General features: G+C 73.0%; 91 protein-coding genes and 1 rRNA gene (1 of these 92 running past the window's edge). 38 read left to right on the forward strand and 54 right to left on the reverse strand.

The window, feature by feature from the left end:
* Positions 1–380, forward strand: the 3' end of a protein-coding gene (locus tag ACZ42A_RS25295; protein WP_468529526.1) for an FAD-dependent oxidoreductase. 985 nt of this gene lie to the left of the window's left edge; 380 of the gene's 1365 nt are visible here — the last part of the coding sequence; the start codon falls outside the window, past its left edge; its stop codon occupies positions 378–380.
* Positions 381–449: 69 nt separating this feature from the next.
* Here the strand turns inward: ACZ42A_RS25295 and ACZ42A_RS25300 are convergent, their stop codons facing one another.
* Genes ACZ42A_RS25300 through ACZ42A_RS25310 form a run of 3 tightly spaced genes read right to left on the reverse strand, consistent with a single transcriptional unit; the run spans position 450 to position 6505 of the window.
* Positions 450–5054: a hypothetical protein gene (locus ACZ42A_RS25300; protein WP_468529527.1), complete on the reverse strand. Its 4605-nt coding sequence runs from the start codon at positions 5052–5054 to the stop codon at positions 450–452.
* Positions 5055–5099: 45 nt separating this feature from the next.
* Entirely contained in the window at positions 5100–6131 is a 1032-nt protein-coding gene (locus ACZ42A_RS25305; RefSeq protein ID WP_468529528.1) for a hypothetical protein, read from the reverse strand.
* A complete protein-coding gene (locus tag ACZ42A_RS25310) occupies positions 6128–6505 on the reverse strand; it encodes a PadR family transcriptional regulator (protein WP_468529619.1) in 378 nt (125 codons plus the stop codon). The genes ACZ42A_RS25305 and ACZ42A_RS25310 overlap by 4 nt, the downstream gene beginning before the upstream one ends.
* 288 nt (positions 6506–6793) lie before the next feature.
* On the opposite strand from ACZ42A_RS25310, the gene ACZ42A_RS25315 reads away from it, so the two are divergent.
* The 3 genes from ACZ42A_RS25315 to tgmB all read left to right on the forward strand — a co-directional run bounded on the left by ACZ42A_RS25315 (position 6794) and on the right by tgmB (position 9712).
* Positions 6794–8107: a hypothetical protein gene (locus tag ACZ42A_RS25315; RefSeq protein ID WP_468529529.1), complete on the forward strand. Its 1314-nt coding sequence runs from the start codon at positions 6794–6796 to the stop codon at positions 8105–8107.
* 413 nt (positions 8108–8520) lie between these two features.
* Entirely contained in the window at positions 8521–8712 is a 192-nt protein-coding gene (tgmA, locus tag ACZ42A_RS25320) for a putative ATP-grasp-modified RiPP (protein WP_073939799.1), read from the forward strand.
* A gap of 16 nt (positions 8713–8728) precedes the next feature.
* Entirely contained in the window at positions 8729–9712 is a 984-nt protein-coding gene (gene tgmB / locus ACZ42A_RS25325; RefSeq protein WP_468529530.1) for an ATP-grasp ribosomal peptide maturase, read from the forward strand.
* 47 nt (positions 9713–9759) lie between these two features.
* Here tgmB and ACZ42A_RS25330 read toward each other — a convergent pair whose 3' ends face one another.
* From ACZ42A_RS25330 to ACZ42A_RS25345, 4 genes are all read right to left on the reverse strand, one after another.
* Positions 9760–10002, reverse strand: a complete 243-nt coding sequence (locus tag ACZ42A_RS25330) for a DUF5133 domain-containing protein (protein WP_468529531.1) — start codon at positions 10000–10002, stop codon at positions 9760–9762.
* 145 nt (positions 10003–10147) lie between these two features.
* On the reverse strand, positions 10148–11914 hold the full coding sequence (locus ACZ42A_RS25335; RefSeq protein WP_468529532.1) for an ABC transporter ATP-binding protein: 1767 nt from the start codon (positions 11912–11914) through the stop codon (positions 10148–10150).
* 148 nt (positions 11915–12062) lie between these two features.
* Positions 12063–12581 carry a hypothetical protein gene (locus ACZ42A_RS25340; RefSeq protein WP_468529533.1) on the reverse strand — a complete coding sequence of 173 codons (519 nt, stop codon included), beginning with the start codon at positions 12579–12581 and terminating at the stop codon, positions 12063–12065.
* A 23-nt stretch (positions 12582–12604) separates the two neighbouring features.
* Entirely contained in the window at positions 12605–13063 is a 459-nt protein-coding gene (locus tag ACZ42A_RS25345; protein WP_468529534.1) for an ATP-binding protein, read from the reverse strand.
* Between the two features lie 162 nt (positions 13064–13225).
* Between ACZ42A_RS25345 and ACZ42A_RS25350 the strand changes: the two genes are divergently transcribed.
* Positions 13226–13456, forward strand: coding sequence for a DUF397 domain-containing protein (locus tag ACZ42A_RS25350; protein WP_468529535.1), 231 nt, complete (start codon positions 13226–13228; stop codon positions 13454–13456).
* Positions 13457–13584: 128 nt separating this feature from the next.
* The gene (locus ACZ42A_RS25355; protein WP_468529536.1) at positions 13585–14505 is read left to right on the forward strand and encodes a helix-turn-helix domain-containing protein; all 921 of its coding nucleotides are present in this window, start codon (positions 13585–13587) and stop codon (positions 14503–14505) included.
* A gap of 24 nt (positions 14506–14529) precedes the next feature.
* Here ACZ42A_RS25355 and ACZ42A_RS25360 read toward each other — a convergent pair whose 3' ends face one another.
* On the reverse strand, positions 14530–15219 hold the full coding sequence (locus ACZ42A_RS25360; RefSeq protein ID WP_468529537.1) for a response regulator: 690 nt from the start codon (positions 15217–15219) through the stop codon (positions 14530–14532).
* A gap of 69 nt (positions 15220–15288) precedes the next feature.
* A complete protein-coding gene (locus tag ACZ42A_RS25365; RefSeq protein ID WP_468529538.1) occupies positions 15289–16428 on the reverse strand; it encodes a DUF475 domain-containing protein in 1140 nt (379 codons plus the stop codon).
* A 283-nt stretch (positions 16429–16711) separates the two neighbouring features.
* Here ACZ42A_RS25365 and ACZ42A_RS25370 point away from each other — a divergent pair, with 283 nt between their 5' ends.
* Positions 16712–19375 carry a SpoIIE family protein phosphatase gene (locus ACZ42A_RS25370; protein WP_468529539.1) on the forward strand — a complete coding sequence of 888 codons (2664 nt, stop codon included), beginning with the start codon at positions 16712–16714 and terminating at the stop codon, positions 19373–19375.
* Between the two features lie 8 nt (positions 19376–19383).
* Here ACZ42A_RS25370 and ACZ42A_RS25375 read toward each other — a convergent pair whose 3' ends face one another.
* The 9 genes from ACZ42A_RS25375 to bdeA form a co-directional block, all read right to left on the reverse strand.
* Positions 19384–20202, reverse strand: a complete 819-nt coding sequence (locus tag ACZ42A_RS25375) for an SAM-dependent methyltransferase (protein WP_468529540.1) — start codon at positions 20200–20202, stop codon at positions 19384–19386.
* A 146-nt stretch (positions 20203–20348) separates the two neighbouring features.
* On the reverse strand, positions 20349–21611 hold the full coding sequence (locus ACZ42A_RS25380; RefSeq protein ID WP_468529541.1) for an ABC transporter substrate-binding protein: 1263 nt from the start codon (positions 21609–21611) through the stop codon (positions 20349–20351).
* Positions 21608–22708, reverse strand: coding sequence for a branched-chain amino acid ABC transporter permease (locus tag ACZ42A_RS25385; RefSeq protein ID WP_468529542.1), 1101 nt, complete (start codon positions 22706–22708; stop codon positions 21608–21610). Before ACZ42A_RS25385 ends, ACZ42A_RS25380 begins: the two co-directional genes overlap by 4 nt.
* Positions 22701–23600 (reverse strand): branched-chain amino acid ABC transporter permease, encoded by a 900-nt coding sequence (locus ACZ42A_RS25390; RefSeq protein ID WP_468529543.1) that lies wholly within the window; start codon positions 23598–23600, stop codon positions 22701–22703. The genes ACZ42A_RS25385 and ACZ42A_RS25390 overlap by 8 nt, the downstream gene beginning before the upstream one ends.
* The gene (locus tag ACZ42A_RS25395; RefSeq protein ID WP_468529544.1) at positions 23597–24397 is read right to left on the reverse strand and encodes an ABC transporter ATP-binding protein; all 801 of its coding nucleotides are present in this window, start codon (positions 24395–24397) and stop codon (positions 23597–23599) included. The genes ACZ42A_RS25390 and ACZ42A_RS25395 overlap by 4 nt, the downstream gene beginning before the upstream one ends.
* Positions 24394–25212, reverse strand: coding sequence for an ABC transporter ATP-binding protein (locus ACZ42A_RS25400; RefSeq protein WP_468529545.1), 819 nt, complete (start codon positions 25210–25212; stop codon positions 24394–24396). The genes ACZ42A_RS25395 and ACZ42A_RS25400 overlap by 4 nt, the downstream gene beginning before the upstream one ends.
* A 173-nt stretch (positions 25213–25385) precedes the next feature.
* Complete coding sequence (locus tag ACZ42A_RS25405; RefSeq protein ID WP_468529546.1) at positions 25386–26642, reverse strand: PucR family transcriptional regulator; 1257 nt, start codon at positions 26640–26642, stop codon at positions 25386–25388.
* A 127-nt stretch (positions 26643–26769) separates the two neighbouring features.
* Positions 26770–29976 carry a LuxR C-terminal-related transcriptional regulator gene (locus ACZ42A_RS25410; protein ID WP_468529547.1) on the reverse strand — a complete coding sequence of 1069 codons (3207 nt, stop codon included), beginning with the start codon at positions 29974–29976 and terminating at the stop codon, positions 26770–26772.
* A 178-nt stretch (positions 29977–30154) separates the two neighbouring features.
* Entirely contained in the window at positions 30155–31081 is a 927-nt protein-coding gene (bdeA, locus tag ACZ42A_RS25415) for a bis(hydroxyethyl) terephthalate hydrolase (protein ID WP_468529548.1), read from the reverse strand.
* 258 nt (positions 31082–31339) lie between these two features.
* Here bdeA and ACZ42A_RS25420 point away from each other — a divergent pair, with 258 nt between their 5' ends.
* A complete protein-coding gene (locus ACZ42A_RS25420; RefSeq protein WP_468529549.1) occupies positions 31340–32245 on the forward strand; it encodes a Gfo/Idh/MocA family protein in 906 nt (301 codons plus the stop codon).
* Positions 32246–32441: 196 nt separating this feature from the next.
* Complete coding sequence (locus ACZ42A_RS25425) at positions 32442–32648, forward strand: hypothetical protein (protein WP_468529550.1); 207 nt, start codon at positions 32442–32444, stop codon at positions 32646–32648.
* Positions 32649–32697: 49 nt separating this feature from the next.
* Here ACZ42A_RS25425 and ACZ42A_RS25430 read toward each other — a convergent pair whose 3' ends face one another.
* From ACZ42A_RS25430 to ACZ42A_RS25445, 4 genes are all read right to left on the reverse strand, one after another.
* On the reverse strand, positions 32698–33204 hold the full coding sequence (locus ACZ42A_RS25430; RefSeq protein ID WP_468529551.1) for a DUF5709 domain-containing protein: 507 nt from the start codon (positions 33202–33204) through the stop codon (positions 32698–32700).
* Positions 33205–33381: 177 nt separating this feature from the next.
* Complete coding sequence (locus ACZ42A_RS25435; RefSeq protein WP_468529552.1) at positions 33382–34869, reverse strand: glycoside hydrolase family 32 protein; 1488 nt, start codon at positions 34867–34869, stop codon at positions 33382–33384.
* Positions 34862–36232, reverse strand: a complete 1371-nt coding sequence (locus ACZ42A_RS25440) for a glycoside hydrolase family 172 protein (RefSeq protein ID WP_468529553.1) — start codon at positions 36230–36232, stop codon at positions 34862–34864. Before ACZ42A_RS25440 ends, ACZ42A_RS25435 begins: the two co-directional genes overlap by 8 nt.
* Positions 36233–36320: 88 nt before the next feature.
* The gene (locus tag ACZ42A_RS25445; protein WP_468529554.1) at positions 36321–37322 is read right to left on the reverse strand and encodes a LacI family DNA-binding transcriptional regulator; all 1002 of its coding nucleotides are present in this window, start codon (positions 37320–37322) and stop codon (positions 36321–36323) included.
* 251 nt (positions 37323–37573) lie between these two features.
* Here ACZ42A_RS25445 and ACZ42A_RS25450 point away from each other — a divergent pair, with 251 nt between their 5' ends.
* From ACZ42A_RS25450 to ACZ42A_RS25470, 5 genes are read left to right on the forward strand one after another with little or no spacing between them, the layout of a single operon-like run.
* Positions 37574–38887 carry an ABC transporter substrate-binding protein gene (locus ACZ42A_RS25450; protein ID WP_468529555.1) on the forward strand — a complete coding sequence of 438 codons (1314 nt, stop codon included), beginning with the start codon at positions 37574–37576 and terminating at the stop codon, positions 38885–38887.
* A 35-nt stretch (positions 38888–38922) separates the two neighbouring features.
* Positions 38923–39798, forward strand: coding sequence for a carbohydrate ABC transporter permease (locus tag ACZ42A_RS25455; protein WP_468529556.1), 876 nt, complete (start codon positions 38923–38925; stop codon positions 39796–39798).
* Positions 39795–40622, forward strand: coding sequence for a carbohydrate ABC transporter permease (locus ACZ42A_RS25460; RefSeq protein ID WP_468529557.1), 828 nt, complete (start codon positions 39795–39797; stop codon positions 40620–40622). Before ACZ42A_RS25455 ends, ACZ42A_RS25460 begins: the two co-directional genes overlap by 4 nt.
* Positions 40623–40645: 23 nt before the next feature.
* The gene (locus ACZ42A_RS25465; RefSeq protein ID WP_468529558.1) at positions 40646–40822 is read left to right on the forward strand and encodes a hypothetical protein; all 177 of its coding nucleotides are present in this window, start codon (positions 40646–40648) and stop codon (positions 40820–40822) included.
* 15 nt (positions 40823–40837) lie between these two features.
* Entirely contained in the window at positions 40838–42019 is a 1182-nt protein-coding gene (locus tag ACZ42A_RS25470) for a NosD domain-containing protein (RefSeq protein ID WP_468529559.1), read from the forward strand.
* A 23-nt stretch (positions 42020–42042) separates the two neighbouring features.
* Here ACZ42A_RS25470 and prcB read toward each other — a convergent pair whose 3' ends face one another.
* The 6 genes from prcB to ACZ42A_RS25500 form a co-directional block, all read right to left on the reverse strand.
* On the reverse strand, positions 42043–42882 hold the full coding sequence (gene prcB / locus ACZ42A_RS25475) for a proteasome subunit beta (protein WP_468529560.1): 840 nt from the start codon (positions 42880–42882) through the stop codon (positions 42043–42045).
* Positions 42883–42956: 74 nt separating this feature from the next.
* Entirely contained in the window at positions 42957–43898 is a 942-nt protein-coding gene (locus ACZ42A_RS25480) for a lysylphosphatidylglycerol synthase domain-containing protein (protein WP_468529561.1), read from the reverse strand.
* On the reverse strand, positions 43895–45358 hold the full coding sequence (locus ACZ42A_RS25485) for a hypothetical protein (RefSeq protein WP_468529562.1): 1464 nt from the start codon (positions 45356–45358) through the stop codon (positions 43895–43897). The genes ACZ42A_RS25480 and ACZ42A_RS25485 overlap by 4 nt, the downstream gene beginning before the upstream one ends.
* Positions 45359–45545: 187 nt before the next feature.
* The gene (locus ACZ42A_RS25490; RefSeq protein ID WP_468529563.1) at positions 45546–47888 is read right to left on the reverse strand and encodes a glycoside hydrolase family 65 protein; all 2343 of its coding nucleotides are present in this window, start codon (positions 47886–47888) and stop codon (positions 45546–45548) included.
* A complete protein-coding gene (locus ACZ42A_RS25495) occupies positions 47885–48640 on the reverse strand; it encodes a beta-phosphoglucomutase family hydrolase (protein WP_468529620.1) in 756 nt (251 codons plus the stop codon). Before ACZ42A_RS25495 ends, ACZ42A_RS25490 begins: the two co-directional genes overlap by 4 nt.
* Before the next feature lie 103 nt (positions 48641–48743).
* Complete coding sequence (locus ACZ42A_RS25500; RefSeq protein WP_468529564.1) at positions 48744–49139, reverse strand: YybH family protein; 396 nt, start codon at positions 49137–49139, stop codon at positions 48744–48746.
* Between the two features lie 130 nt (positions 49140–49269).
* On the opposite strand from ACZ42A_RS25500, the gene ACZ42A_RS25505 reads away from it, so the two are divergent.
* From ACZ42A_RS25505 to ACZ42A_RS25525, 5 genes are all read left to right on the forward strand, one after another.
* Positions 49270–49938: a nucleoside/nucleotide kinase family protein gene (locus ACZ42A_RS25505; protein WP_468529565.1), complete on the forward strand. Its 669-nt coding sequence runs from the start codon at positions 49270–49272 to the stop codon at positions 49936–49938.
* Between the two features lie 9 nt (positions 49939–49947).
* Entirely contained in the window at positions 49948–50553 is a 606-nt protein-coding gene (locus ACZ42A_RS25510; protein WP_468529566.1) for a hypothetical protein, read from the forward strand.
* A gap of 159 nt (positions 50554–50712) precedes the next feature.
* Complete coding sequence (locus ACZ42A_RS25515; RefSeq protein ID WP_468529567.1) at positions 50713–51630, forward strand: MurR/RpiR family transcriptional regulator; 918 nt, start codon at positions 50713–50715, stop codon at positions 51628–51630.
* A gap of 328 nt (positions 51631–51958) precedes the next feature.
* Entirely contained in the window at positions 51959–52339 is a 381-nt protein-coding gene (locus ACZ42A_RS25520; protein WP_468529568.1) for a hypothetical protein, read from the forward strand.
* 77 nt (positions 52340–52416) lie between these two features.
* Positions 52417–54819 carry a SpoIIE family protein phosphatase gene (locus tag ACZ42A_RS25525; RefSeq protein WP_468529569.1) on the forward strand — a complete coding sequence of 801 codons (2403 nt, stop codon included), beginning with the start codon at positions 52417–52419 and terminating at the stop codon, positions 54817–54819.
* A 66-nt stretch (positions 54820–54885) separates the two neighbouring features.
* Here the strand turns inward: ACZ42A_RS25525 and ACZ42A_RS25530 are convergent, their stop codons facing one another.
* Entirely contained in the window at positions 54886–55242 is a 357-nt protein-coding gene (locus tag ACZ42A_RS25530) for a MarR family transcriptional regulator (protein WP_468529570.1), read from the reverse strand.
* A gap of 131 nt (positions 55243–55373) precedes the next feature.
* Between ACZ42A_RS25530 and ACZ42A_RS25535 the strand changes: the two genes are divergently transcribed.
* Positions 55374–56024 (forward strand): STAS domain-containing protein, encoded by a 651-nt coding sequence (locus ACZ42A_RS25535; protein ID WP_468529571.1) that lies wholly within the window; start codon positions 55374–55376, stop codon positions 56022–56024.
* 4 nt (positions 56025–56028) lie between these two features.
* Here ACZ42A_RS25535 and ACZ42A_RS25540 read toward each other — a convergent pair whose 3' ends face one another.
* The gene (locus ACZ42A_RS25540) at positions 56029–56853 is read right to left on the reverse strand and encodes an ATP-grasp domain-containing protein (protein ID WP_468529572.1); all 825 of its coding nucleotides are present in this window, start codon (positions 56851–56853) and stop codon (positions 56029–56031) included.
* 118 nt (positions 56854–56971) lie between these two features.
* On the opposite strand from ACZ42A_RS25540, the gene ACZ42A_RS25545 reads away from it, so the two are divergent.
* Together ACZ42A_RS25545 and ACZ42A_RS25550 are read left to right on the forward strand one after the other, a co-directional pair.
* Positions 56972–57706 (forward strand): TetR family transcriptional regulator, encoded by a 735-nt coding sequence (locus ACZ42A_RS25545; protein WP_468529573.1) that lies wholly within the window; start codon positions 56972–56974, stop codon positions 57704–57706.
* Between the two features lie 177 nt (positions 57707–57883).
* Positions 57884–58312: a Zn-ribbon domain-containing OB-fold protein gene (locus ACZ42A_RS25550; protein WP_468529574.1), complete on the forward strand. Its 429-nt coding sequence runs from the start codon at positions 57884–57886 to the stop codon at positions 58310–58312.
* A gap of 7 nt (positions 58313–58319) precedes the next feature.
* On the opposite strand, the gene ACZ42A_RS25555 is transcribed toward ACZ42A_RS25550, so the two are convergent.
* A complete protein-coding gene (locus ACZ42A_RS25555; RefSeq protein WP_468529575.1) occupies positions 58320–58721 on the reverse strand; it encodes a PPOX class F420-dependent oxidoreductase in 402 nt (133 codons plus the stop codon).
* A gap of 32 nt (positions 58722–58753) precedes the next feature.
* Complete coding sequence (locus ACZ42A_RS25560; RefSeq protein WP_468529576.1) at positions 58754–59932, reverse strand: MalY/PatB family protein; 1179 nt, start codon at positions 59930–59932, stop codon at positions 58754–58756.
* 290 nt (positions 59933–60222) lie between these two features.
* Here ACZ42A_RS25560 and ACZ42A_RS25565 point away from each other — a divergent pair, with 290 nt between their 5' ends.
* Positions 60223–61053, forward strand: coding sequence for an SAM-dependent methyltransferase (locus ACZ42A_RS25565; RefSeq protein WP_468529577.1), 831 nt, complete (start codon positions 60223–60225; stop codon positions 61051–61053).
* Positions 61054–61182: 129 nt separating this feature from the next.
* Positions 61183–62502 carry a S1 family peptidase gene (locus tag ACZ42A_RS25570; RefSeq protein WP_468529578.1) on the forward strand — a complete coding sequence of 440 codons (1320 nt, stop codon included), beginning with the start codon at positions 61183–61185 and terminating at the stop codon, positions 62500–62502.
* 15 nt (positions 62503–62517) lie between these two features.
* Here ACZ42A_RS25570 and ACZ42A_RS25575 read toward each other — a convergent pair whose 3' ends face one another.
* A complete protein-coding gene (locus ACZ42A_RS25575; protein WP_468529623.1) occupies positions 62518–62676 on the reverse strand; it encodes a hypothetical protein in 159 nt (52 codons plus the stop codon).
* A 112-nt stretch (positions 62677–62788) separates the two neighbouring features.
* Entirely contained in the window at positions 62789–63949 is a 1161-nt protein-coding gene (locus ACZ42A_RS25580; protein WP_468529579.1) for an ROK family protein, read from the reverse strand.
* Positions 63950–64116: 167 nt separating this feature from the next.
* Here ACZ42A_RS25580 and ACZ42A_RS25585 point away from each other — a divergent pair, with 167 nt between their 5' ends.
* The 4 genes from ACZ42A_RS25585 to ACZ42A_RS25600 are packed head-to-tail and all read left to right on the forward strand — an operon-like array spanning position 64117 to position 68580.
* On the forward strand, positions 64117–65019 hold the full coding sequence (locus tag ACZ42A_RS25585) for a carbohydrate ABC transporter permease (RefSeq protein ID WP_468529580.1): 903 nt from the start codon (positions 64117–64119) through the stop codon (positions 65017–65019).
* Positions 65020–65037: 18 nt separating this feature from the next.
* Positions 65038–65976: a carbohydrate ABC transporter permease gene (locus ACZ42A_RS25590; RefSeq protein WP_468529581.1), complete on the forward strand. Its 939-nt coding sequence runs from the start codon at positions 65038–65040 to the stop codon at positions 65974–65976.
* 28 nt (positions 65977–66004) lie between these two features.
* Positions 66005–67348, forward strand: coding sequence for an ABC transporter substrate-binding protein (locus ACZ42A_RS25595; RefSeq protein WP_468529621.1), 1344 nt, complete (start codon positions 66005–66007; stop codon positions 67346–67348).
* A 29-nt stretch (positions 67349–67377) separates the two neighbouring features.
* On the forward strand, positions 67378–68580 hold the full coding sequence (locus ACZ42A_RS25600; RefSeq protein WP_468529582.1) for a Gfo/Idh/MocA family protein: 1203 nt from the start codon (positions 67378–67380) through the stop codon (positions 68578–68580).
* A gap of 27 nt (positions 68581–68607) precedes the next feature.
* On the opposite strand, the gene ACZ42A_RS25605 is transcribed toward ACZ42A_RS25600, so the two are convergent.
* Entirely contained in the window at positions 68608–69303 is a 696-nt protein-coding gene (locus ACZ42A_RS25605; protein WP_468529583.1) for a L,D-transpeptidase family protein, read from the reverse strand.
* 186 nt (positions 69304–69489) lie between these two features.
* Between ACZ42A_RS25605 and ACZ42A_RS25610 the strand changes: the two genes are divergently transcribed.
* Entirely contained in the window at positions 69490–70038 is a 549-nt protein-coding gene (locus ACZ42A_RS25610) for a hypothetical protein (RefSeq protein WP_468529584.1), read from the forward strand.
* 24 nt (positions 70039–70062) lie between these two features.
* Here ACZ42A_RS25610 and ACZ42A_RS25615 read toward each other — a convergent pair whose 3' ends face one another.
* The 3 genes from ACZ42A_RS25615 to ACZ42A_RS25625 all read right to left on the reverse strand — a co-directional run bounded on the left by ACZ42A_RS25615 (position 70063) and on the right by ACZ42A_RS25625 (position 72842).
* Positions 70063–70980: an SDR family oxidoreductase gene (locus ACZ42A_RS25615; protein WP_468529585.1), complete on the reverse strand. Its 918-nt coding sequence runs from the start codon at positions 70978–70980 to the stop codon at positions 70063–70065.
* Positions 70981–71124: 144 nt separating this feature from the next.
* Complete coding sequence (locus ACZ42A_RS25620) at positions 71125–71754, reverse strand: MBL fold metallo-hydrolase (RefSeq protein WP_468529586.1); 630 nt, start codon at positions 71752–71754, stop codon at positions 71125–71127.
* Positions 71754–72842, reverse strand: coding sequence for an S-(hydroxymethyl)mycothiol dehydrogenase (locus tag ACZ42A_RS25625; protein WP_468529587.1), 1089 nt, complete (start codon positions 72840–72842; stop codon positions 71754–71756). Before ACZ42A_RS25625 ends, ACZ42A_RS25620 begins: the two co-directional genes overlap by 1 nt.
* 260 nt (positions 72843–73102) lie before the next feature.
* On the opposite strand from ACZ42A_RS25625, the gene ACZ42A_RS25630 reads away from it, so the two are divergent.
* Both ACZ42A_RS25630 and ACZ42A_RS25635 read left to right on the forward strand, forming a co-directional pair.
* A complete protein-coding gene (locus tag ACZ42A_RS25630) occupies positions 73103–74518 on the forward strand; it encodes an MBL fold metallo-hydrolase (RefSeq protein ID WP_468529588.1) in 1416 nt (471 codons plus the stop codon).
* Positions 74515–75264, forward strand: coding sequence for a sulfite exporter TauE/SafE family protein (locus ACZ42A_RS25635; RefSeq protein ID WP_468529589.1), 750 nt, complete (start codon positions 74515–74517; stop codon positions 75262–75264). The genes ACZ42A_RS25630 and ACZ42A_RS25635 overlap by 4 nt, the downstream gene beginning before the upstream one ends.
* A 32-nt stretch (positions 75265–75296) precedes the next feature.
* Here the strand turns inward: ACZ42A_RS25635 and ACZ42A_RS25640 are convergent, their stop codons facing one another.
* Positions 75297–75575, reverse strand: a complete 279-nt coding sequence (locus ACZ42A_RS25640) for a metal-sensitive transcriptional regulator (RefSeq protein ID WP_468529590.1) — start codon at positions 75573–75575, stop codon at positions 75297–75299.
* A gap of 76 nt (positions 75576–75651) precedes the next feature.
* Between ACZ42A_RS25640 and ACZ42A_RS25645 the strand changes: the two genes are divergently transcribed.
* From ACZ42A_RS25645 to ACZ42A_RS25655, 3 genes are all read left to right on the forward strand, one after another.
* A complete protein-coding gene (locus tag ACZ42A_RS25645) occupies positions 75652–76227 on the forward strand; it encodes a rhodanese-like domain-containing protein (RefSeq protein ID WP_468529591.1) in 576 nt (191 codons plus the stop codon).
* A gap of 104 nt (positions 76228–76331) precedes the next feature.
* Positions 76332–78086, forward strand: coding sequence for an ABC transporter ATP-binding protein (locus tag ACZ42A_RS25650; protein ID WP_468529592.1), 1755 nt, complete (start codon positions 76332–76334; stop codon positions 78084–78086).
* A 250-nt stretch (positions 78087–78336) separates the two neighbouring features.
* Positions 78337–79719: an FAD-binding oxidoreductase gene (locus ACZ42A_RS25655; RefSeq protein ID WP_468529593.1), complete on the forward strand. Its 1383-nt coding sequence runs from the start codon at positions 78337–78339 to the stop codon at positions 79717–79719.
* A gap of 18 nt (positions 79720–79737) precedes the next feature.
* Here ACZ42A_RS25655 and ACZ42A_RS25660 read toward each other — a convergent pair whose 3' ends face one another.
* On the reverse strand, positions 79738–81333 hold the full coding sequence (locus tag ACZ42A_RS25660; RefSeq protein WP_468529594.1) for a flavin monoamine oxidase family protein: 1596 nt from the start codon (positions 81331–81333) through the stop codon (positions 79738–79740).
* An 11-nt stretch (positions 81334–81344) separates the two neighbouring features.
* Positions 81345–82871, reverse strand: a complete 1527-nt coding sequence (locus tag ACZ42A_RS25665; RefSeq protein WP_468529595.1) for an APC family permease — start codon at positions 82869–82871, stop codon at positions 81345–81347.
* A 223-nt stretch (positions 82872–83094) separates the two neighbouring features.
* Between ACZ42A_RS25665 and ACZ42A_RS25670 the strand changes: the two genes are divergently transcribed.
* On the forward strand, positions 83095–84738 hold the full coding sequence (locus tag ACZ42A_RS25670; RefSeq protein ID WP_468529596.1) for a PucR family transcriptional regulator: 1644 nt from the start codon (positions 83095–83097) through the stop codon (positions 84736–84738).
* A 277-nt stretch (positions 84739–85015) separates the two neighbouring features.
* Here ACZ42A_RS25670 and ACZ42A_RS25675 read toward each other — a convergent pair whose 3' ends face one another.
* The 6 genes from ACZ42A_RS25675 to ACZ42A_RS25700 all read right to left on the reverse strand — a co-directional run bounded on the left by ACZ42A_RS25675 (position 85016) and on the right by ACZ42A_RS25700 (position 91166).
* Positions 85016–86152 (reverse strand): glycosyltransferase family 4 protein, encoded by a 1137-nt coding sequence (locus tag ACZ42A_RS25675; RefSeq protein WP_468529597.1) that lies wholly within the window; start codon positions 86150–86152, stop codon positions 85016–85018.
* 297 nt (positions 86153–86449) lie between these two features.
* Positions 86450–87190, reverse strand: coding sequence for a hypothetical protein (locus tag ACZ42A_RS25680; RefSeq protein ID WP_468529598.1), 741 nt, complete (start codon positions 87188–87190; stop codon positions 86450–86452).
* Between the two features lie 71 nt (positions 87191–87261).
* The gene (gene recN / locus ACZ42A_RS25685) at positions 87262–89010 is read right to left on the reverse strand and encodes a DNA repair protein RecN (protein WP_468529599.1); all 1749 of its coding nucleotides are present in this window, start codon (positions 89008–89010) and stop codon (positions 87262–87264) included.
* 149 nt (positions 89011–89159) lie between these two features.
* The gene (locus ACZ42A_RS25690; RefSeq protein WP_468529600.1) at positions 89160–90065 is read right to left on the reverse strand and encodes an NAD kinase; all 906 of its coding nucleotides are present in this window, start codon (positions 90063–90065) and stop codon (positions 89160–89162) included.
* Positions 90062–90877 carry a hemolysin gene (locus ACZ42A_RS25695; RefSeq protein WP_468529601.1) on the reverse strand — a complete coding sequence of 272 codons (816 nt, stop codon included), beginning with the start codon at positions 90875–90877 and terminating at the stop codon, positions 90062–90064. Before ACZ42A_RS25695 ends, ACZ42A_RS25690 begins: the two co-directional genes overlap by 4 nt.
* A gap of 7 nt (positions 90878–90884) precedes the next feature.
* The gene (locus tag ACZ42A_RS25700; protein ID WP_468529602.1) at positions 90885–91166 is read right to left on the reverse strand and encodes a hypothetical protein; all 282 of its coding nucleotides are present in this window, start codon (positions 91164–91166) and stop codon (positions 90885–90887) included.
* Between the two features lie 42 nt (positions 91167–91208).
* On the opposite strand from ACZ42A_RS25700, the gene ACZ42A_RS25705 reads away from it, so the two are divergent.
* Positions 91209–91556 (forward strand): SCP2 sterol-binding domain-containing protein, encoded by a 348-nt coding sequence (locus ACZ42A_RS25705; RefSeq protein ID WP_468529603.1) that lies wholly within the window; start codon positions 91209–91211, stop codon positions 91554–91556.
* Positions 91557–91578: 22 nt separating this feature from the next.
* On the opposite strand, the gene ACZ42A_RS25710 is transcribed toward ACZ42A_RS25705, so the two are convergent.
* From ACZ42A_RS25710 to ACZ42A_RS25725, 4 genes are all read right to left on the reverse strand, one after another.
* Positions 91579–92430: an ABC transporter ATP-binding protein gene (locus tag ACZ42A_RS25710; protein ID WP_468529604.1), complete on the reverse strand. Its 852-nt coding sequence runs from the start codon at positions 92428–92430 to the stop codon at positions 91579–91581.
* Positions 92427–93476, reverse strand: a complete 1050-nt coding sequence (locus ACZ42A_RS25715) for a FecCD family ABC transporter permease (RefSeq protein WP_468529605.1) — start codon at positions 93474–93476, stop codon at positions 92427–92429. The genes ACZ42A_RS25710 and ACZ42A_RS25715 overlap by 4 nt, the downstream gene beginning before the upstream one ends.
* A 14-nt stretch (positions 93477–93490) precedes the next feature.
* Positions 93491–94534, reverse strand: a complete 1044-nt coding sequence (locus ACZ42A_RS25720; RefSeq protein WP_468529606.1) for a FecCD family ABC transporter permease — start codon at positions 94532–94534, stop codon at positions 93491–93493.
* A 162-nt stretch (positions 94535–94696) separates the two neighbouring features.
* The gene (locus ACZ42A_RS25725) at positions 94697–95728 is read right to left on the reverse strand and encodes an HAD hydrolase-like protein (RefSeq protein ID WP_468529607.1); all 1032 of its coding nucleotides are present in this window, start codon (positions 95726–95728) and stop codon (positions 94697–94699) included.
* Between the two features lie 77 nt (positions 95729–95805).
* Between ACZ42A_RS25725 and ACZ42A_RS25730 the strand changes: the two genes are divergently transcribed.
* Complete coding sequence (locus ACZ42A_RS25730) at positions 95806–97098, forward strand: DUF1015 domain-containing protein (RefSeq protein ID WP_468529608.1); 1293 nt, start codon at positions 95806–95808, stop codon at positions 97096–97098.
* 61 nt (positions 97099–97159) lie between these two features.
* On the opposite strand, the gene ACZ42A_RS25735 is transcribed toward ACZ42A_RS25730, so the two are convergent.
* Together ACZ42A_RS25735 and ACZ42A_RS25740 are read right to left on the reverse strand one after the other, a co-directional pair.
* On the reverse strand, positions 97160–97891 hold the full coding sequence (locus tag ACZ42A_RS25735) for a tetratricopeptide repeat protein (protein ID WP_468529622.1): 732 nt from the start codon (positions 97889–97891) through the stop codon (positions 97160–97162).
* Positions 97783–98559, reverse strand: a complete 777-nt coding sequence (locus tag ACZ42A_RS25740) for a hypothetical protein (protein ID WP_468529624.1) — start codon at positions 98557–98559, stop codon at positions 97783–97785. Before ACZ42A_RS25740 ends, ACZ42A_RS25735 begins: the two co-directional genes overlap by 109 nt.
* On the opposite strand from ACZ42A_RS25740, the gene ACZ42A_RS25745 reads away from it, so the two are divergent.
* Entirely contained in the window at positions 98552–98830 is a 279-nt protein-coding gene (locus ACZ42A_RS25745; protein ID WP_468529625.1) for a hypothetical protein, read from the forward strand. The two genes, ACZ42A_RS25740 and ACZ42A_RS25745, sit on opposite strands and share 8 nt — an antisense overlap.
* Before the next feature lie 88 nt (positions 98831–98918).
* On the opposite strand, the gene rrf is transcribed toward ACZ42A_RS25745, so the two are convergent.
* Positions 98919–99010, reverse strand: a 5S ribosomal RNA gene (rrf, locus tag ACZ42A_RS25750); the annotation flags it as partial.

Below are 99010 nucleotides of genomic sequence, written 5' to 3' on the forward strand. Positions count from 1 at the left end.
TGCCCTGGGACATCGACTCCGGCACGGTGCCCGATGAGGGCGGCCGGGTCATCGAGGAGGGCGGCAACCACCTGCAGTCGGTGTACGTCACCGGCTGGATCCGGCGCGGCCCGGTGGGCCTCATCGGGCACACCAAGGGGGACGCCAACGAGACCGTCGCCAACCTGCTGGACGACTTCGCCAACGGGCGTCTCCAGACGCCGGAGGCGCCCGCGCCCGAGGCCGTGGAGGCCTTCCTGGCCGAGCGGGACATCCGCTTCACCACCTGGGAGGGCTGGTACAAGCTGGACGCCGCGGAGAAGGCGCTGGGCGAGCCGCAGGGCCGCGAGCGGGTGAAGATCGTCGAGCGTGAGGACATGCTCAAGGCGAGCGGCGCGTAAGCGCGACACGTCGGCGTCTTCGCCGTCCGAGGGGCCCGGTGGCTGTGCCGCCGGGCCCCTTTCGCGTGCTCAGGCTCCGTCCCGCACGGCCCGGGCGAACAGCTCGTGCGGCGGGACGGGTGGCAGCAGCCGGAGGAAGGGCGCGTGCACGTCCTTGCCGGAGGCGGAGGCCAAGTGGGCGGCCAGCTTGCGGCGTTCGAGCGGCAGATGGGGCGCCTTCGCGTCCAGCCACTCGCCGGGGACGAAAGCCGTGCGTCCCGCCCGGGCCCGGCGGCCGGTCTCGACCGCGCCCGCGGCGACCAGCTCGGCCTGGGCGGCCTTGTGGCGGGCGGCCGTCCAGCCGTTCCAGCGGCGTATGTCGCGGTCGGTGGGGCGGGCGAGGGCCAGCAGTTGCAGATACAGGGCGGCGGCGTCCGCGCCGACGCCGAGGTCCCGCGCGGTGTCGGCGACCAGGTCGGGCGCGCACTGCGCGGGGTTCGCCTCGTACCCGCCCGGAGGGACCGGGGTGGCGGCCGCGCGGGTGGCCATCCGGTCGAGTCCGTCGAACAGCGCCCGGGTCTTCTCCAGCCGTTCGCGCAGCCAGGCCAGGCCCGGCTCGTCGCACAGGCCGACCGCCCGCTCCCATCGCCCGCTCTCGGACAGGGCGGCCGGGCGCAGGAACACATCACCGGCGGGCACGGCGACCACGAAGAGCCCGTCGTCGACCGCCGTGGACGGGCCGGTGACACCGTCGAGCAGCGGGTGCGGACAGGGCAGCACGGTGCCGTCGTAGGGCCTGAACAGCGGGTCGGCGGCGGCCTTCCGGGCGAGCGCTGCGTACTGTCCGAGCGGGACGAGGGTGCCCGGATCGTCGAGTTGTGCGCGCAGGCGGGCATACAGCTTCAGGGCGCCTTCGGCGGCCGGATCGCCGACCGGTCGCTCGGTGAGGGCCCAGGCGATGACCGAGGCCGCCTCCAGGTGGGCGGGCCTGGTGATCGGCACCCAGTCGCCCGCGGTGCCGTCCGCGCGGGTCAGATGCAGATCGAGGCCGCCTCTGCGGTCGCCGACCAGGACGAAGCCGTGGTGCTCCGACGGGGCCTTGCCGTGCGGGAGGCCGCGAGCCCAGTCGGCGCCCAGGCCCAGGTCCGCCTCCAGGGCGTCGGCCAACTCCTCGTCGACGTACGGGGAGGTGCCGAGCCGTGTCGCCCAGGCGTCGGCCATGCGCGCGGCGGCCGCGGTGACACCGCCGTGGGTCCACAGCTCGGCGGGGTCCTCGGGCAGGCCCGCCGCGAGGACGGCGCGCCGCCCGGCGTCGCCCAGCCGGTACCAGAAACCGTCGTACTCCCTCGCCAGCGTCTTGTTGGCCCGGTAGGGCGCCGAGCGCAGCATCTTCTCGTGCTCGCGGTGGTTCTCCCTGCGCGGGAGTCCGGCGAGGACGAGCGCGGCGATCGTGCGCCGCACGCCGGTGCGCCAGGAGAAGACGGCCAGGGCCTCCGGCGGGACGGTGAAGGGCCCTTGGCGCTCGATCAGGTCCAGCAGACTCGGCAGGCGGGTGCTGTCGTCGCGGGCGACGGTGACGGTCTCGGCCTCCTCACAGGCGTCCGGGGCGGGGTCGGCCGCGTGCTGGACGAAGCGGGCCAGTCCGCCACGGTCGGGCCCGGCCGCCACCCGGTGGCCGGCGGACCTGAGTGCCGCCAAGTGCTGCTCGGCGGCCCGGCCGGTGCGCCAGCTGGTGCCGCGTGCGGCGAAGGGCTGTCCGCTCCAGGTGGCGAGGAGTGCCGTGAGGGCGGCGCGGTCGGCGGGCGGGGTGGTGTCGACGGCGGCACGCCAGGCGACGGCGTCGATCCGGCCGAGCAGGGCCTGCCATTCGGCGGGGCGGGAGGACGGTGCCAGGTGCCGGGTCTCCTCGTCGATCTCGCCGCGCAGATGGCGTCCGTCGGCGGCGAGGGCCGTCAGGGTGCCCGGGTGCGGCTCGGGCCGGTACGCCTCGTACGGGCGCAGGTCGGGCAGCAAGCCGGACAGGGCGGGCGCGAGGTCGGTGTCGGGCACCGGGGCCGTGAGGTCCACGACGGGTCCGGCGCGCATCACGCCGACGCGCCGGGACAGCTCCTCGCGGCGGCGCAGCACGTCGGCGGCCGTACGGGCCGCGCGGACGACACCGTCCACGATCCGGGGCTCGGTGACGTCGGGAAGGATCCGGGTCACCCGCGCCCGCAGGTCCTGGTCGCCGTCCTCGGCCCGCTCCCGGGCCGCGTCCAGCAGGGCGCGTACGGCCTCGGCGCCGACCGTGCGCAGGGCCTTGGAGGAGCGCTCGTCGCGCGGGGTGAGGAAGTGCCAGAAGGCGGGCGGCGGGACGGGGCCGCGGCCGTCGCCGAAGGTGCTGGTGCGGGGGCGGCCGGAGCCGGGAAAGCCGTGCACCTGCCAGAGCAGCGAGTTGTCCTCGGCGGCGTGGCAGCGGATCGTCTCCTGCCCGACCAGGACGGCGTCCTCGCCGCCGTACGGCAGGCCGATGACGCCCCAGGGGCGGCGGCCGGGCCGTCGGCTGCGGTAGCGGGCGCGGCGGCCGTCGATGGACTCCAGGACGAAGTCGGTGGGTGACGGGCCCGCGTAGGGCGTGCGGTTGAGGACGCGGCAGCCGACGAGCCGTCCGTCCTGGCCGAGCGGGGACGGCGGGGCGCCCTCGGGGAGGGCGGCGAGGAGCTGACCGTCCTCGAACTCCTCCATGCCCGGCGGGACCTCGCCCGCGCGGTGGAAGTCGGGCAGCGTGCGGTCGGTGCCCCGGGCGCCGGTGGCGGGGTCGAAGCGGGTCCAGTTGCCGCGCGAGTGGAACACCTCGGCGCTCCAGAACCGCTGTCCGTCGCTCATCTGGAGTTCGTGGTGGCCGATGCCCTCCTTGCCGCCGGGGCGCAGGACCCGCTCGCCGTCGTGGCGTCCGCTGCGGTCCGGGGTTTCGAACTGGAAGCCGTAGCCGCCCTGGATGATGCCGCCGTAGGGCCGGAGGCCGATCTTGTGCTCCGGTTCGAAGACGTCTTCGGGGTGGTCGGACCAGAAGGCCAGGTCGCCGAAGCCGTGCCGGCTGTCGCAGGTCCAGCTGACCAGGAACCGGCCGCCCGCGTAGTGCACGGCGTGGGTGGTGGCGTCGTCGGGCAGGCGGAAGGTGCAGGAGGCGCGTGGACCCGCGTGGTCGACGGCGACGGCGCGGTCGGAGCCGTACACGGTCAGGACGGGCCAGGTGCTGGTGACGCGGACCGTCTCGCCGGGCGGGAAGCCGGCCAGGGCCTCTTCCAGGGCGGGCCAGCCGAGTTCCTCGGGGAGGCCGGAGCGCAGGGCGCGGGCGAGGGGGCCGGTGAGGTCGAGTTCGGCCAAGGCCTCGTCGATGCCGTCGAGGGCGGTGGCCGTGGGGCGGTCCAGCAGGGTGCGCAGTTCGTCCACCGCCTCGTCGGCGGCGGCGAGTCCCCCGCCGCGCAGCGCGGTGAGCAGGCTCTCGACGCGGGTGTGCACCTCGGCGGCGATGCCCGCGTTCTTCGGCAGCCGGGTGATGGCCGTGCCCGCGCCGCGCAGACCGGCGTGCACGGTGCCTTCCAGACGGCGGCCGAAGACGGGGTCGGCGGCGAGGGCCTTGAGGTCGCGGCGCGACCGGTCGTCCCAGAAGTGCAGGCGGACGGTGTCGCCCGGGTCCTCGACCGGGATGCCCTCGGCCAGGCAGACGTCGAGGAGGTCGGCGTCCAGGCCCGGCCAGCGGTACTGGTCCTCGTGGAGCCGTACCGGGGTGCCCGCGGCGCGCAGGCGGGGCGCGAACCGGGCGACGACGTCGAAGAGTTCAGGCGGCATGGGCTGGCGGACCACTCCACCGCCGGAGGGCCGATGGGAGTAGGTGCGCGTGTAGGTGCCGAGCCAGCCGGCGAGGCCGCCCTCCGGGGTCACCTCGCCGGCGACCGCCGCGTCCACGGCGCCGCAGCGCAGCAGGAGCCGCAGCCAGGCCGCGGCGTCGTTCCTGCTCTGCGGGAACAGGTCGAGCAGGGCCGCGAGCACGGCGGTGTTCTGCGGGTGGTCGGCGAGCGGTCCGGCGGCCGCCTCCAGCAGGGCGTCGGGGACGGCCTTTCCGCGTGCCGCGCCCAGGGCGTGCGCCAGCAGCCGGGCGTCCTCGGCGGTACCGAGTCCGGCGGCGCGGGCGGAGGCGCGCACCCGGCGGGCCAGGTCGGCGGGCAGCTCACCGGGTGACGCGGCCCAGGCCGTGAGGAGCGCGGCGAACTCCCGGTGGGCGTCGGCCGGTTCGAGCCGGGTGCTCAGCCGGCGCTGGTGGTCGCCCAGCTCCTTGACGGGGAGGGCTCCCGCGCGGGCAAACAGCAGGACGTTCCCCTGGTGCCAGTCGGGGTCCACGGGCAGGGCGTGGGTGCGCTCGGCGGTGCGGGCCAGGGTGAACGCGCGGGCAGCCGTCTTGGGGTGCCGACTGAGCAGCCGGTGCCCCACCATGTCCCAGAACCACGGCAGATGGGCCGGAGGCAGGGCGCTCGCGTGACGCCTCAAGGTGTCGACGCAACGTCCCATCTTCGGATACGCCGACGAGATGGCTGCCCGTACGACGTCGAGGAGTTCGCGCGCGGCGCGAGCGGCGCCCGGTTCGTGCGCCGTGACCCAATCGACGTGCACGGCGGACGTGTTGGGATCCGAGGGGAGTGGGACCTGCGTGACCATGCGACCGATCTTGGCACGCGCCACTGACAATCGGTCCGCCGCCGCTCAGCCCCTCGTCGACTCTCCCACACCGTCGCTCATGCCCCGGCCCGGCTCCCGTGCGCCGACGACCGCCAGCGCCGTCACGAGCAGTCCGAGAACCGCCGCCTGGGCCAGCGTGCCGCCGATCAGCGGCGCGGGCGCCACGTCCAGCCACGGGTACACCGCGGCGACCCGTACCGCGAACAGCAGCAGCCCCAGTGCGGCCAGCGCGAAGGCCTCGCCGGGCTCGCCCGTCTCCCCGCGCCGGGTGCGCAGGACGAGCCAGGCGAGCGCGCCGACGGCGAAGCAGGCGGCCGGCGCCCAGACGGCGTCGGCGGCGTCGGGCCCGAGCACGATCGAGGCGCCCATGACGACACAGGCGGCCAGGAAGAGGAGTCCCGGCGAGCCGCCGGGGACGGTGGCCGCCGGTGCGTCGCGGTGGTGGGCCGCACACAGCGCGAGTGCCGGGAGCCAGGCGAAGAGCGCGGCCGTGAGGGCGTATCCGGGGTCCGGCGGCACCGACTCACCGAGCAGCGGTCCGACGAGCGGCCAGAGTGTGGGCAGCGCGGCCGTCAGCACCGCCGCGCGGGCGAGCCGCCTGCGGTCGTGGACGAGGGCGAAGTACCCGGCCGTCCACAGCAGCGGCAGCGTCCACTGGGCGACGGCGAGCGCGCCCTGCGCGGGGCCGTGGCCGGTGATGCCGAACAGGAACACAGCCTCTTCGTCTTCGCCGCGGCTCGACGCCCAGGTGAGCGCGAGCGCCCAGTCGACGACGGCGGAGGCCGCCTGGAGCAGCACCGCGTAGAGGGCGAAGACGCGGACGGCGGAGCCGAGCCTGGCGTAGACCCGGGGCGCGCCGGGGGCGCCGAGCCGGGTGCGTACCGCGAGTGCGGCGATGCTCGCGACCTCGCCGAGGGCGGGGCGGCTCTGCTCCTGGTCCTCCGGGTCGATGCCCCACAGGTACGTCTCGACCATCTCCTCCTCGCGGGCCTCCCGGTAGTACGCGGGGAGCAGTCGCAGGACCGCGCGGTAGCGGGCTTCGAGCAGGGTCGTCATGCCAGTCCTCCGGCGAGTCCGGGGCCCGGGGCGGGCGGAAGGTCGGTTCCGGTGGCACCGGGGGCGCGGCGGCCCTCGGCGATCCGCCGCTTGGCGGCTCCTGCGCCGGCTGCCAGCCGGTCCGCCTCCGCCTCCAGGGCGCGCACGCCCTCGTCGGTGACGCGGTAGTAGCGCCGGAGGCGGCCCTGCTGGATCTCCTCGCGGTCCAGCACGATCAGCCCGTCGGCGGTGAGCCGGTCCAGCACGCCGTACAGCGTCCCGACCCGCAGCTGCACCGCGCCGTCGGACAGTTCCTCGACCTCGCGCAGGATCCCGTAGCCGTGCCGCGGCTGATCGGCCAGGGCCGTCAGCACGAAGAACGCCGCCTGCGTCATGTTCCTCGATGCCATGCGGCCATGATATCTCGGCTTCCGATATATATCGACGTAGCGAGGCACACTCTCAGGGTTACGGAGCTGGTGCGGAAGGGTGGGCGGGGCGTCGAGGAGGTCGGTCACTCGGGAGGGTGAATCGCCTGGTGCGACGGGGCCTCGGGGATTCCCGGCGGTGCGGCGGCGGGCGGGACCGGGCGCGCCGGTCGACCGGGCACCCCGGTTGATCGTCACCCGGGTGGGGCAACGATACTGGCAGACGCACGACGACCCCGCTCATCAGATGGACCCATGCCGACCTCCACCACCGTCCGCCCCACGACTCCCCCCACGGTGTGGCTGGCTCGCGGCCGCCACGTCGGTGCCGCCGCCGAAGAGGTACTGCGGCGGAATCTCCGCGAGCTCAAAGAGCGTGGTGTGATCCACGACCACCTGGAGGCCCCCGAGGCGGAAGGCGGCCGGGAGCGGGTCTTCGAGGCGCGCTGGGCGGTCGACGGGGACGTGACCGTGCGGGCCCGGCTGGCGCTCGCCGGCGGTTCGGGCGGCGGCCGGGAGTGGGTACTCGCCGCCGAGGCGGAGGCGCCGTGGAACCTCGAGTGGCCGTCGCCCGCGACCATGTTCTGGCCCGACGGCCCCTACGGCCCCGAGCGCCCAGACGGTCCAGACGGCCCGTACGACCCCGACGCCCCCTACGGCCCTCACGGACCCGGCGGATCCGGCGGATCCGGCGGATCCGGCGCCCCCGAGGAGTCAGCCGCCCCGGAGACCGGCTGGGACCGGCTGAGCGGTTCGGATCTGCGGCTGCGGGACATCAACCCGCTGCCCGCGGACGACAAGGACCTGCGGCGCGTGCTGCGTGACGCCGCGCCCGACACCTGGACCGTCCATGTCGTCGTGCACGAGGCGATGACCCCGGACGCGCGGGGCCGCCGCCCGCTCGCCCCGCTGCTGCCGCCCGGCCTGCGGCACCGCGTGGTCGAGCACCGCGCCGCGCCGCACCAGCTGCGCGCCGTGAACTGGGCCCTGCGCGAGTTCGGCGTGGAGGTCCCGCGGGGCGGCGCCGTGGTGCTGCCCGGCGTCCCGGCCCCCGAGGGGTACGACCGAGGCGGGTTCTCCGTGCGCAGCGTCTTCCTGGACGGCTCCCGGCCGGCCGAGCTGATCGACGCGGTGACCCGGTTCGCCCGGACCCCGAGGCCGCTGCCGAAAGGCGCCGACGAGGTCCTCACCGCGCTGCGCGAGGACTGGCATCTGCTGACGCTGGAGGAGGAGCTGGAGCGTGAGCGCGCTCTGGTGGCCATGTACGCCGAGGCGCTGGAGGCCATGACCCGCTCCCGGGATCTGTACCGGGAGGCCGCCGAGCGGGCCAACGAGGCGCTGGCCGCCTACCGGGAGTCCGCCGGCGTACCGGCGCCCACCGCACCGGAGAAGGAGCGGAACCAGGACACCCGCCCCGCCTCCCCGCTCCAGCAGCTGACCCGCACGCTGGAACGCCTCAAGGGCGCCGGCAAGTCCCGGCGGCCGGAGTCCGCCACGGATCGGGGCGAGCCCGACAAGGACGGGCGCGAGCCGGACAGCAGCGAAGCACCGGGCTCCGACGGGCCGTAGCCGCCCCGCCCGAAGAGACGCACGTCCCACCGGTCTCCCCCGCCGTCCGGCGCACCTGCCTGCCCGCGTCCCGTCCCCTCCCCGCGCCAGGTCGGGACCAGTGAGGAAATACAAGGGCCGTATCAGGGAATTGGATGGAGTGGACGGCCCTCTCGCACTCCTCCGTACGCTCCGCGCACTCGCCGGCCTTCAGCCGGTCGCCTCTCCGTTGTTCTCGCCGGACTCAACCGCCGGGCGCCTTGAACCGTCTCAGGTTCAGGGCGCCAACTCGCAGAAAAACTACGGAGCGTAAGGAACCCAATCAGGCGTTCGATTCGTATAAGTTCCATGAAAGCCCTGGAGATCCGGTGGGCGTTGTCGGGAAAGCGGCACGCCGACGGCTTCGCCGGGGCAGCACCGACGAGGGAGAGACGATGCAACCGTTCGCGCTCAACTACGCACGCCCGGCGGCGGAGTTGGACGTCGCCACCCCCTATGCCTATGACCCCGGACGGCAGTTGAACGTCCTCTTCGACGGCCGGATCGCGGCCACCGATCACGCCCTGCTCCGGGAACTGGGGACCACGACGTCCACGGCGGGCTCCAAGACTCACTTCGACGACTGACCACGGACCGTCGACGATGACCGTACTGATCCTGACCAGCGACCAGGACGTGACCGCCGACATGGTGGTCGTGCACCTCAACGCGTCCGGAGTGCCGGTGGTCCGGTTGGACCCCGCCGATCTGACCGGCGGGGTCTCTCTCTCGGGGGAATATGTGCACGGCTCCTTCCGGGGCCATCTGTGGTCCGCCGGGCGGCTGGTGGGCATGGACCGGCTGCGGTCCGTGTGGGTGCGCCGGCCGGGCGCTCCGGCCGCCCACGCGGCCGCGCCGTCCGCCTGGCTGACCGAGGAGTCAGCGCACGCGCTCTACGGCATGCTGCGCGGCACCGGCGCCCGCTGGATGAACCACCCCGACGCGGCCCGCCGGGCCCGTCACAAGCCGTGGCAGCTGCGCCTCGCCCAGCGCAGCGGGCTGCCCGTCCCGGCGACGCTGATCACCACGTTTCCGCAGGCCGCCCGCGACTTCGCGGAGCGCTTCCCGGATCTGGTGGTCAAGCCGGTCTCAGGCGCCCATCCGCAGGAGCCGCCGCAGGCCGTGCCGACCAGCCGGGTGGCGCCCGGCACCGACTTCGCCGCGGTGGCGTTCGGGCCCACGCTGCTCCAGCGCCGGATCGCCAAGCGGGCCGACATCCGGCTCACGGCGGTCGGCGACCGGCTGCTGGCCGCGCGCAAGGCGACCCCGCCCGACGCCGACCCCGACGAGGTCGACGTCCGCTTCGCGGCGCCCGCCGCGCCCTGGGCCGAGGCCGAGGTGCCGCCGCGGATCGCCGAGGGGGTGCGCGCGTACCTGCGCGAGGCGGAACTGGCGTACGGCGCCTTCGACTTCGTGGAGGACGCCGACGGGACCTGGTGGTTCCTGGAGTGCAACCAGTCGGGCCAGTTCGGGTTCGTGGAGGTGGACACGGGCCAGCCGATCGCCCGGACCATCGCCGAGTGGCTGGCCAGGCCCGCACCGGGGCGGCCGGAGCGGACCTGCGACGCGGGCACCACGGTCCCGTGACCGTGATGCCCGCGTCGCAGAGGGTACGGCGGTGTCGTACGGCGGGGTCAGACCGCCAGCGACAGGCCGCTGTCCTCGTCCGGGTCCGCCGCCCGGCCGTCGGTCAGCAGGGCGTCCGCCTTGGCGATGGCGTCATGGATATCGGTGGTGCCCATCATCACGCAGAGCGTGTAACTGACGTCCTCCAACTCGCGTGCCGTGGTCGCGCTCTCCCGCTCCGCCTGGGCGATCTGCAGGGTCGCGTACCGGGTCAGCAGCTTTCTGACGACCTTCGGGTCCGGTACAAGCACGGGGCGCCCCTCTCTCGGTTTTTCGCTGCGTATGCCCGGTCCGTGCCGGACCAATCGCCTCCGGGGGGCGCCATACACAATTGACGCAATACCGTTGCTTACCGCCCGGCGCGCGGGGCGCACGCCGGGCGCGCGCGGGCCCGTCTCACGCCGCCTGTCCGCTGTGCAGGGCCGCGTAGGCGCCGCCCCGGCGGAGCAGTTCCTCGTGGGTGCCGATCTCCTGGATCCGGCCGTCGCCCATCACCACGATCCGGTCCGCGCCCCGCACGGTGGACAGCCGGTGCGCGACCACGAAGGTGGTACGGCCGCGCAGCAGCCGGGCGAGCGCCTGCTGGACCAGCGCCTCCGACTGGGTGTCCAGGGCGGAGGTGGCCTCGTCGAGCACCAGCACCTTGGGGTCCCGGATCAGGGCGCGGGCGATGGCAAGCCGCTGCCGCTGCCCGCCGGACAGCCGTGCGCCGTGCTCCCCCACCAAGGTGTCGAGGCCCTGCGGCAGCCGGTCGACGAACTCCAGCGCGTTGGCGTCCCGGAGGGCCGCGCGGACGGTCTCCTCGTCGGCGTCGTCCATGCCGTAGGCGACGTTCTCGCGGACGGTGCCGTCGAACAGGATCGACTCCTGCGGCACCACCGAGACGAAACGCCGGTAGGTACGCAGATCGAGGGTGGCCATGTCGGTCCCGTCCAGCAGCAGCCGGCCCGCGGTGGGGCGGATGAAGCCGATGACCAGGTTCAGGACCGTGGACTTGCCGGCGCCGGACGCGCCCACCAGGGCGATGGTCTCGCCGGGCGTGACGTCGAGGGCGAAGTCGCGGACGGCGGCCCGCCCGCCGTCGTAGGCGTAGCCGACGCTGTCGAAGGTGACCGCACCGCGCAGCGCGGTGACCTCGGCCTTGCCCTCGTTGTCCTCGAGTTCGGGCGCCTGGAGCACCTCGCCGACCGAGCGGACGGACTCCAGGCCCTTGGAGATGATCGGGGTGAGGCCGGTCAGCGTGGTCACCGAGTTGGTGAGGGTGGTGAGGAACGCACTGAGCATGACGACGTCGCCGGGGGTGACGCCCCAGACGTCGTAGTACGAGATGAGCGCGGCGCCGGCCAGCACCAGGACACCCACCACGTTGAGCACCACCCAGGCCAGCGAGCCGAAGCGGCCGTTGACCAGGTCGAGGCGCATGCCCGAGGTGAGCAGCCGGCGCAGGGTGCCGTCCATGCGGCGCAGGGCCTTGCGCTCCAGGCCGTGGGCGCGGGTGACCGGGATCAGGCGGGTCATCTCGGTCACCCGGGACGACAGGGTCTCCACCTCGTGCCGGAAGTGCTCGTTGTGGGTGCGCAGCCGGGACCGCAGCCGGGCGACGAGAAGGGCGGCGGCCGGCACGACGACCAGGAAGACGGGGAGGAACTCCGGAGTGCGTACGGCGATGATGATCAGGCCGCCGGTGATCACCGTGAGGGCGCCGAGCCCCTGCTCGGCCGTCTGCTGAACCATCTGTTCGACCGTCTCGACGTCGCGGACCACCTTGGCCTGGAGGACGCCGGCGCTGACCCGGGAGTGGTAGCCGATGGACAGTTGCTGCATCCGGGTGCACAGCGCGGAGCGCAGGCCGGTGCCCATGCGGCGGACGCTGCCGTAGAGGAGACGGACGTAGAGCACGTGCAGCGGGTAGTTGACCAGCAGGATGAAGAGGATGATCGCGGTGCTGGTGTAGAGCTGTGCGACGGGCTGGTGCTGGACGACCGTGTCGATGATGGACGCGGTGATCAGCGGCAGCAGCCAGATCGGGCTGTGCTTGAACGTGAAGACGCCGACCGCGGCGGCCAGGCGCCGGCGGTCGGCGCGGAACAGATAGGCGAGGGTGCGCACCGGGTGCTCGCCCCGGTAGCGGTGATCGAGTGGTCTTTCCAACGGCGACGCCATCCGCGGTGATCCTCTCCGGTGACCTGGGAATCCGGTGGCCTCGGGAACAAGGCGCTCTCAGGAAGCGCTTTCTGCCCCGTTCGGCCAGAGGTACACCACCGCGCGGCGGGCGGGTCGGAGCGTCCGCAGCGTGAGACCGGCCGGCGCGCTACACGCCCAGGGTGCGGGCGAGTTCCGTGGTCGCGCGGGCGATCTCGGTGTCCTGCTCGTTCAGCAGGGACCGCAGGGTGCCGCGGCGGGCGCGCACGGCCTGGCGGGCGGCGCGCTCCCAGACCACGGGGTTCTCCCGGTGGTTGAGCAGCTTGGGATAGGCGCTGGCGGTGTGCTCCCACTGCCGGGCCTCGGCGATGCTGGCGAGCAGCCGGATGATCTGCGGGCGGCAGGCGACCCGCGGCGACTGGGCCAGCTCCCACAGGAAGGGGACGGTGGCGGCCGTCGCCTGTTCGACGACGAAGCCGTACTGGCAGATACGGTTTCGCAGTTCGCCGAGTGCGGCCGTCGCGGTGTCGGCGCTGCCGCGGGCGATGTCGTCGAGCAGTCCGGGGATGGCGGCGGCGGAGCCGGTGGAGTCCTGGATCTCGTGCCACGGCACTTCGTCGAGCGACCCCAGGATCGGCTGGTGCTCGGTGCGCTCGGTGCCGGGCTGTCCCGTCGAAGCGGTGCGCATGGCGTGGGGCCTTTCCTGAGCGGTCATGGCAGTAACGAGGAAGCGGTCGACAGTCTGGCCCAGACGGTCTTGCCCGCCGGGGAGTGCGGGGTCCAGCCCCACTCCTCGGACAGGGCGTCGACGATGAACAGGCCGCGGCCGTGTTCCTCCAGGGAGAAGGTGCCGTGCGGCGCGTACACCGGCGGGCTGTCGCCAGGGTCGGAGACGGCGAGCACCAGGTGGTCGTCGCCGCGGGTCAGGCCGAGCCAGACCGCCGAGTCGTCCGCCGGGGCCTGCGGCACCGCGTGCACGACGGCGTTGGCGGCGAGTTCGGTGACCACGAGGGCGGCGTCGTCGCCGCGGTGGTCGAGCGACCAGTCCCGCAGGGTGTCCTGGGTGAAGGCCCGTGCCTGGGCGACGCCCTCCTCGCTGGTCATGATGCGCAGCGCGGCGGATGTGTGATGCGCGAGTGACGGCACGGCATCTCCCTGATGTGACGTCATGGCGGGGCGGCTCCCGGCGGGTTGACGCGCCGTCTATTATCCACGCCGTCGGCTGTCGCGTGCAATTGCACGAGAAATTGCGCGCGTTTCCGGGTAGACAGTTGATGCGTGGGCACAGTGCACAGCGGACCCAACGGCACCTCGGACCCCAGGGAGAGCACGATGTCACCAGTACCGAACGGTGTGCGGGCCAGCACGCTGGACGTCCAGTGGATCAAGAGCAGGCACAGCAACGCGGAGGGCAACTGCGTCGAGGTGGCTCCCCTGACGGACGGGGCGATCGCGCTGCGCAACTCGCGCGACCCGGACGGGCCGGCGCTCGTCTACACCGCCGCCGAGGTCGCGGCCTTCCTGGCGGGCGCGAAGGACGGCGAGTTCGACCACCTGGTGTGAGACGCGCGCCCGCGCGAGCTCACCGGCGCACCACCGTCAACAGCCCTTGATCTCCTGGCATATGCGGCACGAGAGGGTGGAACTGCGATAGGCTGTTCCTCTCTTCTGCCTGTCTGCCGGGAGTCGGGATGTCCGCCGAGTCGCAACGCGTGGTGCGCCTTCGGCCCTATCTGGACCGGGCCGAACCCGCGCCGACCCTGCTGAAGATGCTGGTCGGCGTCCAGTTGGCGGGTCTGCGCGAGGACGCCGGGCTGGCCCAGGACCAGGCGGCGCGCGCCCTCGGCTTCAGCCCGGCCAAGCTGTCACGGATCGAGGCGGGCAAGGGACGCAAGCCGCCGGCCGAGGCGGACGTCCAGGCCCTGCTGAAGCTGTACGAGGCCGACGAGCACGAGGGCTCCGTCCTGCTCGAACTGCTCCGCAGGGCCGGGGAGCCGGGCTGGTGGCAGCGGTACGACAAGCGGCTGATGCCGGAGTGGTTCGACCGGCTGGTCGGACTCCAGGAGGCGGCCGCGGCGATCCGTACCTTCGAGATCCAGTACGTCCCCGGGCTGCTCCAGACTCCGGCGTACGCCCATGCGGTGGTCCGCCGCGGGCTTCCGATCGCACCGGAGAACGAGGTCCGCCGACGGGTCGAACTGCGCACCCGGCGGGCGGAGTTGCTGCGACGGCCGGACGCGCCGCAGCTGTGGGCGATCGTCGACGAGTCCGTGCTGCTGCGGGTCCTCGGCAGCCGGGCCGTCATGCGGGAGCAGCTGGAGCACCTGATCGAGATGGCCCGGCGTCCGCATGTCACCGTCCAGGTGGTGCCGCTGGACGTGACGAACGCGTCGGCACCCGCCATCCCGGTCACCTATCTCCGCTTCGGCGGCCTCGATCTGCCGGACGTGGTCTATCTGGAACACATCCGGAGCGCCAACTTCCTTGAGGACCGCGACGAGACGGAGGAGTACCGGGTGGCGCTGGACCGGCTCGCCGACGAGGCGCTCACCCCACGGGAGTCACTGGCGCTGCTCCGGGAGACGATGGAGCGGCGCTATCCCGCCGAGTGACGGGCGTGGCCACCGGAAGTCGGCTCAGCCGCCGTGCGCGCGATCCCAGACGTACCGGTGCTCGGGGCGGCCCTTCTCGCCGTAGCGCAGACTCAGTCTGACCCGGCCCGTCCGCTCCAGGAGTTTCAGGTACCGCTGTGCCGTCTGCCGGCTCAGTCCGGACCGGGTGGCGACCTCCTGGGTCGAGAGAGGATCCTCGGCCGCCCGCAGGACCTCCCGCACCAGGTCCGCCGTCGCCGCCGAGTGGCCCTTCGGCAGGGTGGACGATCCGGTGGAGGCACCGCCGAGCGCACCGAAGATGCGGTCCACCTGCTCCTGTTCCGCCTCGCCGACACTGCCGAGCGCGCGGCGCAGCGTCACGTAACCCTCCAGCCTGACGCGCAGCCCGGCGAAGGTGAACGGCTTGACGAGGTACTGCAGGACGCCGTGCCGCATCGCGGACTGGACGGTGGCGATGTCGCGCGCCGCCGTCACCATGATGACGTCCGTGTGCAGCCCGCGCTCCCGCATCCGCCGCACGAGCGCGAGCCCGGTGTCGTCGGGGAGGTAGTGGTCGAGGAGGACGAGGTCCACGTCGGTGCGCTCGGAGAAGCCCAGCGCTTCGGCCGCCGTGTGCGCCAGACCCGCCACCCGGAATCCGGGCACCTTGCTGACGTAGGCCGCGTTGATCTCGGCGACCCGGAAGTCGTCGTCCACGACGAGTACGTCGATCACTGTGGATACCCTTCCGTGGAGCACCACAGGGGCGCGGCGCGGGTGTTGCCGTACCAGAGGCTCCTCGTGTCAGACGCCCGACATCACCTCGGGCTTCTCGTCCGGGTGCCGCGCGGCCGAGGCCTCGACCCGGTTGCGGCGCACCGAGGACCAGAAGGAGGCGGCGATCAGGGCCACGCCGATGAGTCCGGTGACGACCTCGTTGACGTGCCACCTGATGCTGACGAGCAGCAGCACGGACAGGGCGCCGATGGCGTAGTGGGCGCCGTGCTCCAGGTAGACGTACTCGTCCAGGGTGCCCTGGCGGACCAGGTAGACGGTCAGGGACCGGACGTACATCGCACCGATGCCCAGGCCCAGCGCCATCCAGAAGATGTCGTTGGTGATGGCGAAGGCGCCGATGACCCCGTCGAAGGAGAAGGAGGCGTCCAGCACCTCCAGGTAGAGGAACATGAAGAACGCGGCCTTGCCGGCGAGCGCGACCGCCGAGGGCTGCCTGCCCGCCTTGCGGGCCTCCTCGTCGGCCTCGTGCTGCTTCTCCTCGTCCTGCTCGAGCTTGTTCTCGAAGTGTCCGGACAGCCCGCCGACGATGAGGTAGGTGATCAGGCCGGCGACGCCGGACAGCAGCACCGTGGCCGACTTGTCGACATGCGCGCCGCCGTGCTGCGCGGCCTGCGTGGCGATGGTGGTCGCGGTGACCAGCAGGGCGATCAGCGCGACGCACACCGACAGGCCGTCGGCGCGGCCCAGCTTGGCGAGCGGCCGCTCCAGCCGGCCCAGCCAGGTGTGCTCGCGCTCCTCGAAGACGAAGTCGAGGAAGATCATCAGCAGGAACATCCCGCCGAAGGCGGCGATGGCCGGGTGGGCGTCGGTGACCAACTGCTCGTACCTGTCGGCGTCGTCGATCGCCAGCTGTACGGCCTCGACGGGCCCGAGTCCGGCGGTGACGGCGACGATCACGACGGGGAAGACCAGACGCATCCCGAACACGGCGATGAGGATGCCGACGGTGAGAAAGAGCTTCTGCCAGAAGGCGTTCATCTTCTTCAGCACGCCCGCGTTCACGACCGCGTTGTCGAACGACAGCGAGATCTCGAGGACGCTCAGGATCGCCACCACGGCGAATCCCTCCCACCCCCAGAGGACGGCGGCCAGGGCGAGTCCCACGGCGGTGACGCCGAAGGACCAGCCGAAGGTTCTCAGAAGCACTGGTTACCCCATCGTCGTTGACACTCACCCGGCCCGGTGCTGTCCGGGAACCGGGCGGGTGAGCGGTTCATGGTGCGGCTCCGACCAGGAGATCCGCCGGAGCCGACTGGGAACCCTAGGCGCGGGGCCCACGGGGCGGAACACCTACGTCACTTAAGCGCGTTCTGCTTGTTCTGCTCATTTCCAACCCGCTCCGCCGCGGGGCGTTTCCGGTATCAGCGCAGGTCAGTGCCACTGGAAGCGATAGTGGTGGTTATCCCGCGCATCGGCGTAGAAAGGACTTATGGTTCGCAGGCGAGCCAAGGGTCTCCAGTCCCTGCTCGGTACCCAGAGCGTCGTAGGCCGGCTGTTCGCCCTCCAGGTGGCGATCGTGGTGCTGCTCGCGGCCGGCACGGTGCTGCTGCTGGTGCTGACGCTGCAGCGCGAGAGCACCCATGACGCCAAGGCCCGCTCACTGGCCGTCGCACACGGTTTCGCGCAGTCCCCGGGGATCGCGGACGCCCTGAAGTCGTCCGACCCGACCGCGGTGCTGCAGCCCCGGGCGGAGGCGGCCAGGAAGGGCTCCGGCGTCGACTTCATCGTCGTGGTGGACCGCGAGGGCATCCGCTACACGCACCCCCGGCCGGAGCGCATCGGCAAGGACAACGACGAGGACATGAGCCCGCTGCTGGCCGGGCGGACGACCCAGAGCAGGACCAGCGGGTCCCTCGGCCCCCAGTACCGGGCCTTCGTGCCGGTCAAGGACGACGACGGCACGGTGGTCGGCGCGGTCAGCGCCGGCGTCACGATCGAGAACGTCGAGAGCAGGGTGACCGAGCAGCTGCCGACCGTGCTGGGGGCCACGGCCGCCGCGGTGCTCGTCACCACGGGCGGGGCGGCGGTGCTCAGCCGGCGCCTGCTGCGCCAGACCCACGGCCTCGGCCCGGCCGAGATCACCCGCCTCTACGAGCACCATGACGCGGTCCTGCACGCCGCGCGGGAGGGCGTCGTGATCGTCGACGGCGACCGCCGTCTGCTGCTCGCCAACGACGAGGCACAGCGGCTGCTCGATCTGCCCGCGGACGCCCAGGGACGCCCTGTCGGCGATCTGGGTCTCGCTCCGCCCACCGCCGAACTGCTGGCCTCCGGCCGTGAGGCGTCCGACGAGGTGCACCTCGCGGGAGCCCGGCTGCTGGCCGTCAATCAGCGGCCCCTCGACCGGTACGGAGGCCCGGCCGGCAGCGTGGTGACCCTGCGGGACTCCACCGAGCTCCAGGTGCTCTCCGGCAGGGTGGCAGCAGCGGGGGAACGCCTCGACATGCTGTACGACGCGGCGGTTCGGATCGGTACCACCCTCGACGTCCGCCGGACGGCCGAGGAGCTGGCCGAGGTGGCGGTACCGAAGTTCGCCGACTTCGTGACCGTCGATCTCGCCGAGCCGGTCCTGCGCGGGGACGAGCCGACGGGCAGGGAGCGGCGGTTCCGCCGTACCGCGCGCGTCGGCATCCGCGCAGACTCTCCGCTGTATCCCACGGGCGCACTGATCGAGTTCGTTCCCTCCACGCCCCAGGTCCGGGGCATGACCACCGGGCGGGGGGTCATCGAACCCGATCTGCGCGACGCTCCCGGGTTCCGGGCACAGGACCCCGAGCGCGCCCAGCGGGTCGCCGACTACGGCATCCACTCCCTCATCACCGCCCCGCTCAGGGCCCGCGGCGTGGTGCTGGGCGTGGCCAATTTCTGGCGCTCGGAGAGGCCCGGGCCGTTCGACGAGGACGACCTGGCCCTGGCCGAGGAGCTGGTGGCCCGGGCCGCGGTGTGCGTCGACAACGCCCGCCGCTACACCCGGGAACACTCCATGGCGGTGACGCTGCAGCGCAGCCTGCTGCCCAGCGGTCTGCCCGAGCAGAACGCCCTGGACATCGCCTACCGCTATCTGCCCGCGCAGCAGGGAGTGGGCGGCGACTGGTTCGACGTGATCCCGCTGTCCGGCGCGCGGGTCGCGCTGGTGGTGGGCGACGTGGTCGGGCAGGGCCTGCACGCCGCGGCCACCATGGGCCGCCTGCGCACCGCCGTCCGCAACTTCTCCGCCCTGGACCTGCCGCCGGACGAGCTCCTCGCCCGCCTCGACGACCTGACGGAGGGCGGCAAGCACAGCGAGGAACCGGCCGGGTTCGCCGACGCGTTCGTCGGCGCGACCTGCCTGTACGCGATCTACGATCCGGTGGCCCGCCGCTGCGCCCTGGCCCGGGCCGGCCACCCCCCGCCCGTGCTGCTGCGGCCCGACCGCACCGTCGAGATCCTGGAGCTGCCCACCGGTCCGCCGCTCGGCGTGGGCGGGCTGCCCTTCGTGGCCGCCGAGGTGGACGTGCCCGAGGGCAGCAGCCTGGTGCTCTACACCGACGGCCTGGTCGAACACCGGGACCGGGACATCGACGAGGCCATCGGCCTGCTGGGCGACACCCTGCGCCACGCGGCCGCGGAGCCGGAGGCGGCGTGCTGCGCGGTGCTCGACGCCGTGCTCCCCAACCCCCCGCGCGACGACGTGGCGCTCCTCGTCGCCCGCACCCGTGCCCTGCCCCCGGACCGGGTGGCGCGCTGGGACGTGCCGCGCGACCCCGCGGCCGTGGGGCAGATGCGCACCGCCGTCACGAACCAGCTCGCCGCATGGGACCTGGAGGAGATCGGCTTCGTCACCGAGCTGATCCTCAGCGAACTGATCACCAACGCCATCCGGTACGCCACCGGCCCCATCGGCGTGCGGCTGCTGTTCGACGGCAAGCTGATCTGCGAGGTGTCCGACGGCAGCAGCACCTCGCCCCATCTGCGGTACGCGGCCACCACGGACGAAGGCGGGCGCGGCCTGTTCCTGGTCGCCCAGCTCGCCGACCGCTGGGGCACCCGCTACACGCCGGACGGCAAGGTCATCTGGTCCGAACAGGCCCTGCCGGACGGATCTCCGGCCTGACCAGAGCCTCAGGGCTTGCGGGCCACGCCGCCGAACTCGATCCATTCGTGGGTGAGCTGGCGGGGTGCCACGTCGGAGTCGGGGCGCCAGGTGGACACCTCCACGAGGCCGGGCTCCAGGATCTGCAGACCCTCGAACCACTCGGCGACGTCCTTCTCCTCGCGGACCCGGCCCCAGTGGCCCTGGGTCGCCTGGTCCATGAAGTTCGTGACGAACTCACGGACCTCGGGGTCCGCGCTGACCAGCTGGCACATCACCAGGAAGCTGCCGGGCGCGAGCCGTTCGGAGACCCGGCGGACCACGGCGAGCGGGCCGTCGGTGTCGCTGTCCGGGATGCAGTGGAAGACCGAGTTGAACAGCACCGCGACCGGCTGGTCGAAGTCGATCAGACGCCGGGTGTCGGGGTGGTCGAAGATCGCCTCGGTCTCGCGCATGTCGGCGTGGATGACGGCGGTGCGCTCGTCCTGCTCCAGCAGCGCGCGGCCGTGGACGAGCACCATCGGGTCGTTGTCGACGTAGACGACGTGGGCGCTGGGGTCGTGGCGCTGGGCGACCTGGTGGACGTTGTCCTGGGTCGGCAGCCCGGAGCCGTGGTCGAGGAACTGCCGGATGCCGTGCTCCGCGGCGAGCGTCTTCACGACGCGCTGGAGGAAGCGCCGGTTGTTCACCGCGAGCCGGCGGGTGCTGGGGACGACCTTGTCCAGTTGCTCGCAGGCCGCGCGGTCGGCGGCGTAGTTGTCCTTGCCGCCGAGGTAGTAGTCGTACATCCGCGCGGCGGTGGGGACGTTCGCGTCGATCTCCGTGGAGAGCTGCTTGCCGTTGTTCATGGTTCCCCCAGCTTCGTGCCGCACCGCGCCGCCTGGCCTCACAGGCTGTACATCCTAGGGATCTGTCGGTCACGGATGCCAGTCCGTGGCGGAAACCGCCGGGGAAGGTGATCCACCGGACCACCTTCCCAACCACGGTGGCGTACCTACGAGTTCAGGTACTCCTCGACACCGGGCGCCTCGTCCGCGTCCTCCACGGTCACCATGCCGCCGACCGCCTTCGCGTCCGGCTTGAGGACGTAGGTGGACAGGGCGGCGGGGCGGTCGACGTCGGAGAAGTCCTGCGGGGTGCCGAGGCCGGTGTCGGCGTTCTTCTGGGAGCGGTGGGTCTTCACCACGTCCTCGCGGGCCAGGCTGCCCGCCTCGCAGGCCTTCTTCAGGTCGGCGCCGAGCAACTGCGCGGCGTTGTAGCCGGAGAGCACACCGGAGTCGACCGGCGAGCCCGGGTACTTCTTCTCGTACGCGGCCACCATCTTCTTGACGCCGGAGAGGTCCGAGCTGACCGCCGGGGCGGCGCTGACGACGTGCAGCATGGCCTCCAGGGCCTTCGCCGCCGGGGTCTTCATCAGCTGGGGCGCGAAGCCGGGGGCGCTGCTGACGATGGGGACGCGCAGCCCTCGGGAGGCGGCGACCCCGGCGAGGGAGGCCGTCTGGGCGGGGCCCGCGCTGATCAGGACGGCCTTCACTCCGGCCTCGCGCAGGGCGGAGACCTGGGCGGACAGATCGGTGTCGGTGGCCTTGATCTTCTGGTCGACGATCTTCAGGCCCGCGCGCTCGGCGGCCCAGGTGGAGCCCTCCAGCGCGTTGGCGCCGTAGTCGCCCTCGAAGTAGACGTGGCCGATCGTGTCGCCCTTCTTCAGGCCCTTGGTCCGGGTGAGGAAGTCGACCGCGGCGATCATGTCGATGTCGTACGTGGTGCCGATGACCTGCACGGCGTCCTTGCCGAGCAGGGAGGCGGCCCAGGCCTGCGGGAAGGTCAGCAGCTGGTCGCGCTCGATGTCGTCGATCAGGGCGGCGACCACCGGGGAGCCGATGACCTGGGGCAGGGCGACGACGTCGGAGGAGAGGTCGGCGTAGGCGGTGACCGCCTTCTGCACGTCGTAGCCGTGGTCCTCGACGACGATCTCGACCTTGCGGCCGCAGATGCCGCCGGCCGCGTTGGTCTCGTCGGCCCACATCTGCTGGGCCTGGACGATGCTCTTGCCGAGGGTGGCGTAGGGGCCGGTGAGGTCGGTCAGGGCGCCGAGGCGGATGCGGTCGTCGGTGACGCCGGGGCCGGTCTTGACGCCGTCGGCGGCGTCGCCGGCCTTGTCGCCGCCGCCCGCCTTGGAGCTGCAGCCGGTGCCCGCGATCAGCAGGGCCGCGAGGGCCGAGGCGAGGAGGGTTTTCGTGGTGCGGGAGGTGTTCACGGCGTGTGCTCCTTGGGTCGTGCGGGTGAGGCGAGGGACGGGGTGACGGGGCTGCGGCGTCGCGTCGCGCGGGCGCGCAGCCGGCGGGTGAGTCCGTGCAGGCCGTCGGGGGCGTAGAGGAGGATGAGGACGATGGCGGCGCCGTAGAGGTAGCGGGCGGCCTCGGTGGGGCCGACGGCTCCCTCGGTGCTGCCGGGGGCGGTGACCAGTGGCAGGTGGTCGGCGTAACGGGTCATCAGCAGGGGCAGCGCGGTGACGAAGACGGCGCCGGCGGTGGCTCCGGCGACCGAGCCGAGTCCGCCGATGACGATCATGGCGAGGTAGTCGACGGAGAGGGCGAGCCCGAAGTAGTCGGGCACGATCCGGCGGAAGCCGAGCGCCAGCAGTGCCCCGGCCAGGCCCGCGTACATCGAGGAGACGACGAAGGCGGCCGAGCGGTAGCGGGCCACGTCGACGCCCATGACGGCGGCGGCGGTCTCGCTGTCGCGTACGGCGACCAGGGCGCGGCCGGGGCGTCCGCGCAGGATGCCGCGAGCGGTGAACCAGGTGAGCGCGAAGAGCGCCAGGCCCAGGTACCAGAGTCGTTCCTCGGCGCCGAACGGCACGCCGAGCACGACCAGTTCGGGGTCGGTGTCGCCGAAGGTGAAGCCGCCGAGGGTGAGCGGCGGGACGGAACGGCCGTTGAAGCCGCCGGTGACGGAGTCCGCGGTGAGCAGGACGTGGTGGCCGAGGAAGACCAGGGCGAGGGTGGCGACGCCCAGGTAGATGCCCTTCACCCGGCCGGCGACCGGGCTGAACAGGCCGCCCGCCGCTCCGGCGAGGAGCACCGCGAGGACGAGGGCGAGGGCGGGCGGCAGGCCGGGGCCGGGTTCGCCGGCCAGCCAGGCGTAGCCGTAGGCGCCGACGGCGAGGAAGAAGGCGTGGCCGAGGGAGAGCTGGCCGGCTGTGCCCGCGAGCAGGCCGAGACCGACGGCGCCGATGGCCGCCGCCATGGCGAACAGGCCGATGCGCAGCCAGAAGGCGTCCAGGTAGAAGGGCAGGGCGGCGAGGAGAAGGGCGGGCAGCAGGAACCGGCCGCGCTTGAGGAGGTCAGACACGGACCGCTCCCTTCGCGCCGAACAGCCCGGTGGGCCGCACGAGGAGGACGAGCACCATCACGGCGTAGGGGGCGACATCGCCGAAGCCCTCGCCGAGGACGTGCAGTTCGGACTGGTAACCGGCGACCAGGGCCTCGGTCAGGCCGATCAGCAGGCTTCCGGCGAGTGCGCCGGGCGGGGAGGCCATGCCGCCGAGGATCGCGGCGGGGAAGGCCTTCAGGGCGATCTGCCCGGTGGTGCGTTCCAGGCCGGGTGCCGGGAAGGCGGCGAGGAACACGGCGGCGAGTGCGGCGAGGGCTCCGGCCAGGCACCAGGCGAGCATGCGCACCCGGGTGAGCCGTACGCCCATCAGGGCCGCCGCCTCCAGATCCTCGGACGCCGCGCGCAGGGACAGGCCCCAGGCGGTGTACCGGAACACGGCGAAGACGGCGCCGATGACGACGGCGGACACCGCGATCGCGGCGAGGCGGCTGTCGGCGACGGTGATCGAGCCGACGCGGGTGACCGAGTCGCCCCAGGGGTCACCGAGGGTGAGCAGGTCACCGCCGATGCGCCGGGCCAGGTCGGTGACCAGGACGATGTCGACGCCGATGGTCACGATGGTCTGCACATGGGCGGCCTTCGGGTCCCGGTCGCCGCCGCGCAGCAGCAGCAGCCGGTCCATGGCGCCGGCCACGAGTCCCGTCACCAGGACGGCCGCCGCGAGGGCGCCGGCGAAGCCGAGGTCGTCGTGGAGGACGGCGGTGAGGTAGCCGCCGAGCAGCAGGAGGGAGCCGTGGGCGAAGTTGAGCACACCGGAGGCCTTGAAGATGACGACGAAGCCGAGGGCGACCAGGGCGTAGACCGCGCCGAGCGCGAGGCCGTTGAGCAGGTGGTCCAGGAAGCCGGTCATGCCGCGTCCTCCCCCGTCTCGTCGGTGCCGAGGTAGGCGCGCAGCACCTCGGGGTCGCGCCGGACCTCCTCGGGGGTGCCGTGGGCGATGGCCCGGCCGAAGTCGAGGACGGTGACCTCGTCGGCGAGGCGCATGACCAGGCCCATGTCGTGTTCGACGAGCACGACGGACAGGCCGAGTCGGGCGCGGACGTCGCGGATGACCTCGGCCGTACGGGTGCGTTCGGCGCCGTTCATGCCGGCCACGGGCTCGTCGAGGAGCAGCACGCGCGGCTCCAGGCACAGGGCGCGGGCGAACTCGACGCGCTTGCGGTCGCCGTAGGACAGGACCGCGACCGGGGTGTCGAAGTGGTCGCCGAGTCCGGTGAGCTCGGCGATCTCGCGGGCGCGGTCGCGGTGCGTGCGCTGTTCCCGTACGGCACTGGGGAGCCGTAGGGCGCTGGCGGCGAAGCCCGCGCGGGTCAGGGCGTGGCGGCCGAGCATGAGGTTGTCGGCGACCGTGCCCTCGGTGGTGACGATGTTCTGGAAGGTGCGGGCCACGCCGAGGCGGGCGATGCGGTGCGGGGCGAGCCGGGTCAGGTCGGTGCCGTCGAGCCGGACGGTGCCGGACGCGGGGCGGGTGAGCCCGGACAGGACGTTGAAGCAGGTGGACTTGCCCGCCCCGTTGGGTCCGATCACCGCGTGCACCGAGCCGGGCGCGACGGTGAAGGAGACGGCGTCGAGCGCGGTGAGACCGGCGAACCGGACGGTGACGTCCTGAACGGCCAGCTCGGGGGGCGGTGTGGTGCGGTCGGTCACGCGGCCCCCTGACCGTCTTCGGAGCCGTCCTCGGATCCGTCCTCGGAACCGTCTTCGGACTCACCGAGGTAGAGGCGGCGTACGGCGTCCGTGCGGGCGAGTTCGTCGGCGGGGCCGGACAGGCGGACCTCGCCGACCTCGAGGACGTGGGCGTGGCGGGCGAGCGACAGGGCCATGCCGGCGTTCTGCTCGACCAGCAGCACGGCCGTGCCCTGTGCGTTGATCTCGCGGACGACCTCGGCGATCCGGTTCACCATCAGCGGGGCGAGCCCGAGGGAGGGCTCGTCCAGCAGGAGCAGCCGCGGGGCGGCCATCAGGGCGCGGCCGATGGCGAGCATCTGCTGCTCCCCGCCGGAGAGCAGTCCGGCGGGCTGGCCGGTGCGTTCGGCGAGCCGGGGGAAGAGCGCGAAGACGCGGTCGCGGGACTCGCGGACCAGGGCGGGGCTGCGGCGGCCGAGGCCCAATCCGCCGGTGCGCAGGTTCTCGTCGACCGTCAGACCGGCGAACACCCGCCTGCCCTCGGGGACCTGGACGACTCCGGCGCGGACGGCCGCGACGGGGTCCCGGCCGTCGAGTTCGGTGTCGCCGTAGCGGATCCGGCCGGCCGTGACCGTTCCGCGGTGCAGGCGCAGGGTGCCGGAGACCGCCCGCAACAGGGTGGTCTTTCCGGCGCCGTTGGCGCCCAGCAGGGCGACGACGACGCCGTGCGGGACGGTCAGGGACACGGAGCGGAGTGCGGACAGGGCGCGGCCGTACGTCACGTCGAGACCTTCGACGTGCAGCGCGGGCTCGTCGTCCGGTGGGCTTTCGGGCATCGCGGCTCCTCGGACCCGTGCCGCACGGGCACGGGTGTTCGGGGGAAGGGGAGCTCACGACAGCACGGGCGCGGAGGCCGGTACAGGGTTCTCGTGGTGGTGGGTGCGCGGTCCCAGCCGGGGGGCCGGGGGGTTGTGCGTCTGCCCAGCGGTCAGGGGGCGACGGGCCGCGTTCAGTGGGGCAGCAGGCGGCGGGCCGTCAGCGCCAGGCTGATCTCGACCAGGTCGGAGGGGCGGGCCAGGGAGCGTTCGGTGAGCTGCTCGAAGCGGCGCAGGCGGTTGAGGACGGTGTTGCGGTGGCAGTACAGGCGCTCGCCCGCGCGTTGCGCGGAGCCGTCGCAGGCCAGCCAGGTGGCGACGGTGTCCAGCAGGGTCTCGCGGTCGGCGGGCTCCACGCGGTCCAGCGGGCCGAGGACCCGTTCGGCGAGGGTGGCACCGAGTTCGGGGGACGAGACGACGAGGGCCGCGGGCAGATGCTCGGTGAGCCGGATGGTGCCACCGTCGGCGGGGCACATCCGCAGCGCCGTGTCCGCGAGCCGGCGGGCCTCGCCGACGGAGGCAAGACCGTCGACGACGCCGCCGACGCCGATCCTGGTCCCGGGGTCGCCCGTCGGCTCCGGCAGGCCTCCGTCGTCGCCGAGCAGGACGATGCCGTAGTCCACCTCGACGCCCGCGTGCCAGTGGACGCGCGCCCCGCCCCGGACGACGGCGGCGCCTCGGGCACCGCTGAGCCCGCCGTCGGCGACCGCGACCACGACGTACCGGCCGTGCTCCGGCAGGTCCAGGGCCCGCGCGGTCTCCGGCAGGTCGGCGATGCGGCTGGTGCCGTCGAGGAGGGCGGCGGCCAGCAGCCGTACCTGGTTCTCGCGCCGCCAGGTCAGCTGCCGTTCGACCTGGCGGTAGGCGTCGGTGACGATCGTGCAGTGCTCGTCGACGAAGTTCCACACGTCGGCCGCGACATGGACCAGCAGCCGGACGTCCTCGGGCGCGCGCCGGGAGGTCTCCTCGACCAGCCCCTGCCACACCAGGGAGCCGCCCAGCCGGAACGCGTGCAGCACCGCGTCCAGCGGCAGCCCCTGCTCGGCGCGGGTGGCGCCGATCCGCCAGGAGCAGCGGCGCGCCCCGTCGCGGGCGCCGCGCGGGTCGAGCAGCGAGGCCACGCTGTGCCGCAGCGACCGGTGCATCTCCTGCCAGACGGCGACCGGGTCGCTCTCCACGGCGGCCCGGTAGGCGGGTTCCTGGTCCTGTACGACGGCCAGCAGACGGTCGGTCAGCTCGGCCAGGTCGTCCATCAGCACGCGCGCGGCGCGGTGCAGGACGCGAATGGCCTCGGCGTCGATCAGCGACCGGACGCGCCGGGTGCGCGGCTGCGGTACGGCGGTCGCCACCGGGTGGGGCGCCGCCGTTCGGGTCCGTACGGCAGGGTGCATCGCGGTCCTCCCCCAAGGTCGGGCTTCGCGGCGGCGTCTCGGTGCCGGGCCTGCTCCCCGAGGCCCGTGCGGTGGCCGCCGCCTGACTCGTCCTGCCCGGAAGGATGACATACCGTCTGGTCGGTCCCTAGAGTTGTGCACAGGTCTTTTCCGCCCGTTCGACCAGGCGGGCCAGTTCCACCCGGGACCGTACACCGAGTGCCGCGAAGACGTTGCGGAGGTGGTAGTCGACGGTGCGGGTGCTCACCGAGAGGCTCCGGGCCACCTCCCGGTTGGTGGCGCCCTGGGCGACGTACCGGGCGATCCGCCACTGCTGCGGGGTCAGCCGCGCCAGCGCGCCGGGGCCGGCACCGCTCGTCGCGGCGCCGTTCGCCCGCAGTTCGGCTCGGGCCTGCTCCGCCCAGACCGCGGCGCCGCAGCGGTCGAAGCCGACCAGCGCGGCGCCGAGCCGGTCACGGGCCTCGCGCGGTCTGCGGCGCCGCCGCAGCCACTTGCCGTACAGCAGTTCCGTGCGGGCCCGTTCGAAGTCGCCGCCCGCCTGGTCGTGCAGTGCCAGGGCCCGTACGTACAGCTCACCGGCCCGCTCCGGCGGGGACAGCAGGGCACGGCAGCGCAGCAGCTGGGCGGGGGCCTGCGGGTCGGCGCCGAAGCCGGCCCAGGCGGCGAAGTCCGGTACGGCGCGCCGGGCGTCCTCGGGGCGGCCGGCGAGCACGGCGGCCTCCACGAAGCACGGGACGGCCAGCATCCAGACGGCGAAGTGCCCGCGCCGGGGGCCGGGGGACACCAGCGGGCCGAGCCGGTCCGCCGCCTCCAGGGGACGGCCCCGGCCCAGGTCGGCGCGGGCCGCCGCCCACTGGGCGAGGGTGGCCGGCTGCGCCAGCCCGTGGGCGCGGGCCGTCGCCAGGGCGGCGGCCACATGTCCGTCCACGGCGGTGGGCTCGCCCTCGATGGACGCGGCGAGCGCCAGTACGGCGTGATGGTGCGCCGCCGTGTTGCGCTGCCCGGTGCGCCGGGCGGCCCGCAGACCCTCCTCGGCGTGCGTCCGCGCCTGCGCGTGGCGGCCGGCGCGCAGCTCCGCGTAGGCCAGGTACTCCAGCGCCTGCGGGACCAGCGCGGCGGAGCCCCGGATCCGGGCCGCGGCCAACGCCCGCGCGCCTGCCCGGGCCGCCGCCGCCAAGTCCCCGAGCACCAGCGCCGCGGCCGCGGCCCGCAGCAGGTCCTGCGGTTCCTCGGCGGTACGGGCCCGGTCCACGACCCGGCGCAGGGGCACACCGGCGAGGTCGAGCCGGCCGTCGAGGAGGGCACCGAGGCCCCGGCGATAGTCGTGGTGGTTCGGGAGCAGGAGCGATCCGGCGGCCGCCGGTGCGTGGGCCTGCTCGGGGGTGCCGTCGAGGGCTCCCTGGCCGGCTGCGAACGCCGGGCCGGGTGCCTCACCCGCGCCGCCCAGCCCGCCGCCCCGACTGGGCGGACACACGTCGCCGGGGCCCTGCCCCGCGCCACCGAGCCCATCCCGGCCCTCCGGCAACGCCTGCCCAAGCTCACGCCCCGCGCCGCCGAACCCATCCCGGCAATCCGGCAACGCCTGCCCCGGCCCACGCCCCGCGCCACTCAGCGCGTCCCGGCACACCGCCGACGCCAGCCCGAGCCCCCGCCCCACGCCGCTCAACGCAGCCCGACAAGCCGGAAACGCCTGGCCAGGTCCCTCCCCCGCGCCGCTCAGCCCGTCCCGACAGGACCGGAACACGTCGCCGGGGCCCTGCCCCGCGCCGCCGAGCCCACCCCGACAGGCCAGAGCACACGCCCCGCCCCCCAGTGCCTCCCGTAAGGCCGGCAAGTCGCCTGCGGCCCAAGCCGCGTCAGCGGCGGCGAGGGCGGCGGAGGCCGCCTGGGCGGGGGCGACGGGGGCGAGGAGTGCGGCGGCGGAGAGCAGGGAGGCGCGGGCGTCCGCGACCGGTCCGTCCAGCAGTTCCGCGAGGCCGCGGACCAGCTCGGCTCGGCCACGGGACAAGTCCGCTCGGCCGCGTATCAGGTCCGCTCGGCCGCGTACCAAGTCCGGGCCCGGGTCGCGGTCGGCCTCGGTGAGCAGGCGGACGGCCCGCCGGGGGCGGCCCGCGAGGAGTTCCTGTTCGGCGGCGGTCGTGTACCGCTCGCGGCGCGCGGGGCCGGGCGGGGTCAGTTCCGCGGCGCGGGTGAACGCCGCGGCGCGCAGCGGGTGTGCGGGCGCGGTCGCCGCGACCGCCGCCAGCTGGGCCGCTCGCGCGGGCGCCGGTGCGGTCGTCGCCCAGGCCGTGTGGAGAAGGGCGGGCAGGTCCTGGCCCTCGGCGCGCAGCACCTGGGCGAGGGCTCGGTGGGCCGCGCGGCGCTGGTCGGGGGTGGCCGCGGCGTAGACGGCTCGTCGGGCGAGCGGGGCCGTGAAGCGGAGGCGGCCGTCGGAGAGGACCAGGGCGTCGGGGAGCGGCAGGCGGGACGGCGATCGGGGCGACAGGCGTTCCCGCGCGGCGTGGACGAGGGCGGCGTCGGCCTCCGGGTGCTCCGTGCCCCGTAACGCGGCGGCCGTGACGAGCAGCAGGTCGGCGGCGGAGGGCGTCGGTGCCGTCGGCCACTCCCCCGTGACGCCGGTCAGGACCCGGGCGTCGGCGAGCGGCCGGGGCGGGTCCTGGCCGCCGGTGAGCTGCGCGGGAGTGAGGCGGCGGACCATCGCCAGCAGCAGGGCCGGGTTGCCCTCTGCCTCCTCCAGCAGGTCGTCGCGCAGCGCGGGGTCGACGGCGCCGCCCGTCACCTCGTCCAGGAGCGCCGCGGCTGTCGACGGGGTCAGCGGGTGCAGCGGCAGGGCGGGCAGCGCGGCGAAGTCCCGGTCGGCCGGTCCGGGCGTTACGGCGGTCAGGAGGAGGCCGACGCGGCCGGCGCCGGGGAGGTGGCGGGCGGCGTGGGCGAGGGCGGTGCGCGAGGGGGCGTCCCACCGGTGCGCGTCGTCCAGGCACACCAGGAGGGGGGCGTCCCGGGCCGCGGTGCGGAAGGCGTCCAGGAGGGTCTGTGGTGCGCTCCTGGGGTCCAGGGCGTCGGCGGGCGCGCGGCCCGCGGCCGTGGCGAGCGCCCGCACGCCGCCGTACGGCCGGGGCTCGGGCGCGTCGCAGCGGACGTACAGCACCGGTCCGGCCCGGAAGGCGCGGGCGGCCTCGTCGAGGAGGGTCGTACGGCCGACTCCGGGCTCGCCGGTCACGAGGAGCACGGCGCTGCCCGTCCGCAGCCGGTCCGGCACCGCGGCCAGCGTGCGCCGCTCCACGCTCCGCCCGTGAATCGGCGGGGCCGTCGGCACGGTCGTCTGTCCGGTCATTCCCGCGACGTTACGCGCGAGTAACGGCGGCCGGAAGGCGGACGTCCGTGTCCCGCCGGGCGTCTGTGCCGCCGCCCAACCGCCGGGCCCGCGCCGCGTGCGGGCGCACAACGCGCCGCGCCGGCCACGGCGGCCGCGCCGGGTGCGCGACCGCCGTGGTGCTCAGGGAGGCGTCGGGTCAGGAGGTGTGCGGGCAGTTGCCCCGGTACTCCTCGATGGTCAGGCTCGGACGCGGCAGCGGACACAGGAACTGCTCGTAGCGGGTGTCGTTGTCGATGAACCGCTTGAGCCAGCTGATGCTGTACTTCGCGATCGTCGTGTCGTTGCTGTTGGGCGTGAAGTGCGTGGCGTTGTTCAGCTCCAGATACGCCTTGTCCAGCGACGACGGCAGGTTCTGGTAGAAGGGCTCGGCGTGGCTGGAGACCGGGGCGATGGTGTCGCCGTCGGCGCCGATGATCATGGTGGGCGTGCGGATCTCGGACCAGGTCTTGTCCAGGTTCCACGGGGTCAGCGGGATCGCGGCCTGGAGGGAGGGCCGGTCCTTGGCGGCCTCGAGGCTGCCGCCGCCGCCCATCGAGTGGCCCATCACGCCGAGCCGGGTGGCGTCGACCCGGCCGCGCACGGAGCTGCGCTGGGTGAGGTAGTCCAGCGCGGCGAGGAGCTGGTCGCCACGGGAGGCCGGCTGGTCCATCGTGGTGTTGGTGTCGATGGTGAAGACCACGAAGCCCTGGGAGGCCAGGCGCGGGCCCAGCCAGGCGATCGAGGACTCGTAGGCGGTGAACCCGGGCGAGATGGCCACGGCGCCGAAGGTGCCGTCCGCGGTGGTGGTCGGGTAGTAGATCGTGCCACCGCCGAAGCCGGTGACGGCCAGGGAGGAGACCGAGGTCTGCGAGACGGCGTACGGGCCGCGCAGCGCCTCGATGCTCGCCTCGGTGGGCGCCGGGCCGCGCTCGTAGGGGTTGTCGGCGGCGTGGGCGCCGGTGCCGCTGAGGGTGCCGAGCCCGATCACGGCCGCGCTCGCGGCGGCGAGCCCGGTGAGGCGGCCGGTGCGTCGGCGCCGGCGGGGGGCTGGGGAGTCGGCGCGGTGCTGCGGGTGCTGCTGCACGTCGAGTCGTCCTCTCTGTCGTGCGCTCCGGTGATGTGGGGTGTGCCGTCGGGAACGGCTCGCCCACTGTCGGCGCGGCACGGCGCGGCGGGCACCGGCGAAATCACCGGCCTCGTGACGCACTCGCCCCCCACCCGGCCCCGCGGGGATCCGGGCAATCGGCTTGCGCACGGGCCCGGTTGATGTGGCACGCTCACCGGGGCCGGGCACCCGTGGCACCGGTCGTCAGGACGTTCGGCACCGTGGAGAGGCGGCGGTATGCGCATCGGACTGCTCGGCACCGGCCCCTGGGCGCGGATGGCCCACGCACCCGCCCTCGCCGGGCACGACGGAGTGGACTTCGCCGGAGTGTGGGGTCGGCGTACGGACGCCGCGAAGGAACTCGCGGACCGGCACGGGGTGCGCGCCTACGACGACGTGGACGCGTTGCTCGCCGAGGTGGACGCGGTGGCCGTGGCGCTGCCGCCGGACGTGCAGGCGGAGTTGGCCGTGCGGGCGGCGCGCGCGGGCCGTCATCTGCTGCTGGACAAGCCGCTCGCGGTGACGCCGGAGCGGGCGCGGGCGGTGGCCGGGGCCGCGCGGGAGGCCGGGGTGGCCTCGGTGGTCTTCTTCACCACCCGCTTCCAGGCCGACACCGAGGCCTGGATCACCGAACAGGCGGGCACCGGCGGCTGGTTCACGGCGCGCGCCCAGTGGCTCGCCGCGCTCTTCGGCCGCGAGCCAGGCCGCACCCCCGCCGGCGACAACCCCTTCGCGGCCTCCCCGTGGCGGCGGGAGAAGGGCGCCCTGTGGGACATCGGACCGCATGCCCTGTCCGTGTTGCTGCCCGTGCTCGGCGACGCCCGCCGGGTGACGGCCGCGGCGCCCGGTCCCGGGGACACCGTGCACCTGGTCCTCGACCACACCGGCGGCGCGTCCAGCACGCTCACGCTGAGCCTCACCGCGCCGCCCGAGGCGGCGGGGGCCACGGTGGAGCTGCGCGGCACGGCCGGGGTGGCTCTCCTCCCGGACGGCTCCGAGGGCGTCGTCCCCGCCCTCGCCCGCGCCGTGGACGCCCTGCGCGAGGCCGCGGCGACCGGCCGTCCGCACGCCTGCGACGCCGCGTTCGGGCTGCGGGTCACGGAGATCCTGGCCGAGGCGGAGGCGCTGCTGAGGATCGACTGACCTCCTCCGGCTCCCCCGCACCGCATTGTCAGTGGCGGATGCCATGCTGTGCGTGACGGCCGTTTACGCAGAGTGACTACAGTGGGGGTGTCCCGGTGCTTCCGGATGCAGTGTGCGCTCCCTGGGTGAATGGTGTTATCAGACCCGTTGCCAGCACCGGGGCCGAAACAACCATCCGGACCGAGGAGCGGAGATCATGTCGACGTCACATTCCGGCGCGTCCCGGCCGTCTCAGGACCGCGCCACACCGGACAGCCTGCTCCACGCCCGCACCGGCACCGAAGTGTCGCCGGAGGACCTGGTCCTGGCCTCCGGAAAGGACATCACCCCGCACAACCTGGAATGGGCCAAGCGCAAGCTGGCCAAGGAGGGGCCGGCCGCCCTCGACAAGCTGTTGCCTTGAGCCGGCCGCCCGGCCGTTACCGCCCCTGACACGGGCCCGCCCGTCCGGGTCAGGGGGTCTCCTCGTCCACCGGCGACGTCATGTCGTCGTCGGTCACGTGCACCGCGGCCTCCTCCGCGCTCGCGGCGCCCCCGTCCACGCCCTTGTCCTCGGCGATGACCTCCTTCGTCGTGTCGGTGCGGGCGCCCTCGTCCGGGGCGACCAGGCGTCCGGCCCGGGCGCCGCCCGCCTCGGGGTCGACCGGTTCGCCCTCGCCGCCCGGCAGGTCCCCGAGGTCGTCACCGGCGACCTCCGGCGCGTCGGGCACCTCCTGGGCGAGCCGCTGGTCGAGGGTCTCCCCCTCGTGCTGCTCGGCCGCCGTGGTGCCGTGCTTGGTGACGCCGAGCGGCTTCTCCGGCGGGGAGTACCCCTCGTCGAGAGTGTCGTCGTAGGTCCGCTCGTCGACCGCGTCCTGCAGGTCGAGGGGTGCGGCGTCCTCCTGTTCCTCGTTGGTTCCGGTGGGCTGGTAGGCGTCGTCCGCCATCGGTTCCGGTTCCCTGCGGTCCGTGCCGCCCATGGCTGCCTCCCTGTCGTGCCGGGACTCGGCTCGTCGGTGTCGTTCGTCCTCTCCGCGTTTCCCGATCCGCCGCCTCCAAGCTGGTCATCGCCCGGCCGCCGGGAGCGCGGCGCCGCGACGAACGCGGAACACCGCGCTACGGAGACGGAAGGGCGCCCGCCAGCCCAGATCCCAGGGCTAAGCAGACGGAATGGCGCCCGCCGGTCCCAAGCCCGCCAGCCCCAACCCCATCGGCCCCAGATCCCAGGCCTCCGCCTCGAACCGCACCGGCCCCTCCCCCGTGGCCCCCGCCTCCAGCCGCCACGGCCCCTGGCCCACCGGATAGAAGCGCAGGGTGAGTGCCCGCCCGGCGGCGGTGAAGATCTCGGCCACGGAGTGGTCGAGCAGGATGCGCAGGCTCGCCTCCTCCGCTTCCGGTGGCAACGCCCAACGCCCGCCCCGCGCCCGCGGATCGAGCGAGGCGTGGCCACGGTCGACGATCACCTCGCCGGTGCCGGGCTCGTGGACGACGTCCAGGTACTCGTCGCCGTCCGGCGAGGTCAGCAGCCGCAGCCGCCCGCCGCGCCCGAGGCGCACGGCCAGGTCGGCACACCGCCCCACCTCCCCGAGCGGCACCGACACGCCGGGCCGCGCCTCCCCGGTGGCGGCGACACGCCGGGCCCCGCGCAGGGCGAGGAGTTCACGTGCCGGGCGCTGCCGCAGGGTGCCGTCCGGATTGCGGGTCACCTCGCGCGGCAGCGTCAACAGCCCGGCCCAGCCGACCTCGTCGGTCCACTCGCTCACGGCACCGACCCGCTCCGCGTCCCGCGCCTCCCAGCTCCACGCCCACATCAGCAGCCGCCCGTCAGGGGCGTGCAGCAGGGCGGGGGCGTAGAAGTCGGGGCCGTGGTCGAGCAGGTGGGGCGACCCGGCGTGGAACGCGTCGCCCTGCTCCCGCCCCGGAAAGTACGCCGCGCAGCTCGCGCCCTCCTCCGGGTCCCAGGCGCTGACCAGCAGCGCGCCGCCGCCGTCGGGGAAGGCGGCGTACTGGGCGCACTCCCAGCCCTCCTCGGTGTTCCGCCCGTCCGGCAGGGGCTGCGGCGGTCGGGCCAGGAAGACGCCCCGGTACCGCCAGTGCTCCAGGTCGTCGGAGTCGTACTCCAGGGCCGCGCCGCGGCCGTCGGCGAGTCCCGCGCCGACGAGCATCCGCCAGCGCCCGCCGTCCCGCCAGACGTACGGGTCGCGGAACATCGTCGTCCCGGGCGGCGGCTGCGCCACGAGCAGCCGGCCGCGCTTGCGGAAGGTCGTACCGCCGTCGTCGGAGACCGCGGAGGTCACCGGCTGGTGGGGGCGGTCCGGGTGGCGGGCGGAGTAGAAGGCGGTGAGCCGGCCGTCGTACGAGACCGCGTTGCCCGACCACACTCCGTCCTGGTCGTCACCGCCGGGCGTCGGGGCGAGCGCGACCGGCAGCAGCTCCCAGTGGACCAGGTCGCGGCTGCGGAAGTGGCCCCAGTGCATGTCGGCGTGGCGGGCGCTGTGCGGGTTGTACTGGAAGTAGACGTGGTAGTGGCCGTCGTGGAAGACCAGGCCGTTGGGGTCGTTGAGCCAGTTCGCCGGGGGCCGCGGATGGACGGCGGGGAAGTGCGGATCGAGGGCGACGGCCGCCTGCGCGGAGGTCTCAGCCATGGGCGCGCTCGTCGTAGCGGCGGCGCACCGCGGCGGCCTGCTTGATGTTCGCCTCGGACTCCTGCAGGGAGCGCTCCCCGCGCTGCCGGGTGCGTTCGGCGAGTCGCTCCATGTGCCGCTCGAAGCGGGCCTGGTACCTCTCCCGCATCACCGCGATCTCCTCGGCGACCGTGCCCGTGCGCGGTGCCGCGGCGGGCATCGGCTGTCCTGCCGGCCGCACGGGAAGCCGCTGCTCCAGCGGCAGGATCACGGCCTTCGGGGAGGGCAGGGTCTGGTACCAGTACGCCGTCGAGGCCCAGTCGTCGGCGAGGTGGTTGCCGTGGCCGTGTTCGACCGTGACCCGGATGCGTTCCTCGAAGCGGACCGGATCGGCCACGTGGAAGCGGTAGTTGACGGAGTATCCGGGCACGTCGGCCTCGTGGACGATCGCGCCGTGGTAGAGGTAGGCGTTCTTCTGCATCCCCCAGGCGTGGTTGAAGTAGTCCTCGGTGCCGGTGCCGTGCAGGGAGGGGGGCCAGCTGGTGGAGCCGTCGGGCAGGAAGTCGTCGTCGATCCAGATCATGTCGTTGCCCTCGCCCCACCAACTGCCCTGCCGGTGGTGGACGGAGAGGTTGCAGCCGACGTAGTGGCCCGTGCCCCGGGTGTCGAGGATGACGTAGTTGTCCTCGCCGGTGAGGTCGGCGATGTTGACCTCGGGGCTGTTGGTCTGGATGTCGGGGGCCCAGCCGTTGCAGGGGTTGCTGCGGTTCCAGCGGGCGTGGAAGTAGAGGGTGTCCTCGGGGAGCCGGTCCGGGAACAGCTCGTAGTCGATGTAGAAGTACTGCTGGACCGGCAGGTCGTTCTCGTTGACCAGTTCGATCCGCGCGCGCTTGTCGAAGGGCATCGGCGCCCAGCAGTTGAGCGCCGCGCTGCCGCCGAAGATCAGGGACTCCTCGGGCTTGGCGGAGACGGTGAACAGGGCCGACTGGTAGCTGTTGGGCAGGCAGTGGCCGATGCCGAAGAAGTCGCCGAGCGGGACGAGGACGGCGGGCTCCTCCTCGTCGTCCCAGGTGATGCGGATCAGGACCTTGCGGTAGTAGTCGGGGTCCGGTTCCTCCCAGTTGACTCCGAGGGCGTTGTGGATCTCCATGACCGGGGCGACGGTGTCGGCCTCCAGCGGGTCGATCAGGCCGGGGCCGAGGGTGCGGCGGCAGAACTGGGTCATCCAGATGTGGGTGATGCGTCCCGGCCCCTCCAGGTCGGCGAGGACGCGGGAGGAGTGGGCGGGCGTGGTCCAGTAGTCCTGGTTGCGGCCGCGCTGGTCCCAGCTGGAGACCCGGGCGGTGCGGGCCTTCACCGGCCGGGAGAGATGGTCGAGGAGCATGAGAGAGTGGTCCCTTCAGTGATGGTTCGTCGCTGAACTCGGGCGGCGGGAGACTGGACCTCTCCCGCCGCCCCTTGTGCGTGACGGCTCAGGAGCAGCCGCACGACTCGCGGTACGTCGTCTCCGGCTCCAGGCGGATCGCCCGGTGCCGTGCCGTGAGCGTGCCGTCGATCCGGCTGAGCAGCAGCTGCATCGCGGTCGCGCCGATGTCGTGGGCGGGCTGGGCGACGGTCGTGATGCCGGGGCGGAACAGGTCCGCGTGCGGAAAGCCGTCGAAGGCGGCGAAGGCGAAGTCGTGCGGGGTGTTCAGGCCCAGCCGGCGGGCCGCCTCCAGCACTCCCACGGCGGTCTCGGTGCTTGCGGCGACCACGGCCGTCGGGGCGTCCGGCCGCCCCAGCACCTCGAGCATCAGCTCGCGGGTCTCGTCCGCGAGACCGCTGCCCCGCACGACCAGGCGGTCGTCGGCGTCGATGCCCGCCTCGCCGAGCGCTTCGAGGTAGCCGCGCCGCCGCTCGGCGATGGTCGGCACCCCGGTGTCCCCGGCGGCGAGCGCGATCCGGCGATGGCCGTGGGCCACCAGGTGCAGCACCAGCTCCCGCATGGGGCCGGTGTTCTCCACCCCCACCTGGTCGGCGCGGACGCCGCCCAGACGGTCCATCACGACCACGGGGGTGCCCTGCTCCAGCACGGCCGTGATCTCCTCGCGGCGCGAACGGGCCACGGGGGCGACGACGAGGCCGTCGACCCGTCGCTCGGTGAGCACCTGGAGGATGCGGGCCTCCAGGTCGGGGTCCTCGCCGGAGTTGGCGAGGAGGACGGTGTAGCCGGCGGCCGTCGCCTCGCGTTCCACCCCGCGCGCCATCGCGGCGAAGGCCGGTTCGGAGACGTCGGAGACGATCAGCCCGACGGAGTCGGTACGGTTGCGGCGCAGCGCCCGGGCCAGGCCGTCCCGCCGGTATCCGGTCGCCCGTACCGCCTCCTCGACCCGCAGCCGGGTCTCCTCGCGGACGGGCCGGGTGCCGTTGATGACATGGGACACGGTGGACGTGGACACGCCCGCCATCCGCGCCACGTCGGAGATGGTCGCCACAGGTAGTTCGCCGCCTCCGTGGTTGTCGAAACGATTGCGCCGACCATGACACGGACGGCCTCAGCCGTCAATGGGCACGTGAACAGTGCAGTCCTCAGTGGGCCGGAACTTCTTTCTGTACGAAGGCTTGACACTCCCCGCGACGGCGCGCGTACTTTCATCGAAACGTTTGCGCGCAGTCCGCAGACCGGTCCCCCACACCGGTGCATCCGGGCGTCTCAGGCCCACCCAGCTCCCTGGAAGGCAGCACCATGGCGACCTCCCCTGCCCAGAAACGCACACTCCCCCGCCGTCTCCTCGTCCTCTCCGCCGCCACCGCCCTGCTCGCCACCGCGTGCGGCAGCGCGACCAACACCCCCGGTGGCACGGAGTCGGACGGAGTGATCACCCTCTCCATGCACAACCCGGACAGCCGGACCCAGGACCCGGCGACCTGGGAGCTGGTGCAGGAGTTCAACGCCCGTCATCCCGACCTCAAGATCCGCCTCGAGGGCCAGCCGGTCGAGCAGCACGAGCAGCGCATGACCATCGCCGCGCAGAGCGACACCCTGCCGGAGATCTTCTGGGTGTACGACTCGCTGGCGAGGACGATGGTCAAGGACGGCGATCTGCTGGATCTGACCCCGATCCTCGCCGAGAAGAACCTGAAGGCGAAGTTCGCCCCGAGCATGCTGGCGGCCTTCCGCGCCGACGGCATCCAGTACGGCGTCCCCTACCAGGCCCTGATCACCGGCTTCTACTACAACAAGGCGATCCTCGACGAGCACGGCATCGCCGTCCCGGAGACCTTCGACGACCTGCTCGCCGCCGTGAAGAAGCTCAAGGCGGCCGGGGTCGTGCCCATCGCGCAGGGCGCCAACAGCTCGGCGTTCAGCGTGTGGGCGTTCCTGACGATGCTCGACCGCTTCGGCTACGAGGAGAAGTACCCGGCGATCCTGGCCGGGAAGGCCCGCTACGACAACCCGGACTTCCTGCGCCTGTACCGGCATGTGCGCGAGCTGGCCGAGGCCGGCGCGTTCCCGGCGAACATGACGACGCAGACGTACGCCCAGGCCGTCGCCTCCTACACGGCCGGCAGGGCGGCCTTCCTGGACGCCGGGGTGTGGGAGGCGGCGAAGATCGAGAAGAGCGAGGTGGGCGACAGCACCGGCTTCTGGGCGGGGCCGACCTTCGAGGACGGCGTCGGCGAGCAGAAGCTGGTGATGAACGTGCCGTCGGCGCCGTTCGTGGTCAGCGCGAAGGTGAAGGACGACGAGAAGAAGTACGCCGCCGTGAAGGCGTTCGTCCAGTTCTACTACAGCGACGCGGGCCAGAAGATCCTCGTCGACAACGCGCAGCCGCCGGTCACCACCTACCGGCCGCAGGTGGACGCCGCCGAGCACCCGGTCTTCGCCGCCGTGCTCGCCGAGGCCTCGAAGCCCGGCTGGAAGAGTCCGAAGGCCCAGCCCGACCTGGTGGTCTCCGCGGCGACCGCGAGCGCGATGTACGACAGCTTCTACGGCGTGATGGGCGGCAGCATGAGCCCCGAGGAGGCCGTGCGCAGCGTCCAGAAGTCCCTGAAGTAAGGGCCCGGCGGACACATGACGAAGTGGCTCACTCCATGAACTGGCTCACCTCCCGCCGGCAGTTCGCCCTCATGCTCGCGCCGGCCCTGCTCCTCTACAGCCTGTACATGATCTTCCCGATCCTGTACTCGCTCTGGTACAGCTTCACCGACTACGACGGCGTCTCCGCCACCGGCTTCACCGGCCTCGGCAACTACCGCCACATGGCCGACGATCCGGCGTTCTGGACCTCCCTGCGCAACACCGCGATCATCCTCGGCATCGCCCTGTTCCTGCTGATCCCGCTGGGCTTCCTGCTCGCGGTGCTGCTGGGCTCGGGCATCCGGGGCGCGGGGGCGCTGCGGGCGCTGGTGTTCGCGCCGGCGGTCGTCGCGCCGATCCTGGTCGGTCTGGTCTGGATCTTCATCCTGGACCCCGAGATCGGCCTGGTGAACGCCTTCCTGCTGGCCATCGGCGTACCCGCGCATCCGCAGTGGATCGGCGGCCCCACCCTCAGCCCGTACTCGATCGGGTTCGTCTACCTCTGGCAGCAGATCGGCTTCGTGCTGACCATCTTCTACGCCGGGCTGCGCATGCTGCCCCGGGACGTGCTGGAGGCCGCGAGCCTGGACGGCGCCTCGGGCTGGCAGCGGCTGCGGTACATCCAGGTGCCGATGCTGCGCGAGACGTTCGGCATCGTGACGGCCCTGGTGGTCACCGGGGTGTTCAAGGTGTTCGAGCTGGTCTACGCGCTGACCGGCGGTGGTCCGGTGCACCTCTCGGAGGTGCTGGTCAGCTACATGTACCACGTCACCTTCACCACCCAGCAGTACGGCTACGGCATGGCACTGGCCGTCGTGGTCTTCGTCGTCGGCGCGCTCGCCTCGGCCGCCACGTTCCTCGGCAATCGGGAGAAGGGCAGGCGGAGTTGACCAGGCGCCGTGTCGTGGCCGCGTCGGCGGCCTACCTCATCACCTTCGTGATCCTCTTCCCGCTGCTGTGGATCGTGCTGCTGTCCTTCCAGAGCAACGACCGCATCCTGGGCCGCTCGTTCTCGCTGTCCGACCTCACTCTCGCCAACTACGAGCGGGCCCTGGAGACCCTCAACCTGCTGGTGATGTACAAGAACACCCTGATCCTGGCCGTGGTGTCGGTGACGGTCGGTCTTGTGGTGTCGTATCTGGCGGCGTTCGCGCTCACCCGCATGGTGTTCCGCGCGCGGGGCCGCCGGGCGCAGAACGCGCTGCGCTACTACTTCCTGGCCGGGCTCGCGATCCCCGTGTACGTCCTGCTGTTCCCGGTGTACCGGATCGACATCGCGCTCGGCCTGTTCGGCACCCACCTGGCGCTGATCCTGCCGTACATCGCGGTGACGATCCCGTTCAACATCCTGCTGCTGACCGGGTTCCTGCGGGAGTTCCCGGAGGAGATCGAGCAGGCGGCGGTGATGGACGGCGTCGGGCTGTGGCGGATGGCCTGGCGGGTGGTCTTCCCGCTGATGCGCCCGGTCGTGGCCACCCTCGCGATCCTCAATGTCGTCTACGTCTGGAACGAGTTCCCCTTCGCGGTCACGCTCATCAACGACCCGACCCTGACCACCGTCTCCCTCGGGGTCTCGCAGTTCCAGGGTCTCTACAGCGTCGACTACGGCGCGATGATGGCGTCCGCCACCCTCGTCCTGCTGCCGCAGCTGGTGATCTACGCGGCCTTCCAGAAGCAGGTCATCGCCGGCATGACCGCCGGCGCGGTCCGCTGACCCACTCCAACGAGGAGCATCCAATGCAGTCCGAGAACGGCACTGCCCTGCCCCGCCGCAGCGTGCTGCGCGGCACCGCGCTCGCCGCGCTCACCGTCCTGGGCGCCACCGTCCCGCGCCCCGCCCGGGCGGCCGGGCCGGCGCCCGGCAAGCCCACCGCACCTCATCCGTCGTACGAGGCCATCGTCGGCCTGCTCTGACCGAAGGGACACCCCATGGCGGACACCGTCTACGACGTCACCACCTGGCCCGGCGCCTCCGTGTCGCCGTACACCGACATCGGACGGGTCATCAACGAGATCCTCGCCGACATCAAGGCGAAGCAGACCACCCAGACCACCAGACCCGGCGCCGTCATCTACATCCCGCCGGGCCACTACGACCTGCTCACCCGCGTCGTCATCGACATCAGCTTCCTGCAGATCAAGGGCGCCGGGCACGGATTCCTGTCCAACGCGATCCGCGACGAGTCCTCCACCGGCTCCTGGGCAGAGGTGCAGCCCGGTGCCAGCCACATCCGGGTGAAGAACACCGACGGGCACCGGGAGGCGTTCCTGGTGCAGCGTTCGGGCGCCCCGGCCACCGTGGGGCGGCTCAACTCCATCGTGTTCCAGGACTTCTGCCTCGACGGCGTGTCGTCCTCGAAGCCGTACACGCCGGGCAACTCCAAGACCGGCATATCGGTGCAGTCGGACAACGACGCGCTGCGCTTCGAGGGGATGGGGTTCGTCTACCTGGAGCACGCGATGATCGTGAAGGGCGCGGACGCCCCGACCTTCACCAACAACTTCGTCGCCGAGTGCGGCAGTTGCATCGAGCTGACCGGCGCCTCCCAGGTCGCCAAGATCACCAACAACTTCCTGATCAGCGCCTGGGCGGGCTACTCGGTCTTCGCGGAGAACGCCGAGGGCATCCTGATCTCCGGCAACAGCGTGCTGTGGGCCTGCAACATCACCCTCGCCAACAGCCATCGCTCGACGATCACCGGGAACAAACTGCTGAGCAACTTCCCCAGCATGATCGCGCTGCTGGGCGGCAGTTCGGGCAGTCTGATCTCCGGAAACCACTTCCGCCGGGTCCACGGCGACGGCAGCAGCACCCGCTTCGACGACCTGTTCGGGCTGGTGCACATCGACGGCGGTGACAACGCCGTGGTCGCCAACCAGTTCTCCTTCCAGGTCGACGCCGCGAACATCCGGCCCTCGGGCGCCGCTCCGACGATCATCCTCGTCAAGAGCGGCAACGCCAACTACCTGGCCACCAACAACATCGTGAGCAACCTCGGCGTCAAGGTCGTCCTCGACGCCTCGACCACGTCCACCAAGGTGCTCTACAGCGCCCGGAGTTCACAGCTGGAGGCCTTCACCACCAACCACTCGATGGTCCCCACCCCCTGACCGTCCGGCCGGGCGCCGCCCCCTCACGGGGTGGCGTTCGGCCCGTCCGGGCGGCTGCGGCGCTGCTCGACCATCTCGCGGCTCAGTTCCTCCGTCTCCGGTTCGGACAGCCGCTCGAAGCCGTCCTCGGTGATGACGGAGACGATCGGGAAGATACGGCGGCTGATGTCGGGTCCGCCGGTCGCGGAGTCGTCGTCGGCCGCGTCCCACAGCGCCTGGAGCGCGGCGAGGGCGGCCTCGCGGCGGGACATGCCGGGGCGGTAGAGCTTCTTCAACGCGCCCCGGGCGTACGGCGAGCCCGAGCCCTCGGCGTGGAAGCCGGTCTTCTCGTAGGTGCCGCCGGCCACGTCGTAGCCGAAGATACGCCCCCGTCCGGCCTCGTACCCGGCCAGCAGCGGGACGACGGCGAGGCCCTGCATGGCCTGGCCGAGGTTCTGCCGGAGCATGCCGGAGAGCCGGGTCGCCTTGGCGCTGAGGGACATCGGGGTGCCCTCGATCTTCTCGAAGTGCGTCAGCTCGACCTGGTAGAGCTTCACCATGTCCAGCGCGAGGCCGACCGTGCCGGCGAAGGCGACCGCCGTGTAGTCGTCGGCGGGGTGCACCTTCTCCAGGTCGCGCTGGGCGATGAGGTTGCCCATGGTGGCCCTGCGGTCGCCGGCGATCAGCACGCCGTCGCGGTAGGCGAGGGCGAGCACGGTGGTGCCGTGCGGTGCGGTGTCGGGGGCGGCGCGCACGCCGTCGGGCAACGGGCTGCGGGTGGGCAGCAGTCGGGGTCGGTGGGCCGCCAGGAATTCGGTGAAGGACGCGGTCCCCGGAGTGAAGAACTCCTCCCCCAGCCGGCCCTCTCGCGTGTCGCGTGCCATGCCACTCCCCCTCGTCCTCGGCCCGACATCCGGACTCCTACCAGAAGCGGACCTCCGGGAAACACCTGTTCTCGTCACAGCACCCGGCGCCGCACCAGCACCGCGAGCACCAGCAGGCCCGGGATCAGCGGCAGCCATACCGTCAGCACCCGGTAGCCGAGCACGGCGGAGGCCGCCGCGGCGGCCGGGGCTCCGGCGGCGGTCAGGGCGAGGGCGAGCGCCGCGTCGAGCGAGCCGAGACCGCCGGGGGTGGGCAGCAGGGCGGCGGCGCTGCTGGCGGCGAGGTAGAGCAGCGCGACCCGGGCGGGCGGCAGGGGCAGGGCGACGGCCTGGGTGACGGCGATCAGCGCGGCGGAGTGCAGCGCCACGAAGGCCAGCGATCCGCCCCACAGGGCGGCCGCCCGGTGCGGCCGGGCGTGCACCGCCCGCACGTCCGCGAGGACGGCCGCCGTCGCCCGGCGGCAGCGCGGCCACAGCCGGACCGCGGCCAGAAGCAGGACCAGCAGACCGGCGAGGCCGAGGGCGAGCCGGCCGCCGGAGCCGTGCGGCAACCGGAGGACGCCGGGGCAGGCCAGGACGAGGACCGCGATCAGCGCGCCGCGTACCACCACCCCGGCCGTCGCCTTGACCGCGAGCGCGGTCGCCGAGCGGCCCGCCGGGAGTCCGCAGCGCATCAGGAACCGCAGGTTCACGGCGCCCGCGCCGAGCCCCGCGGGCAGCACATGGTTGGCGGCGGAGGCGGCGAACTGGGCGGCGACGAGCCGTCCGGGGGGCAGGCTCCGCGGCACCGCGCCCTGCTGGGCGAGGGCCGAGCACACCCAGGTCACCGTCACCGCGGTGGCGGCGACCAGCAGCCACCCGTGGTCGGCGACGGCGAGCCGCCCGGCGCCGGTCTCCAGCACCGGCCAGTGACGGCGGGCGAGGAACACCGCGGCGACCAGGACGGCCAGGCTGAGCAGGGTCTGCCAGTACGCCCGGCGGCGGGTCGGCGTCGCCGCGTACGACGCGGGGGTCACGCCGGTCCGCCCGGACGGGACGGCGCCGGGGCGATGTACAGATGCAGCCGGTCGAATCGGTACGGGGCCCAGGAGCGGGCGTACGACGGCGGGGAGCCGGTCGACGTGCCGAGCGCGGCGACCGGGATGCGGCGGGTGGCGTCCAGGATCGCCGGCACGGTGATGTTGGCGTTGTTGCCGCCGGTCGCGGCGGAGGAGCAGCCGGTGTACCAGGCGAGCGGGATGGCGGTGTGCCCGGTGAGCAGACAGGGCGGGCGGACGCCGAGCCGGTGCAGTTCCCCGGCGGTGCGCGCCCAGGCGCGGCGGTCCTCGACGGTGCGCTGGACGGTGCGGTCCAGGACCACCCACTGCACGGCGAGATGCCCGGCCAGGCCGAGCGCGACGACGGTCGCGGCCACCGGCCGCCACCTCCCCTGCGGGGTGGTGACCAGGTGCCACAGCGCGTCGGCGACGGGGATCGCGGCCAGCGCGTAGACGGGCAGCAGGAAGCGGGGAGCCGCGTAGCCGATCATGAACAGGTACGGCACGGCGGCCGTGACCGCGCAGGCGAGCGGCAGCAGGGTGGGCAGCGTCCGCCGGGCGCGGACGGCGAGGACCAGGGCTACGGCGGCGAGCACCCACAGCGCGAACCACCACAGGGTGATGGCCGGGTTGGGCAGCGGTCCGGTGCAGGGCCGGCACAGGGTACGGCCGATCAGGCCGCGCAGCTGGTCGTCGACGGCGAAGTGCCAGCCGAGTCCCCCCTGGATGCGGGAGGCGTCGGAGAGCCGCTGCGCCAGGCCGCCGTGGCTGAGGTAGGCCTCGACGACCCACTGGGCGCCCCCGGCGGCCAGGCCCGCCACGAGGACGACGAGCGGCCGCCAACGGCGCGTGGCCAGGGCGAGCACGAGCAGCGGCGCGGTCACGTACACGGCGTCGGTGGGCCGCATCAGCGCCATCAGGGCGGCGCTGCCCGCGATGCCCCACAGGGCGGCCCGGTCGCGGTCGTCGGCGCGGGCGCGCAGGAAGCAGCCGACGCAGATCAGTCCGCCGACGGCGACCCAGTAGTTGGGCATGGCGCTCGGGGCGTAGAAGAGCGTCACCCACAGGGTGGCGAACAGGGCGCCGCCGGTGGCCAGGACGCGGGTCGGGAACCGGCCGCGCCAGGTGCGCAGGGCGAGGTAGAGGGCGAGGCCGGAGAGGACGGCGAGATAGACGCGGAGCAGCGCGGTGGACGACGACCAGGAGGCGATGGGCGCGACCAGTACGGTGACGCCGCGGGCGCGGGGCGCGCTGAAGAAGGCGGCGGGGGCGTGGTCGCCGACCTGGCTGACGTAGACGATCTCGTCCCAGCCGAGGCCCATGACCGGCGGGACGAGGAGGAGTTGGGCGGCGGTGAACGCGCCCGCCACCACCGCGATCGCGCTCGGCGAGCCCAGACGCAGGGCGCCCGCCCGGGTGACGCTCACACTCTCGGCCATCGTCTCGTCCCTCCCCCAGCGGCTCGCGGGGCGGCTTCTGACACCCGCGGCCTGCGAGCCGGGGGAGTTATCCGTAAAAACACCCAAAAACTAACCCACGGCGTCCCAGGGTGCAGGACGGGCAGGGCCGGATGCCCGACGGCCGGGTACCCCGACGGCAAGGGCCAAGCCCCGCCCGCCCGGCTGGTCAGCGGGCGTTGGGCCGGCGGTGCGGGGGCTGGTCCGGAGCCGGGCGGGCGGGGGTCGCCGGGACCATGCGGACGGCCGGGCCGTCGGTGCTCACCATCACGGGTTCGCCGTGGTGGCCGATCCTCAGGGGCGGCCCGGAGAGCAGGGTGTAGGTGGCCTTCTCGGGGGTGATCTCCACCCGCAGGCGGCGGCCGAGGAGTTGCAGACGGAACGCGAGACGGCTGAACCGCTCGGGCAGCCGCGGGGCGAACCGGAGCGTGTCGCCGTCGCGCCGCATCCCGCCGAAGCCGGCGACCAGGGCCATCCAGGTGCCCGCCAGCGAGGCGATGTGCAGTCCGTCGCGGGTGTTGTGCTCCAGGTCGGCCAGGTCCATGAGGGCGGCCTCGGCGGTGTAGTCGCAGGCGAGCCGCAGATGGCCCGCCTGGGCCGCGACGACGGCCTGGCAGCACGCCGAGAGCGAGGAGTCCCGGACGGTCAGCGGCTCGTAGTAGGCGAAGTTGCGGGCGATCTGCTCCTCGTCGAAGTGGTCACCGCAGGTGTACATCGCCAGGACGAGGTCGGCCTGTTTGACGACCTGTTTGCGGTAGAGGTCGAAGTACGGGAAGTGCAGCAGCAGCGGGTACTGGTCGGGCCGGGTGGCGGCGAAGTCCCAGCGCTGGTGGCGGGTGAAGCCCGCGTGCTGCTCGTGCACCCCGAGTTCCGGGTTGTACGGCACGTGCATGGCCTCGGCGGCGTCCCGCCAGGCGGCGCTCTCCTCGTCGTCCACGCCCAGCCGCTCGGCCCGCTCCGGGTGGCGGCGCACCGCGTCGGCGGCGGCCAGCAGGTTCTGCCGGGCCATCAGGTTGGTGTACGCGTTGTCGTCGGCGATCGCGCTGTACTCGTCGGGGCCGGTGACGCCGTCGATGTGGAAGACACCCTGGTGGTCGTGGTGGCCGAGGGAGCGCCAGAGGCGGGCGGTCTCCACCAGCAGTTCGACGCCGGTGTCCCGCTCGAAGTCGAGGTCACCGGTGGCCGCGACGTAGCGGGTCACGGCGTCGGCGATGTCGGCGTTGACATGGAAGGCGGCGGTCCCGGCCGGCCAGTACGCCGAGCCCTCCGAGCCCTCGATGGTCCGCCAGGGGAACGCGGCGCCGGACAGGCCCAGCTGGTCGGCGCGCTCCCGGGCGGCGGGCAGCGTGTTCTGCCGCCAGCGCAGCGCCTCCGCGACCGCGTCCGGCGCGGTGTAGGTGAGCAGCGGCAGCACGAACGTCTCGGTGTCCCAGAAGGCGTGGCCGTCGTAGCCGGAGCCGGTCAGGCCCTTCGCCGGGATCGCGCGCTGCTCGGCGCGGGCGCCCGCCTGGAGGACGTGGAACAGGGCGAAGCGGACGGCCTGCTGGATCTCCTCGTCGCCGTCCACCTCGACGTCGGCGCGCGCCCAGAAGTCGTCGAGGTACGCCTCCTGGTCGCGGAGCAGCCCCGCCCAGCCGCTGTGCGCGGCGGCGGCCAGCGCCGCCTCCACCTGGTCGCTCATCGCGGGCCGGGAGCGGGCGCCGGACCAGCCGTGGGCGACCAGCTTCTCCACCCGCAGCCGCTGTCCGGGCTCCAGCACGGAGGTGACGGTCAGCCGGGCCACGTCCACGTTGCTCTCGGCGGACGTGGTGGTGTGTGCGGGGCCGCTGACGGCGTGGTCGGCGGCGACGGCCACGCGCAGGCCGCTGCGCCGGGTGCGGTGCACCAGCCGCAGCCGCAGTCCGGAGGCGACGTCCTCCTCCGGTTCCAGCGGCGACTTCAGCGCGCGTGCGGCGCGCGGGTCGCCGTTCGGCTCGGGCAGGCTCTCGTTGGCGACCAGCTCGGACTGGATGACCACCCGGGTGCGGCTGTCGACCGGCTCGACCTCGTAGGCCACGGCGGCGATCGCCCGCTGGGTGAGCGAGACGAGGCGGGTGGAGCGCACCCGGACCGTGGAACCGGCCGGGGAGGTCCACTCGCAGACCCGCTCCAGGACGCCCCGGCGCAGGTCAAGGGTGCGCTCATGGGCGACGAGACGGCCGTAGCGCAGGTCGAACGGCTCGTCGTCGACGAGCAGCCGTAACACCTTGCCGTTGGTGACGTTGATGACGGTCTGGCCGGACTCCGGGTAGCCGTAGCCGGCCTCGGCGTAGGGCAGCGGGTGCAGTTCGTGCACGCCGTTCAGATAGGAGCCGGGCAGTCCGTGCGGTTCGCCCTCGTCGAGGTTGCCGCGCCAGCCGACGTGCCCGTTGGACAGCGCGAACACCGACTCGCTCTGGGCGAGGACGTCCAGGTTGAGGTCCGTCTCGCGGACGGTCCACGGTTCGACGGCGTACGACCGCTGCGCTATCACTCGGCGTCCCCCAGTTCGACGTCCCCCAGTTCGGCGAGATCCTTCACCACGACGTCCGCGCCGTGCGCGTACAGCGCCTCGGTCTGTCCGGCACGGTCGACGCCGACGACGTATCCGAAGCCGCCGGCGCGGCCCGCGTCCATGCCGGCGAGCGCGTCCTCGAACACGGCCGCCCGTTCCGCCGGGACGCCGAGGTCGCGGGCGGCGGCGAGGAAGGTGTCCGGGCGGGGCTTGCCGGGCAGTCCGCGCTCGGCGGCCACCACCCCGTCGACCCGTACGTCGAACAGGTCCTCGGCGTCGATCGCGCGCAGCACGTCACGGCAGTTGGCGCTGGAGGAGACGATGGCGGTGCGCAGGCCGTGCGCGCGGACCGCCGTCAGATAGCGCAGGGTGCTGTCGTAGGCCTCCACGCCGCCGGTGCGGATGCGCCGCAGGAGCAGCTCGTTCTTGCGGTTGCCGAGGCCGTGGACGGTCTCGGCGTCCGGCGGGTCGCCGGGTTCGCCCTCGGGGAGGCGGATGCCTCGGGAGGCGAGAAAGGTGCGGACGCCGTCGGCACGCGGGCGTCCGTCGACGTACTCGTCGTAGTCGCCGACGGCGTCGAACGGCCGGAACCGTTCGCCCTCGCGCCCGCGCAGGAACGCGTCGAACGTCTCCTTCCAGGCGGCCGCGTGCACCACGGCCGTCCTGGTGACGACGCCGTCGAGGTCGAAGAGGCAGGCCTGGATGCCCTCGGGGAGACCGAGTTCCGTCATCTCCGTCATACAGAACACGGTTCCCCGCATCCGGGCGGGCAGCGGGTGGCACGCGCCACAAGGGGCGCACTGTGCCACGTTCGGGCCCGTCGGGGTCGATCGGTCAGTCGTGCGGGAACGAGTGGTGCTCGTGCGCCACCAGCCAGCGCCCGCCCTCCTTGCGCAGGCCGAGCGTCAGCCGCAGCCGCAGGGCGGGCTGCGCGGCCAGCTCCTCGGGCGTGCCGCAGCGCAGCAGGGCGTGGGCGTAGGCGACGTCGGTGCCCGCGGTGACGTCCAGGGTCTCGATCTCGAAGCAGGCGCCCTGGGCCTGCCAGGTGAAGAACGGCGGCCAGGTGGCGCGGTAGGCGGCGAGGCCGTGGATGCCCTCGTACGGCGGCGGCACGTCGAACATCACGAGGTCCTCGGCGTGATCGGCGAGCACGGCGTCGAGATCGCCCCGGTGGACGGCGTCGGCCCAGCGGGTGATCAGGTCGCGGATGCGGTCTTCGTCGTCGGACATGGAACTGCGGCTCCCTCCTCCCCCGTGGCCGTGGCTCCCCCGTGGCTCCTTCTGTTTCGACTCCCCGCACGGCCGGGATTCATCGCCCCGCCGCCCCGGTCCGCCCGGCGGCGATGACACACTCTGCTGCGTGCCGCTGACCTTCGACGACCTCCTCGCCCGCGCCCGCGCCCTCGCCCCGGGCGGCCGGCGGGCCCTGCTGGGCATCGCCGGGGCTCCCGGCGCGGGCAAGACGACGCTGGCCGAACGCCTGGTGCGCGAGCTGAACGGGAACGGCGAGCCCTGGGTCGCCCATGTCCCGATGGACGGCTTCCATCTGGCCGACGTGGAGCTGGAGCGCCTGGGCCGCCGGGACCGCAAGGGCGCGCCGGACACCTTCGACGCGGCCGGGTACGCGGCGCTGCTGCGCCGGCTGCGCGAAGCCACCGACGGTCAGGACGGCGAGGACGGCGAGGACATCGTGTACGCGCCGGGCTTCGAACGCGTCCTCGAACAGCCGCTCGCCGGTGCCGTGCCGGTGCCGCCCACGGCCCGGCTGATCGTGACCGAGGGCAACTACCTGCTCCTGGACACCGGGGCGTGGGCGCGCGTCCGCCGGCAGTTGGACGAGGTGTGGTTCTGCGAGCTGGACGAGACCGAGCGTATCCGCCGACTCGTCGCCCGGCACGAGGAGTTCGGCAAGGCACACGCGGAGGCGGTGGCCTGGGTCCTGGGCACGGACCAGCACAACGCGGAACTGGTCCTGGGGACCCGGGACCGGGCGGACCTGGTGGTGCCGGTGGGAGATCTCGCCGGTTAGCGTGCCCGCATGGGTCTCGACATCACGGTGCTGGCGGTCGACTGGGAGCGGCTGCGGACGACGCCGGTCGCGCGGCGGCTGCCCCTGCTGGAGGAGGCCGCCTGTCCGGACGTCGACCTCGACTGGGACGCGGAGCCGGAGCAGGGCTGGGTGGAGCCGGCGTCGCCGGAGGTGCCGTGGTGCGCGCGGTACGAGTTCCACAGCACGTCCGGCTCGTACAAGCCGCACTTCTGGGCCGGGGAGGGCTGGGAGGACGCCCGCGCGTTCGCCGAGCCCGCGCTGCGGACGGCCCTGGACGGCTTTCTGCGCGGCCTCTTCTGGCACGACGACCCGGTGGAGCCCCCGCTCGACGGCCTGGTCCACGACCCCGGCGACCGGTGGCGGCCGGGCCTGCTGGTCGCCTGCCCGCCCGCGGGTGTGGAACTGCTGGCCGCCCACTGGGCCGCTGCCGAACCGCTGCTGGAGGGGTTGCGCGAGGCGTACGACGCCCATGCCGGGCACCCGGGCGGGTGGATCGAGGACTTCGACGCGTTCGCCGTCCTGCTGCGCGAGTGGGGCGTCGTGGTGGCCGAGGCGCATCGGCGGGGCTGGGGGCTGCTGGGTCTGCCGTACTGAAGGAGCCGGTACGGACGCGACGCGCGTCCGGTGCCGCCCGTCGCACGGCGAGCGGGTGCGGCTGGTGGTCCACCGCAGGTGAGGGCCGTGCGGGCGGCCCTGGCCGGCGCGGTGCGTGAGCTATGTTGAATCTCCGTGGGAAGCAAAGGAGGCGCACCGGTGCCATCGCCGCAGCAGGCACGCGCACAGGCATCCGCGATCACCTCGGGGAAGATCGCACCGGAGGCGGAGGCCGCCCCGACTTCCCAGCTCAGGACGCTCTTCGACCGGCCTCGGCTGTCCCCGGGGCAGCGGCGCATCGCCCAGTATCTGATCGAGCACATCACCGAGGCGGCGTTCCTGTCGATCACGGATCTCGCCGAGCGGGTCGGGGTGAGCCAGCCGTCGGTGACCCGGTTCGCGGCGGCGGTCGGCTTCAGCGGCTATCCGGCGCTGCGGGAAAAGCTCCAGTCGATCGCGCTCGGCAAGCTGGCGGGCGGGCCCACCGAGGAGGACCGCGCCAACGAGCTGCAGGCCGCGGTGGACGCCGAGATCGAGAACCTGGAGAACCTCCGGCGCGACTTCGCCGACCCGGACCAGGTCATCGGGATCGGCCGCGAGCTGTCCGCGTCGACGCCGCTGACCGTGCTGGGGCTGCGGATCTCCGCCTCGCTGGCCGAGTACTTCGCCTACGCGGCGCGGCGCATCCACCCGGACGTCCGGCTGGTGACCCGGGGCGGCAGCGTCGCCTACGACGCCCTGCTCCAGTCCCGGTCGGCGGGCGGCACCTGGGTGCTGGCCTTCTCGCTGCCCCGGCACGCGCAGGAGACGCTCACCGCCGTGCGCGTGGCCCGCGACGCCGGGCTGCGCGTCGCCCTGATCACCGACCTCGCGCTCGGCCCGCTGGCCGACGAGGCCGACGTCACCTTCGCCACCGGGACCGGTTCCCGGCTGGTCTTCGACTCCTACGCCGCGCCCGGGGTGATGGCCGCCGCGCTGCTCCAGGCGATGACGGACGCCGATCCGGAGCGGACCCAGGCCCGCCTGGAGTCGTACGAGCAGATCTCCGACCAGCACCAGTTCTTCCTGCGCGACTGAGTCCGCGACCGAGTCCGGAACCGAGTCCGGGACCGATTCATCCCCTACCGCCAAACGGCGACACAACGGGACCACTCATTTCAAAGCGCGCATGAATGTTTTCATACGTCTTGCAAAGGCGACGGCATATATAAATACTGCTCGCGGATCCCGCACCACCCGCGAACTCCCGAAGCCGCCGCCCCTACCCGCGACGGCCCGGGTGTTCGGCCGGGCGTCGCACCGCGCGCGCCCACGGCGGCGGACCCCCGGTCATCCCCTAGGCCGGGGGCCCGCCGCATCCGTCGTCCCCTTTCAGCGACTCCAGCGACGCAGCACATTGGAAGCGATGCTCATGCCCCTGACGACCACGCGCATCAGCCCGGACTGGCCCTGCCAGGTCAAGACCCCAGGCAGCTACGACTGGGAGCGCTCGGCGGCCAAGTGGCTGCGCGAGCTGGTGCCGTCGCGGTACGCCAGCTATCCGGCGCTGATCCGCCACCCCGTGCTGCTCGCCCGGCACGCGCAGCTCCAGGTCCAGCAGGAGATCCGCGTCGCCCGCACCGCCCTGCAGACCGCCCGCGCCGACCTGCCCCGCCTCGGCATGCCCGAGTCGGTGATCGAGCACACGATCAAGCTGTACGCCGCCGAGGTGCTGCAGCTCCAGCACATCGCCCGCAGTGTGCGCGCCGTCAGCCAGGCCCTCCTCGACCACACCGGAGGCCGCTGACCGCGCCCTGCCGTACCGGCGGAACAACCGAGCGCGAGGCCGCGCTCGCGGGGCCCCGCGTGTGCCATGCTCGTCGCGTGACGAGCGAGTCTCCCGGACCCACCCGGCCCGGTGCCGGACCCGACGTACCCGGATCCGCCGGGTTCGTCGCCCGGCAGCGCGCCGAGATCGACCGGCTGCGGGATCTGGCCGCGACCTCGGCGGTACTGGAGCAGGCCAAGGGCGCGCTGATGGCGCTCACCGGGTGTTCCGCCCAGGCCGCGCACGAGGAGTTGCTGAAGCGGGCGCGGGCGGGCGGGCGCACGCTGATCGAGGAGTGCCGGCTCACGCTCGGCGATCCGACCCGCACCGGCACGCCGCCGCCGTCCGACCTCCCCGCCGCCGGCTCACCCGGCCGAGCGGCCCCCGTCTCCCGCCCCCGCGAACCCGCCTGCCCGGAGGAGGAGGGCACCGCGCTCGGCCCGCTCGGCGCGGCACTCGTCCGGGTGGGGTCTCCGCGGGAACTCGCCCGGTGCCTGCTGGACCATCTCCGCCCGGGCGTGGGCGCCGACGCGGTGATGATCTACGCCCGGCTGCCCGAGGGCGGCCTTGAGCTGATCGGGCACGCCGGGATCGACGACACGCCGGCCGCGCAGTGGCGACGGCTGCCGCCGCCGGCCGCGATCGCCGCGCTGGACGCGCTGCGCACCGGAGAGCCGAGCTGGCTGGAGGACATCGAGGAGGACGGCCCGCGGCATCCGCTGACCGGCGATCCGCCCGAGCGCCGGCTGTCGCGCGCCTGGCTGCCGGTGGTGACCGGCGACGGCGCCGAGATCTCCATCGGCGTACTGCGCGGCCGCCCCGGGCCGTTCTCGCCGTGGGCGCGGGAGCGGTTGCGGGCCGTCGCCCGGCTCTGCGCCGGCCGGCTGCGGGCGTTCGACACCCGGCCGGAACCCGCGGCCGACGGCGGCGCCGACGCCGTACAGGCCGTCCTCGACACCCTGCCCGGCGCGACCGTGCTGCTCAGCCCGGTACGCGCGGCGACCGGCGAGGTCGAGGACTACCGCATCGACGCGGCGAGCCCGGAGACGGTCGACGTCGCCGGCCGCAGCGGCCGTGACCTCGTTGGCCGGCGGATCCTGGAGTGCTGGCCGCCGATGGCGGACGAGGCGGTGTGGCAGGGCTGCGGGCACACACTCGCCACCGGGGAACCGTACGAGGGCGAGCCGTTCGGGCAGGAGGACCTGGTGGCCGGTGCGGCCGAGCTGTCCACCTACCGGGTGCGGGTGGCCCGGCTGGGCGAAGGGCTGGTCGTCAGCTGGGTGCGGTACGACCCCTCGGACCGGCAGGAGCGCCGCCTGGAGGACGTGCAGCGGCTGGGCAACCTGGGGTGGGCGAACTGGAACCTGGTGACTCAGGAGGTCACCTGGTCGGCGCAGGTGTTCGCGGTCCTCGGCCGGGCCCCCGGGCACGGTCCGGTGCGGCTGGCCGACCTGCCCGGCCTGGCCCTGCCCGACGACGCCCCGGCGCTGACCCGCGCGCTCGACGGCTTGGTGGAGGCGGGCCGGCGGGTGGACGCGCCGTTCCGGATCCGGACGGCGAGCGGGGTCCGGCATCTGCGGATCGTCGCCGAGGCGGTCGCCGATCTGGACGGCACACCGGTCGAGGTGCACGGGTTCCTCCAGGACATGACCGCCCAGCGCCGGGCCGAGCTGGCGCTGGTCGCCAGCGAGCGGGCGATGCTCACCCAGCACGGGGCGCTGCGGGCCGAGCGGGCGCTGGCCGGGCGGTTGCAGCACGCGCTGCTTCCGCTGCCGGACAAGCCGCTGCGGCTGGCCGGGCTGCGGGTCGAAGTGGCGTATCTGCCCGCGCAGTCGGGAGTGCAGGTCGGCGGCGACTGGTTCAGCGCGATCGAACTGCCCGGCGGGGCCGCCCTGTTCGTGGTCGGCGATGTCGCGGGGCACGGCGTCGGCGCGGTCGCCACCATGGCCCAACTGCGGTTCACCGCCAAGGGCATGGTGATCACGGGATCGTCGCTGACGGGCGCGCTGGGCCGGCTCAACACCCTGCTGCTGCACTCCCCCGACTCCCATGGCACGGCGACGCTGGTGCTGGCCCGCTATCAGGCGCGCGGGCGGCGGCTGGTGTGGGCGCAGGCCGGTCATCCGCCGCCGCTGCTGCTGCGCGACGGCGAGGCGCGGTTCCTGGACCGGCCTCGCGGGGTGCTGCTCGGGGCGAGCGCCGAGCCGGCGTTCGAGGAGGCGGAGTGCCTGCTGCGGCCCGGCGACCGGCTGCTGCTGTACACGGACGGCTTGGTGGAGCGCCCCAGGGAGGGCATCGACCGCGGCCTTCAGCGGCTGGCGGAGGCCGCCGTGGCGCACGACCGCGACGAGCCGGGCTCCTTGGAGCCGTTGCTCACGTCACTGCTGGAGAGCGAGCGGCGCGACGATGTGTGCGTGCTGGACATCCGGGTCCCGGCGGAGGAACCCGGGCCGGTGTGACCACCGGGCTCAGCACGCTGCCGTATCCCGGCGTGGGCGGGCGGACACAAGACCCCGGCAGGACGGTCAGCCGCGGTCGCCGCCCACGGACGCCCCGGTGTCCGATGTCTCGTGGCCGCGATGGGCCTCGTCCCGGGCGAGCACGGACAGCAGGGAGGCGACGGTCAGCCCCGCTTCGGCGGGGTGCCGCAGCACCTTGCCCGGCTCGATGCGGTACGTGTTTCCTCGTCCCTCCCGGCTGTGGGAGAGATAACCCGCCTGCTCCAGATCCGCGATGATCTTCTGAACGGCGCGTTCGGTCAGCCGGCAGTGCGCTGCGATGTCGCGAATGCGCGCGGTGTGATCATCGGCGATGGCGGCCAGTACGCGGGCGTGATTGGTGAGGAAGGTCCATCCGGTATGCGGCTCAGGCACTCCACCCATGCAGTCATCATAGGACCAGCCGTTCCCGCATACAAAAACGCGAAACGCATTTCATGTATCCCTTGACGTACGTCGGCGCGGGGCTCAGCCTGTAACGGAGGGCAGGCAGGAGTTCCGAGGGAGAGTCGGCCATGCCGGAGTCTGAGGACCGCCCGTCGGCGACGGTCGGGAGCCCTGGACTGACCATCGACACGCGCCCCGACGGCAGCCGCGTGCGCGTGACGGTGTCCGGCGAACTCGGCCTGGACGTCGGCGAGGAGCTGCGCGTCGCCCTGCGTGCCGCCCTCGCGGGCACGGACGAGGGCCTCGACCTGGATCTGAGCGGCGTCGCCTTCTGCGACTGCTCGGCGCTGAACGTGCTGCTCGCCCTGCGCCAACAGGCCCTGGCCGAGGGGAAGTCCGTCACCGTCCGCGCCGTCTCCCCCGTCGTCGAGCGGCTGATGTCGCTGACCGGCACCCTGCCGCTGTTCGTCCCGTCCGCCGGGGAGGCCGACGCCGGGCAGGAGCTGGGCGTGGAGGTCGTCCAGCTGCGCCGTGCCATGCAGACCCGGCCGACCATCGACCTGGCCCGCGGGGTGCTGATGGCGTCGTTCGGGCTGAGCCCGCAGGACGCCTGGGAGGTGCTGGTCACGGTCTCGCAGCGCACCAACACCAAGCTGTACCGGCTCGCGGACGGCCTGGTGGACGCCGTCCAGGGCGATCCGCTGCCGGAGCCGCTGCGCCGCGAGGTGGCCGCGGCGGTGGCCCAGGTCTCCGCCGCCGGGGCGCAGGAGGACGGCTGAGCGGTCAGGCGGCGCCGAGGAACCGGCGCAGGGACGCCTTCAGCGCGGCGACGAACGCGTCCCGCCGGTCCGCCGGGAGCGCGTCGAGGGAGAGATACGGGTTCAGGTCCTCCAGCTCGACCAGCAGTAGCTCCCCGCCCGGGGCGCGGCAGGCGTCCACCCGCTGGATGCCGTGCTCGATCGCGTTCCACTCGATGAAGCGGCGGGCGAACTCCAGGTCCTCGGGGGTCGGTTCGTACGGCTGGAGGTCCCAGCGCCGGTCCGGGTCCGGGGCGTACAGGGCGTACTGGAAGTCCTGGTCGACGAAGTAGAAGGAGACCTCGTACGCGAAGTCGACGCACGGCTGGACCAGAACGGTGCCGTCGGCGAGGCCGGGGAGTTCCTCGGCGGGGACCATCCGCAGGCCTATCGAGTCGGCGCCGAGCCTGGGCTTGACCACGTAGCGCTCGGCGTGCGGCAGCCGCGCCAGGTCGGCCGCGCGGTCCACGGTCGGGATGACGGGGAAGCCGGCCGCGCTCAAGTCCAGCAGGTACTGCTTGCCGGCCATGTCGGCCCGCCCGGTCAGCTGGTTGTAGACCCGGGCCCCGGTGCGCAGCGCGTGTGCGCGGAAGGCGTCGTAGGCGTCCTGGTACGCCAGGACGGGGCCGCTGTTGCGGACCACGACGGCGTCGAAGCCGTCCATCAGGGCCGGCGCGTCGCGGGGATGGCACAGGGCGAGGTCGAACTCCTCGCGCAGCCGGGAGGTCAGCGCGATGTCCTCGTCGCAGTAGCGCCGCCCGCGTGCCGGGTAGGCCAGGTCGGTCACGTAGAGGATGCGGGCGCGTGGCATCGGGGCTCCTCGGGTACGGCGGCGCGGGGTGCGCACAGCGTACGCGTCCGGCGGAGGGGGAACTCAGTTCCCTCTTCGCAGCGCACTGAGTGCCATCGGGCGTGCTACGTTCCCGTCCATGAGCTCCAGCAGTGCGGCGCCCGGGGACGGCGAGAAGGCGCGGGTGGCGGGCGGGAAGCCGCCCATGCGGGACGCCCTGGTGGCGGCCGCCTTCCAGCTGTTCCTGGAGCGGGGCTACGAACAGACCACCGTCGACGACATCGTGGCGCTCGCCGGGGTCGGGCGGCGGTCGTTCTTCCGCTACTTCCCGTCCAAGGAGGACGTGGTCTTCCCCGACCACGAGCGCTGCCTGGCCGACATGGAGGCCTTCCTGGCGGCCGGCGCGGAGGACGCGGAGCCGGTGGCCCGGGTGTGCGACGCGGCCCGGCTGGTGCTGCGGATGTACGCCGAGAACCCGGCCTTCTCGGTGCAGCGCTACCGGCTCACCAAGCAGGTACCCGGGCTGCGCGCGTACGAGCTGTCGGTGGTGTGGCGGTACGAGCGCGCCCTCGCGGAGTATCTGCGCGGGCGGTTCGCCGGCCGGCGCGACGGCACGCTGCGCGCCGACGTGATCGCGGCGGCCGTCGTCGCGGCGCACAACAACGCGCTGCGCTCCTGGCTGCGGTCGGACGGGCAGGGCGACGCGGGCGCTGCCGTGGACCATGCGCTGGGGTACGTGCAGTCGGCGTTCGGCGGCGCTCCGGCGCCGCCCGCCGAGGAGCGGCCCGAGGACGTGGTGGTGGTCGTCTCGCGCCGAGGCGCTCCGCTGTGGCGGGTGGTGCAGGAGATCGAGACCACCCTCGGGCGGGACTAGTCGGAGACCACCTTCGGCCGGAAACAGCCCGGCCGAAAATCGGGGTACGGAGTGCCTTTACGAGTGGCACTCAGTGCCATAACCTGTCGGCGTGCACGGTGGCACGGCGAACCGCGCACAGGCGTGCACGGTGAGCCGCGCACGCGGGATTCCGGCCGAGCGCAGGGAGTTGACAGCGTGTACCACCACTCAGGAAGCGCCGCTCAGCAGGGAGTCGGCTCCGGGGCGGGCGTCCTCGCCCCCACGATCGACCGCCGGGCGGCGGCGGAGGAGGAGTCCATCCTCTTCCAGCGCTGCACCTGGTGCGGCACCGCGATGTACCACCGGCTGCTGTGTCCGGTGTGCCAGGGCAGCGATCTGCGCACGGAGCGCAGCGAGGGCACGGGCACGGTCCGCCACTCCACGGTGGTGCACCGCAACACCCCGGCCGCGCGCAATGTGTCGCTGATCGAGATGGCCGAGGGTTTCGTGGTGCGGGGCCGGGTCATGGGCCCGCCCATCGGCATCCACAGCGGCGACCGGGTGCGCCTCTCCACGGCCAAGGACCCGGTACGCGGCGAGCCCGTCTTCCAGCTGGTCGACGAGCCCTACCGCGCCTGGAGCTGAGGGGGCGTCACGCGGCCTCGGGCTCCCGGACCGGGGTCACGCGGATGCCGACCGTGCCCGCCGTCCCGCGCCGCAGCCGGCTGCCGAGCAGGGTGAGGCGGCCGATCATGCCGTACTTGCGGGCGATGAGCCTGCGGTAGCGGGCGGTGGTGGCGGCGTCGCAGATCTCGGCGGTGGCCTCGATCGCGTCGCCGGTGGGGTTGCCGCGCAGGTCGCAGGGGGCGACGCGGACCGCCGGGTTGTTGCGGATCCGCTTCACCTTCCAGGAGTCGGCGACCGTCCACACACCGAGCGCGCCCTCGTCCTCCACCACCCACACCGGGGTGGGGATGCCGTCACCGTTTCTGCGGTAGCTGGTGAGCAACAGGTACTTGCCGGCACCGAGCCGGGCCGTGGGCGTCTCGTCCATGACCGGAGTCTAGGCGGACCGCACCACGCTGATCACGCCACCGTCCGTGCCATCCGCCCGACCGCCTCGGTGAGCACCTCGGGTGGGGTGGCCAGGTTCAGCCGGACGTGCCCGGCGCCGCCCGTGCCGTAGCGGAGCCCGGAGTTCAGGGCGACCCGGCCGCGGTTCAGGAAGGTCTCCGCCGGATCGTCGCCGAGGCCCAGGTCGCGGCAGTCGAGCCAGGCCAGGTAGGTGCCGTCGCCGGGGCGGTAGCGGATCGCGGGCAGGTGCTCGGCGAGCAGGCCGGAGAGCAGCCGCCGGTTGTCGTCGAGGCCGGCCAGCAGGGCGTCCAGCCAGGCGGTCCCGTCGCGCAGGGCCGCGGTGTGGGCGATGATGCCGAGGTGGCTGGGCCCGTGGCTGACCTCCTCGGGGAGCCGGGCGAGGTCGGCGGCGGCGCCCGGGCCCGCGACGGCGAGGGCGGCCTTGAGACCGGCGAGGTTCCACGCCTTGGACGCCGACATCAGCGACAGCCCGCGTTCGGCGCCGGGCACGCTGAGATACGGCGCGAACGCCGTGTCGCCCAGGACCAGCGGCGCGTGGATCTCGTCGGCGACGACCCGCACCCCGTACCGCTCGGCGAGCGCGGCGACGGCGGACAGTTCCTCGGCGGTGTGCACGGTGCCGGTCGGGTTGTGCGGGCTGCACAGCAGGTACGCGGCCCGCCGACCGCCCGCGACCGCGTCCCGGAAGGCCTCCTCCAGCGCCCCGAAGTCGATCCGCAGGTCGGGGCCGAGCGGCGCCTCGGCCACCCGCCGGTCCATGTGCGTGACGAACAGGAAGAACGGCGGATACACCGGCGGGTTGACCACCACCGTGTCCCCGGGCCCGGTCACCAGCTTCAACATCTCGACGACGCCCAGCATCACATCGGGCACGATCGCGGTGCGCTCCACGGCGACCCCGTCCCAGCCCCACCGCTTCGCCGCGAAGGCGGACAGCGCCTCGGCGTAGCCGGTGCCGGCCGGGTAGCCGGTGTCACCCAGGGCGATCGCCTCGGTGAGCGCCCGGGCGACCGGCTCGGCGAGCGGGACGTCCATCTCGGCCACCCACAGCGGCAGCACGTCCTCGGGGTAGGTGCGCCACTTGATGCTCGTACGGCGGCGCAGCCGGTCCAGGCCGAGTGCGCGCAGCGGATTCGGTTCGCCGGTCGTCTCGTGCGGGATGCTGGTCATGGGGCCCAAGATAGGGGGCTGCGCGGTGGGCGGGAAGCGGTGCTGGAGTGGCTGCCGGCGCCCGCCGTTCCGTGTGGGCGACGCCCGCCGCTGCGTGTGGCTGGCGCCCGCCGTTCCGTGTGGGCGACGCCCGCCGCTCGGTGTGGCCGACGCCCGCGGCCGGCCCCGGCCCGGTCCGGACGCGGCCGTCGGTGAGGGCAAATGCCGGGGAGGATCGGCAAAGATCAACTCATCGGTCTAGATTGCTCCTTGACACTCCACCGCATCCCGGCATCCCAGGAGCTGACCCCGTGACCGAGAACCCGCCCACCACGGACGGCGTGGCCGATTCCCTGCGCGAGCGCATCAACACCTCCCAGCCGCACACGGCCCGGATCTGGAACTACTGGCTGGGCGGCAAGGACAACTACGAGGTCGACCGCGCGGCCGGCGACCAGATCCGCCAACTCCACCCGGGCATCGGCGCGTACGCGCAGGCCGACCGGCTCTTCCTCGGCCGCGCCGTGCGTCACCTCGTCCAGGAGGCCGGGATCCGCCAGTTCCTGGACATCGGCACCGGGCTGCCGACCGCCGACAACACCCACGAGGTCGCCCAGCGGCTCGCCCCGGACGCGCGGATCGTCTACGTCGACAACGACCCGCTCGTCCTCGCCCACGCCCGCGCGCTGCTCACCAGCACGCCCGAGGGCCGCACCGACTATCTGGACGAGGATCTGCGCAATGTCGACGCGATCCTCGAACACGCCGCGAAGACTCTGGACTTCAGCCGGCCGGTGGGGCTGATCCTGCTCGGCGTGGTCATCTTCATCGGCGACGACGAGGACCCGTACGGCCTGGTGCGGCAGTTGCTCGACGCGCTGCCGTCGGGCAGCCACCTGGTGCTGTCGCACACCATCACCTCCCCGTCCATGCCGGACGTGGACGAGGCGGTGAAGTTCTGGAACGAGCACGGCACCCCGAAGCTGACCCAGCGCACCCCCGAGGCCGTGGCCCGCTTCTTCGACGGCCTGGAGCTGCTGGAGCCGGGAGTGGTGTCCTGCTCGCGCTGGCGTCCGGAGGACACCGACGGCGCCGAGCCGGAGGAGGTCGCCATGTTCGGCGGGGTGGCCCGCAAGAAGTGAGTCTCCGCCCGAGGTGGGCCCCGCCCGGGTGAACGGGCCCGGCTCCCGGCACGTATGCGAGGGAGGGCGCTCGACTGCCGGAGGCCCCCGCGGTGTCGCCACCGCGCGTTCGGGGTTCGGGAGCCATGCATGAGGCACGTACGACGACGGATCGTCCGGCGAGCGGCACGGCTGGCGGCCGTCGGCGGTCTGCTGCTCGGGGCGACGATGGTCACGCAGGCCGTGGCGAGCCCGCCGCCGCAGACCCCGCCCGTCACCGGCGCCGATCTCGTCGAGCGGCTCGGCGGCGAGCGTACGGCGGGCAGCTGGCTCGGCGCCGACGGGCGGCCGGTGGTCGCGGTCACCGACCGGGACACGGCCGCCGAGGTGCGCCGGGCGGGTGCCACGCCGAAGGTCGTCCGGCACAGCCTGCGCGAGCTGAAGTCGGCCACCGCGACGCTGCGTTCGGCACCGCGGGTGGCCGGCACGGCGTGGGCGGTGGACTACCGGAGGAACGAGGTGGTGGTCCGGGCGGACCGCACCGTCTCCGCCGCCGACTGGGACCGGCTCACCGAACTCGCCGCGGAGATCGGCGGCTTCGTCCGCATGGAGCGCTCCACGGGCGTCTTCACCACCCGCCTGAACGGGGCGCGGCCCATCCTCTCGACGAGCGGGCGCTGTTCGGCGGGGTTCAACGTGACCGACGGGCGGCGCGACTTCATCCTGACGGCCGGGCACTGCGGGCCCACCGGGTCGGTGTGGTTCGCCGACGAGCAGGGGGCGCGGGAGGTGGGACGGACGGTGAACAGGAGCTTCCCGGGTGCCGACTACTCGCTGGTCCGGTACGCGAGCGGCCGGGCGGGCGAGGGCGCCGACGTGGTGGCGATCGGCGACGGGCAGGGCGTCCGGATCACCGGTGCGGCCGATCCGGCCGTCGGGCAGCGGGTGTTCCGCAGCGGCAGCACCACCGGGCTGCGCGACGGGCGGGTGACCGCGCTGGACGCGACGGTGAACTATCCCGAGGGCACGGTCACGGGCCTGATCGAGACGGACGTCTGCGCCGAGCCCGGGGACAGCGGCGGACCGCTGTTCGCGGAAGGGATCGCGCTCGGGGTGACCTCGGGCGGCAGCGGGGACTGCCGCAGTGGGGGGACGACCTTCTTCCAGCCGGTGACGAAGGCCATGAGCGCGCTCGGGGTGCGGCTGATCACTTCGACGGGAGCATCCCCGTCCTCACCCGCGCCGTCGGCCTCGGCGACGCAGAGCGCGATCGCGCCGGGTGCTCCGGCCACGGCGGCGGGCGGCGGGGAGCCGCCGTCGCTGTACGCGCGGCTGGCGGATCCGAGGAATGTCGGTCCGGGGATGCTGATCATCGCGGGGAGCCTGGTCGCGCTGGTGGCCACGCGGTGGATCCGCACGGAGCAGGACCGCAGGGCCTACCAGCGCCAGTACTCGGCGAGCTGGGGCTGACCGAGGACCGGGGGATCAGGCCGAGGCGCGGTCGGCCCACTCCATCACGAGCCGCTGGTACTCCTCGCGCTGCTCGGTGTTCAGTGTCCCGCCCGACCGGAGCCACAGGGCCCGGATCTCCTCGTTGATCTCCGCGGCCGATCGCTCGGAGGCGGTTTCAACAGTGGTGGACATGGTGTGAAGCATACGGCCCCTCAGGTGAAGACCGTGTGAGTCAACAGGAACGAATCCGACATATCGGACCGTGTTACTGATCACTCGCATCTCCGCGAACGAGTGCGGGAGTTCACACGTCCGCCGCACCCAGGACCAGCACCTGGATGGCCAGGACAGCGGCACCGCGCGCCCAGTCGTGAAAGTCGGACACCCTCGTCTCCAGGCCGACCGGTGCCGCCAGTGGGTGCCGGTGGGCGCGGATGGTCTCGTGCACCACCTCCCCCGCCACGTCCATCAGACCGACCCCCTCACCGGCCAGCAGGATCTTCTGCGGCAGGACGAAGTTGGCGATCTGCGCCACCAGGACACCGAGGGCCCGTGCCGCCTCGTCGACGACCCGGGCCGGCATGGGCTCGCCCGCCGCCGCGAGGGAGAGGACCTCCTCGTAGGTGTGGTCGCGGGCGGTGGCGGCCCGGACCTGGTAGCGGATGTTGGGGATGGTCAGCAGGGAGACGGCGCTGCCGCGCTCGCCGTCGGGGGTGAGCGGGCCGTTCGGGTTCAGGATCCAGTGCCGGCCGAAGCCGCGGTCCTCCTCCGCGTACGGGACCCGCTTGCCGCCGAGGACGAGCCCGTAGCCGATGCCCGCGCCGATGGTGAGCACCACGAACCGGTCCAGGCCGCGCCCGGCGCCGAACCAGGTCTCGGCCTCGACGAGGGCGGCCACGTCGTTCTCCACGACCACCGGCAGCCCGGTGCGCTCCTCGACCAGTGCGGCGAGCGGCACGCCCCGCCAGCCGAGGAAGGGCGACTCCCCGACGACGGCCCGGTCCTGGACGAGGCCGCCGACGCCGATGCCGATCCCGGCCGGCCCGGGATGCCGGGAGGCCAGCTCCCTGGTCATCTCGGCCACCAGATCGGCCACCTCGCCGGGATCGTGGCCGGTCAGCGGGCGGTCGTGGCGGTCGACGACGTCGCTCCGGAGGGTGGTGACGACGCCGTAGACCATGTCGCCGGTGATCTTGAACCCGAGGAAGGAGCGGGAGTCGGCGACGATGTCCAGCGGCTGTGAGGGCCGCCCCTGCCGGCCCTCCGCCGCGCCGCCCGCGTCGGCCACCTCGACCAGCAGGCCGGACTCCAGCAGCGGCTTGGTCAGCCGGGTCAGGCTGCCCGCCGACAGGTTCAGCCGGCGCGCCAGTTCCGTGCGGGACAGCGGGCCGTGGACGAGCACTTCGATCGCCACCGAGCGTTCGCCCGGGCTCAGCGGCAGCCAGCTGGCGGCGCCTCTGGTCAAGGTTCGACCCCCACGAAATTATTTCGGTCCGGAAGTAACGAGGTCACTGTATGCCGCGCAGCCCGCGCCGGAAAAGGTGATTGCACGCCCCTTGACGCCAGGATTCTTCCGCCTCAAAAGTAAGTGCCCCGACGAGGACGAGCCGCCGACGCCGAGGGAGTCTTCCCATGAGCACCGCCTCCAGCAGCCCACCGACCCGCGCCCGTACCGGCGACGGCCGGCTCGCGGCCGTGTTCCTGGCACCCGCGCTCCTGGGTTTCGCGGTGTTCCTGCTCTGGCCGACCCTGCGGGGCGTCTATCTGAGCTTCACCCGCTTCAATCTGCTGACCCCGGCCGAGTGGGTGGGCCTGGACAACTACGCCCGGATGCTCCAGGACCCCATCTTCTGGGACTCGTTGCGGGTCACGGTCGCGTACGTGGTCGTCAACATCGGTGTGCAGACGGTGGCCGCGCTCGCCATCGCCGTACTGCTGCAACGGCTGACGCGGTCGGCGGTGCTGCGCGGGATCGTGCTGACGCCGTATCTGATGTCGAACGTCGTCGCCGGCCTGGTCTGGCTGTGGATCCTCGACACCCAGCTCGGCGTCGGCAACGAGATCATCACCGCGATCGGCGTGGACCGGATCCCGTTCCTCGCCGACGAGACCTGGGCGATCCCGACCATCGCCCTGATCAACGTCTGGCGGCACGTCGGCTACACGGCGCTGCTGCTGTTCGCCGGTCTCCAGGCGATCCCGAACGACATGTACGAGGCGGCCCGGGTCGACGGCGCGAGCGAGTGGCGGATGTTCTGGCGGATCACCCTGCCGCTGCTGCGGCCGGTGCTCGCGGTCGTCCTGATCATGACCGTGATCGGCTCGTTCCAGGTGTTCGACACCGTCGCGGTGACCACGGCGGGCGGCCCGGCGAACGCCACCAACGTGCTCCAGTACTACATCTACGGCGCCGCCTTCGGACGCTTCCAGTTCGGCTACGCCTCGGCGATGTCCGTCGCCCTGCTGCTGGTGCTGACCGCGATCACCGTCCTGCAGTACCGGCTCACCCGGGCCGGCCGGACCGACCTCGGCTGACGGAAGGGAGACACCGGCATGGCCGCCGTGACAACGCCCACACCCACGACCACCACCACGACCGGCGTACGACCGGTCCGGCGCGGGTTCTCCCTCGGCCGGGCCACGGCCTGGACCGTGATGGGCCTCGTCGTCCTCATCACCCTGCTGCCGTTCTACTGGATCCTGCGCACCGCGCTCTCCACCAACGCGGGCCTGGCCGCCGACCCCACGAACCCGCTGCCGGTCGACCCGACCCTGAGCGGCTTCGAGCGCGCCCTCGGTCTGCAGTCGGCCGAGGAGGCGGTCGCGCAGGGCGGCGCGGGCGGCGGGCTGGACTTCTGGCGCTACCTGCTCAACTCGGTGATCGTCTCCACCCTGATCACCGTCTGCCAGGTGTTCTTCTCCGCGATGGCCGCCCACGCCTTCGCCCGGCTGCGCTGGCGCGGCCGGGAGACGGTCTTCGCCCTGTTCCTGGCCGGGCTGATGGTGCCGGCCCTCTTCACGCTGCTGCCGAACTTCGTGCTGATCAAGGAACTGGGCCTGGTCGACAACCTGCTGGGCATCGCCCTGCCGACGATGTTCATGACCCCGTTCGCGGTGTTCTTCCTGCGCCAGTTCTTCATGAACATCCCCGCCGAGGTGGAGGAGGCGGCGCTGCTCGACGGCGCCGGAAAGGTGAGGATCTTCTTCCGGGTGATTCTGCCGATGGCGTCCACCCCGATCGTCACCCTGGGCGTGCTGACGTACATCACCTCCTGGAACGACTACTTCTGGCCGCTGATGGTCTCCTACAGCGACAGCTCGCGCGTGCTGACCGTGGCGCTGGCGATCTTCCGGGCGCAGACCCCGGCGACCGGCGTCGACTGGTCGGGGCTCATGGCGGCGACGCTGATCGCCGCGCTGCCGATGCTGGTGCTCTTCGCCTGCTTCGCGCGCCGCATCGTCAGCTCCATCGGCTTCACCGGGATCAAGTGAGGGAGCCACCATGCGACTTCGAACCACCATGCGACTTCGTACGCTGACCGCGCTGGCCGGAGCGCTGACCCTGTCCCTGGTGACCGGCTGTGCGAACGGCGACTCCACCGGGTCGTCCGCGAACACCGTGACGTACTGGCTGTGGGACGCCAACCAGCTGCCCGCCTACCAGGCCTGCGCGAAGGGGTTCGAGAAGGAGAACCCGGGGCTCAAGGTCAAGATCACGCAGCTGGGCTGGAGCGACTACTGGACCAAGCTCACCGCCGGGTTCATCGCCGGCACCCAGCCGGACGTGTTCACCGACCACATCCAGAAGTTCGGCCAGTTCGCCGACCTCCAGGTGCTGGAGCCGCTCGACGACCTCGGCATCGAGGACGCCGACTACCAGCCCGGGCTGGCCGCCAACTGGACCGGCCAGGACGGCCACCGCTACGGCACTCCCAAGGACTGGGACACCGTCGCGCTCTTCTACAACAGCAGGATGACGAAGGACGCCGGGCTCACGGCGCAGGAGCTCAACAGCCTCTCCTGGAATCCGAAGGACGGCGGCACCTTCGAGAAGGCCATCGCCCGCCTCACCGTCGACAAGAACGGCCGACGCGGCGACGAGCCCGGCTTCGACAAGAACAACGTGAGGGTGTACGGGCTCGCCTCCAACGGCGGCGGCTACGCCGACGGCCAGACCCAGTGGAGCCCCTTCACCGGCTCGGCCGGCTGGAGCTACACGGACAAGCCGCGCTGGGGCACGAAGTACCAGTACGACGACAAGACCTTCCAGTCCGTCATCGACTGGTACTTCGGCCTGGCCGAGAAGGGCTACCTGGCTCCCCTGTCCGACTACAACGTCCAGTCCAACCAGGCCAACACCCAGGTCGCCGCGGGCAAGGCGGCCAGCGCCTTCGACGGGGCCTGGATGATCTCCACCTACGCCGGCTTCAAGGGCCGGGACATCAGGAGCGCCCTCACGCCGGTCGGTCCGACCGGCAAGCGCGCCACGATGATGAACGGCCTCGCCGACTCCATCACCAAAGGCGCCAGGAACAAGGCGGGCGCCCGCGAGTGGGTGCGGTACCTGGCCTCCGACACCTGCCAGAAGGTCGTCGGCGCGTACGGCGTCGTCTTCCCCGCCACCAAGGCCGGCACCGAGGCCGCCGTCGCCGCGTACGAGAGGAAGAACCTCGACGTGACGGCCTTCACCAGGCCCGTGGCCGACCAGCGGAACTTCCGGACCTTCTCCTATCCGATCACCGACTACGCGGCGGACGTGACCGCGTTGATGCAGCCGCAGATGGAGGCCATCTACGGCAATGGCAAGCCCGTGAGCAGCCTCGACCAGACCAACGACCAGATCAACCTGATCCTCTCGCAGTGATCTCCCGACCAGTGAAGGGCACGCGTTTCATGACGTTCTCGCTCGGCATCGTCGGCGCCGGCCAGTTCTCCGGCCAGTTCGCCACGTTGTTCCAGGCCCATCCCGGCGTCCGCGACGTCTACGTCACCGACCTGCTGCCCGAGCGGGCCGAGCGGCTCGCCGCCGCGCAGGGACTGGCGGGCACCTTCCCCTCGTACGAGGCCATGCTGGAGTCGCCGGCCGTCGACGCGGTCGCGATCTTCACCCAGCGCTGGACGCACGGCCCGCTCGTGCTCCAGGGCCTGAACGCGGGCAAGCACGTGTACTCGGCCGTCCCCATGGCGATCAGCACCGAGGAGATCGCGGCGATCATCGACGCGGTCAAGGCGACCGGGCTGACGTACATGATGGGCGAGACCAGCCAGTACAACCCGGCGACCGTGCACGCCCGCAACCAGATCGCCAAGGGCGCTTTCGGGCGGCTGTTCTACGCCGAGGGCGACTACGTCCACGACATGGACCTGGGGTTCTACGAGGCGTACCAGTACAGCGGCGGCGAGAACTGGAAGGCGACCGCCAGCTATCCCCCGCTGCTTTACCCGACGCACTCGGTGGGCGGGGTGCTGGGGGCCTGGCAGACGCACGCGGTGAGCGTGTCGGCGATCGGGGTGGTGGACGGACGCGGCGACGGCGTCTTCGACCGGTCGGTCAGCCAGTTCGACAACGACGTGTCCAACGCGACCGCGCTGTTCGAGGTGGCGGGCGGCGGATCGTTCCGCACCAACGAGTTCCGGCGGGTCGGCTATCCCTCGCACATACGCGAGTCCCGGTTCCGCTTCTTCGGCACGGAGGCCAGCATGGAGCAACTGGCCACCGTCGCGCTGTGGCAGGACAAGAACGGGGTGGAGGACATCTCCGAGCTGCTGGAGCCCAAGCCGACCATGGCGCCCGACGACCCGTCGCTGGAGCACATCGCTCCGGAGCTGCGCGCCGCGTTCACCTCCGGCTCGGCGCCGGTGCACGACCGGTCACGGCTGCCGCGGGAGTTCGACCATCTGCACAACGGGCACGAGGGCAGCCACCACTTCCTGGTCGACGACTTCGTGACCGCGGTCACCACCCGCACCCTGCCGTCGGTGAACGCCTGGGTGGCGGCCCGCTACACCCTGCCGGGGATCATCGCGCACGAGTCCGCGCGGCAGGGCGGGGTCCGGCTGGAGATCCCGGACTTCGGGGACGCGCCCCAGGGGTGACCGGGTGCCGTCGCGGGCCGGGTGCCGTCAGGTGCCCGGCTTGCGGCCGTACACGTAGACGTCGTCGCCGTTCTTCAGCAGCGACCAGTACTTCTTCGCGTCGGTCTTCGTCATGTTGACGCAGCCGTGCGAGCCCGGCGGGTTCCACATGCTGATCCCGACCGAGTGGAAGGCCTGGCCGCCGTCGAAGAACTGGGCGTAGGGCATCGGCACGTCGTAGATCGACGAGACGTGGTCGATGTTGCGCCAGTAGATCTTCTTCAGGCCGGTGCGGGTCTCGTGGCCGTCACGGCCGGTGCGGACCGGGACGGGGCCGTAGACGAGCTTGTTGCCGTCCTGGATCCAGCTCAGCTGGAGGGTGAGGTTCACACAGGCGATACGGCCCTTGTTGACCGGGCACTTGCCGTCCTTGTTGGGATTGCTGCCCACGGCCTTCTGCTTCAGCATCAGGTCCATCACGCCCCAGGTCACGGGGCCCGCGTAGCCGGCGTTCGGCTGGATGCCGTGCTTGGTCTGGAAGGCCTGGATCGCCTTGCAGTCGGCGGCGGACTGGACCCCGTCGACGGGCCGGCCGAGGAACTTCTCCACCTGCTTCTGGTAGGGCCCGGTCTGGGTCGTACAGCTCGCGGCCTGCGCCGGGCCGGCGCCGAGTGCGAGTGTGAGCGGCGCCACCAGTGCGGTGGCGCCGAGGACGACGGTGGCCCGTCTGCGTATGTCCCCCATGGCAGGTCTTGCCCCTCGTGTACGGCGGATGTCTGCCCAGCTAGACGGCTGCCGGGCCCGCATGGTTGTACGGATGCGGGCGGGTGTGAGGCGGCTCATGCTGGAGATGGATGCACACTACAGGGGTCATGGTGACGGACGGGAACCGGGGGCCTTCTGCGTCTCGTGCGCCGGTACCGTGCCTCCATGCCGGAGTTCATACAACAGCTGCCCGCCCTGCTCGGCGTGGTGATCGGTGCCCTCGGTTCGTATCTCGTGGTCATGCGGGGTGAGCAGGTCCGGTTCCGGCGGGAGCAGGCGGCCCGGTGGGAGGAGCGGCGGCTGGCGGCGTACGCCGACTACGCGCGCCAGCTGAAGAAGACCATCACCCTGACCTACCGGGTGGCGTCCCACCTCGGCAACGACCCGCACCCGCATCCGCTCTCCCCCGAGGAGGCGGAGCCGCTGCTGGCCGAGGCGGCGGACGCCCGGGACCCGGCCGGTGAGGCGCTGCTTCTGCTGGGCAGCCGCGAGGTGGTGGACACCGCGCGGGCGTGGGTGGTCGCGGTGCTGGGGATGGAGGCGTTCCTGCGGGAGGGGACACGGGATCCCGAGGCGTGGCAGGGTCTGCTGGAGCGGCAGCGGGCGGCGCGGGAGAAGTACTACGCGGCGGTGCGCGCCGATCTGGCGCTGCCGCCGGGGCACTCGGCGCGCTGGCCGCTGCCGCCGGCGGCGGACGCCGGTGCTCAGCGCTGAGCGCCGGTCGACGGTAGCCCTTGCTCAGCGGTAGCCGGTGGTGTCCGCCGGCTTGCCGGGGTCCTGCACCTCGACGAGATAGCGCCAGGCGTCGGGGCGGCTGCCGTCGAGGTCGGTGAAGCCGTACTCCCGGGCCAGTCCGCCGCTGGAGAGCGAGGCGCCGTTGTGACGGGCCACGTCGGGGTCGGCGGCGAGGGCGGCGACGGCGCGGCCGACGTAGCGCGGGGTCTCCGAGATGGCGAAGTGCGGGACCTTGTCGAGGGCGTCGCGCCAGTTGTCCTCGCGCACCCCGTAGTGCTCCAGCATGATCTCCGAGCGCAGCCAGCCCGGCGTGAGGGCGACGGCGGTGGCGCCGCGCGGGCCGAGCTCGTGGCCGAGGGCGAAGGCCATGCGCAGGACGGAGGCCTTGGCGAGGTCGTAGAAGAAGGTGTTGCGGTAGTGGTCGCGGTTGTACTCGGCGGTTCCGTCGGTCATCTCGACGACCAGGCCGCCGGGGCGGCGCAGCAGCAGTGGCAGGGCGTGGTGGCTGGTGATGGCGTGGGTCTCCACCGCGAGCCTGAGCAGCCGGAGCCCGTTGTCGAGGTCGTGCTCCCAGACCGGGGCCTCCCACTCGAACAGGTGCTCGCCGCCCCAGATGTCGTTGACGAGCACGTCGAGCCGCCCCTGCTCGCGGTCGATCCGGTCGACCAGCGCGCGGACCTGCGCCGGGTCGAGATGGTCGGCGGGGACGGCGACGCCCCGGCCGCCGGCCGCGGTGACGAGGTCGGCGGTGTCCTCGATGGTCTCGGGGCGGTTGTACTCGGATCGCCGGGCACGGGTGCTGCGCCCGCTGACGTACACCGTGGCCCCGGCCGCCCCCAGCTCCACGGCGACACCTCGTCCGGCTCCCCGAGTCGCACCGGCGACCAGTGCGACCTTGCCCTTGAGGGGCTGTTCCGGCATGTCCGACCTCCTGTTGCGTATGCGGTTGTCCTCGAGGGTGCCGCGGAAGCCGGACATCTTCTGTCGTCTTTCCCGGGTTTTCCCGGTGATCCTTCCTCGCCGGATCAGCATGGTCGTTGATCGTGGTGAGCCCGTCCGGTGCGCTCAGTGCCCCCGCGCGATCCACTCCTCCAGGTGCGGTGCCTCCGCGCCGATGGTGGTGGCGTCTCCGTGGCCGGTGAGGACCTTCGTCTCGGGCGGGAGGGTGAGCAGCCGGGCGCGGATGGAGTCGATGATCGTCGGGAAGTGGGAGTAGGAGCGGCCGGTGGCGCCGGGGCCGCCCTGGAAGAGGGTGTCGCCGGTGAAGACGGCGCCGAGGCCGGGGTCGTACAGGCAGACCGCGCCGGGGGCGTGTCCCGGGGTGTGCAGGACGGTCAGGTCGGCGCCGGCGGCCTCGATGACCAGGCCGTCGCGCAGCCAGGCGTCGGGTTCGCGCTCGGGGTGGGTCTGCTTCCACAGCGGCAGGTCGTCGCGGTGCAGCCAGATGACGGCACCGGTGCGGTCGGCGAGAGCGGGCGCGGCGCTGATGTGGTCGTTGTGGGCGTGGGTGCACACGATGGCGGTGAGCCGCCGGTCGCCGACGGCCTCGGCGATGGCGTCGGCGTCGTGGGCGGCGTCGATGACGACGACCTCGTGGTCGTCGCCGACCAGCCAGACGTTGTTGTCGACGTCCCAGGTACCGCCGTCGAGGCTGAACTGCCCGGAGGTGACGAGGCGTTCGATGCGCGCGGTCATCACAGCACCACCACCGAGCGCAGTACGTCGCCCTGGTGCATCCGCTCGAACGCCTTCTCCACCTCGTCGAGCGCGATGGTCTCGGTGACGAACGCCCCGAGGTCCAGGCGCCCTTGCAGATGCAGGTCGATGAGCATCGGGAAGTCGCGGGAGGGCAGACAGTCGCCGTACCAACTCGACTTCAGCGCGCCGCCGCGGCCGAAGACGTCCAGCAGCGGGAGTTCGAGCTTCATCTCCGGGGTGGGGACACCGACGAGGACGACCGTGCCGGCGAGGTCGCGGGCGTAGAAGGCCTGCTTGTACGTCTCGGGGCGGCCGACCGCCTCGATGACGACGTCGGCGCCGAAGCCGCCGGTCAGCTCGCGGATCGCCTCGACGGGGTCGGTCTCCCGGGAGTTGACTGTGTGGGTGGCGCCCATCGTCCGGGCGGTGGCGAGTTTGCGGTCGTCGATGTCGACGGCGATGATCCGCGCCGCACCGGCCAGCCGCGATCCGGCGATGGCCGCGTCGCCGACGCCGCCGCAGCCGATGACGGCGACCGTGTCGCCCCGGCCGACGTTGCCGGTGTTGATCGCGGCGCCGATGCCGGCCATCACCCCGCAGCCGAGCAGTCCGGCCACCTCCGGGGCGACGGCGGGGTCGACCTTCGTGCACTGTCCGGCCGCGACCAGCGTCTTCTCGGCGAACGCGCCGATACCGAGGGCCGGGGAGAGCTGTTGCCCGGTGGCGGCGAGGGTCATCTTCTGCCGGGCGTTGTGGGTGTCGAAGCAGTACCAGGGCCGCCCGCGCAGACAGGCCCGGCACCGGCCGCACACGGCCCGCCAGTTGAGGATCACGAAGTCCCCCGGCGCCACCTCGGTGACCCCGTCGCCGACCGCCTCGACCACCCCGGCGGCCTCGTGGCCGAGCAGGAAGGGGAACTCGTCGGTGATGCCACCCTGCTTGTAGTGCAGGTCGGTGTGGCAGACCCCGCAGGCCTGCACGCGCACCACGGCCTCGCCCGGACCCGGGTCGGGTACGACGATCGTCTCCACCCGCACCGGCTCGTCCTTCCCCGGTGCGATCACGCCGCGCACTTCCTGCGCCATGGTCCTGATCCCTTCCCTCGGCGGTCTCCGTCCCGCTGCCGACCCTATGACCGACTGATCGGTAAGGGCATGTCCGACGGGCGTGCGGAGCGCTTTCCGGCCACGACCGGGGGATCGCACCGGCGCCGGGCCGGACGGACACCCGGCCGGATACCCCCCGGGGTAATTCTGCTACGGTGGCCACGGACCGACAGATACCCCCGGGGGTAATTTCGAGGGCCCGGCCAGACCCGGGTTCCCACCACGAGAGGAGTGCTGCCGTGTACTTCGTCGACACCATCGACGTGCCGGGACTGGGCAACCGCGGCTACCTGGCGGGCGGCGCCCACCGCGCCGTCGTGATCGATCCGCCGCGTGACGTCGACCGGGTGATCACGGCCGCCGCGGCGCGGGGTGTGCGCGTCACGCACGTCGTCGAGACCCACGTGCACAACGACTATGTGACCGGCGGCCTGGAGCTGGCCCGGCTCACCGGCGCCGCCTACCTCGTGCCCGAGGGGGCGCGGGTCGCCTACGAGCGGGTGCCGGTCGCCGACGGGGACCGCACACCCGTCGACGCCGGGCTGGTGCTGTGCGCCCTCGCGACGCCCGGCCACACCCCGCACCACACCAGCTACGTCCTGGAGGACGGCGGACAGCCGGTGGCCGTGTTCACCGGGGGCTCACTGCTGATCGGCACGGTGGGACGGCCCGACCTGGTGGAGCCGCGGCTGACCGAGCGGCTGGCGCGGGCGCAGCACGGCTCCGCGCACCGGCTCGCCGCCGAGCTGCCGGACGGCACCGCGGTGCTGCCCACGCACGGCTTCGGCAGCTTCTGCTCGGCGGGGACGGCCACCGGCGACCGGACGACGATCGGGCGGGAGCGCACCGCCAACGAGGCCCTGGTCAAGGACGTCGACGCCTTCGTGGCCGACCTGCTCGCCGGACTCGACGACGTGCCCGCCTACTACGCCCACATGGGCCCGGCCAACGCCGCGGGCCCCGCCCCGGTGGACCTCACCCCGCCGCGCCGGGCCGACGCCGAGGAGATCGCGGCGCGGCTGGCCGCCGGGGAGTGGGTGGTCGACCTGCGCGACCGGATCGCCTTCGCGGCCGGGCATGTCGCCGGGTCGCTGAACTTCGCGGCGGAGGGGCAGCTCGCCACCCATCTGGCCTGGCTGCTGCCCTGGGGCAAGCCCGTCACGCTGCTCGCGGACTCCCCCGCGCAGCTGGCCGAGGCGCAGCGCGAACTCGTCCGCGTCGGCATCGACCGTCCGGCCGCGGCGGCGACCGGCGGCCCCGCCGACTGGCTCCGGCCGGGCGAGGCGCCACGCGCGTTCCCCCGGGGGACCTTCGCGGACCTGGCGGCGCGGTTCTCGACGCGGGACGCGGCACCGGTCGTCGTACTCGACGTGCGGCGGCACTCCGAGCGCGCGCGGGAACACCTCGCGGGCTCGCTGCACATCCCTCTCCACCAGCTCCGGGACCGGTTGACGGAGGTCCCCGAGGGCACGGTATGGGTGCACTGCGCGGGCGGAACACGGGCGGCGATCGCGGCCTCGCTGCTCGACGCGGCGGGGCGGGACGTGGTCGCCGTCGACGACGGGTTCGACGCGGCACGGGCGGCGGGGCTGCCGCTGACCCGCGGGGCGGGCGAGGGGACCCGCGACGTCGGCGAGGAGTCGTCGGCGGCGTGAGCGCCCTGGTTCTCGCCCTGCTCGCGGGGGCCGTCACCGGTCTCGCGCTGGGCTCGCTCGGGGGCGGCGGCAGCGTGCTGGCCGTGCCCGCCCTGATCTATCCGCTCGGCATGTCCCCGGCCTCGGCCGCCACCGCGAGCCTGGTCGTCGTCACCCTCACCTCCGCCACCGCGCTGTACGGCCATGCCCGCGACAGCACCGTGCGGTGGCGCGAGGGCGCCGTGTTCGCCGCCGCGGGTGTGGTGCCCGCGGCGCTCGGCGGGGCGGTCTCGGCGCGACTGCCGGCGGCGCTGCTGACCGGCGCCTTCGCGGTCGTCGCCGGGCTGGCCGCGCTGCGCATGCTGCGTCCGTCGGTCTCGCCGTCCGGCGGCGAGGCACCGGTGCGCGCCGGCCGGGTCGCCACCGCCGGGGCCGGGCTGGGCGCCGTCACCGGAGTGCTCGGCGTCGGCGGCGGATTTCTCGCCGTACCGGCGCTGGTGCACGTCGCCGGGCTGCGGATGCGGGCGGCGGTGGGCACGAGCCTGCTCGTCATCACGCTGAACTCGCTGGTCGCGCTGGTGGCCAGGGCGGGGTCGGCGGTCGCCGTCGACTGGGCGGCCGTCGCCCCGTTCGCTGCGGCGGCGGTGCTCGGCGCGTGGGACGGCAGACGGCTCGCGGCACGCATACCGGCGGCCGCCCTCCAGCGGGTCTTCGCCTGGGCGCTGCTGGCCGTGGCCGCCTTCATGCTGGCGGACTCGGCGCTGTGAGGCGTCTCGGGCGATCGGCGCCGTGAGGCGTCTCAGGCCAGCGACAGGAACAGCTTCTCCAGCCGCCCCTTCATCTGCTCGGCGGTCTCGCCGTCGCGGTCGGCGTCGGTCAGGCACTGCTGGAGGCCGGTCGCGATGATCGCGAAACCGGCCCGGTCCAGAGCGCGGGAGGCAGCGGCGAGCTGAGTGACGACGTCCTCGCAGTCGCGTCCCTCCTCGATCATCTTGATCACACCGGAGATCTGCCCCTGCGCGCGGCGCAGCCGGTTCAGCACCGACTTCAGGTCATCGCCCTCGAACTGCAACTCCACAACCACTCCCTATATACCCGTGGGGGTATCGTACTCCCCCTGTCGGGTACCACCCCCGGAAAGGATCGCCCTCATCATGTCCGCATCCCGTACCCCGCACGCCCTCGGCATCGAGGAGGCCCGCACCCGCCTGCCCGAGCTGACCGTCGTCGACGTCCGCGCCCCCGGCGAGTACGCCTCCGGCCATCTCCCCGGCGCCCTCAACATTCCCCTGGACCAGCTGGACCGGGCGGTTCCCGCGCTGCGCGAGGTGCGCGGTGCCCTGCTGATGGTCTGTGCCTCCGGGAACCGCTCCCGCACCGCCTGCGCCACCCTCGCCGAGCACGGCGTCGAGGCCGCGACGCTGACCGGCGGAACGCACGGCTGGGCGGAGCGCGGTCACCCCCTGGAGCGCCCCGAGGGCCCGGCGCGCACCGCCTGGTCCATGGAGCGGCAGGTCCGCTTCACCGCGGGCGCCCTCGTCCTGACGGGCCTGGGGCTCGGCCTGCGGTACCCGGCCCTGCGGCTGCTGTCCGCCGGTGTCGCGGGCGGTCTGGTCTTCTCCGCGGTCACCGACACCTGCGGTATGGCCGCCCTGCTCGGCAGGCTGCCGCACAACCGGCCGCGGCCCGCCGACCTCGACGCCACCCTGGCCGCGCTGGCCGCCCGGTAGGCCCGACCGCCGCGGTCCGACGCGGAAATCGGGGACCCCGTTCCGCGTCGGCCGTCGTAGCCTGACGCTCTGTTCAGCACCGGCCGCAATGGCGAAGGAGCACCGTGACCCACGCAGAGACCCCCACCGGACCGCCCCCGTGGCGACTGCTTCTCGGCTATGTCCGACCGCACCGATGGGCCCTGCTGGCGGGCGCGGCGCTCTCCCTGGTCACCGGGGCCACGGGCCTGGTGCTGCCCCTGGTGGCCCGGGAGTTGATCGACGACCTCTCCCACGACCGGTCCATCGCGGGCGCGTTGCTGCTGATGTCGGTCCTCGTCGTCGCCAACGCCGCGGTGGGCGCGCTGGGTTCGTACGTGCTGCGGCGCACCGCCGAGTCGGTGGTGCTCGGGGCCCGGCGCACTCTGTCGTCGTATCTGCTGCGCCTGCGGATAGCCGCCGTGGACCGCAGCGAACCGGGCGATCTGATGGCCCGGATCACCTCCGACACCACGCTGCTGCGCTCGGTCACCACCGACTCGCTGGTCGGCCTCGGCACCGGCGGGCTCACGCTGGTGGCGACGGTGGTGATGATGGGCCTGGTCGACCCGGTGCTGCTCGGGGTCACCCTGGCCGTGGTGCTCGGCACGGGCACGGTGCTCGGGGTGATCGTGCCGCGCATCAACCGGGCCAGCCGGCAGGCGCAGGACGCGGTCGGCGTGATGGGTGCCTCGCTGGAGCGGGTGCTGGGCGCGCTGCGCACGGTGAAGGCGTCCGGCGCGGAGCACCGAGAGGAGCAGACGCTGCACGCCGCCGCCGAGGAGTCGTGGCGGCAGAGCGTGCGGGCCGCCAAGTGGTCGGCCGCCGCGGGCAACACGGCCGGGCTGTCGATGCAGATCGCCTTCATCACGGTGCTGGCGGTGGGCGGGGCGCGGGTGGCGACCGGCGCGATCGACATCGGGACGCTGGTGGCGTTCCTGCTGTTCGTCTTCTACCTGATGTCGCCGATCCAGGAGGTCGTCGGCGCGATCACCCAGTACCAGACGGGTGCCGCGGCCCTCACCCGGATCCAGGAGGCGCTGCGGCTGCCCGCCGAGCCGCAGGCCCCCGCGGCCCCGCTGCCCGAAACCGACGCCGAGCCGGCCGCGCTCGCCTTCACCGACGTCCGCTTCCGCTACGCCGACGATCTGCCGTACGTCCACCACGGGGTGACGTTCTCGGTGCCGCCGCGCGGCATGACGGCGTTCGTCGGCCCGTCCGGCGCGGGCAAGACCACCGTCTTCTCGCTGATCGAGCGGTTCTACGACCCCGAGTCCGGCGTGATCACCCTCGACGGCCGGGACCTCGCCGACTGGGAGCTGCCCCGGCTGCGCTCCGCGATCGGCTACGTCGAGCAGGACGCCCCGGTGCTCTCCGGCTCGCTGCGGGACAATCTGCTGCTGGGCAATCCGGAGACGGACGAGGACACGCTCACCCGGGTGGTGAAGACGACCCGGCTCGACGGGCTGGTCGCCCGGCTGCCCGGCGGCCTGGACACCCTGGTCGGGCATCGCGGCACCAAGCTGTCCGGAGGGGAACGCCAGCGCGTGGCGATCGCGCGGGCGCTGCTGCGGCGTCCCCGGCTGCTGCTCCTGGACGAGGCGACCTCGCAGCTGGACGCGGTCAACGAGGCGGCGCTGCGCGACACGGTCGCCGATGTGGCCCGTACGACGACGGTGCTGGTGGTCGCGCACCGGCTGTCGACGGTGACGATGGCCGACCGGATCGTGGTGATGGACGCGGGCCGGGTCCGTGCGGTGGGCACCCACCGCGAACTCGTGGCCGCCGACCCGCTGTACGCGGAGCTGGCGGCCACGCAGTTCCTCGCCTCGGCCGACTGAGCCGGGGCGGCGGCGCGCTAGGGCCTGTCTTCCGGATCAGGCCGGCTGCGAGGAACGGTGCGTCTTGGCCGACCCGAGCGGGGTCTGGTGCGTGCAGCTGCAAGGCGGAGGAGGGAGTCGACGCGGAGCGTCGGCGAGTGACGACAACGCGGCAGATGCGCGTGCCAGGCCCCGCGACGCCGGCATGATCCGGAAGACAGGCCCTAGGCTGGGAAGCGGACGACTCCCCTGTTGCCGGAAGGGGGCGGCCATGGCTCCCCACTCGAAGGCGGGCGCGGCGCTCGCCGCGCTGCGCGAGGATCTGACCGGCGATGTGTTCGCCCCGGGGGACGCGGGCTACGACGAGGCCCGGCGCGTCTTCAACGCGATGATCGACCGCCGCCCGGCGGTGATCGCGCAGTGCGCGCACGCGGACGACGTGGTCCGGGCCGTGCGGTTCGGCCGGGAGCTGGACCTGAACATCGCGGTGCGCGGCGGCGGGCACAGCGTCGCGGGGATGGCCCTGAACGACAACGGGCTGGTCGTGGATCTGCGCCGGATGCACGGGGTGACCGTCCATCCGGGCGCCGAGGCGGTCCGGGTGGAGGGCGGCGCCACCATGAGCCATCTGGACCGCGCGACCCAGCCGTACGGTCTCGCCACCACCGGCGGCCGGGCCTCGACGACCGGCGTCGGCGGGTTCGTGCTGGGCGGCGGCACCGGCTGGCTGGACCGCTGGTGCGGCCTGGCCGTCGACAATCTGCTCGGCGTGGAGCTGGTCACCGCCGACGGCGAGCCGACCCGCGCCAGCGCGGACGAGAACCCCGACCTGTTCTGGGCGCTGCACGGCGGCGGCGGCAACTTCGGCGTCGCCACCGCGCTCACCCTCAAGCTGTACGAGCTGCCGGAGTTCGCCGTCGCGCTGCTGATGTACGCCCCGGACTTCGCCGTCGAGGCGGTGCGCACCTTCCGCGACACGGTGGAGGCCGGCCCGGACGAGCTCGGCGGCGGCATCCTCCACTTCACCGGCCCGCCGGAGGATTTCGTACCGCCGGACTACATCGGCACGCTGGTGTGCGGGGTGCTGCTGACCTACGCCGGCGCCGAGGAGGACATGCGCAAGGTCGCCCAGCCGCTGCTGGCGCTGCCACATGTGGCGGAGCTCGTCGGGGCGATGCCGTACCCCGAGGTGCAGTGCATGATCGACGATCCGCCGGGCATGCGGCACTACTGGTCGGCGGAGTATCTGACGGGCGCCCCCGACGACTTCGTGGACGTCTACTGCGCCGGCGGGGCCGCCATGCCCGTACCGACCGGCACCCAGTACGCGCTGTTCCCGCAGGGCGGCGCGATCGCCGCGGGCCCGCACGAGTACCCGGTGCCGTACCGGGACGCGCTCTGGGCGGTGCACCCGTACGGGATGTGGGAGGACCCCGCCGACGACGAGCGGTGCACCCGCTGGGTCCGTGACGTCCGCGCCGACGTCCGCCCGTGGAGCACCGGCGCGGTCTATCTGAACTTCATCGGGGACGAGGGCGAGGAGCGCGTGGTGGCCGGTCTGGGCCCGGGGAACGCCCGCCGGCTGGGCGAGCTGAAGCGGCGCTGGGACCCGGACAACGTGTTCCGCTTCAACCACAACATCAAGCCGCTGTGAACCTCGCCCAGCCCCCGCCTATGCCACCGCGTCGATCACCTCCCGCGCCGCCCGCTCCCCCTCGGTCGCGCCGCCCTCCATGAATCCCTGGAAGTCGTAGGAGCAGTGCTCGCCGCCGATGTGGATGTTGCCCTGGGCGACGCCCTCGTAGCCCGCGTACCGGTGCAGATAGCCGACCGGCCAGTAGGAGTAGGCGCCCTGGGCGTAGGGGTTGAGATGCCAGGCCGACAGCTGGGCCCGACCGGTCCAGGCCGCCGACGTGCCGGGGAAGAAGGCGTCGATCTCCTTGGTGTAGGCCGCCGCGAGTCGCGCCACGTACGGATCGCTCTCGGTGGAGAACGGTGCGGCGGGCGCCAGCGATCGGGCCAGGCTGCCGCCGTGGTACTGGATGAGGATGCCGCCCGTGCCCGGCTGGATCTTGGTGGTGTCCCAGGTCTGCTGCACCCGGCTGTCGGTGAAGCAGTCCCCGGCGGAGACCCCGGGCCAGGGTCCCGTGCCGCGCCAGGGTCGGCTGGAGAACTGCATGTTGAGCTTGGTGCAGTACCCCATCCGGGCGTCTTTCAGCAGGCTGGTCATCCGGCTGTCGAACCCGGCCCTGCTCAGGTCGAGCTTCTGCAGCACGGGCAGCGGCACGCACAGGATCGTGTGGTCGGCGGTGACCGTGCGGGTGGCGCCCGCCTCGGTGAACGTCAGCGTCTGGGTGCCGTCGGTGTTGGCCCGTACGGCCTGCAGCGACCAGCCGTGCCGGATCGTCCCGTCGGGCAGGAAGTCGGCGATGGCGCGCGGGAGTCGGTCGTTACCGCCGACGACGTGGTAGCGCTCGTTGGACAGGCCCCAGATGTTGAAGTCGCCGGGATTGGTCTGGTAGCCCATCAGCAGCACGAGGGCGAGCGAGGACTGCTCGGTGGTCTCGGCGCCGTACTCGACGTTGTAGGCGACGTCGAAGAACCGGCCGAGCGGCGAGTCGTGGCCGCCGGGCACCCGGGACTCGATCCAGTCGTATATCGACATGTTGTCCAGGGCCGTACCGGTCGGGGTGGTCTGGTTCCACTTCACCTCCCCCGCCTCGATCAGGTCGCGGTGCAGGGCCTGGTAGACCGCCTTGAAGTCCTCGTTGGCGTGCTCGCGCGGGTAGTACTCGCCGTTGAACCACAGGACTTCCTCCGCCCCGTTGGGACCGCCGCCGAGGAAGTCCTCGACGGGCAGCGAGAAGCGGCGGCACAGTTCCAGCATCTTCTTGTGGCTGGTGTCGATCAGCTCGCCGCCGATCTCCGAGGTCTGGCCGTACGCCCAGTGGTCGCGCTGGGTGTACATCCGGCCGCCGACCCGGTCCGGGTTCGCCTCGTAGAGGGTGCAGGGGAGGCCGGCGTCGCGCAGGGTGAGCGCCGCGGTCAGCCCGGCGATCCCGGCGCCGACGACGGCGATCCGGGGCGCGGAGGCGGCGGACACCGGCGCCGCTGTCGCGACGGTCGCGGTCGCGGCGAGGGCGGCGGCGGCCTTGAGGACGGACCGGCGCCGCAGCCGGGCCTCCTCGACGGGCAGGCCCAGCGCGTGCGCGGCGGCGTGGTCGGCGGTGAGGGAACGGAGGACGTGCAGGGCGTGCGTTCGGGACACAGTGCTGCTCCTCAGACGGTGGCGGATGCTTCCTCGACGTCGTCGTCCGTGCGCTCGGCCGCGTCCTCCAGGACGATCCGGCCGATGATCTCGTAGCGTTCCGGCTGCCGGGCCTTCAGATAGAGGCCGAGCCCGAGGCCGCCGAAGAAGACCAGCCCGACGATCCACGGGATGGCCTTGAAGAAGAGCGAGTCGGCCGCCGTACCGGCCGCGGTGTCCAGGTTGGTCACCAGCAGCCCCACGACCGCGATCATGCCGATGCCGCCGAGCAGCGGGGCGGTGAGGGTGCGGAACCAGTGCCGGTCCTCGGGGTGGTTGCGGCGGAAGTAGCCGATGACCGCGAAGGAGCACAGCGTCTGCACGATGAGGATCGCCATCGTGCCGAGGATCGCCAGCAGGGTGTAGAGGTGGATGTACGGGTCCTGCCCGGTCAGCCAGAAGGCACCGACGAGCGCGACCGCGACGGCCGACTGGACGAAGGAGGCGATGTACGGCGACCCGTGGTCCTTGTGGGTGCGCCCGAGAGCCGGGTGCAGGAAGCCCTCGCGGCCGATGGCGTAGAGGTAGCGGGACGCGCACTGGTGGAAGGCCATGCCGCAGGCGAAGGACCCGGTGATCAGCAGCCACTGGAAGGCGTCGACCGCCCAGGCGCCGATGAAGCTGTGCGCCGGGTCGAAGAACAGGTCGAGCGGGCTGGTCCCGGAGGAGACCTCGACCGAGCCCTTGAGTCCGTTGCCCGCGATGGTCATCCAGGAGACGTAGATGTAGAAGAGCCCGACGCCGACCACCGAGATCAGGGTGGCGCGCGGGATGACCCGCTTGGGGTCGCGGGACTCCTCGCCGTACATCGCCGTCGACTCGAAGCCGACCCAGGACCAGAACGCGAAGAACAGCCCGAGCCCGGCGGAGGTCCCGGTGAAGGCGTTCGCGGGGTTGATCGGCTCGACGGGGATGCCGTCCGGGCCGCCGCCCTTCAGGAGTACGGCCGTGGCGACCGCGAAGAGCACAGCGATCTCGGCGACCAGCATCACGCCGAGTGCCTTCGCCGTCAGGTTGATGTCGAAGTACGACAGCACGGCCGTGACCAGCAGCATCGCGGCGGCGTACACGATCCACGGCAGATCGACGCCGAGCTGGTCCTCGACGGTGGTCTGGGCGAAGTAGGAGAAGACGCCGACGATCGACGCCTCGAAGACGATGTACGCCAGCACCGCGAGCATCCCGGAGGCCATGCCGGTGATGCGGCCCAGGCCGTGCGAGATGTAGCCGTAGAAGGCGCCCGCCGCGGTGATCCGGCGGGCCATGGCGACATAGCCGACGGAGAACACCGTCAGGACCAGCGTCGCGAAGAGATAGCCGGCCGGCGCGCCCGTGCCGTTGCCGAAGCCGACCGCGATGGGCAGGTTGCCGGTCATCGCGGTGATCGGCGCCGCGGTCGCCACCGCCATGAACACCACGCCCACCAGGCCCACGGAGTTCGCCTTCAGGCGATGTACCTCTCGTGTCGGTGTGTGCTCTCGCGTGGGTGTTTCTGCCATTCCCGCCCCTCTCAAAGGACCGTCACAACGAAATCCGTAGATCGCTTGGCTGTTCCCCTGCGGATGCGACAGTGTTGCGGCAGAGTGACGCACGCCACAACAGACAGGCGGTCTTGCAATTCGGCGCGCGGGGCGACGCATTGTCGGGCCGGAGCGCCCGATGATCGTTCCCGTAACCGTCCGGAGATGTCGCCGGAACGTGCCCGCCGGTACCGTCCGCTGCATGGACAGCCGTACGGACCACCGATTCGACAGCCAGGGCGCCGGCATCACCGTGCAGCGGGCCCTGGAGCTGCCGGGCCTGCGCAGCGGCCTGCCCGAGGTGCTCGCCGGGGCGGACCGGTTGCAGCGCTCCGTGCGCTGGGTGCACGCGGGCGAGGTGCCCAATATCGCCTCCCTGCTGAAGGGCGGCGAACTGCTGCTGACCACGGGCTACGGCCTCGGCACCCGCCCGGCCGAACAGCGCGCGTTCGTCCGCACCCTCGCCGAACGCGGCATCGCCGCCCTGGTGGTGGAGCTGGGCCCGCGCTTCACCCGGCTGCCCGCGGCCCTCGTCGAGACCGCCCGCACGGCCGGGCTGCCGCTGGTCCAGCTGCACCGCGAGGTGCCGTTCGTGACGGTCACCGAGGAGATCCACACCGAGATCGTCAACGGCCACTACGCGCTGCTCCAGCGCGCCGAGGAGGTGCACCGCCGCTGCACCGAGGCGCTGCTCGGCGGCGGCGGAGTCCCCCAGGTCCTCGGCATCCTCGCCGACTTCGGCAGCAACCCGGTCTTCCTGGAGACCTCCGACGGCCAACTGCTGTATGCGGCCGGCGCCGGCCCCGAGGGCGCCGACCCGCTCCAGGTGTGGGAGGGCCTGCGCGGCCAGCACAAGGACGCCCCGCCGCCCACCGGTTCCGTCCTCGTGGACGTGCCGGGCGGCGGCCCTGGCACCGGCTCGGTCCGCGCCCGCCTGGTCCTGCTGCCGGTGCGCGCCCCGCTCGCGCCGGTGCACCGGATCGCCGCCGAGCGCGCCGCGGGCATCCTCGCCGTCGTCCTGATGCAGGCCCGCCAGGAGGAGGAGCTGGCCGCGCGCGGACGCGGCGACTTCCTCACCGACCTCGCCGAGGGCCGTATCACCGCCGAGGACGCCCCCGCCCAGGCCCGCGTCCTCGGCTTCAAGCCGGGCGACAGCCCGCTGCTGCCGGTGGTGATGCGGCTGGGCGACGCTCTCTCCCCCGGCGGGGGCTGGGCGGTCCTGGCGCGCGCGGTCGCCGAGGAGCTGGCGTCCGTCGGCGTCCCTGTCCTGCTGGGCGTACGGCCGGTGGAGGGCCGGGTGCCGCTGCTGCTCGGCCTGCGCTCGGAATCGGAGCGCTCGGCGGTCGCCGACCGGGTCGCGGCGGCGCTGCGGGCCGGGGTGGAGCGGGCCGGGATCCAGCGGCCGGGCGCGCCGCCGCCGGTCGTGGTCGTCGGAGTGGCCGGCGGCTGGGCGGCCGCGTCGGCCGGGCTGCGGCACGCGGCGGAGACGGCGACCGCCGCCCAGGGCCTGACCGACCGCCCCTGGTACGACGCCCGCCGCCTCGACATCGACCTGCTGCTGTGGCGGCTGCGCGAGCACCCTGACCTCGCGGCCTTCGTGGACCGCGCGATCGGCCCGATCCGCGACCACGACCGCCGTTCCAAGCCCCCGCTGCTGCCCACTCTGGAGACCTACCTGGCGCACGCGGGCCGCAAGGCGGAGACCGCCCGCGAGCTGCACCTGAACCGCCAGACCCTCTACAACCGCCTCGCCCGCATCGGCGAGCTGCTGGGCACCGACCTGGACGACCCGCAGACCGTGCTGGCGCTCAGCCTGGCCCTGCGGGCCCGTCGGCACGTGGGCTAGGGCCTGTCGTTTGGATCAGCCCGGCGTCGCGGGGTCTGGCACGCACATCTGCCGCGTTGTCGTCGGTCTCCCCCACGCTCGGCTTCGCTCGCGCGGGGGCACCCCCATCGCTCCGCGTCGACTCCCTCCTCCGCCTTGCAGCTGCACGCACCAGACCCCGCTCGGGTAGGCCAAGACGCACCGCAGCTCACAGCCGGGCTGATCCAAACGACAGGCCCTAGGTCGCGTCGCGGGGCAGGCGGGACTTTGCGGACACGGCCTAGGGCCGCAGCGCGGGTCAGATGAGCGGCCGGGGCTGCGTCAACTCGTCGTAGACACTGAGCACTTGGGCGACGGTGTCGTCCTCCGTCGGCCAGGTGGCCGCCTGCCGTACGCCCCGCTCGCGCAGCAGCTCACGCCGCTCCGGATCGCCGAGCAGCCGTACGACGGCCTCGGCGAACGCCTCCGCGTCCCCGGCCGGGACGAGTTCGGCCGCGTCGCCGACCAGCTCGGGGACCCCGCCGACGGCGGTCGCGACGAGTGGCACCCGCGCGTGCAGGGCCTCCTGCGCGAGCACGGACCGCGACTCCCGGCAGCCCGGCAGCAGCGCCAGATCGGCGGCCGCGAGCAGCGCGCCGATGTCGTCCCGCCGCCCGACCAGCCGCACCGGCAGCAGCTCGTCCTCGATCCGGCCCTGCAACTCCGCCCGCAGCGGGCCCTCCCCCGCGACCACGACCACCGGCACGGGATCCAGCGCCCGCCAGGCCCGCGAGGCGTCCAGCAGCAGGTCGTACCCGCGCTGCCGGTCCAGCGAGCCGACCGCCAGCAGCAACGGCCGTCCGATCGCGCCGAGTTCGGCCCGCACCTTGGACCGCTGCCGGTCCGGGTCGCCGCGCTCCACCGCCGTGCGCGAGCCCGGCAGGGCGACGGCGGCGAGCCGCGCGTCCCGCGCACCCGTGCGGCGCGCCCGGTCCACCAGGTCCGAGCTGGTGCCGAGCACCACGGCGGCGGCCTTGACCACCCGCCGCTCCAGCACCCGCAGCAGATGCCCCCGCGCCCCCTCGGCATGCGCCCGGTTGTGCCAGGTCACGACCAGCGGGATGCGTTTGCCGCTGAGCGCCAGCACCGCGCGGAAGGAGGCGTGCAGCCCGTGCGCGTGCACCAGATCGGCGTCGGCGCAGGCCGCCCGCAGCGCGGCCACGGAGACGGGATCGCTGCTGCGCGGGATGTGCACATGCTGGGCGCCGGCCCCGGTGAAGTCGTAGGCGTGATCGGCCTCGTGGGGGGCGCACACGGTGACCCGCACGCCCCGTGCGACAAGCCCCGCGGCCAGCGAGCGGACATGCGCGCTGCTGCCGGCGTTGCCGCCGCCCAGCACCTGCACGGTGCGCAGCGACGACTGGCCGTGCGGTGAGTGGCTGCTCACGGGGGTCACGTGGCCGGGCTCCTGATTCGGCGTCGGTCGATCACGACGGTCACGGAGAAACGTACAGAACGAACGGGCGGAGGGGGTGTACCGCACGGCGTCCTCCCCGTACTCCGCCAAGGATGCCAGTCCGTACGCCCGTTCCGGGAACGCCGCACACCCGAGCGCCGCCCGCGTCCGGGGCAACGCGCCACCGCACATCCCCCACATGAGTGAACCGGTGCCGCGCGGGAGTGACCTGGCGTCCCTCTCCCGTGACCCGGTCCTCAGGCGTGGTCCCGCGCCCCGCACCCGGGCCCCGGCCGCTCACCCCCGCGCGCCCGCGAGCGCGCTCACCCGCTCCCCGCACACGGCGGCGGCCACCACCGCCGCGGCATGCGCGACCAGTCCCGCGCGTCCGGCCCCCGCCACCACGGCGGCACCCAGCGCCGCACCCAGCGCGTGCGCCCCGGCGTCGCCGATCATCGACCGCTCCTCGAGATCGTCCGGCAGCACGGCCCCCGCCGCCCCCATGGCAGCGGCGGCCAGCTCCGCCCCCGGCCCCTTCCGCAGCAGCCCCGGCACCCCGAGCCCGAGCACGGCCCCGACGGCCCGCCCCGGCCGCACGTCCAGGAGGTTCACGAGGTGAGCGGCTCCGGCGATCACCACGCCCGCCAGCACCTTGTCCGCTGCCCGCTCCTTCATCAGCGCCCCCGCGAGCAGCCCGGCGGCGGAGATCCCGAACAGCTTGACGGCACCGCTGGTGAGCTCGCCGTCGCGGAGCGCGGAGAGGTGCGCGCGGAAGCCGCGCCGCGGGTCACCGGCTCCCCTGAAGTCGTCGTACGCCCCACAGGCCCCCGCGACCGCCACGGCCACCCCCGCGACGGGCCGCACCCGCGCGGCGGCGAGCGCGGTGGCGAGGGCTGTGGCGGGGCCGGCGTAGAGGTCGACGGTGCGGCCGGCGTGGTTCTCGCGTTGCCAGCGGGACGGGCCGCCGGGGGTGGTGGAGCGGAGGGCGGCGGTGGTGGTGCGGGTGAGAAGACCGGAGATTCCCAGGGAAACGATCATCCACTCACCCTAGAAGGAACCCGGGGGCCGCGGAGCGGTCAAAGCCGGGGGCCGCGGAGCGGCCCGAACAGCTACCCGGCGTCGGGGACTTTCGCCGCCGCCAACAACTCCTCCGCATGCGCCCGAGCAGTCTCCGAGTCCTCCTGCCCCGCCAGCATCCGGGACAACTCCCGAACCCGCTCCTCCCCTTCCAGCACCTTCACCCCGGACCGAGTCACCGACCCGTCATTGGTCTTCTCCACCAGCAACTGCCGATCGGCGAACGCGGCCACCTGTGGCAGATGCGTCACGACGACAACCTGCGCCGTCTTCGCCAGCTTCGCCAGCCGCCGCCCGATCTCCACCGCGGCCTTGCCACCGACACCCGCGTCGACCTCGTCGAAGAGATACGTCGGCACGGGATCCGTCCCCGCGAACACGACCTCCACGGCCAGCATCACCCGGGACAGCTCACCCCCGGACGCCCCCTTGGCGATGGGCCGCGGCGGCGCCCCCGGGTGGGGCGCGAGCAGCAGCTCGACCTCGTCGACGCCAGAGGGCCCGTACGCGACCGTACGCCCACCGACCTCGACACCCTCGGGATCCTCGGTCTGCCGGATGGCGAAGGACACGCGCGCATGAGGCATGGCCAGCGAGGCCAACTCGGCGGTCACCGCGGCGGCGAACCGCTCTGCGGCCTCGCTCCGCGCGTCCGTCAGCGCCTGCGCGAGCCCGCCCAGTTCGGTCCGCAGCGCGTCCCGCTCGGCGGTCAGCTCCTCGATCCGCGTGTCGTCGCCGTCCAGCTCGGTCAGCCGCGCGGCACTCCGCTCGGCCCAGGCGAGCACGGCGGCGACGTCCTCGCCGTACTTCCGCGTCAACGCGGTCAGCGCGGCCCGCCGCTCCTCGACCGCCGCGAGCCGCAGCGGATCGGCGTCGAGATCGTCGGCGTACCCGGCCAGCTCCCCGGCCACATCCCCCAGCAGGATCCCGATCTCCCCGATCCGCTCGGCGAGCGCGGCCAGCGCCGGATCGTGCGACCGTACGGCCTCCAGGGCCCGGTGTGCGCCCGCGACGAGCGTCGAGGCATCGACACCCTCGGGGTCCTCCGGATTGCCCGCGAGAGCGGCGTGTGCGGCCGCGGCGGCGGACGCCAGCGCCTCGGCGTGCCCCAGCCGCTCGGCCTCCTCCGCCAGCTCGGTGTCCTCTCCGGCGCGCGGTTCGACGGCGGCGATCTCGTCGAGCCCGTAGCGCAGCATGTCGGCTTCCTGAGCCCGCTCACGCGCGCGCGTGGTGATCTCTTCGAGCTCGGCGGAGACGGCCCGCAGCCGCTTGTACGCCTCGCCGTACTTGGCGAGCGGCACGGCGACCGCGTCCCCGGCGTACCGGTCGAGCGCCTGCCGCTGCCGGGACAGCTTCAGCAGTCCCTGCTGATCGGTCTGACCGTGCACGGCCACCAGCTCGTCGGCCAGCTCCGCCAGCAGTCCCACCGGCACGGACCGCCCGCCCAGATGCGCCCGCGACCGTCCCTCGGCGGAAACGGTACGGCTGATCAGCAGCGCCCCGTCGTCCAGCTCGGCCCCGGCCTCCTCGGCCCGTACCGCCACGGAGGCGTCCGCCGACAGCGCGATCCGCCCCTCGACGACCGCTTTCTCGGCCCCGATCCGCACCAACGCCGGGTCCGCCCGCCCACCGAGCAGCAGGCCCAGACTGGTGACCACCATGGTCTTGCCCGCACCCGTCTCACCGGTGACAGCGGTGAACCCGGGCGACAGCTCGACCACGGCGTCGTCGATGACTCCGAGCGACCGTATCCGCATCTCCTCCAACACGGACAAGACCATACGAGGTCCGAGTCGGCGAGTGCGACCACCCCACCCTTGTCACCCGCGTGAGCGCACGCCCTCAGGGGCGCGGGGAACTGCGCGACCAGCCACAACGACCCCGCACCCGCCCACGGCGAAGAACCACCCTCTCGGATGGCGCCCTTCGACTAGTGCGGCGCCCCCCGCCACCCGGACACGGGCAACGCGAACTTCGCGACCAGCCGATCGGTGAACGAAGCGTGATGCAGCCGAGCCAGCCGCACCGGCACAGCCCCCCGCCGCACCTCGACCCGCGCCCCCGGCGGCAACTCCACGGTCCGCCGCCCGTCACACCACAACACACCCGGCGGAATATGCGGCAGAACCTCCACCGCCAGCACCGAATCCGGCGAGGTCACCAACGGCTTCGCGAACAGCGCGTGCGCGGAGATCGGCACCATGAGCAGCGCCTCCACCTCCGGCCACACCACAGGCCCACCCGCGGAGAACGCGTAAGCCGTGGACCCAGTGGGCGTGGACAGCACGATCCCGTCGCACCCGAAGCCCGTCACCGGCCGCCCGTCGATCTCCAGCACAACTTCCAGCAGCTTCTCCGCGCCGGCCTTCTGCACCGCCGCCTCGTTCAGCGCCCAGTCGGTGTGCACGATGTCGCCGTTGCTGTGCACGACGACGTCGACGGTCATCCGCTCCTCGACCTCGTACGCCCGCGTCACCACCCGGTCGACGACCTTGTCCAGATCATCCCGCTCGGCCTCGGCGAGGAACCCCACCCGCCCGAGATTGACGCCCAGCATCGGCACCCCGGAGGCCCGGGCGAACTCCGCCCCGCGCAGCAGCGTGCCGTCCCCGCCCAGCACGATCAGCAGCTCACACCCGTCGAGGCACTGCGGAGTGGCCTCCTTGACCAGCTCCACCTCGTCCGGCAGCGGCAGGTCCCGGGCCTCGTACTCCAGGACCCGCACCCCGATGCCAGACCTCAGGAGCCCCTTCACCACGAGCTCGGCGCTGCGAATGGCCGCCGGACGCCCGGTGTGGGCCAGCAGGAAAACAGTACGAGCTCGGTTCGATGTCAACGCGGCCCCTCCGCCACTGCACGGTCAACGTCGGCCGGGTCCAGCTCCGGAGCACCGGCCCGCAGCCACAGAAAGTACTCGACATTCCCGGAAGGACCGGGCAGCGGACTGGCGGTGACACCCTTCACCCCGAGCCCCAGCTCCCACGCCTTCTCGGCCACTCCCCGCACGGCCTCCGCCCGCAGCTCCGGACTCCGTACGACACCCCCGCTGCCCAGCCGCTCCTTCCCCACCTCGAACTGCGGCTTGACCATCATCACCAGATCGGCGTCCGGCCGCACGCACCGCACCAGCGCGGGCAGCACCAGTCCGAGCGGGATGAAGGACAGATCCCCCACGACCAGATCCACAGGTTCTCCGTCGATCGCCTCGAGCGTCAACTCCCGTACGTTCGTACGGTCCTTGACGGTGACGCGTTCATCGCTCTGCAGAGTCCAGGCCAGCTGCCCGTAGCCGACGTCGACGGCGACGACGTGCGCCGCGCCCGCGCGCAGCAGCACATCCGTGAAACCACCCGTGGACGCGCCAGCGTCCAGCGCCCGCCGCCCCTCGACGACCAGCCCCTGCGGCACGAAGGCCTTCAGCGCCCCGGCGAGCTTGTGGCCGCCCCGGGAGACGTACTCGGGGTCGTTGTCGTCGGAGGCGACGACGATGGCCGCCGCGGTCTCCACCTGCGTGGCGGGCTTGGTCGCGACGGTCTTGCCGACGGTGACCCGCCCGGCGGCGATCAGCTGGCTGGCGTGCTCGCGCGAGCGCGCGAGCTTCCGGCGGACCAGCTCCGCGTCGAGACGGCGGCGTGCGACTCCTGCCACGTTCGGTTCAGCTCCTATTGCCATACGTCGACGGGGGCGCCGGAGGTCCCGGGCGGGCGTCGAGCGCGGTGAGCGCGTCGCGCAGCCCCCGATGTACATCCTCGTACACCTCGACGTGTCCGTCCGTGGCGAGGTGGTCGGCGTCGGCCAGCCGGTCCAGCGCGGTGTCGACGTCGGCGTTGCCGGTGGGGGTGCGGGGCACGCCCAGCGGGGCCGGGGCGGCGGGATCGTGGGCCGGCTCCTCCACCGGCTGATCCGGCTCCTCCACCGCGGGCACTTCGTCGTTCATGCCCCGACGCTACCTCGAAGCCCTGGGGTACCGTCGATCCCGATGGCCACGATCGAGGAGTGCCGCAGCGCACTCGACAAGCTCTCGGAGAACATGCAGCACTCCGAAGGGGACGTCCGCGAGGCGGCGGCCCTGGACCGCTCGGTGAGCTGCCACATCAAGGACCTGGACGTCACCTTCGTCGGCCGGATGACCGGCGGCCGGATCGAGGTGCACGACACCGTCCAGGGCCCGCCCCCCGAGAAGGCGCAGATCCGGCTCGCGATGACCGGGGACGACCTGGTCGCGCTGGTCGACGGCGAGCTGCACTTCGCCCGGGCCTGGGGCTCGGGCCGGGTGAAGCTGGAGGCGAGCCTGACCGACCTGTTCCGGCTCAGGAAGCTGCTGTAGCTCAGGAAGCCTCTGAGCCGGCTCAGGAAGCCTCGGTGGCCACCACGCGCGCGCGTGCCTTGCGCGCGGCCGGCACCACCAGCGGCGTACCGGTCTCCGGGTCGTCGATGACCTGGCAGCGCAGCCCGAACACCTCCTCGACCAGCTCGGCCGTGACGATGTCGTTCGGCGCGCCCTGCGCGATCACCTTGCCGCCGCGCAGCGCGATGAGGTGGGTGGCGTAGCGGGCGGCGTGGTTCAGGTCGTGCAGCACGGCGACGAGCGTGCGGCCCTGCTCCTCGTGCAGCTCGGCACAGAGGTCGAGGACGTCGATCTGGTGCTGGATGTCCAGGTAGGTGGTCGGCTCGTCGAGCAGCAGCAGCGGCGTCTGCTGGGCGAGCGCCATCGCGATCCACACCCGCTGCCGCTGGCCGCCGGACAGCTCGTCGACGTACCGGTCCGCCAGCTCGGCGACCCCGGTCTGGGCCATGGACTCCTGGACGACCCGCTCGTCCTCCGTCGACCACTGGCGCAGCAATCCCTGGTGCGGGTACCGGCCGCGGCCGACCAGGTCGGAAACCGTGATGCCGTCCGGCGCGATCGACGACTGCGGCAGCAGGCCGAGGATGCGGGCGACCTTCTTCGCGGGCATCGACTGGATGACCTGCCCGTCGAGCAGCACCCGTCCCTGGCTCGGCTTCAGCATCCGCGACAGCGCCCGCAGCAAAGTGGACTTGCCGCACGCGTTCGGACCGACGATCACGGTGAAGGAGTTGTCGGGGATCTCCACCGAGAGCTGTTCGGCGATGACGCGCTGGTCGTAGGCGAGGGTGACGTTCTCGGCGGAGAGACGGTTCACGGTGCTCCTTCGGTTGTTCAGGGAGGGGGCGCTCATATCCGGCCCGCCCGGCGCTCGGTGACCAGCAGCCACAGCAGGTAGACGCCGCCGACGACGCCGGTGACCACGCCCACGGGCAGCTGGTCGGCGCCGAAGATCCGCTGCGAGGCCCAGTCGGCGGTGACCAGGAGAGTGGCGCCCATGCACAGCGACGGCAGCAGGTTCGGCCCGGGCGACCGGGTCAGGCGCCGGGCGAGCTGCGGCGCGGTGAGCGCCACGAAGCTGACCGGGCCGGCGGCGGCGGTGGCGGCCGCGGTGAGCAGGACGGCGGACACCATCAGCAGCATCCGTACGCGCTCCACGCGCACCCCGAGCGCGTTGGATATGTCGTCGCCCATCTCCATCATCCGCAGCCCGCGCGCGTTGCCGAAGACGAGCGGGACGAGGACGGCGCACAGGGCGAGCAGCGGCCAGACCTGCGCCCAGTCACGGCCGCTGAGGGAGCCGGTCATCCAGACGATGGCGCGGGAGGCGTCGACCAGGTCGGCCTTGGTCATCAGGTAGCCGTTGACGGCCGTGGCGATCGCCATGACGCCGATACCGACCAGAACCAGTCGATAGCCGTGCACGCCCCGCTTCCAGGCGAGCACATAGATGGAGAGCCCGGTCACCAGACCGCCCACCAGGGCACCGACAGTGACCTCGGAGGCGCTGCCGGAGAACAGCACGATCACCACGAGTGCCCCGGCCGTCGCCCCCTGCCCGAGGCCGAGGATGTCCGGACTGCCGAGCGGGTTGCGGGAGATGGCCTGGAACAGCGCACCGCCGAGGCCGAGCGAGGCACCGACCAGCAGGCCGACGAGGACCCGCGGCAGCCTCAGCTCGTTGACGATGAACTCCTGTCCGGCGTTGCCGTCGCCCATCAGCGTCTTCAGTACGTCGGCGGCCGGGATCGGGAAGTCGCCGGTACCGATGAGCAGCACGCTCGCGGCGAACGCGGCGATCAGCAGCAGGACCACGACCGTGACGGCCCGAACGTCGAGCCGCACGGAGAGCCCGCCGGGCGTACGCAGAGCACGAGCGGCGGTCTTCTCGGTCTTCACGGTCTTCTCGGTATTCACAGCTGGGCCGTCCTCCGCCGTCGTACGAGAAAGATGAAGACCGGGCCGCCGAGGATCGCGGTGACGATACCGACCTGGAGCTCGGCGGGCCGGGCGACGACCCGGCCGATGACATCGGCGCCGAGCAGCAGCACCGGCGACAGGACGGTCGCGTACGGCAGGATCCAGCGCAGGTCTGGGCCGGTGAAGGAGCGCACGACGTGCGGCACCATCAGCCCGACGAACACGATCGGCCCGCAGGCGGCGGTGGCGGCCCCGCACAGCACGGTGGCGGCGAGCATGGCCAGCGCCCGGGTGCGGTTGAGGTGGGCGCCGAGTGCCTTGGCGGTGTCGTCCCCCATCTCCATGGCGTTCAGCGGCCGGGCGAGGCTCAGCGCGAGCACCATGCCGACCGCCATGAACGGCAGCACCTGAAGGATGGTGTCGTTCGTCGCCGAGGTCAGCGAACCCACCGTCCAGAACCGCATCCGGCCCAGCGCCGCCTCGTCCAGGATCATCACGGCCTGGAGATAGCCGTAGAGGGCGGCACTGATGGCGGTGCCGGCCAGCGCCAGCCGTACGGGCGTGGCTCCCCGGCTGCCGCCGAGGAACCAGACCAGCGCACCGACGGCGGCCGCACCACAGAACGCGAACCACACATAGCCGCTCAGGCTGGTGACGCCGAGAAACGTGATGGCGCTGACGACCGCGGCGGAGGCACCGGCGTTGATGCCGAGCAGTCCCGGATCGGCCAGCGGATTACGGGTCAGCGCCTGAAGCACGGCACCGGCCAGGCCGAGCGCGGCTCCGGCCAGCAGACCGAGAAGGGTCCGGGACAGCCGGTCCGCCACGACGGTGTCGCCATAGGTCCCCGAATCCTCGAACAGGCCGTGCCAGACCTGCTCCAGCGACAGCCCGCGGGCGCCGATCGCGATACTCGCCAACGCGACGACCACGAGGAGCACCACGGAGACGAGCAGCCCAACGGCCCGTATCGCCCGGCGTTTCGGGGGCGCGGGAGCGGTCACCGCGCGCTGTTCGGGAGGACTTTCAACCAACACGTGGTTAGGTTAGCCTACCCTGCCATCCGATCAAGATCACGGGCATCACCCAGCTGCGGGCCGTCGTGCCGCAGGGGCGGCACGGGTGCGCGCAGCGGCACCCGGCCGGCGCCGGCGAGCGCCCCCACACCCGGCTGGCACAAACGCCGCGCACCGTCCGACTCACAGCCCCAACCGAGCCAACGCCTTCCCCCCGTCCAGCTCACACACACCCTCGCCGGCCACCGTCCAAGCCACGGCACACAACGCCCGCAACCCATCCAGCGCCGAACCCTCCCCCACCAGCTCCAGCCGCTCCTCCCCCGCCGTGGCCATCCATCCCCCACACCGGAACCCACCCCCGGCCTCGACGACCTCCGGCTGCCCACTCAGCAACCCCCGCAGATCCGCGTCCACATACGTCGGCCGATGCCGCGGCCCCGCAGCCAGCAACTGCGCGCCATCCGTCACCCCGGTGAGCACCAGCAGCGAATCGACACCCCCGTTGAACGCCCCCTCGATATCCGTGTCCAGCCGATCCCCCACCACCAGCGGCCGCTCCGCCCCGGTCCGCAGAATCGTCTCCCGGTGCATCGGCGGCAACGGCTTCCCCGCCACCCGAGGCTCCGCCCCGGTAGCGATCCGCACCACCTCCACCGCGGCCCCGTTCCCCGGCGCGATCCCCCGCGCGCTCGGAATCGTCAGATCAGTGTTCGACGCGAACCACGGCACCCCCCGCGCAATGGCATAACAAGCCTCGGCAAACCGCCCCCACGGCAGCTCCGGCCCGCCATACCCCTGCACCACCGCCACGGGATCCTCGTCCGCCGACTCCACCGGCACGAGCCCCCGCTCCCGCAGCGCCACCCGCAGCCCCTCACCACCGACCACCAGCACCCGCGCCCCCGCGGGCACCTGCTCGGCGATCAGCCGCGCCACCGCCTGCGCGGAGGTGATCACGTCGGACGCCTCCGCGGGTATCCCCAGCTCCGTCAGGTGCGCGGCCACCGCGTCCGGTGTGCGCAGCGCGTTGTTCGTGACGTACGCCAGGTGCATCCCGCCCGCCCGGGCCGCCGCCAGCGACTCGACCGCGTGCACGATCGCGTGCCCGCCCGCGTACACCACCCCGTCCAGATCGAGCAGCGCCGTGTCGTACGCCTCGCTCAGCACCCGCTCACTGCCCGCAGGCCGCGTCCTGACGCTCTGGCCGCTCATGCACACCGCTCCTCGTCCGCCTACGCTCGCTTTCCCCCGATCATCCCTCATGCCACTGACACACGTACGATGCCGGGATGAAGACAGCAGGTCACTCGGAAGCAACGGCGCGCCGAGGCCTGGAACTCACCCCGTTCCGAGGCCTGCGCTACGACCCCGACCGGGTCGGCAGCCTGGCGGCCGTGACATCCCCGCCCTACGACGTCGTCGTCCGTCCCGACGGCCTGCACCACCTCGAGGCCGCGGACCCCCACAACATCGTCCGCCTCATACTTCCCCAGGCGGCCACCCCCACCGAGCGCAACGAGCAGGCCGCCGACACCCTGCGCCGCTGGCTCGCCGACGGCGTCCTCACCGCCGACCCCGAGCCCGGCTTCTACGTCTACGAGCAGCACGACAACGCCGGCCTCCTGCAACGCGGCATCATCGGCGCCCTGCGGGTCTCCGATCCGGCGGAATGCGTGGTCCTGCCGCACGAGGACGTCATGCCGCACGTCGTCGCCGACCGCGCGGCCCTGATGCGGGCCACCGAGGCGAACCTCGAGCCGCTCCTGCTGACCTACCGCGGCAACGGCTCCGCCGCCGACACCACCGCCCTCATCGAGCACATAGCCGACCTGCCCCCGCTCCTGGCCACCACCACGGAGGACGGCTTCCACCACCGCCTGTGGGCCGTCACCGACCCCGCCGACGTGGCCCGCGTCCAGGCCGACCTGGCCCGCCACCAGGCCCTCATCGCCGACGGCCACCACCGCTGGGCCACCTACCGCCGGCTCCGCGCGGAGCACCCGTCCCCCAGCCCCTGGGACTACGGCCTGGTCCTCCTGGTCGACACGGCCCGCTACCCCCTGCGCGTCCGCGCCATCCACCGCCTGCTGCACGGCCTGCCCGTCGCCGGAGCCCTGGCCGCCGTGGACGGCCTGTTCCGCGTACGCCGCCTCGAAGCGCCCCTCACCGAGGCCCTGACCGCCCTGGGCGAAGCCGCCCGCGACGGCAACGCGTTCCTCCTCGCCGGCGACGGCGCCTTCCACCTGATCGACCGCCCGGACCCCGCCCTCCTGGCCCGCACGGTCCCCGCCGACCGCCCCGAGGCCTGGCGCTCCCTGGACGCCACCGTCCTGCACGCCACCCTCCTCGACCACGTCTGGCGCATCCCCGAGGACTCCCCGGCCCATATCGCCTACATCCACGACGCGGCCGCCACCGTGGCCAAGGCGGAACACGACGGCGGTACGGCCGTCCTGCTGCACCCGGTCCGCGAGGAGGTCGTCCGCGACCTCGCCCGCCAGGGCGTCACCATGCCCCGCAAGTCCACGTCCTTCGGCCCGAAACCGGCCTCGGGCCTGGTCCTGCGCGCCCTGAACGTCTGAAACCCGGACATGCGAAAGGGGCGGGATCCGCACGGGGATCCCGCCCCTTCACTCACCGAGGTCAGTCCCGGCCGCCGTCCTTGCCCTCTTCCGGCTCAGTGCCGGCCGCGTCCTCGTCCAGCGCGTCGACGAACTCGACCCCGTCCAGCTCGGCGAGCCGGTCCGAAGCGTCCGTGCTGCCGTCCCGGTCGGCCTCGACGGCCTTCGCGAACCACTCCCGCGCCTCACGCTCCCGCCCGGCCGCGAGCAGCGCGTCGGCGTACGCGTACCGCAGCCGCGCGGTCCACGGGTGTACGGCGCTGGAGGCCAGCTCCGGGCTCTGCAGCGTCACGATGGCCGCGTCCAGCTGCCCCATGTCACGCCGGGCGCCGGCCGCGACGAGCCGCATCTCCACCTGCCCGGCCTTGTCCAGCTTGTGCACCTCGGGCGCACCCGCCATGTCCAGGGCCTTCTCCGGCCGCCCGAGCCCACGCTCGCAGTCGGCCATCAGCGGCCACAGATCCACGGTCCCGGTCATCCGCCGCGCCGCGCGGAACTCGGCCAGCGCCTCGGCGTACTTCTGGTTGGCGTACGCCGCGAACCCGGCCGCCTCACGCACCGCGGCGACCCGCGACGCCAGCCGCAGCGCCACCTTGGAGTAGCCGTACGCCCCCTCCGGGTCCTCGTCGATCAGCCGAGCGACCATCACCAGGTTCTTGGCGACATCCTCCGCGAGCGTCTTCGGCAGGCTCTGCAGCTCCTGGCGTACGTCCTTGTCGATCTCGTCGCCCGTGACGTCCTCGGGGATCGGCAGCCGCTTGATCGGCTCACGGTCGCGATCCCGCTCCCGCTCCTCACGGAACCGCCCACCGCCGCGCCGGTCGTCGCCGCCCCGGCCACGGAAGCCACCGGGCCGCCCGCCCCGGTCGTCCCGACGCGGCCCACGACCGCCCCGGTCGTCACGGCCCCGGAACCCACCGCGCTCGTCCCGACGGTCATCCCGCCGGAACCCACCACGGTCGCCGTCCCGCCGGTCGTCCCTGCGGTCGTCACGCCGGTCATCGCGCCGGTCGTCCCTACGGAAGCCACCACGGTCCCCGCGGTCGTCCCGACGGTCGTCCCGCCGGAAACCACGGTCACGGTCGTCCCCACGGAACCCACGGTCGCGGTCGTCACGCCGGTCGTCACGCCGATCATCGCGCCGGTCGTCGCGTCGGCCGTAGCCGCCGCCCCGGCTGTCGTCACGCCGGAACCCACCACGGTCGCCGCGGTCCTCACCCCGACGGCCGTAGCCCCCGCGGTTGTCGTCACGCCGGAAGCCGGGACGGTCACCACGGTCATCCCGGCGGAACCCGCGGTCGCGGTCGTCACGCCGGTCGTCCCGACGCGGCCCACGGTCACGGTCGTCGCCACGCCGGTCGTCACCGCGCCGGTCGTCACGCCGGTCATCGCGCCGGCCGTAGCCGCCACCGCGATGGTCATCACGACGGAAGCCGCCTCGGTCATCACGACGGAAGCCGCCCCGGTCACCACGGTCTCCGCGCTCGCCACGGTCACCACGGTCACCACGGTCACCTCGGTCGTCGCGGCGGTAACCGCCACGCTCGCCGTCCCGACGGCCATAGCCGCCACGGTCACGGTCGTTCCGGTCACCACCGCGACGGAAGCCGCCGCGGTCGCCGCGATCCCCACCATCCCGGCGTCGCTGATCGCGCTCCGGACGGTCGTCGGGAGAGTTGGTGGACATCGGTGACTCCTGTCTTCGGTACCGCAAGCATTGTAAAAACAAAAGGACCCCTGGTCCCAGCTGAACGCTGGTGACCAGGGGTCCTCCAAAGATTGTTCGGCGGCGTCCTACTCTCCCACAGGGTCCCCCCTGCAGTACCATCGGCGCTGTGAGGCTTAGCTTCCGGGTTCGGAATGTAACCGGGCG

The organism is Streptomyces sp. NPDC030838, assembly GCF_055572035.1.

Bases quoted from the DNA above. Each gene is read 5' to 3' on its own strand.
- tgmB (WP_468529530.1), top strand. From the start codon at position 8,729: ATGACCGTACTGATCCTGACCAGCGACCAGGACGTGACCGCCGACATG.
- ACZ42A_RS25585 (WP_468529580.1), top strand. From the start codon at position 64,117: ATGAGCACCGCCTCCAGCAGCCCACCGACCCGCGCCCGTACCGGCGAC.
- ACZ42A_RS25575 (WP_468529623.1), bottom strand. From the start codon at position 62,676: ATGTCCACCACTGTTGAAACCGCCTCCGAGCGATCGGCCGCGGAGATC.
- ACZ42A_RS25315 (WP_468529529.1), top strand. From the start codon at position 6,794: ATGCCGACCTCCACCACCGTCCGCCCCACGACTCCCCCCACGGTGTGG.
- ACZ42A_RS25440 (WP_468529553.1), bottom strand. From the start codon at position 36,232: ATGCTCCTCGACCATCTCTCCCGGCCGGTGAAGGCCCGCACCGCCCGG.
- ACZ42A_RS25310 (WP_468529619.1), bottom strand. From the start codon at position 6,505: ATGACGCAGGCGGCGTTCTTCGTGCTGACGGCCCTGGCCGATCAGCCG.
- ACZ42A_RS25345 (WP_468529534.1), bottom strand. From the start codon at position 13,063: ATGACGTCACATCAGGGAGATGCCGTGCCGTCACTCGCGCATCACACA.
- ACZ42A_RS25390 (WP_468529543.1), bottom strand. From the start codon at position 23,600: ATGACCGGCTTCCTGGACCACCTGCTCAACGGCCTCGCGCTCGGCGCG.
- ACZ42A_RS25435 (WP_468529552.1), bottom strand. From the start codon at position 34,869: ATGGCTGAGACCTCCGCGCAGGCGGCCGTCGCCCTCGATCCGCACTTC.
- ACZ42A_RS25455 (WP_468529556.1), top strand. From the start codon at position 38,923: ATGAACTGGCTCACCTCCCGCCGGCAGTTCGCCCTCATGCTCGCGCCG.
- ACZ42A_RS25540 (WP_468529572.1), bottom strand. From the start codon at position 56,853: ATGCCACGCGCCCGCATCCTCTACGTGACCGACCTGGCCTACCCGGCA.
- ACZ42A_RS25520 (WP_468529568.1), top strand. From the start codon at position 51,959: ATGCTCATGCCCCTGACGACCACGCGCATCAGCCCGGACTGGCCCTGC.
- ACZ42A_RS25470 (WP_468529559.1), top strand. From the start codon at position 40,838: ATGGCGGACACCGTCTACGACGTCACCACCTGGCCCGGCGCCTCCGTG.
- ACZ42A_RS25625 (WP_468529587.1), bottom strand. From the start codon at position 72,842: ATGGCGCAGGAAGTGCGCGGCGTGATCGCACCGGGGAAGGACGAGCCG.
- ACZ42A_RS25745 (WP_468529625.1), top strand. From the start codon at position 98,552: ATGGTCATCACGACGGAAGCCGCCTCGGTCATCACGACGGAAGCCGCC.
- ACZ42A_RS25645 (WP_468529591.1), top strand. From the start codon at position 75,652: ATGTCCGCATCCCGTACCCCGCACGCCCTCGGCATCGAGGAGGCCCGC.
- ACZ42A_RS25485 (WP_468529562.1), bottom strand. From the start codon at position 45,358: ATGGCCGAGAGTGTGAGCGTCACCCGGGCGGGCGCCCTGCGTCTGGGC.
- ACZ42A_RS25510 (WP_468529566.1), top strand. From the start codon at position 49,948: ATGGGTCTCGACATCACGGTGCTGGCGGTCGACTGGGAGCGGCTGCGG.
- ACZ42A_RS25670 (WP_468529596.1), top strand. From the start codon at position 83,095: ATGGACAGCCGTACGGACCACCGATTCGACAGCCAGGGCGCCGGCATC.
- ACZ42A_RS25500 (WP_468529564.1), bottom strand. From the start codon at position 49,139: ATGTCCGACGACGAAGACCGCATCCGCGACCTGATCACCCGCTGGGCC.
- ACZ42A_RS25420 (WP_468529549.1), top strand. From the start codon at position 31,340: ATGCGCATCGGACTGCTCGGCACCGGCCCCTGGGCGCGGATGGCCCAC.
- ACZ42A_RS25570 (WP_468529578.1), top strand. From the start codon at position 61,183: ATGAGGCACGTACGACGACGGATCGTCCGGCGAGCGGCACGGCTGGCG.
- ACZ42A_RS25680 (WP_468529598.1), bottom strand. From the start codon at position 87,190: ATGATCGTTTCCCTGGGAATCTCCGGTCTTCTCACCCGCACCACCACC.
- ACZ42A_RS25700 (WP_468529602.1), bottom strand. From the start codon at position 91,166: ATGAACGACGAAGTGCCCGCGGTGGAGGAGCCGGATCAGCCGGTGGAG.
- ACZ42A_RS25530 (WP_468529570.1), bottom strand. From the start codon at position 55,242: ATGGGTGGAGTGCCTGAGCCGCATACCGGATGGACCTTCCTCACCAAT.
- ACZ42A_RS25375 (WP_468529540.1), bottom strand. From the start codon at position 20,202: ATGAACAACGGCAAGCAGCTCTCCACGGAGATCGACGCGAACGTCCCC.
- prcB (WP_468529560.1), bottom strand. From the start codon at position 42,882: ATGGCACGCGACACGCGAGAGGGCCGGCTGGGGGAGGAGTTCTTCACT.
- ACZ42A_RS25335 (WP_468529532.1), bottom strand. From the start codon at position 11,914: ATGGCGTCGCCGTTGGAAAGACCACTCGATCACCGCTACCGGGGCGAG.
- ACZ42A_RS25340 (WP_468529533.1), bottom strand. From the start codon at position 12,581: ATGCGCACCGCTTCGACGGGACAGCCCGGCACCGAGCGCACCGAGCAC.
- ACZ42A_RS25705 (WP_468529603.1), top strand. From the start codon at position 91,209: ATGGCCACGATCGAGGAGTGCCGCAGCGCACTCGACAAGCTCTCGGAG.
- ACZ42A_RS25400 (WP_468529545.1), bottom strand. From the start codon at position 25,212: ATGCCCGAAAGCCCACCGGACGACGAGCCCGCGCTGCACGTCGAAGGT.
- ACZ42A_RS25595 (WP_468529621.1), top strand. From the start codon at position 66,005: ATGCGACTTCGTACGCTGACCGCGCTGGCCGGAGCGCTGACCCTGTCC.
- ACZ42A_RS25610 (WP_468529584.1), top strand. From the start codon at position 69,490: ATGCCGGAGTTCATACAACAGCTGCCCGCCCTGCTCGGCGTGGTGATC.
- ACZ42A_RS25495 (WP_468529620.1), bottom strand. From the start codon at position 48,640: ATGACGGAACTCGGTCTCCCCGAGGGCATCCAGGCCTGCCTCTTCGAC.
- ACZ42A_RS25600 (WP_468529582.1), top strand. From the start codon at position 67,378: ATGACGTTCTCGCTCGGCATCGTCGGCGCCGGCCAGTTCTCCGGCCAG.
- ACZ42A_RS25465 (WP_468529558.1), top strand. From the start codon at position 40,646: ATGCAGTCCGAGAACGGCACTGCCCTGCCCCGCCGCAGCGTGCTGCGC.
- ACZ42A_RS25405 (WP_468529546.1), bottom strand. From the start codon at position 26,642: ATGCACCCTGCCGTACGGACCCGAACGGCGGCGCCCCACCCGGTGGCG.
- ACZ42A_RS25725 (WP_468529607.1), bottom strand. From the start codon at position 95,728: ATGAGCGGCCAGAGCGTCAGGACGCGGCCTGCGGGCAGTGAGCGGGTG.
- ACZ42A_RS25730 (WP_468529608.1), top strand. From the start codon at position 95,806: ATGAAGACAGCAGGTCACTCGGAAGCAACGGCGCGCCGAGGCCTGGAA.
- ACZ42A_RS25545 (WP_468529573.1), top strand. From the start codon at position 56,972: ATGAGCTCCAGCAGTGCGGCGCCCGGGGACGGCGAGAAGGCGCGGGTG.
- ACZ42A_RS25590 (WP_468529581.1), top strand. From the start codon at position 65,038: ATGGCCGCCGTGACAACGCCCACACCCACGACCACCACCACGACCGGC.
- ACZ42A_RS25300 (WP_468529527.1), bottom strand. From the start codon at position 5,054: ATGGTCACGCAGGTCCCACTCCCCTCGGATCCCAACACGTCCGCCGTG.
- ACZ42A_RS25450 (WP_468529555.1), top strand. From the start codon at position 37,574: ATGGCGACCTCCCCTGCCCAGAAACGCACACTCCCCCGCCGTCTCCTC.
- ACZ42A_RS25350 (WP_468529535.1), top strand. From the start codon at position 13,226: ATGTCACCAGTACCGAACGGTGTGCGGGCCAGCACGCTGGACGTCCAG.
- ACZ42A_RS25615 (WP_468529585.1), bottom strand. From the start codon at position 70,980: ATGCCGGAACAGCCCCTCAAGGGCAAGGTCGCACTGGTCGCCGGTGCG.
- ACZ42A_RS25355 (WP_468529536.1), top strand. From the start codon at position 13,585: ATGTCCGCCGAGTCGCAACGCGTGGTGCGCCTTCGGCCCTATCTGGAC.
- ACZ42A_RS25620 (WP_468529586.1), bottom strand. From the start codon at position 71,754: ATGACCGCGCGCATCGAACGCCTCGTCACCTCCGGGCAGTTCAGCCTC.
- recN (WP_468529599.1), bottom strand. From the start codon at position 89,010: ATGGTCTTGTCCGTGTTGGAGGAGATGCGGATACGGTCGCTCGGAGTC.
- ACZ42A_RS25560 (WP_468529576.1), bottom strand. From the start codon at position 59,932: ATGACCAGCATCCCGCACGAGACGACCGGCGAACCGAATCCGCTGCGC.
- ACZ42A_RS25740 (WP_468529624.1), bottom strand. From the start codon at position 98,559: ATGACCATCGCGGTGGCGGCTACGGCCGGCGCGATGACCGGCGTGACG.
- ACZ42A_RS25710 (WP_468529604.1), bottom strand. From the start codon at position 92,430: ATGAGCGCCCCCTCCCTGAACAACCGAAGGAGCACCGTGAACCGTCTC.
- ACZ42A_RS25410 (WP_468529547.1), bottom strand. From the start codon at position 29,976: ATGACCGGACAGACGACCGTGCCGACGGCCCCGCCGATTCACGGGCGG.
- ACZ42A_RS25425 (WP_468529550.1), top strand. From the start codon at position 32,442: ATGTCGACGTCACATTCCGGCGCGTCCCGGCCGTCTCAGGACCGCGCC.
- ACZ42A_RS25665 (WP_468529595.1), bottom strand. From the start codon at position 82,871: ATGGCAGAAACACCCACGCGAGAGCACACACCGACACGAGAGGTACAT.
- ACZ42A_RS25430 (WP_468529551.1), bottom strand. From the start codon at position 33,204: ATGGGCGGCACGGACCGCAGGGAACCGGAACCGATGGCGGACGACGCC.
- ACZ42A_RS25370 (WP_468529539.1), top strand. From the start codon at position 16,712: ATGGTTCGCAGGCGAGCCAAGGGTCTCCAGTCCCTGCTCGGTACCCAG.
- tgmA (WP_073939799.1), top strand. From the start codon at position 8,521: ATGCAACCGTTCGCGCTCAACTACGCACGCCCGGCGGCGGAGTTGGAC.
- ACZ42A_RS25305 (WP_468529528.1), bottom strand. From the start codon at position 6,131: ATGACGACCCTGCTCGAAGCCCGCTACCGCGCGGTCCTGCGACTGCTC.
- ACZ42A_RS25555 (WP_468529575.1), bottom strand. From the start codon at position 58,721: ATGGACGAGACGCCCACGGCCCGGCTCGGTGCCGGCAAGTACCTGTTG.
- ACZ42A_RS25605 (WP_468529583.1), bottom strand. From the start codon at position 69,303: ATGGGGGACATACGCAGACGGGCCACCGTCGTCCTCGGCGCCACCGCA.
- ACZ42A_RS25535 (WP_468529571.1), top strand. From the start codon at position 55,374: ATGCCGGAGTCTGAGGACCGCCCGTCGGCGACGGTCGGGAGCCCTGGA.
- ACZ42A_RS25655 (WP_468529593.1), top strand. From the start codon at position 78,337: ATGGCTCCCCACTCGAAGGCGGGCGCGGCGCTCGCCGCGCTGCGCGAG.